At 62.3% G+C, this 109,906-nt stretch carries 122 protein-coding genes, 1 tRNA gene and 1 pseudogene (2 of these 124 only partly in view); 39 read left to right on the forward strand and 85 right to left on the reverse strand.

All coding sequences use genetic code 11. From position 1 onward, the window contains the following. The 5 genes from ACX9OT_RS08300 to ACX9OT_RS08320 all read left to right on the forward strand — a co-directional run. Positions 1-155: the end of a hypothetical protein gene (locus ACX9OT_RS08300; RefSeq protein ID WP_154352855.1), read on the forward strand. Its footprint begins 490 nt before the window's first position; 155 of the gene's 645 nt are visible here — the last part of the coding sequence; its start codon lies beyond the left edge, outside the window; the stop codon is at positions 153-155. 86 nt (positions 156-241) lie between these two features. Continuing rightward, the gene (locus ACX9OT_RS08305) at positions 242-511 is read left to right on the forward strand and encodes a hypothetical protein (protein ID WP_049422469.1); all 270 of its coding nucleotides are present in this window, start codon (positions 242-244) and stop codon (positions 509-511) included. Between the two features lie 125 nt (positions 512-636). After that, positions 637-882, forward strand: coding sequence for a hypothetical protein (locus tag ACX9OT_RS08310; protein WP_071227589.1), 246 nt, complete (start codon positions 637-639; stop codon positions 880-882). A 98-nt stretch (positions 883-980) separates the two neighbouring features. Continuing rightward, positions 981-1,229, forward strand: coding sequence for a hypothetical protein (locus ACX9OT_RS08315; RefSeq protein WP_049422470.1), 249 nt, complete (start codon positions 981-983; stop codon positions 1,227-1,229). A gap of 182 nt (positions 1,230-1,411) precedes the next feature. Next, positions 1,412-3,115 carry a hybrid sensor histidine kinase/response regulator gene (locus ACX9OT_RS08320; protein ID WP_049422471.1) on the forward strand — a complete coding sequence of 568 codons (1,704 nt, stop codon included), beginning with the start codon at positions 1,412-1,414 and terminating at the stop codon, positions 3,113-3,115. 8 nt (positions 3,116-3,123) lie between these two features. Here ACX9OT_RS08320 and ACX9OT_RS08325 read toward each other — a convergent pair whose 3' ends face one another. After that, complete coding sequence (locus tag ACX9OT_RS08325) at positions 3,124-4,647, reverse strand: FAD-dependent monooxygenase (RefSeq protein WP_459001672.1); 1,524 nt, start codon at positions 4,645-4,647, stop codon at positions 3,124-3,126. Between the two features lie 82 nt (positions 4,648-4,729). Between ACX9OT_RS08325 and ACX9OT_RS08330 the strand changes: the two genes are divergently transcribed. Both ACX9OT_RS08330 and ACX9OT_RS08335 read left to right on the forward strand, forming a co-directional pair. Then, a complete protein-coding gene (locus tag ACX9OT_RS08330; RefSeq protein WP_049398239.1) occupies positions 4,730-5,374 on the forward strand; it encodes a TetR/AcrR family transcriptional regulator in 645 nt (214 codons plus the stop codon). Between the two features lie 73 nt (positions 5,375-5,447). Beyond that, positions 5,448-7,589: a TonB-dependent siderophore receptor gene (locus tag ACX9OT_RS08335; protein WP_459001674.1), complete on the forward strand. Its 2,142-nt coding sequence runs from the start codon at positions 5,448-5,450 to the stop codon at positions 7,587-7,589. A gap of 56 nt (positions 7,590-7,645) precedes the next feature. Here ACX9OT_RS08335 and ACX9OT_RS08340 read toward each other — a convergent pair whose 3' ends face one another. Continuing rightward, entirely contained in the window at positions 7,646-7,927 is a 282-nt protein-coding gene (locus ACX9OT_RS08340; RefSeq protein WP_049422474.1) for a hypothetical protein, read from the reverse strand. Between the two features lie 209 nt (positions 7,928-8,136). Here ACX9OT_RS08340 and ACX9OT_RS08345 point away from each other — a divergent pair, with 209 nt between their 5' ends. The 8 genes from ACX9OT_RS08345 (at position 8,137) to ACX9OT_RS08380 (ending at position 15,390) form a co-directional block, all read left to right on the forward strand. After that, positions 8,137-8,811 (forward strand): response regulator transcription factor, encoded by a 675-nt coding sequence (locus ACX9OT_RS08345; protein WP_459001677.1) that lies wholly within the window; start codon positions 8,137-8,139, stop codon positions 8,809-8,811. Next, positions 8,811-10,160 (forward strand): sensor histidine kinase, encoded by a 1,350-nt coding sequence (locus ACX9OT_RS08350; RefSeq protein ID WP_459001679.1) that lies wholly within the window; start codon positions 8,811-8,813, stop codon positions 10,158-10,160. The genes ACX9OT_RS08345 and ACX9OT_RS08350 overlap by 1 nt, the downstream gene beginning before the upstream one ends. Before the next feature lie 323 nt (positions 10,161-10,483). Then, complete coding sequence (locus ACX9OT_RS08355; protein WP_459001681.1) at positions 10,484-10,900, forward strand: hypothetical protein; 417 nt, start codon at positions 10,484-10,486, stop codon at positions 10,898-10,900. Between the two features lie 135 nt (positions 10,901-11,035). Then, complete coding sequence (locus ACX9OT_RS08360; RefSeq protein WP_459001683.1) at positions 11,036-12,226, forward strand: efflux RND transporter periplasmic adaptor subunit; 1,191 nt, start codon at positions 11,036-11,038, stop codon at positions 12,224-12,226. Further along, positions 12,223-14,187, forward strand: a complete 1,965-nt coding sequence (locus ACX9OT_RS08365; RefSeq protein WP_459001685.1) for a MacB family efflux pump subunit — start codon at positions 12,223-12,225, stop codon at positions 14,185-14,187. Before ACX9OT_RS08360 ends, ACX9OT_RS08365 begins: the two co-directional genes overlap by 4 nt. Positions 14,188-14,277: 90 nt before the next feature. Beyond that, on the forward strand, positions 14,278-14,673 hold the full coding sequence (locus ACX9OT_RS08370; RefSeq protein ID WP_049398244.1) for a hypothetical protein: 396 nt from the start codon (positions 14,278-14,280) through the stop codon (positions 14,671-14,673). A gap of 26 nt (positions 14,674-14,699) precedes the next feature. Continuing rightward, on the forward strand, positions 14,700-15,077 hold the full coding sequence (locus ACX9OT_RS08375) for an EF-hand domain-containing protein (RefSeq protein WP_049398245.1): 378 nt from the start codon (positions 14,700-14,702) through the stop codon (positions 15,075-15,077). 115 nt (positions 15,078-15,192) lie between these two features. Next, positions 15,193-15,390 carry a hypothetical protein gene (locus ACX9OT_RS08380; protein WP_032128612.1) on the forward strand — a complete coding sequence of 66 codons (198 nt, stop codon included), beginning with the start codon at positions 15,193-15,195 and terminating at the stop codon, positions 15,388-15,390. A gap of 109 nt (positions 15,391-15,499) precedes the next feature. Here ACX9OT_RS08380 and ACX9OT_RS08385 read toward each other — a convergent pair whose 3' ends face one another. The 3 genes from ACX9OT_RS08385 to ACX9OT_RS08395 all read right to left on the reverse strand — a co-directional run bounded on the left by ACX9OT_RS08385 (position 15,500) and on the right by ACX9OT_RS08395 (position 18,268). Beyond that, positions 15,500-16,822 (reverse strand): Smlt3024 family type IV secretion system effector, encoded by a 1,323-nt coding sequence (locus tag ACX9OT_RS08385; protein ID WP_459001688.1) that lies wholly within the window; start codon positions 16,820-16,822, stop codon positions 15,500-15,502. A 31-nt stretch (positions 16,823-16,853) separates the two neighbouring features. Beyond that, positions 16,854-17,717: a Smlt3025 familytype IV secretion system inhibitor gene (locus ACX9OT_RS08390; RefSeq protein ID WP_071227577.1), complete on the reverse strand. Its 864-nt coding sequence runs from the start codon at positions 17,715-17,717 to the stop codon at positions 16,854-16,856. A gap of 203 nt (positions 17,718-17,920) precedes the next feature. After that, complete coding sequence (locus tag ACX9OT_RS08395; protein WP_107431662.1) at positions 17,921-18,268, reverse strand: winged helix-turn-helix transcriptional regulator; 348 nt, start codon at positions 18,266-18,268, stop codon at positions 17,921-17,923. A 101-nt stretch (positions 18,269-18,369) separates the two neighbouring features. Between ACX9OT_RS08395 and acuI the strand changes: the two genes are divergently transcribed. Further along, positions 18,370-19,359 carry an acrylyl-CoA reductase (NADPH) gene (acuI, locus tag ACX9OT_RS08400; RefSeq protein WP_459001811.1) on the forward strand — a complete coding sequence of 330 codons (990 nt, stop codon included), beginning with the start codon at positions 18,370-18,372 and terminating at the stop codon, positions 19,357-19,359. 128 nt (positions 19,360-19,487) lie between these two features. Next, positions 19,488-19,808 carry a hypothetical protein gene (locus tag ACX9OT_RS08405; RefSeq protein WP_049463018.1) on the forward strand — a complete coding sequence of 107 codons (321 nt, stop codon included), beginning with the start codon at positions 19,488-19,490 and terminating at the stop codon, positions 19,806-19,808. Between the two features lie 69 nt (positions 19,809-19,877). On the opposite strand, the gene ACX9OT_RS08410 is transcribed toward ACX9OT_RS08405, so the two are convergent. Continuing rightward, the gene (locus ACX9OT_RS08410; protein ID WP_180845100.1) at positions 19,878-20,102 is read right to left on the reverse strand and encodes a hypothetical protein; all 225 of its coding nucleotides are present in this window, start codon (positions 20,100-20,102) and stop codon (positions 19,878-19,880) included. A gap of 163 nt (positions 20,103-20,265) precedes the next feature. Here ACX9OT_RS08410 and ACX9OT_RS08415 point away from each other — a divergent pair, with 163 nt between their 5' ends. Next, on the forward strand, positions 20,266-23,019 hold the full coding sequence (locus tag ACX9OT_RS08415) for a UvrD-helicase domain-containing protein (protein WP_459001813.1): 2,754 nt from the start codon (positions 20,266-20,268) through the stop codon (positions 23,017-23,019). Positions 23,020-23,268: 249 nt separating this feature from the next. Here the strand turns inward: ACX9OT_RS08415 and ACX9OT_RS08420 are convergent, their stop codons facing one another. The 3 genes from ACX9OT_RS08420 to ACX9OT_RS08430 all read right to left on the reverse strand — a co-directional run bounded on the left by ACX9OT_RS08420 (position 23,269) and on the right by ACX9OT_RS08430 (position 25,920). Next, positions 23,269-24,522 (reverse strand): chymotrypsin family serine protease, encoded by a 1,254-nt coding sequence (locus tag ACX9OT_RS08420; protein WP_071227572.1) that lies wholly within the window; start codon positions 24,520-24,522, stop codon positions 23,269-23,271. Between the two features lie 214 nt (positions 24,523-24,736). Further along, positions 24,737-25,129: a hypothetical protein gene (locus tag ACX9OT_RS08425; RefSeq protein ID WP_459001691.1), complete on the reverse strand. Its 393-nt coding sequence runs from the start codon at positions 25,127-25,129 to the stop codon at positions 24,737-24,739. Next, positions 25,126-25,920 (reverse strand): M15 family metallopeptidase, encoded by a 795-nt coding sequence (locus ACX9OT_RS08430; RefSeq protein WP_049463014.1) that lies wholly within the window; start codon positions 25,918-25,920, stop codon positions 25,126-25,128. Before ACX9OT_RS08430 ends, ACX9OT_RS08425 begins: the two co-directional genes overlap by 4 nt. A 256-nt stretch (positions 25,921-26,176) precedes the next feature. Between ACX9OT_RS08430 and ACX9OT_RS08435 the strand changes: the two genes are divergently transcribed. Continuing rightward, complete coding sequence (locus tag ACX9OT_RS08435) at positions 26,177-27,955, forward strand: adhesin (protein WP_049463013.1); 1,779 nt, start codon at positions 26,177-26,179, stop codon at positions 27,953-27,955. A 594-nt stretch (positions 27,956-28,549) separates the two neighbouring features. On the opposite strand, the gene ACX9OT_RS08440 is transcribed toward ACX9OT_RS08435, so the two are convergent. Further along, entirely contained in the window at positions 28,550-29,332 is a 783-nt protein-coding gene (locus ACX9OT_RS08440; protein WP_139319695.1) for a hypothetical protein, read from the reverse strand. 139 nt (positions 29,333-29,471) lie between these two features. Here ACX9OT_RS08440 and ACX9OT_RS08445 point away from each other — a divergent pair, with 139 nt between their 5' ends. Continuing rightward, positions 29,472-29,927, forward strand: coding sequence for a GIY-YIG nuclease family protein (locus tag ACX9OT_RS08445; protein ID WP_459001694.1), 456 nt, complete (start codon positions 29,472-29,474; stop codon positions 29,925-29,927). On the opposite strand, the gene mobF is transcribed toward ACX9OT_RS08445, so the two are convergent. The 11 genes from mobF to ACX9OT_RS08500 all read right to left on the reverse strand — a co-directional run bounded on the left by mobF (position 29,917) and on the right by ACX9OT_RS08500 (position 42,354). Beyond that, the gene (gene mobF, locus ACX9OT_RS08450; RefSeq protein ID WP_459001696.1) at positions 29,917-32,751 is read right to left on the reverse strand and encodes a MobF family relaxase; all 2,835 of its coding nucleotides are present in this window, start codon (positions 32,749-32,751) and stop codon (positions 29,917-29,919) included. The genes ACX9OT_RS08445 and mobF overlap by 11 nt on opposite strands. 62 nt (positions 32,752-32,813) lie before the next feature. Further along, positions 32,814-34,700, reverse strand: a complete 1,887-nt coding sequence (locus ACX9OT_RS08455) for a helicase HerA-like domain-containing protein (RefSeq protein ID WP_164124158.1) — start codon at positions 34,698-34,700, stop codon at positions 32,814-32,816. Further along, entirely contained in the window at positions 34,678-35,499 is an 822-nt protein-coding gene (locus ACX9OT_RS08460) for an ankyrin repeat domain-containing protein (protein WP_235646491.1), read from the reverse strand. The genes ACX9OT_RS08455 and ACX9OT_RS08460 overlap by 23 nt, the downstream gene beginning before the upstream one ends. A gap of 50 nt (positions 35,500-35,549) precedes the next feature. Continuing rightward, positions 35,550-35,636, reverse strand: a tRNA-Tyr gene (locus ACX9OT_RS08465). 151 nt (positions 35,637-35,787) lie between these two features. Next, the gene (locus tag ACX9OT_RS08470) at positions 35,788-35,991 is read right to left on the reverse strand and encodes a hypothetical protein (RefSeq protein ID WP_005410159.1); all 204 of its coding nucleotides are present in this window, start codon (positions 35,989-35,991) and stop codon (positions 35,788-35,790) included. 137 nt (positions 35,992-36,128) lie between these two features. After that, entirely contained in the window at positions 36,129-36,653 is a 525-nt protein-coding gene (locus ACX9OT_RS08475; protein ID WP_075677529.1) for a hypothetical protein, read from the reverse strand. An 87-nt stretch (positions 36,654-36,740) separates the two neighbouring features. Continuing rightward, positions 36,741-39,749 (reverse strand): TraM recognition domain-containing protein, encoded by a 3,009-nt coding sequence (locus tag ACX9OT_RS08480; RefSeq protein ID WP_075677527.1) that lies wholly within the window; start codon positions 39,747-39,749, stop codon positions 36,741-36,743. A 23-nt stretch (positions 39,750-39,772) separates the two neighbouring features. Further along, entirely contained in the window at positions 39,773-40,105 is a 333-nt protein-coding gene (locus ACX9OT_RS08485; protein WP_006375352.1) for a hypothetical protein, read from the reverse strand. A 64-nt stretch (positions 40,106-40,169) separates the two neighbouring features. Then, positions 40,170-41,225: a hypothetical protein gene (locus ACX9OT_RS08490; protein WP_223224641.1), complete on the reverse strand. Its 1,056-nt coding sequence runs from the start codon at positions 41,223-41,225 to the stop codon at positions 40,170-40,172. A 63-nt stretch (positions 41,226-41,288) separates the two neighbouring features. Further along, positions 41,289-41,924: a hypothetical protein gene (locus ACX9OT_RS08495; RefSeq protein WP_049463006.1), complete on the reverse strand. Its 636-nt coding sequence runs from the start codon at positions 41,922-41,924 to the stop codon at positions 41,289-41,291. Positions 41,925-41,952: 28 nt separating this feature from the next. Further along, entirely contained in the window at positions 41,953-42,354 is a 402-nt protein-coding gene (locus ACX9OT_RS08500; protein ID WP_049463005.1) for a hypothetical protein, read from the reverse strand. A gap of 765 nt (positions 42,355-43,119) precedes the next feature. Between ACX9OT_RS08500 and ACX9OT_RS08505 the strand changes: the two genes are divergently transcribed. After that, positions 43,120-44,175 (forward strand): hypothetical protein, encoded by a 1,056-nt coding sequence (locus ACX9OT_RS08505; RefSeq protein WP_223224642.1) that lies wholly within the window; start codon positions 43,120-43,122, stop codon positions 44,173-44,175. Between the two features lie 44 nt (positions 44,176-44,219). Then, on the forward strand, positions 44,220-45,101 hold the full coding sequence (locus ACX9OT_RS08510; RefSeq protein ID WP_046272104.1) for an HNH endonuclease: 882 nt from the start codon (positions 44,220-44,222) through the stop codon (positions 45,099-45,101). A 224-nt stretch (positions 45,102-45,325) separates the two neighbouring features. Here the strand turns inward: ACX9OT_RS08510 and ACX9OT_RS08515 are convergent, their stop codons facing one another. The 4 genes from ACX9OT_RS08515 to ACX9OT_RS08530 all read right to left on the reverse strand — a co-directional run bounded on the left by ACX9OT_RS08515 (position 45,326) and on the right by ACX9OT_RS08530 (position 47,285). After that, positions 45,326-45,949 (reverse strand): hypothetical protein, encoded by a 624-nt coding sequence (locus ACX9OT_RS08515; protein ID WP_049463004.1) that lies wholly within the window; start codon positions 45,947-45,949, stop codon positions 45,326-45,328. Then, complete coding sequence (locus ACX9OT_RS08520) at positions 45,946-46,542, reverse strand: ParA family protein (RefSeq protein WP_049463003.1); 597 nt, start codon at positions 46,540-46,542, stop codon at positions 45,946-45,948. The genes ACX9OT_RS08515 and ACX9OT_RS08520 overlap by 4 nt, the downstream gene beginning before the upstream one ends. A gap of 114 nt (positions 46,543-46,656) precedes the next feature. After that, the gene (locus tag ACX9OT_RS08525; protein ID WP_049430686.1) at positions 46,657-47,121 is read right to left on the reverse strand and encodes a hypothetical protein; all 465 of its coding nucleotides are present in this window, start codon (positions 47,119-47,121) and stop codon (positions 46,657-46,659) included. Beyond that, complete coding sequence (locus ACX9OT_RS08530) at positions 47,112-47,285, reverse strand: hypothetical protein (protein ID WP_156476632.1); 174 nt, start codon at positions 47,283-47,285, stop codon at positions 47,112-47,114. The genes ACX9OT_RS08525 and ACX9OT_RS08530 overlap by 10 nt, the downstream gene beginning before the upstream one ends. Before the next feature lie 165 nt (positions 47,286-47,450). Between ACX9OT_RS08530 and ACX9OT_RS08535 the strand changes: the two genes are divergently transcribed. Then, positions 47,451-49,241: a type 4 pilus major pilin gene (locus ACX9OT_RS08535; protein WP_080356575.1), complete on the forward strand. Its 1,791-nt coding sequence runs from the start codon at positions 47,451-47,453 to the stop codon at positions 49,239-49,241. A 162-nt stretch (positions 49,242-49,403) separates the two neighbouring features. On the opposite strand, the gene ACX9OT_RS08540 is transcribed toward ACX9OT_RS08535, so the two are convergent. From ACX9OT_RS08540 to ACX9OT_RS08600, 13 genes are all read right to left on the reverse strand, one after another. After that, a complete protein-coding gene (locus tag ACX9OT_RS08540; protein WP_100437638.1) occupies positions 49,404-50,165 on the reverse strand; it encodes an AbiU2 domain-containing protein in 762 nt (253 codons plus the stop codon). Continuing rightward, the gene (locus tag ACX9OT_RS08545) at positions 50,162-51,079 is read right to left on the reverse strand and encodes a hypothetical protein (protein WP_049463001.1); all 918 of its coding nucleotides are present in this window, start codon (positions 51,077-51,079) and stop codon (positions 50,162-50,164) included. Before ACX9OT_RS08545 ends, ACX9OT_RS08540 begins: the two co-directional genes overlap by 4 nt. A 90-nt stretch (positions 51,080-51,169) precedes the next feature. Further along, positions 51,170-51,610 carry a DUF6573 family protein gene (locus ACX9OT_RS08550; protein WP_044570520.1) on the reverse strand — a complete coding sequence of 147 codons (441 nt, stop codon included), beginning with the start codon at positions 51,608-51,610 and terminating at the stop codon, positions 51,170-51,172. A gap of 263 nt (positions 51,611-51,873) precedes the next feature. Next, the gene (locus ACX9OT_RS08555; RefSeq protein WP_049463000.1) at positions 51,874-52,347 is read right to left on the reverse strand and encodes a hypothetical protein; all 474 of its coding nucleotides are present in this window, start codon (positions 52,345-52,347) and stop codon (positions 51,874-51,876) included. 25 nt (positions 52,348-52,372) lie between these two features. Beyond that, positions 52,373-52,627, reverse strand: a complete 255-nt coding sequence (locus ACX9OT_RS08560; RefSeq protein ID WP_049463712.1) for a hypothetical protein — start codon at positions 52,625-52,627, stop codon at positions 52,373-52,375. Positions 52,628-52,788: 161 nt separating this feature from the next. Further along, positions 52,789-53,115 (reverse strand): hypothetical protein, encoded by a 327-nt coding sequence (locus tag ACX9OT_RS08565; RefSeq protein ID WP_049462999.1) that lies wholly within the window; start codon positions 53,113-53,115, stop codon positions 52,789-52,791. 243 nt (positions 53,116-53,358) lie between these two features. After that, entirely contained in the window at positions 53,359-53,847 is a 489-nt protein-coding gene (locus ACX9OT_RS08570) for an ankyrin repeat domain-containing protein (RefSeq protein WP_139319694.1), read from the reverse strand. Continuing rightward, a complete protein-coding gene (locus ACX9OT_RS08575) occupies positions 53,840-54,199 on the reverse strand; it encodes a hypothetical protein (protein WP_152911158.1) in 360 nt (119 codons plus the stop codon). Before ACX9OT_RS08575 ends, ACX9OT_RS08570 begins: the two co-directional genes overlap by 8 nt. A 21-nt stretch (positions 54,200-54,220) precedes the next feature. After that, on the reverse strand, positions 54,221-55,006 hold the full coding sequence (locus tag ACX9OT_RS08580; RefSeq protein WP_152911157.1) for a hypothetical protein: 786 nt from the start codon (positions 55,004-55,006) through the stop codon (positions 54,221-54,223). 38 nt (positions 55,007-55,044) lie between these two features. Then, entirely contained in the window at positions 55,045-55,443 is a 399-nt protein-coding gene (locus ACX9OT_RS08585) for a hypothetical protein (protein WP_049462995.1), read from the reverse strand. Positions 55,444-55,734: 291 nt separating this feature from the next. Further along, complete coding sequence (locus ACX9OT_RS08590; protein ID WP_099533700.1) at positions 55,735-56,217, reverse strand: ABC transporter permease; 483 nt, start codon at positions 56,215-56,217, stop codon at positions 55,735-55,737. Between the two features lie 59 nt (positions 56,218-56,276). Beyond that, on the reverse strand, positions 56,277-56,639 hold the full coding sequence (locus ACX9OT_RS08595) for a hypothetical protein (protein WP_049462993.1): 363 nt from the start codon (positions 56,637-56,639) through the stop codon (positions 56,277-56,279). Continuing rightward, positions 56,636-57,499, reverse strand: a complete 864-nt coding sequence (locus ACX9OT_RS08600) for a hypothetical protein (RefSeq protein WP_049463041.1) — start codon at positions 57,497-57,499, stop codon at positions 56,636-56,638. The genes ACX9OT_RS08595 and ACX9OT_RS08600 overlap by 4 nt, the downstream gene beginning before the upstream one ends. A gap of 107 nt (positions 57,500-57,606) precedes the next feature. On the opposite strand from ACX9OT_RS08600, the gene ACX9OT_RS08605 reads away from it, so the two are divergent. Next, positions 57,607-57,966 (forward strand): helix-turn-helix domain-containing protein, encoded by a 360-nt coding sequence (locus ACX9OT_RS08605; protein WP_049462992.1) that lies wholly within the window; start codon positions 57,607-57,609, stop codon positions 57,964-57,966. A gap of 46 nt (positions 57,967-58,012) precedes the next feature. Here the strand turns inward: ACX9OT_RS08605 and ACX9OT_RS08610 are convergent, their stop codons facing one another. After that, complete coding sequence (locus tag ACX9OT_RS08610; RefSeq protein ID WP_139319693.1) at positions 58,013-58,522, reverse strand: hypothetical protein; 510 nt, start codon at positions 58,520-58,522, stop codon at positions 58,013-58,015. A 185-nt stretch (positions 58,523-58,707) separates the two neighbouring features. On the opposite strand from ACX9OT_RS08610, the gene ACX9OT_RS08615 reads away from it, so the two are divergent. After that, on the forward strand, positions 58,708-59,052 hold the full coding sequence (locus ACX9OT_RS08615; RefSeq protein WP_049462990.1) for a hypothetical protein: 345 nt from the start codon (positions 58,708-58,710) through the stop codon (positions 59,050-59,052). 194 nt (positions 59,053-59,246) lie between these two features. Here ACX9OT_RS08615 and ACX9OT_RS08620 read toward each other — a convergent pair whose 3' ends face one another. The 4 genes from ACX9OT_RS08620 to ACX9OT_RS08635 all read right to left on the reverse strand — a co-directional run bounded on the left by ACX9OT_RS08620 (position 59,247) and on the right by ACX9OT_RS08635 (position 60,789). Further along, positions 59,247-59,417, reverse strand: coding sequence for a hypothetical protein (locus tag ACX9OT_RS08620; RefSeq protein WP_157805905.1), 171 nt, complete (start codon positions 59,415-59,417; stop codon positions 59,247-59,249). Next, positions 59,414-59,602: a hypothetical protein gene (locus tag ACX9OT_RS08625; protein ID WP_049462989.1), complete on the reverse strand. Its 189-nt coding sequence runs from the start codon at positions 59,600-59,602 to the stop codon at positions 59,414-59,416. Before ACX9OT_RS08625 ends, ACX9OT_RS08620 begins: the two co-directional genes overlap by 4 nt. Further along, complete coding sequence (locus ACX9OT_RS08630) at positions 59,583-59,951, reverse strand: hypothetical protein (protein ID WP_049462988.1); 369 nt, start codon at positions 59,949-59,951, stop codon at positions 59,583-59,585. The genes ACX9OT_RS08625 and ACX9OT_RS08630 overlap by 20 nt, the downstream gene beginning before the upstream one ends. A 223-nt stretch (positions 59,952-60,174) precedes the next feature. Further along, positions 60,175-60,789, reverse strand: a complete 615-nt coding sequence (locus ACX9OT_RS08635) for a hypothetical protein (protein ID WP_049463040.1) — start codon at positions 60,787-60,789, stop codon at positions 60,175-60,177. A 62-nt stretch (positions 60,790-60,851) separates the two neighbouring features. Between ACX9OT_RS08635 and ACX9OT_RS08640 the strand changes: the two genes are divergently transcribed. Continuing rightward, the gene (locus ACX9OT_RS08640; protein WP_049462987.1) at positions 60,852-61,151 is read left to right on the forward strand and encodes a hypothetical protein; all 300 of its coding nucleotides are present in this window, start codon (positions 60,852-60,854) and stop codon (positions 61,149-61,151) included. Positions 61,152-61,239: 88 nt separating this feature from the next. Here the strand turns inward: ACX9OT_RS08640 and ACX9OT_RS08645 are convergent, their stop codons facing one another. The 3 genes from ACX9OT_RS08645 to ACX9OT_RS08655 form a co-directional block, all read right to left on the reverse strand. Beyond that, positions 61,240-61,773, reverse strand: a complete 534-nt coding sequence (locus tag ACX9OT_RS08645) for a hypothetical protein (protein WP_054172073.1) — start codon at positions 61,771-61,773, stop codon at positions 61,240-61,242. Positions 61,774-61,899: 126 nt separating this feature from the next. Next, complete coding sequence (locus tag ACX9OT_RS08650) at positions 61,900-62,094, reverse strand: hypothetical protein (protein WP_075677521.1); 195 nt, start codon at positions 62,092-62,094, stop codon at positions 61,900-61,902. 51 nt (positions 62,095-62,145) lie between these two features. After that, positions 62,146-62,355, reverse strand: coding sequence for a hypothetical protein (locus ACX9OT_RS08655; RefSeq protein ID WP_459001711.1), 210 nt, complete (start codon positions 62,353-62,355; stop codon positions 62,146-62,148). 387 nt (positions 62,356-62,742) lie between these two features. Between ACX9OT_RS08655 and ACX9OT_RS08660 the strand changes: the two genes are divergently transcribed. The 4 genes from ACX9OT_RS08660 (at position 62,743) to ACX9OT_RS08675 (ending at position 67,284) form a co-directional block, all read left to right on the forward strand. Further along, positions 62,743-63,864: a COG3904 family protein gene (locus ACX9OT_RS08660; protein ID WP_139319692.1), complete on the forward strand. Its 1,122-nt coding sequence runs from the start codon at positions 62,743-62,745 to the stop codon at positions 63,862-63,864. A gap of 154 nt (positions 63,865-64,018) precedes the next feature. Then, a complete protein-coding gene (locus ACX9OT_RS08665) occupies positions 64,019-64,384 on the forward strand; it encodes an HNH endonuclease (RefSeq protein WP_075677517.1) in 366 nt (121 codons plus the stop codon). Positions 64,385-64,440: 56 nt separating this feature from the next. Continuing rightward, the gene (locus tag ACX9OT_RS08670) at positions 64,441-65,553 is read left to right on the forward strand and encodes a UvrD-helicase domain-containing protein (protein WP_459001713.1); all 1,113 of its coding nucleotides are present in this window, start codon (positions 64,441-64,443) and stop codon (positions 65,551-65,553) included. Between the two features lie 294 nt (positions 65,554-65,847). Continuing rightward, positions 65,848-67,284, forward strand: a complete 1,437-nt coding sequence (locus tag ACX9OT_RS08675; RefSeq protein WP_459001715.1) for an EAL domain-containing protein — start codon at positions 65,848-65,850, stop codon at positions 67,282-67,284. Positions 67,285-67,762: 478 nt separating this feature from the next. On the opposite strand, the gene ACX9OT_RS08680 is transcribed toward ACX9OT_RS08675, so the two are convergent. Continuing rightward, positions 67,763-67,966, reverse strand: a complete 204-nt coding sequence (locus tag ACX9OT_RS08680; protein WP_139319691.1) for a hypothetical protein — start codon at positions 67,964-67,966, stop codon at positions 67,763-67,765. 273 nt (positions 67,967-68,239) lie between these two features. Here ACX9OT_RS08680 and ACX9OT_RS08685 point away from each other — a divergent pair, with 273 nt between their 5' ends. Further along, on the forward strand, positions 68,240-68,527 hold the full coding sequence (locus ACX9OT_RS08685; protein WP_049462740.1) for a hypothetical protein: 288 nt from the start codon (positions 68,240-68,242) through the stop codon (positions 68,525-68,527). Positions 68,528-68,530: 3 nt separating this feature from the next. On the opposite strand, the gene ACX9OT_RS08690 is transcribed toward ACX9OT_RS08685, so the two are convergent. The 7 genes from ACX9OT_RS08690 to ACX9OT_RS08720 all read right to left on the reverse strand — a co-directional run bounded on the left by ACX9OT_RS08690 (position 68,531) and on the right by ACX9OT_RS08720 (position 73,143). Beyond that, positions 68,531-69,145 carry a hypothetical protein gene (locus tag ACX9OT_RS08690; protein ID WP_049462739.1) on the reverse strand — a complete coding sequence of 205 codons (615 nt, stop codon included), beginning with the start codon at positions 69,143-69,145 and terminating at the stop codon, positions 68,531-68,533. 48 nt (positions 69,146-69,193) lie between these two features. Next, a complete protein-coding gene (locus tag ACX9OT_RS08695) occupies positions 69,194-69,427 on the reverse strand; it encodes a hypothetical protein (protein ID WP_049462738.1) in 234 nt (77 codons plus the stop codon). A gap of 209 nt (positions 69,428-69,636) precedes the next feature. After that, positions 69,637-70,110: a BLUF domain-containing protein gene (locus ACX9OT_RS08700; RefSeq protein ID WP_049462737.1), complete on the reverse strand. Its 474-nt coding sequence runs from the start codon at positions 70,108-70,110 to the stop codon at positions 69,637-69,639. Between the two features lie 61 nt (positions 70,111-70,171). Beyond that, positions 70,172-70,354, reverse strand: coding sequence for a hypothetical protein (locus ACX9OT_RS08705; RefSeq protein WP_197655287.1), 183 nt, complete (start codon positions 70,352-70,354; stop codon positions 70,172-70,174). 187 nt (positions 70,355-70,541) lie between these two features. Continuing rightward, on the reverse strand, positions 70,542-70,976 hold the full coding sequence (locus tag ACX9OT_RS08710; protein ID WP_049462735.1) for a BLUF domain-containing protein: 435 nt from the start codon (positions 70,974-70,976) through the stop codon (positions 70,542-70,544). A gap of 970 nt (positions 70,977-71,946) precedes the next feature. Further along, complete coding sequence (locus tag ACX9OT_RS08715; protein ID WP_258013789.1) at positions 71,947-72,078, reverse strand: hypothetical protein; 132 nt, start codon at positions 72,076-72,078, stop codon at positions 71,947-71,949. A 348-nt stretch (positions 72,079-72,426) separates the two neighbouring features. After that, positions 72,427-73,143, reverse strand: coding sequence for a DUF6988 family protein (locus tag ACX9OT_RS08720; protein WP_049463714.1), 717 nt, complete (start codon positions 73,141-73,143; stop codon positions 72,427-72,429). Between the two features lie 282 nt (positions 73,144-73,425). Here ACX9OT_RS08720 and ACX9OT_RS08725 point away from each other — a divergent pair, with 282 nt between their 5' ends. Beyond that, the gene (locus ACX9OT_RS08725) at positions 73,426-73,800 is read left to right on the forward strand and encodes an HNH endonuclease (RefSeq protein WP_149908581.1); all 375 of its coding nucleotides are present in this window, start codon (positions 73,426-73,428) and stop codon (positions 73,798-73,800) included. 276 nt (positions 73,801-74,076) lie between these two features. Here the strand turns inward: ACX9OT_RS08725 and ACX9OT_RS08730 are convergent, their stop codons facing one another. The 3 genes from ACX9OT_RS08730 to ACX9OT_RS08740 are packed head-to-tail and all read right to left on the reverse strand — an operon-like array spanning position 74,077 to position 75,969. Then, the gene (locus tag ACX9OT_RS08730) at positions 74,077-74,691 is read right to left on the reverse strand and encodes a relaxase domain-containing protein (RefSeq protein WP_080356557.1); all 615 of its coding nucleotides are present in this window, start codon (positions 74,689-74,691) and stop codon (positions 74,077-74,079) included. Between the two features lie 10 nt (positions 74,692-74,701). Continuing rightward, positions 74,702-75,478, reverse strand: coding sequence for an ankyrin repeat domain-containing protein (locus ACX9OT_RS08735; protein WP_157805906.1), 777 nt, complete (start codon positions 75,476-75,478; stop codon positions 74,702-74,704). Further along, positions 75,475-75,969, reverse strand: coding sequence for a hypothetical protein (locus tag ACX9OT_RS08740; RefSeq protein ID WP_459001721.1), 495 nt, complete (start codon positions 75,967-75,969; stop codon positions 75,475-75,477). Before ACX9OT_RS08740 ends, ACX9OT_RS08735 begins: the two co-directional genes overlap by 4 nt. Before the next feature lie 183 nt (positions 75,970-76,152). On the opposite strand from ACX9OT_RS08740, the gene ACX9OT_RS08745 reads away from it, so the two are divergent. Then, complete coding sequence (locus ACX9OT_RS08745; protein ID WP_049460850.1) at positions 76,153-76,596, forward strand: ankyrin repeat domain-containing protein; 444 nt, start codon at positions 76,153-76,155, stop codon at positions 76,594-76,596. Between the two features lie 25 nt (positions 76,597-76,621). Next, entirely contained in the window at positions 76,622-77,194 is a 573-nt protein-coding gene (locus tag ACX9OT_RS08750; protein ID WP_065428843.1) for a hypothetical protein, read from the forward strand. A 6-nt stretch (positions 77,195-77,200) separates the two neighbouring features. Here ACX9OT_RS08750 and ACX9OT_RS08755 read toward each other — a convergent pair whose 3' ends face one another. After that, complete coding sequence (locus ACX9OT_RS08755; protein WP_049460848.1) at positions 77,201-80,137, reverse strand: UvrD-helicase domain-containing protein; 2,937 nt, start codon at positions 80,135-80,137, stop codon at positions 77,201-77,203. A 193-nt stretch (positions 80,138-80,330) separates the two neighbouring features. Between ACX9OT_RS08755 and ACX9OT_RS08760 the strand changes: the two genes are divergently transcribed. The 3 genes from ACX9OT_RS08760 to ACX9OT_RS08770 all read left to right on the forward strand — a co-directional run bounded on the left by ACX9OT_RS08760 (position 80,331) and on the right by ACX9OT_RS08770 (position 82,664). After that, positions 80,331-80,792, forward strand: coding sequence for a LexA family protein (locus ACX9OT_RS08760; protein ID WP_049460845.1), 462 nt, complete (start codon positions 80,331-80,333; stop codon positions 80,790-80,792). 3 nt (positions 80,793-80,795) lie between these two features. Next, a complete protein-coding gene (locus ACX9OT_RS08765) occupies positions 80,796-81,170 on the forward strand; it encodes a hypothetical protein (protein ID WP_049460842.1) in 375 nt (124 codons plus the stop codon). Between the two features lie 255 nt (positions 81,171-81,425). Continuing rightward, positions 81,426-82,664: a Y-family DNA polymerase gene (locus ACX9OT_RS08770; RefSeq protein ID WP_459001815.1), complete on the forward strand. Its 1,239-nt coding sequence runs from the start codon at positions 81,426-81,428 to the stop codon at positions 82,662-82,664. A gap of 47 nt (positions 82,665-82,711) precedes the next feature. Here ACX9OT_RS08770 and ACX9OT_RS08775 read toward each other — a convergent pair whose 3' ends face one another. The 14 genes and pseudogenes from ACX9OT_RS08775 to ACX9OT_RS08840 form a co-directional block, all read right to left on the reverse strand. Further along, a complete protein-coding gene (locus ACX9OT_RS08775) occupies positions 82,712-83,518 on the reverse strand; it encodes a hypothetical protein (protein ID WP_049460840.1) in 807 nt (268 codons plus the stop codon). A gap of 538 nt (positions 83,519-84,056) precedes the next feature. Then, positions 84,057-85,337, reverse strand: a complete 1,281-nt coding sequence (locus tag ACX9OT_RS08780; RefSeq protein WP_318317506.1) for an abortive infection family protein — start codon at positions 85,335-85,337, stop codon at positions 84,057-84,059. Between the two features lie 2 nt (positions 85,338-85,339). Further along, positions 85,340-86,533 (reverse strand): GIY-YIG nuclease family protein, encoded by a 1,194-nt coding sequence (locus ACX9OT_RS08785; RefSeq protein WP_049429062.1) that lies wholly within the window; start codon positions 86,531-86,533, stop codon positions 85,340-85,342. Next, on the reverse strand, positions 86,526-88,631 hold the full coding sequence (locus ACX9OT_RS08790; protein ID WP_188348070.1) for a DEAD/DEAH box helicase: 2,106 nt from the start codon (positions 88,629-88,631) through the stop codon (positions 86,526-86,528). Before ACX9OT_RS08790 ends, ACX9OT_RS08785 begins: the two co-directional genes overlap by 8 nt. Further along, the gene (locus tag ACX9OT_RS08795; protein WP_110712759.1) at positions 88,628-91,387 is read right to left on the reverse strand and encodes a DNA methyltransferase; all 2,760 of its coding nucleotides are present in this window, start codon (positions 91,385-91,387) and stop codon (positions 88,628-88,630) included. The genes ACX9OT_RS08790 and ACX9OT_RS08795 overlap by 4 nt, the downstream gene beginning before the upstream one ends. 198 nt (positions 91,388-91,585) lie before the next feature. Continuing rightward, a complete protein-coding gene (locus ACX9OT_RS08800; protein ID WP_049463717.1) occupies positions 91,586-93,781 on the reverse strand; it encodes a fimbria/pilus outer membrane usher protein in 2,196 nt (731 codons plus the stop codon). A 3-nt stretch (positions 93,782-93,784) separates the two neighbouring features. Continuing rightward, complete coding sequence (locus tag ACX9OT_RS08805; RefSeq protein ID WP_049460832.1) at positions 93,785-94,444, reverse strand: fimbrial biogenesis chaperone; 660 nt, start codon at positions 94,442-94,444, stop codon at positions 93,785-93,787. A gap of 130 nt (positions 94,445-94,574) precedes the next feature. Continuing rightward, complete coding sequence (locus ACX9OT_RS08810; protein WP_049460831.1) at positions 94,575-95,075, reverse strand: Csu type fimbrial protein; 501 nt, start codon at positions 95,073-95,075, stop codon at positions 94,575-94,577. Positions 95,076-95,548: 473 nt separating this feature from the next. Beyond that, on the reverse strand, positions 95,549-96,004 hold the full coding sequence (locus ACX9OT_RS08815) for a hypothetical protein (RefSeq protein ID WP_149908584.1): 456 nt from the start codon (positions 96,002-96,004) through the stop codon (positions 95,549-95,551). Continuing rightward, complete coding sequence (locus tag ACX9OT_RS08820) at positions 95,997-96,293, reverse strand: hypothetical protein (RefSeq protein ID WP_049460827.1); 297 nt, start codon at positions 96,291-96,293, stop codon at positions 95,997-95,999. Before ACX9OT_RS08820 ends, ACX9OT_RS08815 begins: the two co-directional genes overlap by 8 nt. Before the next feature lie 259 nt (positions 96,294-96,552). Beyond that, positions 96,553-97,032: a JAB domain-containing protein gene (locus ACX9OT_RS08825; RefSeq protein WP_006375809.1), complete on the reverse strand. Its 480-nt coding sequence runs from the start codon at positions 97,030-97,032 to the stop codon at positions 96,553-96,555. Between the two features lie 216 nt (positions 97,033-97,248). Next, a complete protein-coding gene (locus ACX9OT_RS08830; RefSeq protein ID WP_459001729.1) occupies positions 97,249-98,451 on the reverse strand; it encodes an ankyrin repeat domain-containing protein in 1,203 nt (400 codons plus the stop codon). Positions 98,452-98,517: 66 nt separating this feature from the next. Further along, positions 98,518-98,949: a hypothetical protein gene (locus ACX9OT_RS08835; RefSeq protein ID WP_459001730.1), complete on the reverse strand. Its 432-nt coding sequence runs from the start codon at positions 98,947-98,949 to the stop codon at positions 98,518-98,520. Between the two features lie 228 nt (positions 98,950-99,177). Continuing rightward, a pseudogene (locus ACX9OT_RS08840) lies at positions 99,178-99,399 on the reverse strand (transposase); the annotation flags it as partial. 84 nt (positions 99,400-99,483) lie between these two features. On the opposite strand from ACX9OT_RS08840, the gene ACX9OT_RS08845 reads away from it, so the two are divergent. Then, the gene (locus ACX9OT_RS08845; RefSeq protein WP_049460824.1) at positions 99,484-100,458 is read left to right on the forward strand and encodes a hypothetical protein; all 975 of its coding nucleotides are present in this window, start codon (positions 99,484-99,486) and stop codon (positions 100,456-100,458) included. Between the two features lie 210 nt (positions 100,459-100,668). Here the strand turns inward: ACX9OT_RS08845 and ACX9OT_RS08850 are convergent, their stop codons facing one another. Beyond that, complete coding sequence (locus tag ACX9OT_RS08850; RefSeq protein WP_006375896.1) at positions 100,669-101,025, reverse strand: hypothetical protein; 357 nt, start codon at positions 101,023-101,025, stop codon at positions 100,669-100,671. Between the two features lie 347 nt (positions 101,026-101,372). Here ACX9OT_RS08850 and ACX9OT_RS08855 point away from each other — a divergent pair, with 347 nt between their 5' ends. Beyond that, positions 101,373-101,654 carry a hypothetical protein gene (locus ACX9OT_RS08855; RefSeq protein ID WP_046431413.1) on the forward strand — a complete coding sequence of 94 codons (282 nt, stop codon included), beginning with the start codon at positions 101,373-101,375 and terminating at the stop codon, positions 101,652-101,654. Here ACX9OT_RS08855 and ACX9OT_RS08860 read toward each other — a convergent pair. From ACX9OT_RS08860 to ACX9OT_RS08915, 12 genes are all read right to left on the reverse strand, one after another. Then, on the reverse strand, positions 101,621-101,959 hold the full coding sequence (locus tag ACX9OT_RS08860; protein ID WP_032971199.1) for a hypothetical protein: 339 nt from the start codon (positions 101,957-101,959) through the stop codon (positions 101,621-101,623). The genes ACX9OT_RS08855 and ACX9OT_RS08860 overlap by 34 nt on opposite strands. Positions 101,960-102,338: 379 nt before the next feature. Further along, positions 102,339-102,911, reverse strand: a complete 573-nt coding sequence (locus ACX9OT_RS08865; RefSeq protein ID WP_049460817.1) for an outer membrane lipoprotein — start codon at positions 102,909-102,911, stop codon at positions 102,339-102,341. 30 nt (positions 102,912-102,941) lie between these two features. Continuing rightward, complete coding sequence (locus ACX9OT_RS08870) at positions 102,942-103,658, reverse strand: hypothetical protein (protein ID WP_459001733.1); 717 nt, start codon at positions 103,656-103,658, stop codon at positions 102,942-102,944. 64 nt (positions 103,659-103,722) lie between these two features. Then, positions 103,723-104,751, reverse strand: a complete 1,029-nt coding sequence (locus ACX9OT_RS08875; protein WP_459001735.1) for an ArdC family protein — start codon at positions 104,749-104,751, stop codon at positions 103,723-103,725. Between the two features lie 68 nt (positions 104,752-104,819). Next, positions 104,820-105,002, reverse strand: a complete 183-nt coding sequence (locus tag ACX9OT_RS08880; protein ID WP_149908589.1) for a hypothetical protein — start codon at positions 105,000-105,002, stop codon at positions 104,820-104,822. Positions 105,003-105,214: 212 nt separating this feature from the next. Further along, on the reverse strand, positions 105,215-106,897 hold the full coding sequence (locus ACX9OT_RS08885) for a DNA primase family protein (RefSeq protein WP_459001737.1): 1,683 nt from the start codon (positions 106,895-106,897) through the stop codon (positions 105,215-105,217). Between the two features lie 52 nt (positions 106,898-106,949). After that, a complete protein-coding gene (locus tag ACX9OT_RS08890) occupies positions 106,950-107,084 on the reverse strand; it encodes a ribbon-helix-helix protein, CopG family (RefSeq protein ID WP_223224649.1) in 135 nt (44 codons plus the stop codon). Further along, positions 107,029-107,289, reverse strand: a complete 261-nt coding sequence (locus ACX9OT_RS08895; RefSeq protein ID WP_149908591.1) for a hypothetical protein — start codon at positions 107,287-107,289, stop codon at positions 107,029-107,031. The genes ACX9OT_RS08890 and ACX9OT_RS08895 overlap by 56 nt, the downstream gene beginning before the upstream one ends. Before the next feature lie 542 nt (positions 107,290-107,831). After that, positions 107,832-108,674, reverse strand: a complete 843-nt coding sequence (locus tag ACX9OT_RS08900; RefSeq protein ID WP_110712761.1) for a hypothetical protein — start codon at positions 108,672-108,674, stop codon at positions 107,832-107,834. Continuing rightward, positions 108,667-109,317: a DNA N-6-adenine-methyltransferase gene (locus ACX9OT_RS08905; RefSeq protein WP_110712762.1), complete on the reverse strand. Its 651-nt coding sequence runs from the start codon at positions 109,315-109,317 to the stop codon at positions 108,667-108,669. The genes ACX9OT_RS08900 and ACX9OT_RS08905 overlap by 8 nt, the downstream gene beginning before the upstream one ends. Before the next feature lie 108 nt (positions 109,318-109,425). Continuing rightward, on the reverse strand, positions 109,426-109,779 hold the full coding sequence (locus ACX9OT_RS08910; protein ID WP_049460805.1) for a hypothetical protein: 354 nt from the start codon (positions 109,777-109,779) through the stop codon (positions 109,426-109,428). A 106-nt stretch (positions 109,780-109,885) separates the two neighbouring features. Then, positions 109,886-109,906, reverse strand: partial view of a hypothetical protein gene (locus tag ACX9OT_RS08915; RefSeq protein ID WP_049460804.1) — the 3' end only. The gene runs 711 nt beyond the window's last position; only the last 21 of its 732 coding nucleotides appear in the window; its start codon lies beyond the right edge, outside the window; its stop codon occupies positions 109,886-109,888.

The following is a 109,906-nucleotide window of genomic DNA, read 5'->3' on the forward strand; positions in this document are numbered from 1 at the left end:
GGCCCGCACGCGCTTGGGGTGCGGTCCTGTTGCTGGCGACGGCGGCACTGGTGATCACGGGCGTACTGCAGGGCTGGCCGTTGTACAAAGCACCGATGCTTGGAATCGTGCCCGTGGTGGGCATTGGGCTATTGCTATCGCGCCGCCGTCACTGATTACGTCGTCGGCGAAGTACACATGGCGTGGATGTGCATTCGGGCACAGTACGCGCGCCGCTCACGCTTGGAACCATCCAGCCACCATGCTTCACGCGCCTGCCCCCGCACATCACGATGCCATTGCCCTGCAGGCGGGAGTGCTCGGCAGCGTGTTGGGCGTGGCTCTGTACAAGGCCATCGCGTTGTCGGCGCTGGCGACCGGATCCTTGATTGTGATCGGGCTGTGGCTGCTGGCCTGTGCGCTGCTGGCTGCCTGGGCACTGGCCGCCTGCCTGGCCTGCCTTGCGCTCAGCCGGCGCGTATTCGTGCTGATGCTGGCGCTGAGCATGATGCTGATGATCTGCGTCGCCTGACAGCAGCAGGCGCCGGACTATCGCGCATCTGTTATAGAATAACAAGTGTGATTGGTCGGATTGTCTGCGCCCGGTGTCACGGATTTGAATTCCATGGCCAGCCCGGCACCACCCGAGACCTCCCCATGATCCTGCAGCCCCTGCTTCGCGCCTCCCTCACCGCCTTTGCCCTGGCCCCGCTCAGCGCCTGTGCCACGTATGACGACAGCAACATGCACCAGGCCTGCCAGGAGTCGCCGCATCTGAAGGACCTGCCGCCCGAAGTGGCTGCCCGCGAGAGCCGCTGCAACAAGAGCATGGAAGTGTGGTCGAGCGAGCGCAAGGGCAGTGACAGGCCGATCGACCTGAGCGGCAAGAAGAAGGATCTCTGAGCCGCCGGGCATCTTGATCGTTCCAATGCATGCGGATGACCAGCCCGTCACGATCGGGGGGGGCAGGATAAGGCCTCCCCATCACGACGACTTTCCCGATGCCGGCCACTGGTCACCCTGTCATCCATGCCTTTGAAGCTGTGTTCGACCTGTCTGGCGGGGTGGAGCGCATTACGGCGCTCACTGTCATCTGCCGGCATTGCTCTGAAACCCGCTCGGCCAACGAAGACAATCTGGTCCAGCTGCCGGGCGGCGCCTTGTTCCGCTGCGACGGATGCGGCAGTCATCAGGCGGTGAGCCATGCGCGGGTTGCCGATTGGCAGGTGAATTCGCTTCTGGGTGTCTGAGGCTGCAATACGACGGTGCCACGACGCAGGCTGTTGGCGCAGGGATGATGGTGCAGTCAGAGGGCGCCCCGTGAGCCATCTCGTCCGCCGCGCAGGGCCGATGACAGCCAGGGCAAAGGAGCTGTGCAGGGCGCAATGACATCACCTCGGCTAAGCTGCGGCACCTTTCTTCGCGCACGGCCATGCATCCCTTCCCCCTTCCTGTCTCGGCACCCGATCAACTCGCCTACCGACTGCTGCAGGACAGCGACTGGGCCCGTTCCACCGACGCGATCAACACGCCTCCCGAACTTCGCGCTCTGCTGGCGATGATCCTGGATTCTCCGGAGCCGCTGTGGATCGCATGGGGCCGCGACAACAAGGCGTTCTTTTTCAACGATGCCTACCTGCCGATGCTGGGCGGCAAGCTGCACGGCGCCATGGGCAGCCGATTGGAAGACGTCTGGGCGGACGTCTGGGCCGACGTCGTCGATGCTGTCAACGACGCCTTCGGCGGCACGAGCCGCAGTTTCAAGAACATGCCGTTGATGATGGACCGTGATGGCACGTTGCGCGAGACATTCTGGACGTTCTCCTACTCGCCGCTGCGTGCCGGTTGCGGAGGCGTGGCCGGCATCATCTGCATGGTCAGCGAGCAGACCGAACGGGTGATCGAACGCGACCGGCACACCCGCCAGGTAGCGGCCATCACCGAGCAGGCACGCGAGGCCCATCTTGAACTGGTACGCGCCCGCGAACAGCTGCGGCAGTCGCAGAAGCTGGAGGCCATCGGCCAGCTGACCGGCGGCGTTGCCCACGACTTCAACAATCTGCTGCAGGTCATCACCGGCTCCGTAGACATGCTGCTGCATACCTGGCCGGCCGAAGATGCGCGCCTGCGCTATGTACAGGCGATCGAAACCGCCGCTGACCGCGCCACTCGCCTGACCGCCCAGCTTCTGGCGTTCTCGCGCAGGCAGAGCCTGTCGCCGCAGGTATTCGACCTCTGCGAGAGCATACGCGCGCTTTCAGACATCATCACCACAGTGCTGGGTGCACGCATCTCCGTGTCGGTGAACCTGCCCGACGCCCCGTTGCCGGTGCTGCTGGACCGGACCCAGCTCGACACCGCACTGATCAACATCGCGGTGAACGCGCGCGACGCCATCGACGGCCACGGCAAGGTGACGATCGATGTGGAACAGCTGACATCGGTGCCTTCCGTGCGGTTCGCGGCGCCGATGAAAGGCAACTTCGCTGCGATCAGCGTCAGCGACACCGGTTCCGGTATCGATCCGTCCGTGGTGGACCGGATCTTCGAGCCATTCTTCACCACCAAGGGAGTGGGCGCGGGCACCGGGCTTGGCCTCAGCCAGGTGTTCGGCTTCGTCAAGCAGTCCGAGGGCGAAGTGGACGTACAGAGCCAGGCCGGTGTCGGTACGCGCTTCACGCTGTATCTGCCGCTGGCGCAGGCAAACGCCTCCATCGAGCTGCCGACCGCGCAACCGGGATTGCTGCATGGTCACGGATTGTGCGTGCTGGTGGTGGAAGACAATGTGGATGTGGCCGAATTTGCAGTCGGTGCGCTGCGCGAGCTTGAGTACAACGTCGTACTCGCGCGCAATGCCGACGAAGCACTGGCGGAGCTCGAGCGCGACGCTGCGCGTTTCCACGTGGTGTTCAGCGACGTGGTCATGCCCGGGACCAATGGGCTGGATCTGGCCCGCACCATCCGCAGCCGCCTGCCCGATCTTCCGATCATCCTCACCAGTGGCTACAGCGAACTGCTGGCCCGCGATCCAGGCCACGGTTTCACGCTGCTGCGCAAGCCCTACTCTCTGAAGCAGCTGGCCTCGGTGATGACCGAGGCCAGCTGTCGCTCGCAGACGATGGTGACTGCGTATTAGCCGGCAGATCACCGGGTCGGACCGGTCCAGGAAGCAAGCGCTGAATCGAGGCCGGACATATCCCCGCGTGTGCCACAGGCCCAGGCAACGATGCCATCCGGGCGCACCAGCAACGCCCCCAGGCCCGACGCCGCATCCCCGGTATCTGCGGCGCAGGCGATGGAAGGTTGCCAGCGTCGGCCATGCTGCGGCGGCGAAGAGGCCGGGTCGAAAACAAGCAGCGCCCCCTGCCCCGCTCTCAGCAGTTCGCCCAGACGGCGGCCATCGACCAACCGGAAGTCCGGCGCGCTCCTGCCGACCAGCGGGTGGTCTCCGTCAAGATCCAGCTGCTGCGAAACACCCCAGATCCGCTCGGCCAGATACGTGGCCCCATCGCGGGTGCCGGCCAGGTCGGCCATGATCGCTGCCAGCGCGCGCGAACCGGGCCCGGGTCGCATCAGCGCAACCTGCGCGCGCGACCAGTCCAGCACCTTGGCACCCACCGGATGGCGTTCCGCGTGATAGCTGTCCAGCAGCGCCTCATCGGCCTTGCCCCGCGCTACGGCGGCCAGCTTCCAACCGAGGTTCATCGCATCGCCGATGCCGAGGTTCAGTCCCTGGCCGCCCAACGGCGAATGCATGTGCGCGGCATCACCTGCCAACAGCACACGTCCGCTGCGATAGGCCGTCGCCTGGCGCGCAGCATCGGTCCATGTCGTGGCCAGGTGCAATGCAGTGATCGTTGCCCCGCGGCCAGACACCCGCCGCAGCAACGCTTGCGCGGTGTGCCGGTCCAGTGGCGTGCGATGGCCGGCGCCACCATCGAAATCGGCCAGCGCCAGCATGCCTGGCGGGTTGAAATTGCACATCCCGTGATCGGTGAACTGTCGGCCTGGTGTGAGTACACACCCATCTGCCAGTTCGACCAGCAGCGTGTAACCGGTGAACTCTGGCCCGGTTCCAGCGAAGAGGAAGCCCGATTGTTTGCGTACCGTGCTGCGGGCCCCATCACAACCGACCAGCCAGCGGCCGTGGACCCTGCCGGAGCCGGTGTGCACGGCAACCTTCGCCTCGTGCGCATCCACCGCCTGTACCGCACGCCCGCGTTCGATGCGCACGCCCAGCGCAGTCGCACGTTCGGCAAACACCGCTTCCAGGGCCTGCAGCTCCACCGCCATCTGGGTGCCCACCGGTGTCGGCAGGCGCCAGCTCCAGCGCGTCTGGTCCACATCGTCCAGTGCAAATGGAATACCCGCGAAGTGCCCACCCAGCGCACGCGGCTGCGCCAGCCAATGGGCGGTGCCGGGCGGCGGCGCGCCCTTGTCGGGCTTGAGCACCTGCGTCGCGGCGACCGCGTCCAACAGGCCGCGCCGATCCAATGCCTCCAGCGTAGGGGCGTTCAAGCCGCGGAGCCCGAATGGCAAGCGCTTCAACGGCGAACCGGCGGACCTGGCCTGTTCCAGCACCAGCACTGAACACCCGGCCAGGGCCAGTTCACAGGACAGGAACAGGCCCACCGGGCCAGCACCGGCAATGACGACGTCGTACAGCATGGGGAATCCTTGTGAGCGCCGGGTCGGCGCTCTGGCGGGTCAAATGTTACACTCGGTGTACGTTTCCACAAGTGAACCGCCCATGACCCCGCCTCCAGGTCGTCGCGAACAACGCAAGGCCGAGACCCGACAAGCGATTTCGGACGTCGCCACCGAGCTGATCATCCGGCGTGGCTTCGAGGCCGTCTCCATGTCCGAAATCGCCGAAGCCGCGGGCGTCTCACGCAAGACGGTCTTCAACTACTTCGCCAGCAAGGAAGACCTGGTGTTCGATCGCGATGAGGAGGCGCGCATGCTGCTGCGCGAGGGCATGATGGCGCGCAGCGGCATGACCCCGCTGGCGGCCTTCCAGTCGCTGGTGCGCGAGTTGCTGGAGGCTGGCCATCCGCTGCTGCGCATCAATGCCGGCGCTGCCGCCTTCTGGGGCACCGTGGCGGAGAGCCCGGTACTGGTCGCGCACGCGCGACGGCTGCAGGCGCAGTTGACTGACGACCTGGCGCGATTGATGGCCGACGCTGCCGGCCGGCCAGAACATGACGCCGAAGCGCGATTGGGCGCGGCCATGCTGCTGGCGTCGATGGTGGCGGCCTATGAGAAGGGATTGGCAAGCCAACTGCAGGGCGAGGACCCGCGTGAGGCCATGCTACAGCTGATCGTGCGCGGCGCCACCGGGGTACTGGTGGCCTTGGCGGGCACCCCGTATACGGACCCCGGCGCGCGTCCATAACGCATTCGGGGGATAGGTCACGAAGTGTTGCAAATGCTAATCTTTCTCATTTGCAGAAACACCCCCTCTCCCGATGCCTTTTCCAATGCCCCTGCAACGCGCCCTGTGCCTGGCACTGACCCTGCCCCTGGCAACCCTTGCCCATGCTGTCGAGCCCTCCACTGCCGCGCCAAAGGACCTGGACAAGGTCGAAGTTCGCGGACGTGCACAGACCCTGTACCGGGTGGACGATGCTGCGGTCGGCACCCGCACGGATACACCGCTGGAGCTGGTCCCACAATCGATCCAGGTCATCCCGCGTGAACTGATCGACGATCAGGCCGCGCGTCAGGTGACCGACCTCTATCGCAGCATCAGCGGCATCAGCTACTTCAGCTATGCCGGGGTGACCCTGCGCGGCTTCCGCCAGGAGAACGTGCTGTATGACGGCCTGCGCGGCGACCCGTATGCAGGCTTCTCGGTCCCGCAGTTGTTCAACATCGAGCGCGTGGAAGTGCTGAAGGGACCGGCAGGTGCGCTGTATGGCGGTGGTGATGCAGGCGGCGTCATCAACTATGTAACCCGCAAACCGAAAGCCAGCGCCGGACGCAACATCGAGATCCAGCTGGGCGACAAGAACTTCCGTGCCGGATCGATCGAGGGTACCGGGCCGTTGAATGCCTCCGGCAGCGTGCGCTATCGCGCCGGGCTGTATGCCGACAGTGAAAAGGGCGTGCGCTGGAACACCGACAGCGAAAGCGTGATCGGCGACGCCTCGCTGGCCTTCGACATCGGCCAGACCGGCGAGCTGGTGCTGCAGTTCACCGACATCACCCAGAACCTCGGCGGCAACCGCCTGCGCGGCGTGCCGGTGAATGATGCGGGCACCTTCCTGACCGGCCGCCGCTGGAACCACAACGAGGCCAGCGACTTCCTCGACATGCGCGCCAAAGTGGCGCTGGCGCAGTACCGCTTCGCACCACGCGACAATCTGGATGTGGACTTCGCCGCTCGCTGGTTCAGCAACAACGAGCACCAGATGTACCACGAGCCGATGGGCCTGATCGATCGTGACCGCGATGGCGTGGCCGAGTGGATGACCCGCCAGCTGCGCAACCAGATCCGCGACAACGAAGCATTCACTGCCAACGGCAATGCCGTCTGGCGGGTGACGACCGGCGCGGTTGAGCACAAGGTGTTGTTCGGTGCCGATGTGTACCAGCTGGATGCGGATTTCACTGCACAGACCGCCAACAGCGCCGACCTTGCCCGTGGTGCGGGGCCGGTGCGCGGCATCGACCTGTTCAATCCCGTGTACGGCGCCAGTACCTGGCACGACTACAACCTGGCGGCCCTGCCCTGGCGCAGCACGTCCACCCGCAGCACGCGCTATGGCGGCTACCTGCAGGACGAACTGGCACTGGGCACACGCTGGCATGTGCTGGCCGGGTTGCGCTGGGATGGCTTCAAGGACGACGACCGCATTGCCGGCAGCAGCGTGGACGGCAACGACCTCAGCTGGCGGCTGGGCAGCACGTTCACCGTGCGCGAGGGCCTGAATGTCTACGCCAACGTGGCCAGCGGCTTCGTACCGCAGAGTGCTGCCAACCAGAACCCCGCCGCTGGCGGGCCGTTCGATGCCGAGCGCAGCAAGCAGTGGGAAGTGGGCATGAAGTCCCTGCTGGCCGACCGTGTGACCTTGAACATGGCCGCCTACCGGATCGACCGCAGCAATATCGTGCAGGCTACCGGCGAAGTGATCGGTGGCGTGAACCAATTGGCCGCGCTGGGCCTGGTACGCAGTACCGGCATGGAGCTGGACCTGCTGGCCGACGTGACCGATCGCTGGGTGCTGAACCTGACCTACGCCTACAACGATGCGCGGGTGAAGGACGCAGGCCCGAACGGCATCACCAACGCTTCCGGCGACCGATTCGCCAATGCGCCGCGCAACAAGCTGGGTCTGTGGACGCGCTACGACCTGCCGTCGATCAATTCGGCCATCGGCTTTGGTGCTGACCATGTGGGTGAGCGCGTCAGTCTGGACGGGCAGACGGTCAAGGCCTACACCGTGTTCGACATGAGCTGGAAGACCACATGGAAGCAGTGGCAGTTCCAGGCCAACGTCAAGAACCTGTTCGACAAGGTGTACGCGGCCAGTGGCTTCATCGAACGCAACGGGCATTTCCCGGGCGAGCCACGGCGGGTGTATATGCAGGCGGCTTACAGCTTCTGACGCAGGGCTGGGGGCGGTGATGATGGGGAGGTGGCAACCCACCTCCCCTGTGGGTGTCAGTGCGAGCAGGCCACCAGCATCGAGCGGGTGGCCAACTGGGTGGAGGTGAAGCCGTTCTTGTTGCCCACCGCGATGGCGTTGCCGTCGTCGCCATCCTTGCTGAAGACTACATAGCCGCCTGGGCACATCTGCCCGGCCTTTTCGTAGCAGCCACTCCAGGAACTGGAGCCGCTGCAGTCGATGGAGACGCCGCGCCGGCCATCAGGGGTAACGGTCATCTTCGCGGTGGTACAGCCACCCAACGCGGCCACGAGCAACAACGGAACGAACAACTTCATGGGTACTCCAAGGATTGGGGGGCAGCGAGTGGGCGCCAAGGCTGGAGTGCCTGGATTGCGCGAACCTTGCGCCGACAGCGTGTTTCCTGCGTCACCACAGCCGTGCGGAAGATCGGGAAGGCACGCCATGTTCACGCAATGTTCCTGTAATACGGTGCCGGCGCGTGCCGGACCGCCCTGCCACGCCCCTTCCTGCCCAAGCCCTGCCGATGCACATCCTGCTGATCGAAGACGAAGCCGAACTGGCCGCCACCCTGAAATCCGCCCTGCAGCGCGAGCGCTACGTGGTGGACCTGGCCAACACGCTGGCACTGGCCCGCGAAGCGGCCCTGTGCGGATCGCACGATATGGTGCTGCTGGACCGCACCCTGCCCGACGGTGACGGGCTGGTATTGATTTCCCTGCTGCGTGAGCGCAACCCCGGGGTGCCGATCATCGTATTGAGCGCGCTGGGGCAGCTGCCGGACCGCATCGCCGGCCTGGATGAGGGCGCGGACGACTATCTGACCAAGCCCTTCGCACTTGAGGAACTGTTCGCCCGCATCCGCGCTGCAGGGCGCCGGCCGAGCGGCATGCAGGTGGAACTGGTCAGCATCGGCCGGTTGGTGTTCGACCCGGCATCGGGTGAAGCCAGTGTGGGTGGGCAACGGCTTGAGCTGCCGCGCCGCGAGATCCGTGTGCTGACCGCGTTGGCCCGGCGGCTGGGGCGCACCGTGCTGCGCGAATCGATTGAGATGGCGGTGTATGGATTCGATGACGGCATCCATTCCAACACGCTCGACTCGCACGTCTCGCGCCTTCGCCGCAAGCTGGCCGACGCCGATGCAGGAGTAGAGATACACGCCATCCGTGGCGTCGGCTATCTGATGCGGGAAGCCAAGTAATGGCGCGTCGTCCCTCGCTGAAGCGCCCGTTGATCGTCAAGACGCTGATCTATCAGCTGCTGGCGTTGCTGGTGGCGTTCTTCGCGCTGCTGATGGTGCTGATACGTGCCGACAGCGGTGGCTACTACACCATCCAGACCTTCGCGCCGGTGGCGGCCGACGCGGTGCACCGCGACCGCAATGGCGACCTCTACGTGCAGAACACGCCGGAACTGGCCGAACTGCTGAAGGTTGTTCCCGGTGCATGGTTCATCGCCGAGGATGAGCACGGCCACCACGTTACGTTCGGGCCTGTGCCGCCGGCCTATGCCTCGCTGGTTGGCGCACTGGATGGCATCCCCTTTGGCGACCTGCGCGGGCGCGACCGCAGCGATGGCCTGGCCGTCGTGGTCCGCCAGCACAGCGGGCCGGCCGGCAAGCTGACCATCATGGCCCACGGCGAAACCGATACGCTGACCTGGCAGATGGCGTTGGCGGCACACATCATCACCCTGCCGATCTTCCTGCTGCTGGGCCTGGCCACCATCGTCCTGACACCGATCATCGTAAGACGAGCTCTGGCCGGGGTGGAGCGCATCGCCCAGGAAGCCCGCAACATCTCCGCCAGTCGCCGCGGTGTCCGCCTGACAGAAACCGCGGTGCCGGTGGAGATCGCTCCGTTGGTGACGGCGGTGAATGAAGCACTGGAGCGGCTGGACGAGGGGCACGAGCGGCAACGCCGCTTCATCGCCGCCGCCGCGCATGAGCTGCGCACCCCCATTGCGATTCTGAGGGTGAAGGTCGATGCGGCCGACGACGCCACCTCGCGCAACCTGGCCGTGGAAGTGGCGCGGTTGGCGACGCTGGCAGAGCAGTTGCTGGATCTGCACCGCATGGACGAAGACGGGCCGAAGGAAACCATCAACCTGGCGCGGGTGGCCAAACGGGTGGCCGCCGATCTGGCGCCGCTGTTGATCCAGTCGGACAAGACCGTAGCCGTGGCGGCGGAATCGCACTTCCCGGTGTTCGGCGAGACCGGCGCAGTGGAGCGGGTAATCTCCAACCTGGTGCTGAATGCTGCCGAACATGGCGGACGCCAGATCATCGTGCGCGTTCAGGGCAGCTGCCTGGAGGTCGAGGACGATGGCCCCGGCATACCGGTCGACCAGCGCGAACGGGTTTTCGAACCCTTCCAGCGGCTGCGGCCGCGGCAGACAGGCGCAGGCCTGGGGTTGAACCTGGTGCGCCAGGTGATCGACCGCCACGGCGGCCACGTCACGATTCTGGATGCGCCTGGCGGTGGTGCATTGATCCGTGTTGAGTTTCCACTGCACCCGGGCGTGACCAGCGCGCCACCGCTGGAGCACTGAACACACCGCATGCACCTGTGTAACTGGCACCTGTCCATGCGAAGCCGGTAGCGAGGACAGGCAAGGTTGCGGCAATGTTCGCTGCACAGCATCGGGGTGTGGCACCTGCCGTGCCACCGCGTTCCGATCTGACAGGAAGCCTGCATGTGACCCAGGGAGCTCCTCCACCGTCCTCTTCCACGCGCACTGTGCCACCGCGGAATTCGCCGGGCCTTACCGCTGCCGCATGGAATCGCCGCCCACGCACTGGCCGCGCACTCGGCCTGGAACATTGGCCGCATTGGCTGCGGGCAGTTCCCGAAACCGAGCGCGCAGGTGTATTGATGCGGTTGTTCGGCGCCTTGTTCCTGCTGCTGCCCGGCATTGCACTGGTGGCTTCAACGTATCGGCACGCGAGCGCAGCGGCGGCCGCTGCCGTGCTCCTGTTCGTTGCCGTGCATGCCGCGCTGCATGGGATGGCGGCATGGCGCGCGGCAACCTCGCGCCCGATGTCACCACTGCTGCGCGCTCTGGATGATCATGCCACTGGGATAATGATTGCCAGCGCGCTGCTGATCGCCATCGGTGCAGGGATGACGAAGCTGCCTGTTCCAGCATTCCTCTGGTTGTTGGCCGGCGCGGTGAGTCAACTCTTCGCTGCGCGATTGTCAGGTCACCGGCTGCGCAATGCACTGCTGGTTCTCGGTAGCGCACTGCAGTTCATCGCCGTAGCATTGCTCGCCCTTCTTGCCGCACGCTGACACAGCGATAGCCCCGCAAGGTTCACGCAACCCAGCGCATCGAGACTCGACGGCCAACCCCGTCTGCCACGCCAGACGTGTGTCTCTTCTGCCACGAGGACCCGCGATGACCTGTCTCTACTGGATGCTGCGACGATGAGCGCCGCACCACGCAAGCGCCGCCGGGCGCTCATGATTGCTGCCGCCCTGCTGTGCAGCGCGCTGATTCTGTTTGCATGGTTGCGGCCCGCACCACCTCCGAACCTGCAGGTTGCGCCGGTCGTTCGCGGCAACATCGAACAGGTGGTGGAAGCCACTGGCACGCTGAAGCCCTCGCGGCTGGTCAGCGTGGGTGCGCAGGTCTCCGGCCGCATCGACACCCTGCATGTGAAACTGGGCGACAAAGTGAAAGCCGGCGATCCCATCGCCGATATCGATTCGCGTACTCAGCGCAATGCATTGCTGAGCGCGCAGGCCGCACAGCGCACCGCGCGCGCCAACCGCGATGCACTGGCCACCGACCTGCGCCAGTTCGAGTTGACACTGCATCGGCAGCAGCAACTGGCTGCCGTGCAACTGGTGGCCCGCGCCGACTTCGATGCAGCCCAGGCCAAGGTCGACGCCACCCGTGAACAGATCGCCGCGTTGGACGGTGAAGTTGCGCGCCGACAGACCGACGTCGATGTCGCGCAGACCAATCTCGAGTACACCCGCATCACCGCCCCCACCGACGGCACCGTACTGGCCGTGGTCGCGCGCCAGGGGCAGACCGTGAATGCGGTGCAGAGCGCACCGACCATCGTGATGCTGGGCAATCAGGACGTGATGACGGTATACGCCGAGATCTCCGAGGCTGACGTCGTACACACCGCTGTTGGGCAGGAGGCGTTCTTCACCATTCTTGGTGATGCCGGTCGCCGCTACAGCAGCAGGCTTCGGGATATAGCGCCAGCACCGGAATCGATCACCAACGAAGACAGTTCCAGCCTCGCCGCACCGGCGGTGTCGGGTGGCAGCCGCACGGCCATGTACTACAACGGCCAGTTCGACGTGGACAACGCCGATGGCCGCCTGCGCAGCTACATGACCGCGCAGGTTCGCATCGTGCTGGGCCGCGCCAACGACGTACTGACCATTCCCTCGGCCGCATTGGGGGCGCGCACCGCCGATGGCAGCTACAGCGTGCAGGTCCGTAGTGCCGACGGCCGCGCCAGCACGCGGCGCATCACCACCGGGCTGGATGACCAGATCCAGGTGGAAGTACGCGACGGGCTGAAGGAAGGCGAACAGGTCGTGCTGGCGCAGGCCAACGTCGAAGCCACCAGCGCACCCGCGCAACCCGAATGAGTACGACCATGACCGAGCCACTGCTGCGCGTTCGCGGCGTACGCCGTGAATTTGCCGCGGGCGAGCAGACACTGGTGGTACTCGACGGCATCGACCTGGATATTCACGCAGGTGAACTGGTGGCCATCGTAGGCCAATCCGGTTCGGGCAAGTCCACGCTGATGAACATCCTGGGTTGCCTGGATCGCCCTTCCGCTGGCGTCTATCAGATCGCCGGGCGCGAGACCGCGCAGATGTCGCCTGATGAACTGGCCGAACTACGCCGCGAGCACTTCGGCTTCATCTTCCAGCGCTACCACCTGCTGACCGATCTGACTGCACTGAGCAATGTGGAGGTGCCTGCGATCTACGCCGGCATGCCTGCCGAAGCACGCCATGCACGGGCAGCCACCCTGCTGTCGCGGCTGGGTCTGGGCGAGCGCATGCAGCATCTCCCTGGCGAGCTCTCGGGCGGCCAGCAGCAACGCGTTTCGATTGCGCGTGCGCTGATGAATGGTGGCGCGGTGATCTTCGCCGACGAACCCACGGGTGCGCTGGATACGCATTCCGGAAAAGAGGTGATGAAGATCCTCGGCGAGCTGCACGCCGAGGGCCATACTGTGGTGCTGGTCACGCATGACATGGCCGTGGCCGAGCATGCGCAGCGCATCATCGAAATCCGCGATGGGCGGATCGTGGATGATCGTGCAACCGGTACAGCTCTGGCAGCGGGCGTGGCGACGCCAGCCGCGCCCCAATCCACGGGTAGCAGCGGCTGGCAGGTCTGGCGGGACCGGTTCGCTGAAGCCTTCCGCATGGCACTGCGCGCGATGAACGCCCACCGCATGCGCACCTTCCTGACCATGCTCGGAATCATCATCGGCATTGCTTCGGTCGTGGCGGTGGTAGCACTGGGCACCGGTGCACGGCAGGCCATCCTGTCCAACATCTCCTCGTTGGGTACCAACACCATCGAGATCTATCCCGGTTCCGGTTTTGGCGACCTGCACTCGGCGCGGGTGGAAACACTCACTCCCGGCGACAGCGTGGCCCTGGCCCGGCAGCCATTCGTGGACAGCGCCACCCCGGGTGTTGCCACCAGCGGCACCGCCCTGCGCGGCAATCGCTCCGCCAGTGTGCAGGTGCAGGGCGTCAGCGAGCAGTACTTCCGCGTGCATGGCCTGAAGCTCGGCGAGGGCGCCTTCTTCGGTCCACCCGGCGTGGTCGGCTACCAGCAGGTGGTGGTGATCGACGCCAGTACCCGCGCACGCTTCTTCGCCGCGACCGACAATCCGATCGGGCAGACCCTGCTGCTGGGCAATGTCCCGGTGCGCGTGGTGGGTGTGGTGAAGAAGGATGCCGGCACCACTGGTGATGCATCGTTGCTGCGGGTATGGCTTCCCTACACCACCGCAATGGCGCGCGTACTGGGGCAGAGCCACGTCTCCAGCATCACCGTGCGCGTCTCGGATGCGATCAGCATGGAAGCGGCTGAGCAGGCCATCGCGCGACTGCTGACTCGCCGCCACGGCAGCACCGATTTCTACATGAGCAACAACGCGCAGATCCGTAGATCCATTGAACAGACCACCGGCATCCTGACCATGATGATCAGCTCCATCGCTGCCATCGCACTGGTGGTGGGCGGAATCGGGGTCATGAACATCATGCTGGTCTCGGTGACCGAGCGAACCCGCGAGATCGGCGTGCGCATGGCGGTGGGCGCGCGACGCAGCGACATCCTGCAGCAGTTCCTGATCGAATCGGTGCTGGTCTGCCTGCTCGGTGGCGTGCTCGGCATCGGCGTGGCGCTGGCGCTGGGCGCGGTGATGGAGCTGGCCGATGCGGGCTTCAGCCTGGTGTTCTCCGTCAATTCGATTCTGGCTGCATTCGTGTGTTCCAGCCTGATCGGCGTTGGTTTCGGCTTCCTGCCGGCACGCCGTGCCGCACAGCTGGATCCTGTGGAGGCGCTGGTTCGATAGCCGCTGCCATTGCTCGCCCTGACGGCAGGTTCGCGCAATGTCTGCAGGGTGTACTACGGCTACCAACGATGTCCGCACAGGAGCTGGACGATGTTTCTGAAGACAGGAAGAACCGCGCTGATTCTGGCGGTCGCTGCGCAGCTGGTGTTGATGCCGTACGCCGGCGACGCCCATGCGCAGCGTGGCGACCGCTACAACCCGCAGTGGAACCAGGACTACCGCGATCGGGAGCGCGATGCATGGGAACGGCGCGAACGTGAGCGGAATCATGAGCGCGAACGCGAGCGCCGGCACGATGCCAAGACCGCCGGTGTCGTGGTGGGCGTGGTAGGTGCAGCGGTGGTGGCCGGCGTGATTGCCGCTGCCGCCAAACGTGAGCGTGAGACCCGCGAGCGCGCCGACTACTGCATGAACCGCTACGGCAACTACGACCGCCGCAACGACACCTATCGCGGCGCCGACGGCTACACCTATCCCTGCCGCTGATCTGCAATTCTCAAGGAGAATCACCCATGACCAGGATCACTCTGTTGATCGCCCTGTGCACTGCCCCGTTGCTGGCCCAGGCCTCACCGACCGACCCGAAGCAGGCCTACATCGACGCCACATTCACCGCCATGGATGCCAACAACGACGGACGCGTTGACAAGGTCGAGTACGCGAAATTTCAGCAGGAACGTTTCAGCAAGCAGGCCGATTCCATCGACGCCGCGTTTTCCGCGATGGACAGGAACAAAGACGGCAGGATCAGCAAGGAGGAAGCCAACGTGGTGCCGGAGATCGCGAAGTACTTCGCGGGCCTGGACACCGATGGTGATGGCTATCTGTCGCTGAAAGAGATGCAACAAGCCATGGTGGCCGCTCAGACTGCAGACGCGCCAACAAAGTAAATCCAGGGCGGGGCGCTGAAGATGGATACCCATCCGGGCGCGGTGCGGGTTGAATACACCCTCTTCCCACGTTAGCCTCCGAGGTGCCCAAGGAGGGCTATCAACGGAGTGAAGCATGAAGATTGGATTCAAGCTGTCTGTTGCTATTGCGGCTGCTGCACTGACCCTGGGAATCGGCAGTGCCTCCGCGCAGTCCCGCTGTACCCCGTGCTACACCGCGTACGAGGCCTGCCTCGCAGCGGGCAATGGCGAGAAGGTGTGCTACCCGGCTTTTGCCCGCTGCCTGCGGAACAGCGGCTGCACCATCCCGTAAGTCACGCACTGCCGTGATGTGTGCCGGCTCCCATTTCGGGGGCTGGCATTGGCTGCCAGGCGCTGCCCCTTGCTACTGAAGAGGTTCCATACGCGTGGGCGGAGTGATTTCATCCCATCCGCATCGCGTTATTTTCGCGCGCCTGCACTTCGATATCCTGCTGGTGTTGCCCGACGGTCTGCTGCCGCTCCAGACTGGCGGCTTCCATCTGCTGCAACGACTGCGCAACCGGCGTATGCACTGCTACATCTGTTGGCATTGAAACACGCATGTGGGCGGGATCGTTCATCTCGCCCTGCACCACGAACACGTTCCGCCCTGCGGGAGCGTCGGCCGTCTGGGCGCTCAGCAGCACGTGATCGGCGCGTTCAAGCTGGTTGCGGCGGGCCAAGGCCATCACGCTCGCCACAAGACGCTCGCTGTTCTCATCGTGGGTGCGCCCGGCGCTGGCATCGATCGCGGCAACGCCTTCGCGCACCTGCTGCATCAGTGCGTACTCCCGATGGCCTGGGCCGATGTCCGCCAGGCGGGTCAGCGCCCGTGAGGGGTCCGGCACGTCGTCCACCGCTGCGGTCAGCGGGCTGCGGGTAATGGTCCGATACGGGTCGTCCGGGTGGAACTGGGTACGTTTTTCCTGGCGTTCCAGACGAACCTCGCGCACGTCGTTGAGTTCAGCGATACGGGCGGGATCGGTGATCTCGCGCAGCGACATGTGACCGCCGCCCGCATTGACGCTTGCCCATTTCCTGTCCGCTTCGAAGTACATCGCGTAATAGCTGTTGCCACCGATGATGTTCGGATCGACCGCCGAGCGCCCTTCCAGGGCCTGGGTGGCTTCCAGCACACTCAACCGGGTCAGGTACTGGCCGCCCTTCGTCCATCCCATCTGGCTGATGGCATCGACGCTGGTGTTGCCTACGCGGGGGCCTCCGGCGTAGTCGTTGTTGAGCATGTTGGTCCAGATCTGTTCCAGCTTCTCGGGGCCGCTCTTCTGCTCCGCCGCCTGCAGCAGCACGCGCGGCGTCCAGCAGTTGGGATCGAGCTCATGCCGTTCAAATGCCCGGTCGTGGGCTAGCATCACATCCTTGCCGGGAAGATTCAGTGCCAGGTCTGGGCGGCGTTCGTTCATCCACTGCCGCCGCAGTTCAAGATCTCTTTCGAGCAGGGTCTGCCCGAAGGACTCCCATTGCCGCTCGGTCAATTGTGCATTCGAGAAACGGGATCCCTCTTCCTGCTGGGTCTTCGCGTAGCTCTGTGCATAGCTGTTCGCTACGCGCCCCGGCAGGCTGTCATTGCGTACAACACCCAGCGCCAGTGTCCCGTACCCATCGGCGCCCGGCAGCTGCGACAGGTAGTTCCAGTAAAGCTCGCGGTTGCCATCTCTGGCATAGCTGCCAAGGATTCTGAGATCGTGTTCGGTCAATCCACTCATGCCTTACCCCTTCTCTTCCCTGAACCACCGATCACTTGGACCGGGTGCGCGCGATGACATCCCTGACGGCCTCTTCCATACGCTTCCAGTCCTTCAGAAACGCTCTCTTGTAGTCCAGGCTGATGGACAGCCTGTTGTCGATGTCCACGAAATAGTGAACGCAGCCCGCTGCCACTTCTCCCGGCTCGCTGATCACCTCGCCCCCCTCCAACCGCACGCCATCGCGTCGGAATTCCTCGCCGTCACATTTGATGAACGAGCTGATCCGGCCATCGCCCTGGCGTGCGATGTACCAGTCTCTCTCATAGGCCGGATTGCGGACAGGCGGCTTCCCGTACCGCGCCTCATGCTTCTTCGCGTACAACACCATCTTCGCTTCATCGATTGCATAGGGCGTCAGACCCAAGGTCTCCGGCTGTGCAACGCGTTGATCGAGACGGTCCCTGGGATCCTCCCTTTCCACAGAGCCCTCCTCCGTGATGGCTTCATTTGACGACAGCCTTGAGAGCAGTGTTTCGACGGGAACCCGATCAACGTAGTTGATCCGAATGGGAATCTCCTTCCGGAAATCATTCGTACGTGGGTTCGCCCGGGCGCCCGGCGGCGTCGGCTTCATGTCCGGCCATTCGATGACCAGGGTCACACCTTCTCCGGGCCACGGTGCGATCTGGCTGTCCAGATAATTGGCCGGAATGCGGAAGGTATTCGGCCCGAGCTTCACGTCCACGGGCGCATCGGTATAGGTGTGGCCGTTGATCGTGCGGCCGGTCTGGGTTGCGCCGGACATGGCGGGATTCCTTTCATTCTCGGTGGACGGCGGCCGTGCACACGCGCTGGCACTCACTGCGATGGCAAGTGCCAGCGGCAGACAACGGCGGGGGGACATCACGTGCATGGGCATTCCATTGCAGGGTTCCAGCGCCACTATAGGGAACCGGGTGTCAACGGAACAGGAACCGCATCGCCGCCCTTCACGAAGCGAGGCAGCGCTCCACATGCGCTGCCTGCAGCAATACCACTACCGCGATTGCTATGGCCTCCGAAACGCTGCGGGGTGCGCGGGCCATGTCGACCACACTCGGCGCTACGCTTCAGACCTCAGCTGTCGCTGTCCGTGCTTCTATGGCCACGATAGGTTTCGCCCCACTCGCGCATGGCCAGCAGCACCGGCACCAGCGTGCGCCCGAATTCGGACAGCTCGTACTCGACCTTCGGTGGCACCTCTGCATAGACATGGCGGATCACCACCCCATCAGCTTCCAGCTCCCGCAGCTGGCTGGTCAGCATGGACTGGGTGGCATTGGGCACCCGCCGCGTCAGCTCCATGAAGCGACGCTTGCCGGTCATCAGGTGAAAGAGGATGACAGGCTTCCACACGCCCCCCATGACCGACAGCGTGACCTCCACGGCGCAACCGCTCTTGCCATCCCAACGCTTGCTACGCATGCATACTCCGGAAAACCATAGTACCTACGGAAAATCATCGTTCTTGTTGCAATAGCAGTGCGAGCCTAGCATGGCCCCATTCCTTGAATGTGAGCCCCTCCATGACGTTCAAAGCACTGCTCGCCCGCAAGACGAACAACCAGGTTTCGACCGATCTGGTCGATTTTGATGAGGCCGATCTGATGGACGGCGACGTCCTGGTGCAGGTCGAGTACTCCACGCTCAACTACAAGGATGCGCTTGCCCTCACCGGCAAGAGCCCGGTCATCCGGACTTTCCCGCTCATTCCCGGCATCGTTCTGGCAGGCGTGGTGCTGGAATCCAGCAGGGCCGACTTCAAGCCAGGCGACCGCGTTGTGCTCAATGGCTGGGGCCTGAGCATGAGTCACCACGGCGGCCTGGCACAGCGCGCCCGCGTGCGCGGCGAATGGCTCAACCGGATTCCCGACAACCTGAGCACCCGCGACGCAATGGCCATCGGCACCGCGGGCTATACCGCCATGCTGTGCGTGCTGGCCCTGGAACATGCCGGCGTGACGCCCGACAAGGGCGATGTGCTGGTGACCGGCGCCAACGGCGGTGTCGGCTCGATTGCGGTGGCGATCCTTTCAAAGCTGGGCTATCGCGTGGTGGCCGCCACCGGGCGCCCGGAGCATGCTGAGTATCTGCACAACCTGGGTGCGAGCGAAATCATCGACCGCGCGCAGCTTTCGGAACCACGCGACCGGCTGGTGAGCGCCGAACGCTGGGCCGGCGTGGTGGATGTGGCCGGCGGCCCTACCCTCGTCAACGCCATCGCCGAGACCAAGTACCGCGGTGCCGTGGCCGCGTGCGGCCTGGCGCAGAGCGACGCGCTGCACGGCTCGGTGCTGCCTTTCATCCTGCGCAACGTGACCCTTGCGGGCGTGGATTCGGTGAACGCGCCGCAGGACGTCCGCCAGCGCGCGTGGGACCGGCTTGCCACCGACCTGGATCCGCAGAAGCTTGAAAGCACGGTGCAGCTGATTGGGCTTGCCGACGTGCTTGAGGTTTACGAGCAGATCATTCCGGGCAAGGTGCGTGGGCGGATAGTGGTGGATGTGAATGCCTGAGGAAGCCTCCCCAGCGGATTCCATCCGGCAACGAATGGTGAACACGCCGTGAAACCATGCGTGCGGCAGTGGCCGTTTGCCACTGCTGCTCGCATACGCTCAGGTTTCCGCCGACTGTGGACACCGCCATGTCAATGACTGCACTCGCACTTGCGACCGCTCTTTCCGGCCTGCCCGACATTGCCTGGGAGCGCGAGCGCGGCGAAGACGCACATCAGCTGATGCTCTGCCAGATCCATCGCGATGAGCTGATGCAGGATGACGCGAAGAGCGATGCCTACCAACGCGCCAAGGCTGTCTGCGATCTCCTGGCGCGTGAGTACAGGAACAAATGGGATTTCGATGCGCAGGAGGCATTGGCGGCATCGGCAGTGGATCTGGATGAGCTGATCCGGCGGGGAGACCTGGTTGAGGTGCCTCCAACAAGGCAGGACCGCGTCTACGAGTGATTCCGTGCCGGCAGGTGCTGGCACCTGGAGCTGCCGCAGGGCAACCAGGTCCAGTGCCGATCGGCGAGGCTAGCGGATGCGACTCCGCGCCAGTGCCAGGCGCCTGATCTCGTCTGGCAGAAACACGACGCCGTCCTCCATTTCGATGCGCATCTGCGAGGCATCACCTTCGTGCCCCTGCATTGCAGCGGCCACCAGAATCTTCAGTGCATCCGTGCGGATATCGTAGCCGCCGACGGTGTGCTTCAAGGTACCCACACTGTTCCAGTCGATTTCCATGATCGGCGTCCACATCCACAGGCTTCATGCTGGCAACGGCCTTCGCCCACGTCAATGAAACCGGTCGCACGGCCGACCATGAAGCGAAAGGCCACGCGCGTGGTCAAGGCCCCTTATCATGGAGGGGTAAGGGCTCTGCAAGCCCAGTTGACGTACGCAAGGCAGTATCTGGATGTCTATGGAATGGCGCCCCTCGGGCTGGGGCCTACGTGTGACCCGCTCGCCGAACTGGTGGCTGCGACTTGACGGCGAACATGTTGAGCTTTTGATTGAAGGTCGCCAGTACCGGCAACACGTGGCTGACGACGAGCGCGTGCAGGTCATCCCTGGACTCTTCTGGGCCAAGGTCGTCCTGCAGACCCAGGGCGACGGCGTCCTGACCGTGGATGGACTGTCCAACAGCCAGGCTTCCCGGCTTGCGGCAGCGCTGCAGCAGCTGCGCTTTACGGGTACCACGCGCGGGCGCAAGGCACTGTTCGACACGATTCTGGAGCAGATCCAGTCGTGGCTGGCCGAAGCAGATGCCCTCATCGACCGGGGCAGCACCGGCCGCCGCTGGATCACGCACGAACAACAGCAGGCACTGCTGGCCGGTCGCCCCGCCCTGCCGCTCCCGCCGCGCGAGCTGGAACAATTGTTCCTGGATGAGGATGTGCACGAGGACCTGCATTCGCCCAGCCACCGTGCAGCACTGGACGCCCTGCACGACTGGCAGCTGGACTGGCCCGCGGCGTGGGCCGACGCCAACGCAACCATGACAGCGCGCGAACGGGTACTGGCCAAGGACTTCCTGGACCGGGTCGAGAGCAAGCCGCTGACCGACGAGCAGGCCCGCGCGGTCATATGCTTCGACAATCGCGTGCAGGTCGTGGCCGCAGCCGGCTCTGGCAAGACCTCCACCATGGTCGCCAAGGCCGCTTATGCCATCGATCGCGGCTTTGTCGAACCCGAACGGATCGTGATGCTCGCCTTCAACAAGGACGCCGCCAGGGAGCTTGAAGAGCGCGCGGAGCGATGCTTCGACCGGCTCGGCATGGGCGACACCGTGGTTGAAGCCCGGACCTTCCACGCCCTCGGCCTGGCCATCGTCGCCAAGGCCACCGGACGCAAGCCCGACATCCCCGAATGGACCACTGACGCCACGCTGGGCTTCAACAAGCTGGCCGAACTGGTGGACGACCTGAAGGACCGCTCGACCCACTTCCGCACCCAGTGGGATATGTTCCGCCTGGTGTTCGGGCGTGACCTGCCGCCATTCGGCGCGGAAATGGAGGCCGACGGCTACGACCGCGATGGCACGCCCTACATCCGTACCCTGCAGGGGGAACGGGTGAAGAGCCTGGAAGAGTGCGTGATCGCCGACTGGCTCTTCTACAACGGCGTGACGTACGACTACGAGCGACGCTACGAATTTGATACCGCGACAGACACCCATCGCCAGTATCGCCCGGACTTCTACTATCCGGACGCCGGGCTGTATCACGAGCACTTTGCGCTGGATGCTGATGGTCAGCCGCCGAAGCACATTGCCAACTACAGCGAACGGATGCACTGGAAGCGCCAGCAGCATGTGGCACGCGGCACGGCCCTTGTCGAGACGACATCCTTTGGCCTGCGCAACGGGCATGCCCTGCGGGATCTCGCAGAGAAGCTTGGCGAGTGTGACATCGAGCTCGACCCGAACCCGGACCGCGAGCTGCCCGATCAGGGCGCCAAACCGATGCCCGATGCGGACCTGATCGGCTTGATGCGCACCTTCATTGCTCACGCCAAGAGCAACTGCCTGACGCTGGACGATATGGCCGCACGCCTGCGGCAGATGCCCGAGGATCAGTTCAAGGAGCGACACCGTCGCTTCCTGGAAATCGCAGGGCCGGTTTTCCAGGCCTGGGACAACGCGCTGGCTGACGAGCGCGGCATCGACTTCGAGGACATGCTCAACATGGCGGCCGGGCTGCTGGAACAGGGCCGCTACGAATCGCCTTACGAGCTGGTGATGGCCGATGAATTCCAGGACGCTTCGCGCGCCCGCGCACGCCTCTGCCGTGCGCTGGTCAGCCAACCGGGTCGCCATCTGTTTGCGGTGGGCGATGACTGGCAATCGATCAACCGCTTCGCCGGGGCCGACGTTTCGGTGATGACCGGATTCCGCGAGTGGATGGACCATGGCCAGGTGCTGAAACTGGAACAGACGTTCCGCTGCCCACAGGCGCTCTGCGATGTGTCCAGCCGCTTCATCAGCCGCAACCCCGCGCAGATCGCCAAAGCAGTTCGCTCAGCTGCAACGGCCATCGGCCCGGTGCTGCAGGCGTTCCAGATGAATCGGCGTGAGGAGGTGCAGGATGGCGTTCGCCAGTACCTCGCCAAGCTGCATCAGCAGTTGTTGTCCGGGGCGGTGCCGCAAGGGCGCAACGGACGCGTGACGGTCTTCATCCTGGGGCGCTACCGCGCCGATCGCAGCGCGATGCCTTCGGATTGGAAGACAGCCTTCGGCAGCACGATGGAGGTCGAATTCCTGACCGCACATCGATCGAAGGGGCGCGAAGCGGACTACGTGATCCTGCCGGGCATGATCAACCGCAGCTTCCCGAGCCTGCGCGCGGATGACCCGGTGCTTTCCCTGGCAATGCCGGATGGGGATACCTACCCACTGAGCGAAGAACGGCGGTTGTTCTATGTCGCGCTGACGCGGGCGCGACGGTCGGTGGCCATGTTCACCCTGCAGGGGAAGCGCTCGCCGTTCCTGGATGAGCTGGTGAAGGACGGGGCAGTGGAAATAACAAGCCTGTCTGGCGCGGCCATCAATGAAGAACGCTGCCCAGTGTGCAAGGTGGGCGTGTTTGTGGACCGCAATGGGCCGCATGGGGCTTTCCGGTCGTGCTCCAGTTACCCGTTGTGCCACAACAAGCCGAAGGGTGGGCGTCGCGGGTAAGCGCGTTCAGCTGAACCCATATGCGCCCGTACCAAGCCGTGCAAGCTGGCCTGATGGTTCGATGGCTGCACAGCAGCTGCGGAGGCAGAAAAAAGGCCCCTGTTCCCAGGGGCCATTTCATGATTCTGGCGGAGAGAACGCTGGCCATGTAGCCGACGTCGCTGATACCAGCAACGTCGCCAGCTGCACATACCGTATGGAACTCAATACACGGCTCAACCACTCAGAGAAGCTTGTTGAGGTCAGTCTCTAGTTGGGCTGGAACCCCCAAGCCCTGACGCGACTGAACGGCATTCCGGTGAGCGACTTGCACTCGCCCGGTAGCGGCGTGTCCGAGCGCGCAGATTTGACAATGCCATAACCGGTGTCCTGGAAGAACATTGCAGCACCGCTGTCGCCACCACCGCACGCGAGCGAGCTTCCCTCTACCTTGAACCAGACCTCATCGCACTGCATAGACTCGGTGGGCCCACAAATGTTTCCAGGACTATGCTTAACCGACGTGACTATTCCACAGCTGTATCCGCTACGCGAACCGCGGAAGCAGATGGTACCGTCTTTCGCTGGCACATTGTAAACGTTCGCAATAAATCGCGTGGACACGGTTGACGACGCGTACGTCTCCAGCAAAGGAATGTGCGGAGATGGAATTCGATGCCACTGCACATCGGTTTGCGCATCGTTCCTTTGATCCTGGAACATCAAGGGGAACGTAACCAAGGTCCCGTTCTGGCTACTCCCATAGTTGCCATAGATGACGTCGTCGGGGCAATGCGCCGCCGTTATGATTCCCTTTAGACCTGTAGCCGTGTGCTTCACCGTAAATCCGGTGGTGCAGTATGAATTGTTTGACTGCAGCACGGCTCCGCCGATTGCATATATTGAATTGCTTTCAGGAACGTCCGATGTCTTGAAACGGAGCTTTACGCGATAGGCACGTTCGAGCTTGGACAGGATTCCCATATATTTCTGGGCGTCCTGTTCATCCCCACGTATTCTGACCTCAGCCTCGTTATCTCCCGCATATCCGGTCAATCCAACGAAACCCGGGATAGCTGACTGTGCTGCCAGCCGAATTTCCTTCAGTTGCTTGGTGAACTCATCCTCCGTGAAGAGGTGCCCAGAGGAGAACTCGACACGCGCTTTACCAGCCGCCGTCGTCCATTGCCGCCCTGCAACAGCACCATCTCCCTTGAGCTTCACTGAAACATGAAAGTCAGGCGACTGCTCAATGCTGATTTCCGTCAAGCGCCCGGCATACTCTCGACGAATGTCCTGGATGCTGGGCGCCACTGCCGCCTCCAGCTGAATCCGTCTGATTGCCTCATCAACCGATAGAGACTTGACTCTGGAAAGGAGGGAGCTGACTGCAACCGCAGTCTCCTCATCCAGCCCCTTCAGTTTCTCACTTTCAGAAACATCCTTCTGAGCAAGTGCAGTGGTGGACACAACACTCCCCAAGAGGAGCCCGAACACACTCACGTAAATAGCGCCTGTTTTCACCTAGCCTCCTCCAATGAATGCGGTAGGAATTCTGCGCAGCCTGCTGCAAACTGAGCATGAGTGTACGACGTGATTACGATTGCTATTGAGTAGAGTGTTCCATTTCCAACCGTCAGCGTGTTGTCAGGGAGCCAGCAGCCCGTGATACGCTCGATGGAACCCACGCGGGATCGTGGCCCTAATCTCACGTTCTGCGCACTTTCTCTGTCGCCTGTCAGCCAGCGCGCTTGGCAGCATGCGTGCTCTGCGCGACTGCCGCCCCTCCCTGGAACCAAGTAGCTGAATTGATGAACTGACGGGCAGCAAGGCGGGAAATACAAAAAAGCCCCTGTTTCCAGGGGCTCTTTGAAACAACTGGCGGAGAGAGTGGGACTTCCTTGAGAAGTGCCCTCACCCCTTGGGCGGCTTGGGTTTCACCAATCTGGGAGGTGCCCTGGAATGTGCCCGCGACGAGCATACCCCTTGCGGTGCAACGGATCCAGCCATTTTTGCCGCCCTTGGAAGCGCCATTCTCGATCCCCTCCAAACCGGCGCGATCAGGGCAGATGACCCGCTCGCCCTCACTCTCCGCCGAAAAGGGAAGCAATCCGGTGGACCGCTTTCTCATGTGCGTCTCAGGGCGATTGGGGTCATGGGACAGGACGCCGCAGCAAACGGTTTTGCCTGGAGCCCTTTCAGCGCCAACCTTGCGCCATAGCTCCATGGCCGGCTCACCGTCGCCCACGACACACTGCAAAGCACGGACTCGCACGTCCAGTCCGGCGCCAGCTCGGAATCGCCGCTCCAGGCCCACCGAGGTGCCTTCGGTGCGTCAGAGACCGACTCCGCCTTGGCAATCACTGTTTGCATTGATCGGCGGGGGGCAGATCCGCCACGAATGGCTGCCAGGCACTCGCTGCGCATCTCGACGTGGGGCATGTCCTTGAAGCTCTTCCAAGCCCCACCCCACCTCAATCCCGCCTGCTGGGCCAGCTCACCGAATCGTTGGTAGCCCTGCCGCACCTGCTCGTCCTTCAGGTCCCAAGAAGGGCGCCCGCGCTTGTAGATGACCATGTCTGCGGCCCAACCGTGGTTGTGGCAACTGCTGCCTGGCCCCACCTGGGTCACGCCCTTTTGGCTGGCGAGCAGCGCGGCCTGGCGCTGTTTAGACCGGTAGCCCTCCATCAGCCGCAGGTCGTAGCCCTCGCCCTTCATCTGCAAGGCGATCCGCTCCAGCGTTGAGCGAAGCTCAGGGTGGACACCGTCCCACTGCGGGGCGTCCTTGTGACGATGGAACAGGCGTTTGAAGAACCCTGGCTTCTTCCCGTGGACCTCAACGGAATCGGTGGCTGGCACGTGAGCGTGGACCAGGATGGGGGCGCTGGCCAATGCGAGCGCTAGCAACAAGCATTGAAACATGAGTAGGCCTCCTTACTCACATGAGCGATGCACCCATGCAAGCGGAGAATCGAAAACGCGCAAGGGGGGCTTGCGGAATCTTTTCCCTGACGTAGAAGAACAGGGGTGGGGAAAAGTCGGCCCCACCGCTTCCCGGCGCAACGGCTCCTCCTACCGTTGTGCCGGGAAGTTTCGTTGGGGGGGCTTGCGCATTCCAGGATCTGATCTATTCGTGAGTGCACACGATCACTCATTTCATATCCCAGGAGGCCATCCCATGAAACGCTCCCTCATCCACTGCGCTTTGCTGGCGGGCCTCTTTGCAGGCACGGCGCAGGCCCAGGTTCAAATGGGCAACGGCGCCGTTGCCAACAAACCCGATACCACCGCAGTGGGCGACCGCGCTCAATCGTTGACCATAGGGGCCACGACCATCGGGGCAGACGCCCTCGCCGATGGCGGGACAATGGTGGATGAAAATGGCGTTCCGGGAGAGTGCGTGGGAGCCACCGCGTTGGGCAATCGCGCCACCGCACGCGGATGCCACACCACCGCTCTGGGTTTCTTGAGCGAAGCGCAGGGCTCAAATGCGCTCGCCATTGGCTCGCGCGCAAAGGCGTTCGCGGTTTACGCCGTCGCTGTCGGCCCCCAAGCGCAAGCCACCGGCGACTTTGCGGTGGCCATCGGCGGGCACAGCCTAGCCAGCGGAATCTCCAGTGTGGCCATCGGCTCTAATGCCCGTTCGCCTGGAGCTAGTGGGACCGCTGTAGGCCCAACCGCAAGAGCCGATGAAAACGGTGGAGCGGCTTTCGGCAGCGGGGCGACTGCGCAAGGCGTTAACAACCTGGCGCTGGGCGCCGCATCCCAGACCGAGGGCGAAGGCGCATCCGCCGTGGGGCCCGGTGCCAACGCCACTGCCGACTTCGCGGGCTCCTACGGTTACGGCGCTGGCGCTGCCGGCGAGGCCGGCACCGCCGTGGGCCCGTGGGCCCAGGCGTTTGCGCCCTACTCTGCTGCCCTCGGCGCGTTGGCCACGGCCAACGCCACGGAAAGCGTGGTATTGGGGCCACGGGCCGTGGCCAACGCAAGGGGATGCGTGGCCGTGGGCGCCAACACTACGTGCGATGAAGAAGAGACCGCAGCGTTCGGCAACCGTCGTTTGACCCAGGTTGCCTTGGGCAGAGCGGACAACGACGCCGTGGCCGTCAGCCAACTGCGCACCGCCGTGGAAACCTTGGGAGCTGGCGCTACCGTAGTGAACGGTGTGATCGTGGCGCCGAACTACCAGCTGAGCAGCGGGAACAACTACACCACCGTGGCCGGCGCTATCTATGATCTCGACGGGCGCGTCCACCAACTGGAGCAGAACCCTGGCGGCGGTGGTGGCGCCACCGGCCCGCAGGGCCCGCAAGGTCCGACCGGTCCGCAAGGTCCCGCAGGCCAGGACGGTAAAGACGGCAAGGATGGCGGAAGCAGCACCGCGGTGGCCGGGGCCAACATTGAAGTCACAGACAACGGGAACGGCACGCAAACCGTTGGACTGAAAGACACCGTTGAGCTGTCCGAGCAGGGCTCGATCCAGGTCGCCAGAACCATCCACAACAGCGACGGCTTCACTGTCCAGGGCGGTCCATCGGTCACCCGATCCGGGATCAACGCCGGCAACCAGCGGGTAACCGGGGTGGCTGCAGGAGCGATCGCTCCCGGGTCTACCGACGCGATCAACGGTGGCCAGCTGTGGGAATACCAACGCCAGCAAGACGACCGCTGGAACCTGACGGACCGCCGTTTCCGCCAGCTCGACAAACGGGTGAGCGGTGTGTGCGCCATGGCCCAAGCAAACGCCCAAATGGCCACATCGACGTCGGCGATCCACGGTGAGAACCGCAACCGCTTGGCCGTAGGTGTCGGTGGCTGCAGCGGTCAAGCCGCCATTTCCATCGGCTACACCCGTGACGTGACCACCCCACGCGGATCCCCATCGGCTTTCTCGATTGGGGTTTCCCGCAGTGGGCAGGACACCGCCGTGGGCGCAGCCTGGGCCATCGGTTGGTAACGAATGTCAGTAGCGAGAAGGAGGTGATCGTATCTCGGCAAGGGCCCCTCGGGCCCTTGTTCGCAGCAAGAGCGAAGTTGTTTAACTATTAAGAGTTATTGCAGTGGAAATCAGGAGAAGACATCACTACAATCCGCTCCCTCATTCGGAGGATGGGCTGCCGAACAGCCCCTTATCTGGGTGGTCGCAACCCTGCTGACAACTGCGACAGTCCTGGCCATAGCTATCGACTGGATTTCAAACACCAAGAGTATTTACGACACCAAATGCAACCACAACACAGAAAAGGAAAAGAACGTGAAGAAAATCTATACAGAGAATCGCAGCACCACTATCAATAGCAATAGCAAAAACAATACCAAGAAAAGCACCTCAAAATGCTTAAAGGTCCTCAGCAGGGTCCTGAAGGCGATGTATGACGCGACCACCGAGATCTGCGCAAGAGCGATCCTCACCTCACACTGAAGTCAACGCGCGGTGAGCCATGCTCCCCGTTGGCCGATATGAAAAGCCCGGGTCGAGCCCGGGCTTTTCTTTGGAGCGCTGCTGCTATCCGCAGCGCCTCTGCTCCGGAAGAGTCGAAATCGCCTGAACCTAGCCCCGTCTTTTCTCCTTCGCCACGAAGGCTCCATCGGAGTGTAAAAGCGCGATAGTGCTTCCCTGGACGTGCTCTGGCCAAACCTGTCCTGGCAGGCCCACGAACTCCAGCGGAAGGCTCGCCTCTTGGTCTGGTTCGAACCCAGCGAACGGATCGAAGCTCCGTGGCTGCCAGTCCTCGAACTGGAACTCCCTGTTCCAGACCATTGCAAAGGCAAGCGGATAGGCCTTCAGGACATACACCGCCGAACTGCCCTTCCCTCCCAATACACAAAGCCCGAAGTCGCGAAGAACCGTTCTCCCGCTGTAGGGATACACCCAGTAGTGAAGCCGAACCTGGCGTAGAAGATCTGACCGGTCATCGAACAGGTGCTGGCTGTGGCGTTCTTCGTAGCGATTCAAGCCCACCGATGACATGTGGCCCAGAACTCCCCTTGCCACAAGCTGCGGCTGGATGCGGATGCTCTGGTAGTAGGTGACCTTGCTTCGATCGCGCAAGATCTCCGTTACCTCCCGGCTCATCGATACAAGCGCCTTGTCGTATCGAGAAAGCACCGAGCCGTTGCAGGTCCTGCAGATGCTCCTAAAGCAAACACCATTGGGCATCTTGTGGGACCGCGGCTTCTTCTCTCCACTGATTGCGTCGGCGACGCTGGACACCCTCAGAGCGATGCCTTGAGCCCACGCCTTGGGCGGCACGTGGTTTTCGGTCAGGTCGGTATCCTGCCCGCATATGTTGCAACGCCCCTTGGAAGGTCCAACCGGGAACTTAAAGGTCACTCGCACGCCCCATGCTCGCCATGAACTGCGAAGAGATTACACGCAAGCGACGTGTGGCCCCTCACGTCCTTCGCAGCGGGCTTGCCAACTTCAAATTCTGATCTATTCGTGAGTGGGTCGTTTTACTCACGGAGAGAGCATGACCCATCGCCACAACCTGGGACGCAGCGAGAAGTATCACGCCCTGCCCCGCACCCTTTACGCCCTGTTGTTCGACGACGGGGGATGCTACGTTGGTCAAAGCTTGAACCCGCAGCAGCGGGAGAAGCAGCACCGCTCCCCCAAAGGCGGCTGGCACCGTCCCTTCCGGTTCCATGCGCTGGAGGTGGTGACAGCCACCCGGGCGGAAACCGAGGCGTATGAGCAGGCGTGGCGGGTGAAGGCCTCCCGGGAGGGATGGCGCATCTACGCCAAGCCACCGGGGATCGTGGTCAACCCGCACCGGCGGGCCACGGCCCACGTGCGCGGGTTGGCCCACCAACGGCGGTGGCAGCTGGGAACACCGGTGAAAGCCCCCCCCGAACGCGTGGGGTGGTGGCCATGGGTAGTGGTGGTGATCAGCGTGTTGGCGCTGGCCCGATGCGTCACCGGGTAAGCCTCATCTCGCGCCGTTCCGCGTTCGAGATTGGCACCTCGGTTTCGGATTTCAACCCGGCCAGCAGCGCTTCCACTTCTTGGACCAGGTTGCGCACCGGGTCCGCCTGCTTGCTGGACAGTCCCACGCTCAGCGCCATTTCCTTGTGCCGTTCGGTTCCCAGCCGTTCGGCCATGCGCTCCATCATCTCGTCGGTCGTATACATGCGGTAGCTGCCCTTGGTGAGGCGGGTGAACGCCACCAAGGCCGACTGCTGGTCGAGCATGCCCATGTTCGTGGCCAAGTGGTAAACCTCGGATTTTCCCTGTCCTTGCGCCTTGTGGACGGTCATGGCATACCGGTGGGCCAAGGCGTTGTGCTCGCTGGTGTTGAGCTTCAGGATGCGCCCGTCCTCTTTCGGGTTCGAAGAGTCGATGCGCACCACCAGGTCGTAGCCACCGGATTTGTCCTTCCGGATGCTCTCCACCGTGCCCTCGGTGCCGTTGATGACGCCCAAATCGTTGTTGGTCGCCGTGAACATCACACGGTCGCGGCGTGAGAGCGTCAGGTCCTCCCATTGCCCTTTCACGATCGATCGGAAGGTGAACTCCTCTTTGTCCAGCACGCCTTGCTCCTGGAGCCCCTTCCGGATGCCCATGGTGAGGGCTTTGACTTCAGAGCGCGTGTGGGCCAAGACCAGCTTCTCGTCCATCGGCGTTTTGTCTTTCAAGTAATCGTCCACCAACGCCTTGATGGCCTGTCTTTCCGTTCCGAAGTCGTCGATGCAGTTGCGTTGCTTGAGGTTCTCCAGAATTTCTGTGCCCATGTCGATGGTGCCTTGGCGGCTGCGGTGCCCGCGGCGCATGTCCTTGACCTTCCCCTGGTGGTCCCGCTCGTAGAAGCTGTTGGCAGTGATCAGGTCACCGGCGTTCTTCTGCCGGCGGATCTCGGTCAGCTTCGTGTCGCCCAGGGCCATCTTCGCCAGCTCAAAGCCGTTGCCCGCGGCGATGGGCTGAAGCTGGTCACTGTCTCCCTGCATGACAAGCTTGGCACCCACCCCCTGGCAGTAGGTCATCAGCTTCAGGGTGTCATCGGTGGCCACCATGCCGGCTTCATCGAGCACCACCACATCTCTCTTCGTCAGCGCCACTTTGCCCTGACGCACCTGGGAAAAGAACTTCGCCACGGACATGCAGGGCATGCCGGACTCTTCTTCAAGCTTCTTGGCGGCCTTGCCACCGACTGCCAGCCCCATCAACCGCTTCCCTTCGGCTTCGAAGCACTGCTTGTAGACCTCAGCCACGGTGGTCTTGCCGGTCCCGGCCAACCCCGACATAACGCCGACACCTGCGGTTCCATGGGTCAAATGACCAATGGCAGCCTTCTGCTCTTCGGTAAGGGTGAACCCCTTTTGCTTCTCATACGCGGCGATCTCCCGGTCTACGGTGGAGCGGAACAGCTTCAGGTCCGTCTCGTTCTCCCGCTCCTTCGAGCGACGGATGATCTCGACTTCCCATTCGACCATCCAGGTGGCGCAGAAGCGATCCTCCCTGTGCTTGCGCGCCAACCGATTGCCCCGATCGTCTTCGTGGAGGTGTTCGGCTTTCACGCGCACCAGGTCGTCCTGCTCGGTGAACTCCTTCACCATTTGAAGGATTTGATTGGCGTCCTTCTGACCAGCGAATTCCATCCCCAGTTCCCGGACCAGGTCATGCTCGCAGAACATCGCCTCGTTCTCGTGCATGCGCTGCAAGACCTCGTCAAAGGTATGCGGGTCCAGGTGCTGACCTTGGGTCTGCTTGAGCGACTGGGTGGTCGGAACCAGATCAGGCCTTTCCTTAGCAATGTTGGCGAAGGTTTGCTGCCAGTCCTTGACCACCTGCTCGAACGGCGGTTCTTCCTTCTTTTTGCGAGTGGCCTTGCAGGCCTCGTCGTGGCTGGCGTCGGGGTGTTCTTTGACGTAGTCCAAGATTTCCTGGCGGCGGGTCTTCGTCTGAAGCACCAGCTCACGGTCGATGCCGGCAATCGTGGTGAGAATCTGGCCCGTCTCGCGCCCCATCACGTCCACCTCGCGCTCCCGCTGAATCCCGTAGCCCAGCGCTTTCATCGCGCTGTAGAGCTCGGCCTTGTAGAGGTGATCGGCCGCATGGCGGTGGCGGTAGATCTCGATGGCATCAAACGTGCCCCAACGGCCGTCCTCCCCCTTCGAAACACCAAACGAAAGATGATGGGTGTGCAGATCGGATTCCACGTTCCGGTTGCTGACGTGGTCGGCGGCTGCCCAAACCAATCCCGCCGTGCCTATAACGTCTACGCCTGCTTCTCCGCGCCGGGTCTCTACCTTGCTCTCGATGTAGCGCATCGCCACGGCGCAGGCCTGGCGGTGCGCTTCCAAGATGGCCAGCTTCTCGCGTTCATCCGCAAGGGCAAACGCCACGCTCACGTCCCCGGGGGCGGAAATGGTCAGATCGAACCCCACCCGGTGGCCGCCCTCCCACTTCTCCATCGGCTTGCCGTCGTCGTCCAACCGCACGTTTCCCCAGCGATCCGTCTTGATGACCAATCGGGCCTCCTTGCCCGCGTTTTTGCACAACGGCCTTCCGGTGGGTGAAAAGCCCTTCCCCAGCTTTTCCATCACCTCGCGGGTAACCGGCTGCCCTTCCAGGCCGAGTTCGGCGGCAAGGCTGCCGCCCCAATTGAGCGTCTGCCGCGGATCAGGACCGCTGCCGGCGTAGTAAGCCACGGCGCTGTCGATGGACAGGCGCTCGGTGGCCAGCATGTAGTCGAACATGTTGCCGTTGCGCTTGTTGTGGCCGCGGGCATCGATGCGGGTGCAATTGATCACGGAGACCTCCTGGAACGTTGATTGATCCAAGGTCCCAGAAAACGGAGAGTTGGCAAGGCCGATCACCGCTTGAAAAGCGCGTCGATTTCCTCGGGTGTCATGGTCAGCACCCGTTGCACCGCATCGATGCCGTCGGCGGTGGTTGGGAAGGCGGACGCGCCAGCGCTTGCAGGGGACGCTGCCGGCAATGGCCCTTCACCCTCGGCCACCGGGCCGGCTGGCTTGGTCGTCCACGCAGCGGCCACCTGCCCATCGCGAACCATTGGATGGTTTTTCCCTGGCCATGTCAGCAACAGCACGTCCCCGCCCATCTGCACGATCGCCTCGATGCCCCACCCCTCGGGACCGTAGCGCTTGCCCATTCGGAAGCCCAGCCGGTCGGTGAGCTCACCGCTAGAAACCAAGGCGCGGCTTTCCTCGTGAACCTGGGCTTTGTCCTCGTGCCCGCGCCACGCGATTTTCCGCTTGCCGAGCTGGCTGGCGAGCTTGTCGCGGGTGGCCCCCATCTGCACTTGGCACACCACGTGGGTGCCCACCAGCGATGAGAAGGCCTGCGCGGTCTTGTCCCCGTAGACCAGTTCAACCTGGGAGTGATCCTGGACCGCCATGATGGCCACCACGCCTTTGCTGCGCCCCAACGCCAGCAAGGGATCGATGTTCAAGCGCCCGGCGCTGGTCAGCTCATCGAACACGAAGTAGAGCCCACGCCCGCCCTCGTTGTCCGGCAAGCCCGGCCCAATGAGATCCGGCACGGCCACGTTGATCATGGCGGCGATGTAGGCCTTCGTCAGGGTCGGATCGGGTCCGGATTGAACGATGACCTGCTTACGCCCGTTGTAGCCGTCCCGTATCCACTCGGTCATCGAGAAACGGCGCTTGCCAACCTTGGGCCATGCGGTGGCCAGGTCGTCGATGAGGCGGGTGAAGCCCCCCAGGGAAGACAGCACGCTGGACGTGGTTTGACTCTCCGGGTCACGCACCAGTGCGGCGCCGCGGGGGTAATGCGGGCGCATGCCTGCGGCCATCTCCGCGGCCGGGCGGCGCACCAAGGCCGCCAGATCGGGCCACCCCCACTGGCCAGGCCGGGTGTTTTGGAGCTCGCGCACGCACCCAATCAACAAGTCCTGGGCGGCCATGCTCCAAAATTTGGCGTTCCCGTCGCCCTCTGGGATGAGAGAGGCGGCGAACGCCGCCGCTTGGGTCGGGGTCCGCACGTCGGCGGCAACGTCCCACACGTAGGACCGCGCATCAAAAGGGGACACGATGATGGGCCTTTTGAGAATCGACGTGAAGTCGCCTTTGATGTCGTAGAGGAATAGCTTTGCGCCCCTCTTTCGCGTCAGTTGTTCCAGGATGTGCTTGAGGATGACGCTCTTGCCCGAACCCACCGAGCCGGTGATCAGGACGTGGCGCGCCCAATGCTTTTTAGACAGCAACAGATCGGGGTGGAGGGACAGGGCGAAGGGATCCGCCTCGGCTTCCTTGGGTGTCATCGAGCGGTGCCGGGCTTCGTCCACGGCCTCTTTTCCTTCCAGCAACCGCGGTCCGGACAGGTGCCAGGTGTTGCTCACCGGCTCGGTCGCCTTGAGGAACACCCGCAGACCGAGGCCCGCCGCCAGCAGAAGCGACACCCCGATCCGGGACCACGTCGCCACTGGGTGGTGGTAGGACACCAGTTCGATGAACTCCCGTGCCGGAGCACGTGCCGAGATGCCAGCGGTCAGGAAGTGAAAAGCGGTCACCAGACCACCTTTCAAAGCATCGGCGAAGCGGATGAGCGAGCCATCGGGATTCGGCAAGAGCCAGGCAACGCCCATGCTCCCCACGTAGGCCAAGCCAAAAACGAATGCACCGGCAAGAACGGCGCGGCGCCAGTATCGGACCGGCTGGGAAGGCGCAACGCTGCCGGGCACGTCACCCAGCGCGTCAAAGGGCTTGGGTTTGCTCATGTCGGTGCATGCGCGTTGGGGTCCGCCCTCGCCACCCTGGCTGCTCAGGATTGGCGCCGTGGGCCATCAAGTGGAGGCAGGCCCGGGCGTGCTTGTGAAGGGCGGCAAGGTGGAGCGGTGCCCACCCGTGGCCGTTGAGGGCCGCCACATCGGCGCCGGCTTGGACCAGCGGGGTGACCAGCAAGGCGCGACCAAACCCGGCCGCATGATGCAGTGGCGTGTTGCCGCTGGCATCGGGCAGCCGGGCGTCCGCGCCCATGCCGATGCAGGCCAGCAGTGCTGCTTCGTGGCCCGCTCGGGACGCCCCCACGAGCCAGGCTTGCCACGGTGCGTTCTCACGCAACCGGTTTGCATCCGACCGCCGAGCCCGCGCCTCCTCCACCGCCATCGCCATGCCTTGGAAGAGCGAGGTGTGCTCAGCCATGGACAACCCACCCACCCTCTCTGCCAAGGTGCTGTAAACCATCGGCTCGTCACGGTCTGCCAAGCGTCTCTCGTAAGCACGGACCAGATCCCGGGTGGAGGCCCGCTTGGGCGCGTCGAACCCCATGCGATGCAAGCCCCAGCGCAGGTCCACTTGCGGTGCCCCATCGTGCTCGCGCTGGCGCACCTGCCAAACCAGATCGCCCAACCGACCCTCAACAGGGGCAACGCTCAGGGCGTGGGCACGCGCCAACACTTGCGAATCGTGAAGGCCTTTGGATGCGCCGGCTTCGCGCGCGAGCGCGCCCGCCAAGGCCTCCGCTCGTTGGAGGCCCAGGGGACGCAAGAGGAGCAACAGGGATTCTTGGGTGTCCATCCCCATGGTTGTAGCGTTGAATCGCTGGCCGTCAAGCCAACACGCAGAAATGGTGGGTCAGGCAGGACTTGAACCTGCAGGGGAGTGAACCAGCAGTTTTACAGACTGCCCCGGCTTCGTTACCGGACTACTGACCCGATCGCTAAACGCTGTCGGGTGGGCCAAAGACGATCCAGCCCAACATGTAGAACATCAGCGCGGGGTAGAACCAGAAATCAAACCCCTCCCAGTCAAACCGGCGCCAACGCTTCCTGCACCTTGCACGCAGCTTGAGCCAGCGCCGGCTGCTCACCGGAAGGAACTCTGGACCACCACCCCGATGGTCACAAAGCCCGCCACCGCCATGGCCACCACTTTGAGCAGAACCGGAACGGCCGGGGGGTAGACGAGAACAGCCGCTGCGAAGGCCGCGGTCAGCAGGAACAAGCTGGTCAGCAGTGGAACCGCGTTTTCGAAAGCGAAGTCTTTGAGGGCATTGAACAACGTGGACATGGTGGCTCTCCTTTTGGCTTTATGAGTAGGTCTACCTACTCTTTACAAAACCAGTAAAGCACCATCAAACTGGACGTCAAGACGCAAAAATGCCCGATTCTGCGCAGAACCGGGCAGATTTGAACATCGATGAAAAATTACTGTCGGAAGACGTTCGGTTGGGCCTGCTTCTGGTGCTTCTCCCAATCGTAATTGGCAGCGTAGTCCTTCATGAAAGCCGCCTCCTTCAACGAACTGCGGGCGTAATCGGCGTATCCCAGGCGCCCAGGTCCGTTCTCCATCCGCTGCTCACGGGTCAACATGGGAGGGGTCTCCTCCCGCTGGGCCCCGCGTTGCTGCCGCCACTGCGCAACGGTCGCATGAACCACCTGTTCGTGCTTGTCGTCCGGCTTTGCATCACGAACGGCTTTGTCGGCCTCCTGGATCTTTGCCTGGAGCGCGGCGATCTGATCGGGCGAGGCCTTCTCTGCCCAATCCAGAACGCGCTGTCGGCGTTGCTCGATGGCGTCTTGGTCTTGGACCACGTTCTGCTCGAAGTCCGCCCGTGCCGCGCTGTCCTTCTGGGGCGGTGGGCGATCGCCCAGAAGCCGCTCGTTGCGCTGCGCCTGGAGTGCTCGCAGCTTGGTCATTTCTTCGATGGGTTGGGAAAGGGTGTCGCTCATGTTTGTTTCCTCCGCTGGGGTGAATGGGTTCACCGTTGATCAATCCGTGGCTTTGGCAAGGGGGGCGAGCCCCCTTGCCTATCCGCATCAATCCGCATCGGGCAGCAGCTCCGCCAAGTCGATTCGCTTGATGCCGGCACGGTTCAGCGCCACGATGGCGTGACCACGGGGCTCAAGAAGGGCGGAGTATTCTTCCTGCAGGAAGAGCGGCTGCACCTCGCGCTTGCCCCCGGTGGGCATGTCAATGTCGCGCGCGATCTCGTCTTGGCCCAGCGTGTCCTCCGATCCAATCCGCCAGCGGCGGCCCGTCACGGCGTCGATGCGCGAGGCCGTCAATCGCCCGGCCCCTTCCATGCGCATCTTGTCGTAGGCGGACGCGTAGGCATGGTCCGGGTCGTTGAGCACTGAGTGGCGCCAATTGTTCATGCCGCCTTGGTAGTCGATGCCCCGGGTGCGCTGCTTGAAGGTGGTCAACGTGGCCTGCCCGAACCGCTTTTCCAGGTATTCGTGGGTGTTGTGCGAGCACTTCAGCGCGATCACCGATTGCATCGTGTTGGCCATCAGCTCCGCCTCGTTGACCGACCCAAAGGCGTTGACCAAGCTCTCAAAGCCTTGCGTTGCAAGCACGGGCATCAACCCCAGCGAGCGCGAAACGGAGAACAGGTTGATGTCATCGGCCGTCAACAGCAGGTGGGCCTCGTCCATCATTAGCATCACCTCGGTCTGGCCGGGCAGTGCTTCACGCCACTTGTCACCGAATGCACCACGCGCTTTGATTCCATTCATGACCCGCTGTTTGAGCAGGCGCATCATCATTTCACCCGCTTCACCGAATTGGGTCGGGGGCAAGAAGAGGCCTACCATGGCTCCATAGAGCGCGTCGGACACGTCCACCTCGCCCGTCTCAATCGAATGCCAAGGCATGTCCGTCTTGCTGTCACGCAGCTTTTCGCCTCGCAAGAGCTTCTCCAGCAGCCCTCTCGAGTTGAGCGTGAACGATTGCCTCTGTTCCGGATGCATCGCGGGAATCTCCTGGAACGCCCATTCCAGCGAGCTCTGCAGCTGAGACATGGGACGGAAGAGGTCTGGATGGATGGTTTCGGGAGCGTTGTCCTGACGAAGGCGGTGCTGCTGCAGGTAGGCCGCATAGGCCAGCCGCCCCTCTTCGTCATGGCTCGTGTCCGCCTCTTCCAGGCCCAAGTATTTCACCACCTCCATCAGCTTTGCATTGGCACGAGGCGCGGGGCTGGCGGGAATCACGCGTTCCACAATGGACAACAACTTGATGTGGTGGAATGGCGTGTAATGCCATTGCCTGTCGTCGCTCACCGGGATTCGATGGATGGCGATCTGCTCGGCGATCCGCTCGAGCAATGCCTCAGTCTCGGCCCCGTCCTCGCCCAGCTTGCGCTGTTTGACCAGCTCAAGCTCCGCGTTCATCTGTGCACGCTCCAACCCTTCCAGCTTGGCCGAGCACCAGGACCTGTAAGCCATCTCGTGATCCACGAGCGCACGAAGGATGATGCCGGTGTGGTAAAGGAATGCATCACCACCATCCGTCCAAAGCTTGGATTTCTCGTCCACGCGCCCACCGGATGCGCCGCGCAATGCCCGCACGATCTGATCCGGCGCCAACCCTTCGTATGGTGCCACCCGCATCCCGGGTTTGACGACGATATCGAACAATCCTTCCAAGTCCGAGATGATCGCCCCGTCTTTGCCGTCAGCGACGAGTGCACCGCCGGCCTTGCCATTCTTGCCCCGCTTACGAGCGATGGCCTCAGCCGTTCGGCGGTAACGACGGGCCACTGGGCGCATGAGGCTGTAAGACTTGCCCGAGCCAATGGCGCCATAGATGATCAACCCTTGGGTCAGGTCTCTCCACGACATCATCATGACCGTGCCCAAGTCGGGTGAGTAGCCATAGCCCTTGTCGGACAGGTGCCCCGTGGCGCGCCCAATGGTGATCAGCGGGGTCTTGTCTCGCAGGGCCGCCTCGGCTTGCTGCTCTCGCGCCTTGACGTGTGAGTTGATCAACGCCCCCTGGGTGGCCAGGTTGTTGTCGTTGTTCTGTAGGTAGAGCCGGGCGGCGTTTTGGACAAAGTTGCCTTCGGCGTATTGCATCGCATACATGCAGGCCAACACGTAAGGTGCCGCCTCGCCCAAGCCAAACGGCAGGACCTTGGCGACAACCAAGGCGGCAAAGATGAGGCCCACCCACTTCATCGCTTGAATGAAGCGCGCGGCCGTCCCGCCAATGACGCCCCGGTGCGGGCGCGAGGCTGCCGCCACAAAGCAAACAACAAACAGGATGCCGACCAAGCCAAAGGCCCACCACAGGTAGGTCTTGGCCATCTGGGCATACACAGCCATGCCGCCGGCTTGCATTGCCACCTCGGTGCCGCCCTTGCTGTCGCCGACCATGAACTGAAGCGCCATCGGAACCCACTGCAACAGCACCAATGCCTTCAGCGCCTCCTTCATGCCCTCGCCTTGCTTGAGGGCAATGAAATAAGGAATGGTCAGCATGAGAGCTATCACGCTTGCCCCACCAATCCGGACGAAGCTTTCCAGCGTCGAGGCGGCCTCTAGCTTGGTCCAACCCATAGATACGATCAGGCTCACCAGGAAGGTTGCCAGAACGCCGATCACGGGGAAGGCGAGATACATCAAGGGAGTGGCCAGGCTGTCGCCGCCCTGCCCCATGTCGTTGCCCTGCAAGAAGCCCTCGGCACGCCGCCCACGCTTCGTCGTGATGATCCGCGATTGGGTGTCGCGCAGATCCTCCGGAACCTTCGGCCACCACTCCTGGAACTCGTCCTCGCTGCGTCCTTCGGGCACTTTGAACACCTGGGCGTTGTCGTCCCAGACTGCGCCGCATTCCTTCGCGAAATCCCGATCAGCCTCCGGCACATCGAGCTCTCGGCTGCGAACGCGATCGGTCACGTCAAAGCGCCCCACGAGGTTTTCATACTCCTCGTTGGACTTGACGATGATTTCTTCCTTCACGCTCGAAGGCTCGCCGCTCTTCCGTCGGAACTTGCGGCCCAAGCCGCTCGTCCAGTCCAGCACGTTGAATAAACTGATTGCTGCCATCTCTGTTTCCCTCCCCTGTCAAATCAACGAAGCCAATGCGCCAAGACGGCAAGCACCAAGCAAAGCGGCGCGCACGCCAGGAAGCCCGCTTTGGCCACCCAGCGCTCTGCGACCTGCTCAACCTTGCTTGCGTAGAGCCGATCCTTGGTCCATGCCTCATACGCGGCGTCGTCTCTGACCGGAGGCCTGCGATCGGCGCGCAAGTAGTAGAAAGTGCGGCGGACGCCTTCGCTCAGGTGGCCCATGCCAAACGATTCAGGGCTGCCGAGGAACAAGCGCCCGTGCAGGTTCAGCCACTTTGAGCCGAAGTGAAGTTTTCCGGGTTCCCGGTATTGCGTGAACAGCCACTTGAACATGTCTCTCCTCTATTCGTGAGTAGGTCACTTCTTTCTAGATCGAATCCGCGGATGCGCAAGGGGATCAGTCGATCCCCGACTTCTTTGCCCAAGCGTCCAGGTCTGCGTTGGCTTTTTGCTGCCAGTCGTTCCGCGGTTCGGCGGCGGGTGCGGGGGCCTTCCTCGGCAACGGGGCAGTCGCACGTTTCGGCGAAGGCATTGGCTGGGGCGCAATTGGCGCTGTCGTCGTTACCGGGGGAGTGGCGACCGGCTCTGGCTTCTCGATCGCAGGCTCTGGCTCGGCCTGCTCTGGAAGCACTGCTGGAGCAGGCACAACCACGGGGGCTTCCACCACCTCGGGCAACCGCTCTGGAACAGCCGGAGTAGCAACCGGTGCCACGGGAGCCGGTGTGCTTGGAGGCACCTGGTTGTTCTTCCCAAGCAAGAAGTAGATCGCGCCCGCGACCAATGCCACCGCCAACACACCGGCCAAGACCCAAGACAAACGAGAGCGGGGGCTGGGTTGGATTGGAGTTACTGGCTGCTCTGGTGACGCGGCCTCCGGGAGCCGGTTGGACCCTTCAGGCACCGCGGAAACGGACAGGACTTCCACTGCGTCCTGCTGAGACAGATTGACCAAGGCTGCCGTATCTTCATTGCTCAACGCCTTGGCGTCCACCGAAGGGCCACCCAATCCATCTGCAACCTGTGCGCCGGGCTCTCCAAATTCATCAACCAGCTCCCAAACGGTGCACATTCCCTTATCACCCGCTCCTACGAGAACCGGTGCAGCTGCATCGGACGTCAGTTGCCTGACCAACATTTCCTGCTCCACGGTGAGCGGAGCGTCTTGAGGCTTCTCTTCGACAACACGATGTTCCTGGGCTTCTCGGGTGCGCTTTGCGTCCAGTTGCGCCTTGGCTTGCTTCGCCTTCTCTGCAGCGGCAACAACGCCCTTCTGGGTCAACTCGGCAGTGCGCTTGCTGATCACCCCGGCCCAGTGACTGGCGGCTTTCAGGTTCTCTTTCATGCCGTCGGAAACCAGCCGCTCTTCTTGCGTGGGCGAAGCGGTTGGGGTTGCGTTGGCACGCTTCAGCAATTCTTCGCGCTTGCGTTGCTGGATTCTTTCTTCTGGGGTCATGTCGGCTCCTGGGAATGGGGGGAAAGGAAGCCCGGGCATCGCAAGACACCCGGGCGATTGGCGTCAGCGGACGTCAGGCACCGGGGTAACGACGATCACGGGCTCACCGCTGCCGCAGCGGTCGTCCACCGTGACCTTGGACAGCGCGCCACGCTTGGCCAGCTCCACGATGGGCACTTGGCAGGCGGCCTTGTCAGCTCCCTGGAACACCACCGTCAAACCGTTGCTGGACTTGTTCAAAAGACCCGCGAACTTGTCGAGGAAGGCACGTGTGTCGCCGTCCAACCGCTTCATGTCGGCGGGGCTGTAGTTCAAGCGCAACGAATCCAGGACGGCTTCCTGCTTGCCCTCCACGGTTTCGGTCTTGGTGACCACTTCGGCCTCCATGCCAGCCGCACGGGCGGCGTCGGCGGCCTGCTCGGCGTGTTCCCGCTGCTGCTTCACGTAGGACGCCGAAGCACCCACGGCAGCACCTGCGGCGCAAGCGCCCAAGGCCTTGTCTTTCTTGCCCGTGAGCAAGGCGATGGCTCCGCCAGCCACGCAACCGATGCCACCGGCTTTGAACAGACGCTTCTTGTCGGCCTTGGGCTTGCCATCGTCCTCCGCGGCATGGACCGCATCAGGGGCAGCCTGGGCGGAAACCTGAAGCGGCATGAACGCCGCCAGGCAGAGAGTGAGAGGAACGGAAAAACGGTTCATGGGATGGATCTCCTGCTGTGGGGGAAAGTTAGGTGCGTGGAGCAGTCATGGGTCCGGTTGCGGGCACCTTGGCCGCACCAGAACCTTTGGGAGAGGGTTGCGAGAGGGCCGCCGTCACGACCTTGCGAAGCGCTTCTTCGTAGCGCTGAATGGCGCTGTCCTGCTCCGCCTTCGTTTCGTCTCGCAACCGCCGCAGGTCCTCTTGGAGCGCACTGCGAAACAGCGCGTTCTCTTCCCGCAGATCGTCGATGAGGCGCTCCAGCTGAGCGCTGGCGTTCTCCAACACGCTCACCACTGACGTGGCGATGTTGTGTCGCTCCAGCGCCTCTCGCATGTAAGCGCTGAACCCACTGCCCGATTCACGAGCAAGCCGCTGAGCAAGTTTTAGTTGCCCGCGGTCAAGGTTTACGTTGTGACGAACGAACGCCATTGGTCGAGTAACTCCATTTCGGGATTACTCCACCGATACCGCGAATCTCGGAGTTGGCAAGGCCCCACCGCAGGAGCCTGAAAAACAAAGGCCAAACGAGCTAACAAGCACCGACACTGTCTCCATTCGCTGGAGACACGGTCAGGCCTTGATTGGATTGGGATTTCGGCAGATGTGACGCCGATTCTTGGGCGAAAAGCGCACTCCCACTTAAGTGCGTCATGTGTATGACGACTCTGGGGAACCGTCCGGGCTCTTGCTTCTCTGCCACTGCTGACATTGCCTCCACCCACGCTGAGCTCTTGCAGTTGCTTTTCGGCGGCCCCTTGCGTGTTGCCCCAGGTGCGCTATTGGTGGTCTACGCCCCTCGCCCCACAGGACCGCCGCCCACGCCATGCCCACGCAACGCTCCCGCTCTTCCACCCCTCACGCCCACCGATGCCCCACCCCGGGAATCCGTGCGGAGTTTCTCAGCCCACTGTTTCGCATTGCCTCGAATCTCCAGGACAGGTTGCCCTCGCCCACCCGCCGCACCACCCCACGACACCCAAGCCACGTTGGTTTTAGTCAAACGTGTGCTGTGCCCTTGGATACACCGACACCGTGTTTTTCGAATCGCAAGTGGGCAGCCAAAGAACCCCTGGAAGGAAAGCGCGGAGCCCTCGCCCCATTTCGTTTTAGTCAAACAAGGGTGCGCGCCATGGCCGTCATTCACCGCCATTGGCCCATCAATGATCCACCTGCTTTCGTTTCAGGAGTGCTCCCATGACCACCGCTGACCTGGACACGTTTGCCCGCCGCGTGCTGGCCTTCCATGCCGCCCGTGGGCCTGCCACCCCACGCTGGGCACTGGACGTGGCCCGCCGTTCCGAAAGCCCTGTGTGCGCTTTCTGCACCGCCCCCCTGGACTTGGACCGTCGCCATTCGTGGGGGCTCTCACCGCTCGTTCCGTTGAGCCTAGCCGGCCCAAGGGACACCGAGAACCTGCGCATGGCTTGCAAGCGCTGCATCACCGAGCGGGGCAGCCGTGACCTGTTGGCCTGGCCCGAGTTGAGCCAACGGTTGCCCCCAGCCATGCTGGATGCCCTGCTGGCCGACCGGCTGCTTGTCCTCCAGCGCTCCGACAACCACCTGGTCGAGGTGGGGCGCTTTGCCAAGCCAGCCACCGTCCATGCCCAGCTCCAAGAGCGCTGGATACACCCCCGGTTCGTCGTTCACGTCGAGCGGCATTCGGACAGCTGGATGCTGGGGTGGCCACTGGCCCAGCGTCCCGATCTCACGCGGAACGACTTGGCCGCGCTCTTGCGCAACGTGCACCGGGGCGAATGGCTGGAACACCCCGAGGTGGTGGCCTTCCTGGTGACGGAAGAAGTTTTTCAATCAGCGGTGTGGCAACTGATTGCCCTCCACGCGTTGGTCATTCCCCTGCCTTTGGGGACTGCTCCCCCTCCCGACCGCACCTTTGAGAACCGGTGGATGGCCCGATATCCAAGCCTGAGCCAGATCCGATGGCGGCGACAGGGCGCGCACGAAACACCCTGGCCCAGCCAGGGCAAAGACCATGTCCCGGCTTACAGCGACAAGCCCAACGCGGTTCGCATGCGAACCCAGCGTCAAGCCACACGTGAGGGGGAAACGAAGGCCCAGTGGTTGGAAGCAAGGCGGCGTTTGGCGAAGCGAGACGCGGGCGTGGCAAGTGGGACGCTGAGGGCATGGTTGCCCGGGGAGCGGGCAGCCATGCAGGCCGATGTGGACGATCTAGCGTCGTCGTGGTTGGAGGCCCGCCAGCGGAAAGTGCAAGGCCGCTCTCAGCGGCCGTGATCCACTACCATTAGCTTCGCACCCAACCTCGAACACCATCCGGCATGGAAAGCGAAAAGGAACGCATCGCCAAGTGGCGGGCGGAGAAACAACGACGACGCCACGAAGAGAAGAGCCAAGCCGCCACGCGGACCTACAGAAGCCTGTTTGCCATCGATGACGATGAGCTGACCGATCCGCCCGAGCTTAAGGAATACTTGGTCCGGCAGAACCTAGCCAAGGGCAACCTCGCCCGCCGGATGAGCAGCGGTGAGGTCCAGTTGGCGCTGAACACCTGGGGCTTGGACGAACTGAACCAGCTTTGGAGCATGCGCCGAGAGAAGCTCACTTACCTCGAAGACGCCGCCCTCCTGTTGGCCCACATCCGACACCGATCCGGCATTGACCCACAGCTGCGCCCGGCGGCAGAGCTGCTTGGATACGATGCCATCCAAGCACTCCTGGGAGTGCTGGAAGAGAGCGGGCGGTTGGCAGTGGAACAGGCACTGCCCCCGGCGGCGGAAGCCGTCGTGGCCGAGGGCAAGCGGGTGGAACAAGTCCTTCGGGTGATCCGAGAGGGCCAAGCCGAGTTTCGTAAACGCCTAGTCGCTCACTACGGAGCCGTGTGCATGGTCACCGGGACCGCCTTGGCAAGCGTCATCGACGCCGCTCACATCGTCCCCTACAACGGGGCAGCCACCAATGCTTTGAGCAATGGCTTACTGCTACGGAAGGACATCCACGCGTTGTTCGATGCAGGCCTGTTAACCATCGGGCCGGACCTGGTCGTTTACGTCAGCGCGGGGGTGGACGATCCGTTCTACCGTTCGCTGGACGGAAAGGAGCTCTCGCTGGACGCTCCGCCCAAGATGTCCAAAGAGGCCCTGCGGCGGCGACTGGCGGGCAATGAATCGTCCGAACTGGAGGTTGCCAGCCTTCCCCAATGAGCCGACCCAAAGCTCCGGCTGATCGGACAAATCGAACCATTGCTCATGATAGAAACGCCCTCCGCGTGGATCCGGAAGTTCAATCAACGGTTCTCCGCGCCGTAGGCGTATGCCTGCTCCCGCCAGGGGACGCTTTTTTAGCTGCTTTTGCTCTGCCCACGGGCTGATCCACAGCTACAAGAAAGCGGCTATGGCCGCTTTCTTCGTTCCCCTGTTTGTGAGGGTCAGTAGATCTTTCCGTTCTTGCTCATCCCCAGATTCCGCACCGCCACCCTGGCGGCCTTGCGGTCCTCCGCGTGTTCGTCCTCGGGCGAGCTCACGATCAACAGCGTCTTATCCTGGATGAGCGACGCCGCGGCGTAGTCGGCCAACGCCACCATGGCGGTCGTCAACGCGACTTCACTGCCGGCGCCTTCCGAATCGTCGAAGCCAAACAGCTTGGCGATGTTCTCGCGGAGTTTTGGCGGGATGGTCACCATGGCCCGGTGGTGGCGCAGCCCGTCCTCCCGACGGCGGTAGTCATGGAGGGTGACCGATCGGGGCATGACCATGTGAACCCGCTTTCCTCCGACGCTGCCCGCCTTCTGGCTGTCGTCGTAGTCAAAGTAGGACTTGCGCTCCGGGTAGTCGCCCGGCCCCAGCAACAAATGCTCCGGGATGTGGGCAACAGGCAGGCTGTCTGCTTTGCTGGCCCGGCGGGGCTTGGCATGGGTCACGTCCTTGACGTCGTCCAACGTGCGCTTGGCCGCCTTCTTCGCCGCGGCCTTCTTGGTGGCAGCCTTCTTGGCAGGAGCTTTGCGAGTGGCCATGAGTGGATCTGGGAGGGAAACCAAGGGAAGCTCCATCATGCCGCAGCCCTCCGGCCTGCACCAGCAGCCAGGATGTCGCGCACCCGGACCGCCAAGGCGTGGATCTCCTCCTGGGCCACCCGGGCCCAGCGGCCGTTGGCGTCGAACACGGTCTTTCCCTCCTCGTAGCAGTCCGCAAACAACGCACGATCCCGCACCAGCATGGCGCCCGACATCTTGGGGTGCTCCAGGCGACGTCGATGGGCTGCCCGCCTCTCGTTGGCCCGGTTGGCGATGGGCAGGTAACGCTTTCCCTTCTTTTCAAGAACATCCACGGTTCGCAGGAAGATGAGGAAGCTGGCCCCGTCGAGCAACGTCGGCACCAGGTAGAGGTCCGCCTCGGGAATCACCTCGTTGTCCGGCAGACGCGGCGGGGTGTCGGTGATCTCCACGTCGAAGCCAGGGGAGCGCGATCGCCCGACACTGAACGGTGTTTCGTCCGACAGTGAGGCAAACGCGCAGGCCCCGCCTTGGGGGTCCCGGTCATTGACCAGCACACGCAGGCTGGGGTCACGGGCATAGCACCCGGCTAGATTCAGGGCCAGCGTCGTGCGGCCGACGCCACCCTTGAGTGAGAAGTTGCACAGTCGCATAGGACATCCTTTCGTGAGTAGATAGGGGTTCCTATCGAATCTACCCCGACGCTGCCATAGCGCAAGTGCATGTTTTTGCAACCCTTTCGGGCCGTTCAGCCCTTGGATTATTTTCTATCCTTCCGACAAGGCGGCTGGACGACGGCAGTCCCACCGCAGCGTGTGGGCGGTGTTTGACGCCGAGCAATGCAGATCGAACGGCTGAGAGGCCATCCATGCTTTGACAGACGGTGGCGCAGCGCCATGCAGTGCTTCGATGATCGTCCAGCGTTGTTTTGCCGGACCGAACTCCGCGAACACGTCCGCTCCGGCTTCAGCCAGCATTCCAGCCATCTTGTCGTAGCACTGTCGCTTGGCCGGGTCATCCTGGTTCACGTGCCACGCCATGCAAGCGACGTGGAAAGCGGTGATTCCGTTGGGCCCCACCGGGTGGTCCAAGGACGGGAAAGCCGTCAGGCCCCTCCACGCCTTCAGACGTGCCTCGCGGATGGCCGCAATGGTTCTCTTCAAAGCCTGTGGGTTGCGGTGCTCGATGGCATCCAGAAGCCGTTGAGCACGCCGGTCTGTGGTCATTTCCATTTCAGCTCCTTGCGCAGCTGGCGCTCGAAGTGGCGTTGCTCGCGCGCCAGGCGGGCTTGCCGGCGAAGCTTGCCTTCGGGCAGGAACGCGGGAACCGTGGGAGGGATGTGCGCGAAAGGAAGGCCAGCAATAAGGCGGGACAAGTTGGCGGGGCTTTCAATCATGGTGGCGGTCTCTTGGGTTGTTTGGAGCTACGTTCGTGAGTAGGTCGCCCCACTCACTTGACCTCATGCAACCAGATCGCCGAGCAATGTCAAGATGAAAAATCGATCTTTTTTTGACTAAAAACAGGGGCTTGCGGAATCCCAGGTGCATCGCATGCTGAGTGCATGACGCACACAACCCGCCCCCGTTGTTCGCCCACCCTCACCCGCCTTTCCAAGGGCGTGCGCAGCGCGCTGGGCTTCACCCTCACCGAGGCCTTGCTTGCGCTCGGGGCCGTGACCGCCGCCACGGGCGCGATGTTCCTGTTCTTTGGCCAGGTCGATGCAAAGGCCAAGGTGGGCAGCGAGACGCGCAACCTGCGCGAGCTGTCCCGTCGTATCGAAAACAGTTTTGGGGTGGTGGGAACGTTCCGCGGGGTGAGCACCACCGCCGTGGTGGTCGATGGCCTGGCCCCCGAATCCCAACTCGGCATCGGGGAAAGCGTCTTGACCAACGCGTGGGGCGGGGCGGTAAACGTCCAGCCCTACACGGTCGATCGCTTCGGTGATTCGTTTTCCGTGAGCTACGCCGGCCTTCCTCGTCAAGCGTGCGTGGACCTAGTCGCGGCCAACGCGGGCGGGGTGTGGGACGCTCAGGTATCGGACGTGTCGGTGATTCGAAACACCGGCGGCCAGCTCGACGTGGGATTGCTGGGCCGCACCTGCGCTGACAAATCGCGCGTGGTCTTCGTCTACCACAGCGGATTGCTGGGGGGCGAATGGACCGGGGCGCCGCTGGTGTTGCCGCCCGCCACGCCCTCGGTCACCCCACCCGTTTCTCCGCCCGTGGGAACCCCGGTGGGGCCTGTGGGACCGGTGCCACCTTCCACGCCGGTGTCGCCCCCAACCGCGCCGCCGCCCAGCGTTCCGCCCACGACGCCCCCACCGGTCACGCCGCCCGCTCCCCCGGTGAGCGTGACGCCTCCGGCTCCGCCCACTTCACCGCCGGTCACGCCGCCACCGCCAACAAGCACGGTGCCGCCGTGCCAGGAGTGGAGCGAGAACCGGCCGATCGCCTGCCCCTCAGGCCAGGTGGGCCAGGTGTTCCAGAACCGCCGTCATCACTGCGGAACCGACCCAAACGTTTACGAAGCGTGGGCGGGATTCACGACGGCCGGCAGTTGGACCACGACCAGCAGCACCTGCGCACCGTGCCCGGCTCCCGAGACGCGCATCGTGGGATGCCCTGCCGGTCAGTTTGGCGCGATCGGCCAGCAGCGGACCTTCGCGTGCACGGGCACCGGTTCGTGGAACGCGTGGACCCAGACCAATACCACCTGCACGGCTTGCCCAACGCCTTTCCCACAAACGGAAACCCAGTGGATCACCACGGCGGCCGCTTGCCCGGCGGGCCAGAGTGGATCGCACACGTGGCAGGCCGAGCAGCGGCGGACGAGGACTGGGACATACAGCTGCCCGGCCACCACGTGGTCGCTGCCCAGCCCGACGTTCACCACTTGGACAAATTGGGCGGCGACTGGGGTTCGTCGCAACGAGGCCAATACATGCACCCCCAACGCACCACCTCCGACGTTTCCTGAATACACCGGGCGATCTTGGCATTCGTGGGGAGACGGAGGGCACTACGGCTGGGCGATCTTCTGCGACGCTCCCCGGACCCTGGCCGAGCTTCAAGCCACCTCGTTGGCCTGCACTTGGCAATACGAAACGAACGACACCCCCACGTTTACGCCAGAGCCACCTGGCGTGACCCGCCCAACACCGGCTTTGGAAGCCTGTGTCTACGCGCTGCGCGCCAACTTAACTCCGATGCCAGGTTACGGCTTCGTCAACCACCCTGGCACCGCGGTTTGGCCTGCGGCTTGCTCGTGCAGCGTCGTGGGTCCAGGCGCGCGATTCTACTGGCAAGACCTGGGAGCGAGCGACTGGGTGGGCTTTGAATTCAAGTGCCCCTGACGGCAAAGAAGGCGGGGGGCATCCCTCACGTTCGAAGTGGCAAAGCTTCGGATTTCCAAAACCGACCGGAGGCAATGCCCTCGCACCGAGCGTGCTTTTCAGAAGGCAGGTGGCTTGACCACCTGCGGCGGCTTCTGGGCTCTTCGCTGTTGTGCCTCGAAGTCAAACCCCAGCCAAGGTTTTCCACATCGCCTTGCCCTGGGCTTCGTGAACCGATGCGTATTGCTGTGGATCCCAGCTGGTCCCGGTCAGCAGCAGTCCCAGCTCTGCCACGGTGGCTTGGCAACGATCGCCAAAAGCCAGGAACTCATTGAAGGTCAACCCAAGCGTGTTGATGTCAAACGCGCCAGGCTCCTCGTCCAGCTTGCGCATTTCCAGGTGGGCGTGGTGCTTGTCCCGGAGGGTCTTGATTTTCGCTGCCACGGGATCAGCCGAAAGTATCACCATTTCATTGGAGACCTTTTCCCAACCGCTATCGAAGCGCGAGTAGTTCTCGTCCCGATCGCTCTGTCTGAACTTCTCCTGGAAAACAGCCGAGCTTTCGGGCGGCAGGTCACTGATCGGTTCGTCGTGGAAGTGATCGAAGATGCGACCGTAGCGCTCCCGGTAGTGCTCCTTGATCGCGGGATCTGCTTGAAGCTTTCGCCAGAGGTTGGTCAGGCTACCGGACCGCGAATCGTTATCCAGAAAAAGCCGTGACTGATCGCGCACCAGGTCTTGTCCAAGAAGCGGCGCCAGGTGGTTCCAAGCATTGGCACCCGGCGTCTTGTCCAGCTTGGCTTTCAGCCCCGCTTGGATCTCGGGGTCTTGAATGAGCGGGGACAAAATGTGCCGGCGCTCGTCGAGGATGTGGCACTCCTGCGTGAGGACCCGAACGAATCCATCGATTTGGCGAATACGTTGCTCCAGTTCCTCAGGCTTCATTCTTGCTCCGCCTCCAGCGGCACTTGCTGGAACCGCACCTGCAGGCGTTTGATGAGTGCTCGAGTTTCCGTGTTCGGAGCGCGCGTGCATACCAGCACCGCCTCCCCGTTGGGCACGTGACGGATCGCCTTCTGCTCGGCCCGGAGAACGGCGCGGTATTTCACCGCTTGATAGACGCCTCGCTGGAGTTCGTCTTCGCTGCACCGGCTGGTCTTCACCTCAACGGCTAGACGGTGCCTGCCGTTGTCGAAGTGGGCATCCAACCGATCGCCGGAGCTCAAGAGCTTCTCGTTCGTGCCCGTGGTGAAGTCGCCGTAATCCATGAACTCTTCGGGATGGCTGGCCACCCACGCCTTCAACGCTTTGTGCTCATCGCTTTCTGGCCTGCCACCCTCCTGGACTTTAGGAAGGGGAAGAGGCGCATCCGCTGCCACCTCTTCAACCGCCCCAGCGGACGGGGTCAGCATGGTGGCTCCCAGAGCGCGGGCGACCTGGTCCCAATTGGGATAGGTGAAAACGTCTTCCATCGCCTCTCGCAAGTGCGCGCGGCGCTCTTCCTCGGTGTCCAACTTCTTGCCCGCGAAGTAGGCCGGCGAAATCGTTATGGCACCCTCGCCAGGGTGTTTCGTGTTCTTGTTGACGACGATTGCATGGAGGGGCGGGATGGGCTCCTTCCACCGCTTGCTGAGCCACTGCAGGGCCTGGGCCACTCCCCCGGCGACGGTGCCGTAGAGGTCTTTGCGGGGTTTGATCTCGTGTCCGAAGGTGTCGTGCAGCTCTTGGGCCAGGTCGCTGTAGGAATGAGCTTCGCCCTCCTGCGCCCACCGGATGAGGATGGGCAGCGCATCCGGGATAACCCGGCTCCGCCAGGGTGTGCGTGCAAACTCCACCTTCGACCAATCGAACTTTTCCATCCCCTACTCCTCCCTTGTCGTCTCGCCATGGTAGCGGCGGGACCAGCACGGGAAAACGATGAGGGCCGGTGTCCCGCCCCTCTCCCTTTCTCAATCCTCGTTGGGCAGCATGATGGTGACCACCGGCTCCAGGGCGTCCCCGGGCCCACACAGTGCTTTCAAGGTGACAAGGCGATGGGTCGACCGCGTCAGGCCAGACCCGGCCTCCGGGTGGGCTTCGTTTGACAACCAGTCGCCGGCATCGGACAGAGCCACGTGGAGCTGGTAGTGGATCTCCGAACCGTTGCCCTGATGCCGCTTGATGGCGACGTGGAGCATGAAAAGCACATCCCAGAGCCGGCCGTCCACCGACTGGCCGCGCACCTCCAGTCCCGCGGGCACTTCCACGTAGCGTGCCCACGCAGCGCGGGTGATGGCCACGGGCAACTTGAAACCGGCTTCTTTGGCCACGTCGGACACGTCCACCAAGACGCCGTCCTCGATCGCCTGGGCGCGGGTGTAGGAATGGATGAGGTCGGAAGGCTCGAACATGTTGTTTCCTCGCTTGGTGAGTAATGGCCCGGTCCAGGGCATCCGGTGCGGATGTCTTGGAATGGGAAACCCACCGCCCCACCGCTCGGCGCGGTCAAGGGAGGAAATGGAAGGGCTGGCGCGGCCCGCAGCGAAGCGAGGACACGGGCCTTGGAATGGCCCTTGACCGGAGAAGCCGGGCGTTGGGGCCGCGCGCAGCGCATGGGGCTTGAATGGCGTGCCGCGAGCGGCACACCGATTCGGCGTTGAACTTGGGAATACCGTCAGGCCTGGGCGCAGACCAGAGGGACCCGGTCCATCCAGGTGCTCTGCCCTGCCGATGCTTGGGCGGTGAGCGGGCCAAGGCCCTGGACAAACGTCAGCCGTGCAAGCTCGACGTCGCTCTGGGGCCAGTAAGGACCATCCGGCGAGAACACGAAGTGGTCCCCTTGAAGGGCCCCACAGGTGGTGCAGTGATGGGCCAGGTAGGTTTGCCCTGACGTCAGGGTGGCGGCGAAGCGAAGCCAGGGCGCGTGGCCCGCCACGAAAGCGGCAGTTTTCTTGTCCAAACGCTCGATGTAGCGCAGCACGCCACCCTCCCCCTGATCCACCAGGCCCTCGTCGTCGTGCTCCTCGAACGAGGGCACCCAGATCGCGGCGGTGGGCGTCGGCGCGTGGCAGAAATGGCACTCGGTGTGACCGAGCAGCAGGCCGTAGGCCGGGGCTTGAAGGGTGGATGGAGCGGCGGCGTGCGTCATGAAACCATTTTGCCCTGCCTGGGTGTCAGCCGGTGAGACGAGCCTGCGTTGAATCATGTGTGTTTCGGAGCGTGCCCCGCTGTGAACCCAGCCACGCCATTTGCTTGTATTCGTCTTTGCTGAGCAACTTGGACACTCCCAGCCAATGCACCAGGTGGTAGTGCGCAATCGTTCGTGGGTAGCGCTGAATCCCCTCGTGCAACAGCTTTGGCAGGTAACACACAGAGCCATCGCGGCGCTCGTATGCGTAATAGCGGTGGCGGGCGGCACGCGTGGTCATGGTGTTTCCCTCAGTGCGCCCAAAGGGCACGATCGACGTAGCGTTCAAGGCGCTGGGCCAACCAGACGCTAAACGGAAGGGCGATGGGGGCAGCGATGGCGAGAAGAGAAAGGGTCATGTCGGCGGTTCCAGTTTAAGTCGGCGGGAAAAGCGTTGTGGCTTTACTCGCTTTCTGCGAGCTCGCAGTATGCGAGCAATTCGAAAACGTAAAACAGGTCGTTTTCTTCGAAGACGGGCTGGACCTCACAGACGTAAGGGCCCGGGCGGTAGTCGGTAGTGATCCAGAACGGAGCCTGCCTGAAGTCCACAAACTCGTTCTTGTAATCGTAGAGATCGGTTCCGTATGAACCGCTGTAGGGGCAGTAATCGTAAGTGTTGGAAAGGATCGATTTCCGGGAACGCAGATAGACGCCTTCCTCCAGCTTGACGACGCCTTCTTTGCGGGCAACCCGGATTGCTTCGGCGTAGGTGTAGGTCTTGGTGCTCATTTACAAACCCCTTTGATTGTTGGTCGGCGCTATTGCCTCCCTATGAATTCAAAGTAGATCACCGTGGAAATTTGTCCACGGCCTTAGTGGACAAAATCTTGACTAAAAGTAAAAACTGCGGAGCTAAGGCCGCAGTTTTTCCTAACATCACTTGTCGCGCCGAAGGCGTCACTTGCTCTTTTCCACCGCTGCTTCTACAGAAACCGGCGCGCAGCGACCGGTGGCGGCGTTGGGGCGTCGGCTCTACAGCCTTGCCCGCTTTGCACTGACGCTTCCCCGGACTGCCCATGCCTGCTCCAGGTGGACCGCGCGTCGTTCGGCTACCACCGTGGCCACCACGTGCGGCATCGCCGCCTTCAGCGATGGCGTGTTCCAGAACGGACTGCCCCGGTGAGGGTTGCCGCCCAGCCGCAACAGCAGCAACGCCGTCTGCTCAAGTCGGCTGCGCTCGTCGGCGTCGTCGCTCAACTGGTAGTCAGCCGCAAGCTTTTCCAGCGGGCGCTCGCACCAGTGGTTCCTCTCTTGAGGGTGCGCACCAGCTTGCAGGAGGGCTTCGACGATGCGGGGCCAGGCAAGTGCGGAATGGAGCGCAGGACCTTCGTTGAGGCGCCACGCGTTGGGGTTGGCGCCCTGCCGCAGGGCCTGTAGAGCGCGGAAAAGACTTCCATCGACGCACGCGTGAATCAGCTCGGCGCTCAGACTTCCAGGCGGTGGTGGGCGGCGGTCAGCCATGGCGGCTGCCCCGAACGTGGTTCCGTAGCAGTTGTCCTTCGACGTAGTCACGGATGATCTGGCGCACCGCCTCCGCGGTGGAAATGCGCGCATTCACCGCGCCCTGCTCCACTGCCTCCAGAACGCTGCGCTGCAGCGGAAGGTAGGCCAGACGCACGTCCCGCTCCCCACCCAGACGACGCTTGCTCAGTGCGTAAGGGTGGGCGGCATAAATGGCGAGCACTTGGCGCACAGCTTCGTTTAGGGTGACCTGCGCGCGTGCCGCGGCCGCCTGCAAGCGCTCCAAATCACGGGAGTAGCCCCGGGAGGACGGAAGGGTAGCCAAGTCTGGGGAAGGAACGGATTTAAGCACTTCTCTTTCCTTGGACGGCGGTCACAGACGCACGCGCTGACGGAGAGGTTCCAGGGCCGCCGGAGCTGGAGCTTGGCTCTGCGCCTCTTGGCGCGGGTTCCACACCTGCCCACCGATGATCATGCCCGGGCCACCTGCAGCAGGAAGGACCTGCGAAAGCCTGGCTTGCTTGGCTGCGGCGTTGAGCGCACGCGCGGTGTCCTCCTGCATGCTTTTGGCTTCGTAGACCACCGGCCCCTTCAAGTGGCCCTGCGCTTCGTCCACAAGGGCGGCAAGAGTTCGACCGAACTTTGACTTTGGCCCTTGGTTGCGAGCATCGACGTCCCAACGCTCGATCACTTCGAACGCCTTCTCGTGACGGTGGCCAAACTTATTGAGCTCGCCAAGCGCCGCTTCAGCGTCTTGCACGTTGAAGCGAATGGCGGAGAGCTTCACCGGGTGCGCGTAACCACCACCACTCGATGCCGATTGCGTGATGGCGACCGCTTGGTTTCCGTCGCTGACGAGGTGATGAATTTTCATGTCGATTTCCTTGGTGGTTTTCGGAAGGCGCGATTGCCCATCCACAAATTCAAGGTAGATCGCACTGGAGTTTTGTCCACGACTGTAGCGGACAAAATCTTGACTAAAAGCAAAAACTGCGACACTGAGGCCGCACTTTTTCCTAACATCACTTCTCGCGCCGAAGGCGTCACCTGCTCCTTTCCCACCCCCGCTTTTACAGAAGCCGGCGCGAAGCGACCGGCAGTAACTCTGGGCTTTTTTCTGCACAAAAAAAGGCCCCCTGGCGGGGGCCTTAAAGGACATTGGTTGTTCTTACGCGAGTAGTCTTTTGTCAGCACGTCTCACTCCGCGCGCTCCACGTCGATCCATTCTTCATCGAACCATTCGTTCAGCGTCGCTAGGTCTTTGACCTTGCAATTGGTGCCGTAATCCGACCCTTCGGTGTCGAACCCCACTTCATAGAGGAGCTCCCCGTCCTCTTGACGCTGCACATTGACAGAGACGGTTTGCTCAGCCAGCAGCTCGTCGTCTTCGCGTCCCAGCTCTGCCCAATTGCGGTTCAGCAGGAAAGCCAGCAATGCGTCTTCAGCGGAAGACTGGAACGCGGGATAGCCCGCCGCGCCGGTCGAATAGGTATACCCAGACAACTGGTCAAACAAAGTGCTGGCAGCGGCATGCGCAGCTTCGTGAGCTTCCTTGACGGTGATGGTGTCGTTTGTGATGAGCATCGTGTGGTTCATGGCGAGATCCTTGTTTGTCGGTTGGCACTATTGCCTTCCCATGTATCCAAGGTAGATCGCCCTGAAAATTTGTCCACGGTTCTGGTGGACAAAATATTGACTAAAATCAAAAACTGCGGAGCTAAGGCCGCAGCTTTTCCTAACATCACTTATCGCGCCGAAGGCGTCATCCGCTCTTTTCCTACCCCCGCTTTTACAGAAGCCGGCGCGAAGCGACCGGTGGCGGCACTGAGCTTTTCTTGGCACAAAAAAAGGCCCCCTCGCGGGGGCCCCAAAGGACATGGATTGATCTTACAGGCTGGTGGAGCGCCAAAGCTTGCCTGCGATGCCACCGACGATGAGGGCCACCGGCATGAGCGCCGTCAGAGCCATCGGGGGCACGGAGGTGAAGAAGTTTCGCTCGCCCTCTTCCAAGCCCGGGTAGAGCAGGCCCACAGCAACGCTGGCCAGCTGCAGGGCAATGACGAAGAGCAAGCCCACCAAGGCTCCCTTTCCAAAGCCACCTTTGCGCGGCGAAACCGGGAGCCCGCTGGCCCTTGCCGCGCGCACACGGGCCGCGCGCCAGTTCAACACGTAGAGCAAGGCCAGCAGGAGCAGCACGGCTGCCCCACCAGCGACTGCCAGGCCGGCCTGCCAGCCGTAGCCCACGTTCTGGCCGATCTCTTGGGCCCCGGCAAGAAACAGCAAGCCCGCTCCCCCAAGGATCACAGTGGCGGGGGCCAACAAGCCCCACTGCATGTGACCGCCGGGGGTGTGGTGAGCGTTGTAAGACATGGGACCTCCTTGAAGTGGTGTTTCCTCAATGCATAGCGCGATTCCGCCCCTTGGCAAGGTCAGCCCTTCTTCTGGGCTCCGGCCGGCACCCAGCCGGTGGGTTGCTTCTCAAAGACGAAGTCGTAGGCCGGCGGCACGGGAACGGGATCGGGTTTCAACTGCTGGCCGCCCTGGAACCCGACCACGTCCAACGTCCCACCGGTCACGCACGTGGCCCGCTGAGGACCACTTGAGGTGCAATCCGCGGTGAGGTCTTTCCACCCCCGGACCTCGATTCGTTGGCCCATTTCTCTGGAGAGGTTGGCATTCGTATGCGCCTCGTAAGCATGGGCAACTTGTTCAACGGTGGGCAAATCCGCCTTGCTGCTGCAAGCAGCCAACCCAGCGGTGATCAGGGCGAGGGAAACGAGGGATGCTTTCATGCAGGAGCTCCTTGCGTATGGGTCAAATCAACGTCGATGGTTTCGTCGCGGTATCCGAGCCGAACCCTCTCTATCGTCACGTCCATTTTTGGCGCCGTGCCCTCCACCCAGACCCGGTTCACGGAGAACACCACCAGATCGTCTCGGTAGCTGCGACCTTGTCGTGCGAGATTGGCGGCCTCTTGGGTGTCCATTCGGACCAGCAGGTGGAAGCGGCCGGCGTTCGGTGGACTGGACACCCCTCCGGCGGTGCGGTGGACCCACGGCACAAAGCCCTTGCCGGTGACGCTTTGCCCGGCCGCGGACACCTGAGGCATGGGGATGAATCCCTCCAGCACCCCACGGTCGGCTCGGTAGGCGACATCGCCCAGGGCTTGAAACGTGGGACGAACGGCAAACCGTCGGATGGCCATGAAGCGCTGCAGGCGCGCGTCGAAAGCCGGGCCATAACGGCGCTCGATGGCAGCCGGATCATCGCCTGAGATGCCGTTGGCGCCCTGGGCCTTCGTGTCCATCAGCCACCATTGCCTCAGGCACCATTGGCGCTTGTCGGCGTCGATGCGATACGACGAATGGGCCATGGCGAGCAGCTGCATGTCGCAGGTGTCCACGCCCCCGCCTCCGACAGCCGTCACCCCGGCCCGCAGGTGTTGAACCCCTTCCAAGCCTTCCTGATCCAGGTCCCAGTAGGTCCCGGGCGGCTCAAGGTAAGGGCTCCGCGACCTCTCGCTGACCACCTTCGGCGTGCCTTGGATGGCTCGGCCGATCTGGCGAAGCAGATCCGAGTCGGCCTGGGCCTGCTCAGCGGTGCACCAAAAAAAGATTGCTACAGCCCCAGCTACGCACAGCACCTTTTTCATGCTTCCCCCCTGTAGGACGTGCATCCATATTTGCCATTTTGGCAAATGCAAGCGATGCTTGGAAGCATCACACTGGCGGGCCGATCCTTGCGTTCAGCTTCCGACCGATGCCAGCCCCGCTTCCTGTGTCCAATACCTACGGCCGCCGCCTCCGTGAGGCTCGCTTGGCCCGAGGGCTGAGCCAGGCAGATCTTGGGGCAGTTTTGGGATTGGAAGACCAGAACTCTGCGGCACCGCGCATTTCTCGCTATGAGAGAGGGGAGCGCATGCCCGACGAAGCAACCATGGAACGCCTGGCCGAAGAACTGGGCCTCCCGGTGGCCTATTTCCACGCCACGTCCGACGTGCTGGCGGAAGTGATCTTGGTGGTGTCCCGGCTCCCACCCGAACGCCAGCGTGAATTGCTGGCGCGGGTGAGAACCTACGCGGAATCTTTAGAGCCCTCGGAACGGACAACCAAGACGTAGTCCCGCTGAAATGATCGGTCGATTAGGACTATTGGACGACTGTTCTCTACTTCTTGCCGTAGATTTCCCAGACTTCCTCGCCCACCTTCAGGGTGCCCTTTGCCCAGCCGGGTAGCAGGTCATCTAGAGCCTCGCGAAGACTGCCCGAGAGCGAATGTGACGCATCTCCAGCCCGACGCGCCTTCCCGAAGACGCGCGTGATCCAACCACCGCGTCTGGGCCGTTCGGTTTCTTGGTCCCGTTGGGAAGAGCTTTCAATGGCTCTCAGCGCATCGCGCTGCAAGACGAGCACTGCGTCCTGTTCGGCAATTAGCGCCGCATGGAGATTGCGTTCGTCGCGAAGAGTGTTCAACGCACTTATCAAGGCGCCAATCATGCGCTCATCTACTAGCGCGACTTCGGTGGTTGAAAGCCATACCGCTCCGTAGTCCTTCACCTCAGCAGGCAAGCTGTCTAAATTGAATCGTGCCAACCTCAGTCCATTAGAGAACAGCTCTCTGAGCTTCTCCTCCTGATCCATTGTTTCCAAGCTGCGGACATCCGTTCCCACACTCATTGCGGCCCCTCGTTTCGACTGGAAGCCACTTATATCAGGATTTACTCATGAGGTGAGAGCGCATGTTTCCCTCGGCTCTTCAGCAAAGGAGACCCGGTCCGCCTCCAGGTTGACCCTTGCTCTTTCCAAAACTCGCCCCAACTGCTTTTCAGGGCAGGGGCGTCCTGTCTAACAGGGGAAACCAAATGTTGAAGTTCTACACCCAAGATCCAGCAGGCCTTCTCCAGAAGTTCAAGGCGAAGCTCAAGGCCAAACAAGGCCAGGACAGCATTCAGACGTGGGAGCAGGTGGGGGAGAACTTTGGGCACACTTCCGAGCGCTGGAAAGGCAAGCTGGCGTTCAAGGCCAACATCAACGCTGACGCCACGCAACCGAACCTCTCCTTTACAGTGGGCCCTATGGCGAAAGGCACCCAAGAAGAACGGCAGATCATCTACGCCTATTACCACGGCCACCTGCTTCAAACGTTCGTGGACCACCTGAGCGGATACTTCACTGCTGCTCAATATGCCGACACGCGCGGCAAGTAGTCCACACAGAGGCCCCTCTTACAGGGGCCTCTTTATTGCTTTTCATTCGGGTGCTTCTCGCCTTTTCAGGCCATCGTTCAAGAGCAACCTCACCAACTCACTGGCATGCAGCCCCTCTCGGGCTGCCGCCTGCTCCAGCCGATCTTTCAGCTGCCGTGGCACGCGAACGGCCATCTGCACGTAAGGTGGGCGGCTCACGTGGACAGCCTCGCCATCGTGAGCACCCACGCCAGCGCCAAACCGGCCAGGATTTGGGCCCGCAAGCGGTAACGCTCACGACGCACCCCGCTGGCATGCCGCCCGTTGACCCATAGGATGCCAGCCAGGCCCAGCACGGTGGCCAGCACCGCGCCGACGGTGGTCATGCCAGCGCCCCTGCCATGGTGGCCAGGACGAACCACTGTCCAGCGATGAGGACGTAGCCGATGAGCAATCCCTCCAAGCCCGCCCAGCGCTGGCCGGGGGTGCACAGCAGCGCCGCGCTGTCGTTGAGCAAGGACCACCCGGAGAGGATGGACAGCCATTCAAAATCATTGGTCGTAGCGGTCATAGATCGATCCCTCCCCTCCGGCGGAATTGATGGTAGAGGGCAACATCACCTCCTCGTTTTTCACGCGCCCGAACACGCTGGCAAACACGTCCATGAACGAGGTGCTTTGGGCCGCGTCCAGTTCGCCTTGGCGCGCATACTCGTCCAGCCCAGACGGGAACACCTGGCGTGCGCCGTTGACGGCGCCGCGCAATCCGCTGGCGTTGGGCATGTTCGCCCCAAAGTTGCGGTTCCACGTGTCGGAAAACCGGTCCAAGCCGTCCATGCCCATGAAAAGCAATCGCGCCAGCACCAGGGCAACCACGGCATTGACGACAAGCCGCTTCGTCAGTCTGAATCCAATGAACATCTCTCCTCCTTTGCATTTCGTTGGTCGGTGTCAGACGCACGCATCGCGAACGTCATACGCTTGGGATACACCGACACGCGAAACCCACAAGAGGGTTATTTTGACTAAAGCTAAAATTTGGGAGAAAAGCCCGATCACGCTGCAGGCGCGGCTGCACCTGCCCGTCAGCCGACGCTCGACTGGGGCAATGCTTTGAACGGTCCGAGTGACCAAATTGGCAGGGCTAAATCGGGCCCAAGTCTTTGACCATCGCCTGGCCAGGCTTCAAAAAGCCCAATAGCAACCGCCCGCCGGCGACGGTCCGCCCCATGCTGGCGTTGAGGTATCGAGCCTGGAGCTGCGCTGCCACCAGCAGGTCCTGGGTGGCCATGCTGGGCGGCCACTCCCTGAGCGGATCGCCGGGCGACGCCAGCTGTCCTCCTATGGGCTGGACAACCGCTGGAACGGTCAAGTCGTGTTTGGCATAGGCCGTGGCCATCATCCGGCCGTTCTTGGGCGACCAACCACCCAAGACCAACTCCGTGGCGCAGTGTTCCGCCGGCAACCCAGCCTCGGCAACGGCCTTCATGTAGTTGGGCCAAAGCTGATCGATCACAAGCCCGAGCTCAGCACTCAGTTGCTCCATCGTGAAATCGGCCCGAAAACTTGCCTCCAGGCACAGTTGGTAGATGCGAAGGAAGAACTGGGCTGACCCTCGGGTCGCCAGCAACAGTTGGTGCTGGGGAATGAGGAGCAGTTTGGCTCCCGCCGAAGCTTGTCCGCTGTGCGCGTCTTCGGCCCATGTGTCCACGGTCACAACCAGCTGGTTGGCACTCAGCAGAACGTTGAGGATGCTCATCGCAAAAGTCTGGCGGCTTTCTGCCACTATCGGGCCTCATCTCCCCCCTGTCGAGCCCGATCATGGCCCAAACCCTAGAAGAGCTGGCAGCGCGATTGGATGCCTGCGAAGTCGATCTGGAAGCCCATCGCGGATACCTCAAGGCGTTGGAGTATGGGCTGCGAACGATCATTGCCAGCCACCCGAGCCCCCAACTACTGCCCGTCGCTTGGAACATGGCTCTTGCGGGAGTGGCCGACGCCCATGCCGGCCACCAGACGCTCACCTACAACACGGCCTTGCAGCAGGGGCTGCAGGCGTTGACTCAACAATTCAATGCCCTTGGGCAAGGGCGCGACCAAGCATCCAACTTTCTTGGCTGACTGACTTGGGGGGCACGCAATGCCCCCCAACTCAGTCCGCTTCACTCACTCGCCGGCTGAAGGCGTGGTGTTTTTGGGGCGGCCAACCTCAACGGGTCATGATGACTCGCGTGGATTCCCCATCCGAGAGCTTGACGCTTTGCATCAGAAGTCCACCCTGCGGAGGCATGAACTCTTGACCGGGAACGGACCACATGATGCCGGTGGTCAGGAAATATTCTCCTGCAGGCAGCCCAGTAAAACTGAAGTTGCCTTGGGCGTCGCAAACCGATGTCTTGCGCGCCTGCTTGTAATCGGCGCTGTCAGGGATGAACTGCACGTTGGCCGAACCCACGGTGGTATACCCGCTCTCGGCACTGCCGTAAAGCGCGATCAGGCGCTCGCGACCATAGCCGGACTTGGGCTGCAAGGAGACTTCCAACCCCGCGCAGGTTCTGGGCTGACCACCCCGGGTTTGGAAGAAGGCTTGGCCGTTGATGGCGCCAGTGCCTTTCTCAGAGAACCAAGCAACTTCGCTGGGATCGAAAGTGGTGGTCAAAGCCACCTGCCGCGGCGGCGCTGGCGCAAACGTGGCGCAGCCTGACAGCAGCAAGAAGCCGAGAGGAAGAACGAACTTTTTCATGGTGCCCCTGATAGCGCCTACCTTGGCGCGGGCACAGTTTACCGATTGCGTGACACACCTCACAGTCTGCCCGAGCCAAGTTGGTCCCAGTGGCGTCCGTCGGGCATGGCATGGCAGCCAAAGCGGCTAGCCAAACCACCCGCGATCCACGCGCTCCAGATCGTGGTCTTCGCCAAAGGTGAGGGCAGCCTCTTTGGGCTGCAGGTCGCTGTAGCGGGACAACTCGGTGTCGGTGAGCCCGGCGTCCTGTATGGTGAGGGCGAAGTGCGCTTGCAGAGCGGCGTTGAAGGCGGTGCACCACTGGGCGTTGATGGTCGTCACGGGCGTTCTCCCTTAGGAACACGAAAGGGACCCCGAAGGGCGCCATGGGGTTCAGGCGTCTTTGGGCTCCGGGAGGCGGAGCACGACCACCCCGTTGACTGGCAGGGCGTTGAGAACGAGGCGGTAACCTTTGCCATCCTGGTGCGGCCAGGCCGCGCCGATCTTCGACCAGTTGCTGCGCTTCTCGCCCTGGACTTCGTATTCCTCTACCAGAAAGGCGTCGAGGCGGTCGGTGGCGGGCTGGGGATTCTTCTTGACCATGGTGTTGCTCCGTTGGGTTCGAGCGGATTGCTCGCGAACCGATCCGGGGAGACGAAAGGCCGTGCAGCACCTCGGCAGCGACGAAGCGGCAGCGCAGGAGGCCAGAGAGGCCGAAACACCGTGTAGGAGTGCAACGCACTTGCGCTCAGACGCGTGGACCCAAGGTTTCGCACCCGGCAACCGCGCCCAATGGAGCAGTGGCCCACGCCCCTCCCGCCATCGCCTCGCTCTGGTCGGGCATGGTCCGGGGTGCTCGGCGGTCGAAATAGGCATGGCCGCACCGGGAAGGGAATCCGCGGCCTTAGCTGCTGGTGCGCGGGTCATCGCCCCAAGATGCGATCCCTCGGGGCCTCGGGTATTCTTTGCCAATCAGGGGAAGAACACTTTATGAGCCAACGGATCATTGGCCTGGCCCTCGTAGCCATGCTCGTGGGATGCAACGCGCCCACACCACCCTCGCCGCCCGTGGTGGCACCGACTCCCGCTCCGGCTTTACCCGAGCCAACTCCCGAAGCGGAAACGAAGCCGGCGCAGGTGGAAGAGCCTGCTCCCGCCGCCGATGAACCGAGGGGGCACGTCGATGATCCGGCGGTGGTGGCGCGGCTGAGAAAGCTGATTAAAGAAAGGGACGCATTGGGCACCAAGGTGTTCCAGGCTGGCGTGTCCATCGATGGGGCAAGTTCGGCCGGCACGGCGTTCAACGAAATCCACATCCCTGAGCACACGTGCTTTGTGCTCGGCCAGCTGCTGGACAAGGCGGACTTGGTAACCCCGCTGGCTATCGCATACGAGCCGGACTACGAGACTCAAACCACCGAGAATGCTTCAGACCTCCGAATCATGGGCAATTCCCTAGGCAACTTCGCCAGCGTTGCTCAGCGCATGCTGGACATGCCGCACGACGAACGTGTGATCACTTGGAACCTGGACTGTGCCGGCCAGCTTGGCCTGCCCAAGGCCTACATCAAGCAGGAGGGACAATCCTCGTTCTATGTGGTGACGAACGAGGGCCATGCCCTGAAGGTGTTGGGTGATATTGAGGCCGGGTTTGCACAGAAGATCGAAGACGCCATCGAGGCCAACCCCACGGTAGAAGTAGTGATGCTGGGAAGCGGCGGGGGCTACGTCGATGAAGCTATGAAGGCCGGTGCTTACATTCGACGCAAGCGGCTGGACACCACCCTCTACAACAACTGCTACTCCGCCTGCCCTCTGGTCTTCATGGCTGGGGTTGAACGGCAGAACTGGTCGCCCTATCCCAAGCTCGGATTCCATCAGATCTACACACCCAATGGTCATGCCATCCCCTTTGACAGCCAGCCCTACCGGCAAATAGCTGGCTACCTGACCAGCATGGGCGTTGAGCCTCGTTACGTGCTGCAGAAGATGTGGTCCGCGCCGCCATCGGGCATGACCAACGTGGACGGACAGGACGAGGATCTCTGCCGGGCCAACATCACCACCTGGATTCAGCGGGGTTGTTCTAACCGAGACTACGGCCACTTGTGAGTGGCGCCCTCTTGCTCAGGCCCGTGGCACGGCGTATAAAACCCCTGCCGGTCGCTAAAGCGTCGGTGTTGTGCCCGCATAGCCAATAGGCTCCGGGTGCCCGAGGTCCACCCAATGGGGGCGCGGGAATCCTTTTCGATTCCGGAGCCCACCGTTGAGCACGAAGACCCTCAAAATCCTGCGCACCCGTTCTTTCCACGCCCAGCAAGGCCGCTGCTACTACTGCAGCGGTCCGATGTGGCTGTGCTCGCCCGACGAGTTGGGGCTGCGCCCCCGTTCGGCAGGACCCTTCCAATGCACGGCAGAACACCTGCTTGCCCGTCAGGACGGCGGGAAGGACGTGGCGGACAACGTCGTGGCCGCGTGCCACCTTTGCAACCTGCGCCGCCACAAACGCCCCACCCCGGCCCCCTCACCCGATGCATATCGCGCCCGCGTCCAGCAGCGCATGGCCAAGGGGACTTGGCACCCGGGGTTGGCCAAGGTGGCCGCCCACACAGGCATTCACGCTTTATCATGACGTGATCGGCTTCTCACTTTAGCGTTGGATGATCGCGGGGCATGGACAGCAAAAGGATGGCGAAGGAATGGACCCCGTCGTGGGTGGGCCAGCGCCTCACGGGATCATCGGAGTGGCGCTTGCGCTTGGACGGCCTGGAGCTCGCCTTGGCGCTGGACGGGCGCACCCACCGGGTCAACGTCGAAGACGAGGCGGCTTACCGCGTCAACGCCGGCACCTTCTGGACCGACATCACGCTCCACCCGGGCCAGCATCGGGAAGTGAAGGCCGATGGGTTGCCCAATGCCCAGGGCGCCGCCTTGGTTCAAGCGCTGAACGTGGCGCTGACGGAGAAGCGCCTGCGCGAGGAGGTGGCATTCCTCAAGGACCAGCAGGGCACGATCGACTCATGGCTGGACCACAAGGCAGAACAAGAGCGGACCTGCTTCGCACAGCGCCGCTGGTTCACCCACGAGCAGCAGGAAGATGTCCTGGCGGCCCGCCCCACGGTTGACCCGGCCGTCCTCCGATCTCGCCTGAAGAAGCCCGGCGTGGCGATCCGGCTGGGACCGGCTGCCCAGGCGATCGAGCGCTCGCTGGCCGCGTGGGAAGCCGACCACCGCCCTGCTTGGGCCGCGCTCAACGCGGCCCACGTGGAACGCGAGCTGGTGGCCAGCAAAGACTTGCTGGACCGGGTGGAGAGCAAGCCGCTCACCCCGGAACAAGCCAGGGCCGTGGTGTGCTTCGACAACCGCGTGCAGGTGGTGGCCTCCGCTGGCTCGGGCAAGACTTCCACGATGGTGGCCAAGGCGGCCTACGCCATCCAACGCGGGTTCGTGGATCCCAAACGGATCGTCCTGCTGGCGTTCAACAAGCAGGCCGCCGAAGAGCTCAAGGAGCGCGCGACCTTGGCATTTGAGCGCTTGGGCCTAGCGGAGTTGACCGTGGAGGCGTCCACCTTCCACGCGCTGGACCTGCGCCTCATCGGCAAGGCCACCGGAGAAAAGCCCGACATTCCCGATTGGGCCACCGACGGTCGCCCGCGTTCCGCCGCCAGTGGGACCTGTTCCGCTTCGTCTTTGGCAAAGACCTCCCGGCCTTTGGTGAGCGGGAGCCAGCGGAGGTGTGGGACGCCCAGGGCAAGGCAAGCGTCCGCACCAGATGGGGCATGTGACAGTGATCATCTGTGATTAAAAGCGACGCAAATGTCACCGCTGACGGACCCTTGGCTCGCGTCCGTCAGCTGTACAGCTCAGGCGCGGGTGTATGGTTGTTCGATCAGGGCTTGCATGCCGGTGGGGTTAGGGCTGAAGCTCATGGGCAGCTTGCCGATATGCCTCTTACTAGGTAAATGAGGCGCAAAGCCCAGCGCAGCGATGGAGCGTGTCAGATCGGGGGTTGCTTTGAGAGTTCGAAAAAATCGGCTTCGCTACGTCCTGACCATCGTAGGAGCCACGGCGGTGTGCCTTCTGGCGATGCTCGCCGTGGCCCAAGCCATCCTCTACGTGCGTGACAAGGCAGGGGCGGAGGCCGTGGCGGAAGCCGCGGTGGCGCGCTCGGAGGCTATATCCCTTGCAAGGCGCGTCGCGGCCGAACAAGCCTCTCGCATTGGACAGCCGCCTTGCTCGGCTACCGACATTGACTCACTGAAAGAGATCGCGTTCCGCTCCAGCTACATGAGCGACATCGGTCGCATCCGAGACGGACGCCTTGTCTGCAGCGCTCTCTGGGGGCGCTCGCGCCCCTACACCCTCCCCGCCCCACGCTTCTCCAGCGGCGCTGTCCGGCTTTGGCACGCATCGGATCTCGTTGGCTCCCCCTACACCGGGTCCAATCTGATCGCCCAAGGCGACACATTCACCGTGTCCTCCCCGTCTGCCTTCGAGAGCTTGGACCCTGCGCGCAGCAGCTCCATCAGCATCGAAACGAAGGACCGATCGTTTACATTCCGCACCTTGTCCCCGACCAGCCGCGTCGGCACCCCGTCTCTCGTCCAAGCTCAACATTGCAGCCGGGTGGCCGACGTTTGCGCGTTCGTTACCAGCCCTAGGCACGTGGTGTCCGAACTGCCCTCGGCGTTGCTCACCACCATCCTGGCAGCGGGTGCCTCGGTAGGGCTGTTGCTCGCGTTCTTGCTGATCAAACACCAAATCACGGCTCGGCAAACCATCCAGCAACGGTTGGTGCTTGCACTGAAGCGCAGCGAGATCGAACTGGCCTACCAGCCACTGCGTCGAATTGGCACGCGGGAGCTCGTGGGATTTGAAGCGCTCAGCCGCTGGCGCCCGCCGGGAGACGATGAAATCCCGCCGGCCGTCTTCGTGCCCATCGCCCACCGCCTCGGCCTGAGTCCTGATCTTTTTCGATACGTGCTGGCCCGTGCCATGACTGACCTCGCCCCCGCTCTGCGGGAGCACAGAAACCTCTACGTGAGCATCAATGCCGAGCCCGTGGACATGGCCCAAGAGTGCATCGTTCGCTACATCAGCAGCGTTTCCACCGATTCTGGCGTGTCCCCCGAACAGATTCGCATCGAGATCACCGAGCGGGAAGAACTCGTGTCTGCCGCCGCCAAGAGCAACATGCAGGCCCTCTCGGTTCTGGGATACCGGTTCTTGATCGACGACTTCGGGACGGGCAGCGCGAACTTCTCTCACCTCGCCCAGTCACCGTTTCGAGGAATCAAGATCGATCGCATGTTCGTGGCCGCTATCAACGAGGACTCACCCTTGCGGCCCGTGTTGCCAGGGATGTATCGCATCGCGCGTGAGCTTGGGCTGGATGTCATCGCAGAAGGCGTCGAAACAGAAGAGCAAGAGCTACTTCTCTACCGGATCGCGCCAGAGGCCATCGGCCAGGGATGGCATTACGGCCGCCCTCTCTCAACCAAAGACGCTCTGGCCGCCATCCAGGTTGGGTAGGCCTCTAGCGCGGTTTAACCCAAGCGCGTTCACTGGCGCTTGACCTCCGTCCTAGCAAGATCTCCGTGCGTCCGATGGGCGCGACAATCGTGAAACTCTCCGCCATGGCGCTGACCCCAGTTGGCGCCGCCGAACCAACGGGGTGACTCCCCTCGCCCCAGGTGACGCCCCGGCAGTTCAGGGCATCGTCGTGATCGGCACCCCTAGCAAGTGGCCTCTTTAGGGCAACGTGCGACACACACCCTCGGCAGTGGTCGCAACCGACTGGCCGCCGGTCTGGCCTTTTGCTGGTGAACGCACTGGCTCAGCGCTTTCCAACAGCGCCGCTCGGTCACTTCCCTGTGCCTAGGCTGTCACCGTGCAGCGCGCCTCTTGATCATGCTCCTGCTACGGCAATAGAGGGATCGGGCAGCGGCATCTGGCGTGCGGACTGCGCGGACGACCCCGTAGATGAATTCTTCAGAATTCAATTTTCTCATCAGGTTCCGGTGGGGTTGTCACGGTGCATCATATGCATTCCGCTCTGTTCAGCTTTTTGTTCATCTTCATGCCCAACATTGGACGTTCCTTCATCGATCAGGTTGAGGGTGTGCGGCGGGCCGACGGCTCGCTCTTGCAGGTCACGCGGATCAGTTGCGCTTGTCTGGAATGCGGCCGCCAACTGCGATTGGTTCCAGGGCATGGCCTGCTGGACTTGGACGGCGCCGCCGTGCTCACTTGCCCGCTCTGCGACAACCGCCAGGCAGTGGCACGAGCAAGGCTGGAAGAGCTCTGCCCCCCGACTTCACCACCCGCGCCAGGCGAGCCCTGATCCAATAGCGGACGTCTATGCGCTGGCCTGAAGGGACCAATTGACGGTGCAGCCAAGCTGAACGCTCACCGGTTTCCTACGCTTGAGCTTGGGGCCACACTGCTGCCAGGCCGAGACTCGGTGGCCAGCCAACGGAGGAGGGGTATGCACGAGGCTGAGACGGAGGCGTTGGTCAAGTTGGAGCTCCGCCTGTGCGAGTGCGAGAGGCGCCTGTCCAACGCTGAGGGCAAAACCAATGCCCTGGAGTACGCGGTCAGGGCGTTGGTCGCCAGTTCTGCAAATCCCACCGCGGTGCGCGTGGCGTGGGCCCACCTGATGCCCATGATCGTCGACAACCATGTGCCTCCGCAGCCAGGCTCCAATGCAGACTTTCTGCTTGGTTTGCGTCATGGCCTGAGGTTTGTGGCCGAGCAAATCGACGCTTTGCCCTGATCCCTAGAGACTTCCCAGGTCCAGAACGGTTGCTTGGCCCTTTGAGAGAATTGCCGCCAGCAGACGGCCGCCCGCCAATGGCCGCTCACTGTCGCCGTTGAGGTAAGCGGCTTGCAAACGTCCTGCTGCCATCAACTCCGCCCGTCCCATGCCCGCCGGCTGATTCCGCAAGGGCTCGCCGGGCGACGCCAAGCCTCCGACGAGCGGTTGCACCACGGCGGGGTGGCCGTCTTCGGACTTGGCATAAGCGGTGGCGACCATGCGCTGGGCGTGCGCCGACCAGCCACCCAAAACCAACTCGGTGTGCATAGCGCTGACGGGTATGCCAGCGGCTGCAGCCGCCCTCACGTAGTTTGGCCAGAGGCGATCAATCACGCCGCCGAGCTCGCCGGACAGCCGCTCTATCGTGAAGTCCGCTCGAAAACTGGCTTGGAGACAGAGCTCGTAGATTCTTAGGAAGAACTGGGCCGACCCACGCGTGGCCAAGACGGCGTTGTGCTGAGGGATCAGGAGCAACTTGGCGCCCTCTGAGTGCGCCCCGGTTTGAGCGTCTTGCGCCAGGGTATCGACGGTCACAGCCAAGTGATCGGCACTCAGCAACACGTTCAAAATGCTCATCTGCCGTCCTTGGGATCCATACAGCCCATTGAACCTTCCAGCACCAAGTCAGCCACAGGGATTGGTGAGGATTTCAGAGGCGATCTGCTCCCCCGCCTCCAACACTTTGAGGCACGACGGCGCTTTGATGCCCAAATCCGAGCGCTCACCCACGCCGTGCACCTCGACACCGAGGAGGACCCAGCGGCTTTCGCTGAGCCGCCAGATCTCGCAGGTGTAAACGTGCTCTCCCACTGACAAGGTGACCCGTTTCAAATCGTTATCTGGCTTGGAAGTCCCCATGATCCTCGAACCCTGACTGCTCCAGAAGCAGTTTGAACGCGAACGCCGCTGGCCTCAACCAATCCCGTATGTTCCACGCTTGCCCTTCCTGCGACGCGGAAAGTCAGGCTCAGACGACTGCAACCTAGCAATTCATCCCTCACTGGCGGCCGGCAATGTGACTCCGAGCGTCGCTTCGTTCCTGTGTAGCAGACCGCTTGCCTAAATGCTCAGTTCGCCCCTCCTTTGCTAAGTGGCCTAGACAGGGGCCCAACGTAGACCGAGGCAGCCGGCCCACCTGTGAATCGCACAAGGAGATCCATCGCCGTAGCATTCATTGCTTCCGCATCGCCCCGCTGCGCGAAGCCGGCCCAGCCCGCCATCGCGATGCTCTGCAGCTGGCCCTCATTGGCCTCAAACAATCGCATTGGCCACCGCGGCAGCCGGCGTTGCGATACACGTCCGCGTGCCAACTCAATCAAGTTCAGATGGCTGCGCGCTTCGGATGCCCTGGCGTATGCAACGCGAAGGCCGTCCGGTGCGCCTTCCATGTAGGACAAGAAGCGGGCCCCGTCGTAGAGAGTCACACCAGTCACCCCGGCTTGCCTGTTGAACCGCTCAGCATCGCCCATCAACTTAACCAGTCGGCCAGCGGAGAGGTAGGGGCTGGCCTCGCTCACAAAAACCACCGCACGATTTGGCATGACATGCTCCAATGACTGCTTCAGACCAAAAAAACTGCCGGGTCGTGGAGAGCAACACGCGCTACTCGGCACCCTTTGATTTTGCCTTCCAAGCGCCGGTTTCCACGTCCTTCCGCAGCATCCAATCCTTAGCGGGAATCTTTGCACCACGGGCGGTCAGGTAGCTCGGCATGGAAAGAATGATCTCACCGTCTTGAACCAGACAATTGGTCGAAAGGACCACGCCATCGCTGAGCTCGACCAAGCACGTGGTTCCCTCGCCCGATTCGGCCTGCTCTCCTTTCAGGGTCGCTGCGGCCCCAGGGTAGATGTGGCTGTGAGTGAATTCCAACCGCATGGCAGGCCCCTATCGACTGTGCCAAATTGCCAACGCCCGTGCTTCCACTGTGCAACGTGAATCGGGCGGCCTACAGAGGAAATCCGTCACTCCATCACTGCGGAACGTCATCGAGACGATTGCCGACCAATGCGGCAAGCCGCTCCATCCCCGTTTCTGGGATGAATTTCCCTCCGAAGCGTTGGGAGAAATTCACCCAGTTCGACCTCATCAGTGCTTTGAGCTCGGCTTCTGAAATCCGCAGGAAGAGCAATGCATGCGCAGGGAACCGCAACTGCTGGATGGATCCCCGCGCCAGCTCAACGATTTCGGTATGCAGGGTGACGGACTCGGTGTAAACGGAGCTCGCAGCCACCGCACTCGCTGTGCCTTCCATATACGTTAAAAACCTGCTGCCGTCGAAGCATACAACTGCACGCGAGCCGCACTTGGCATTGAACTCTCGGCCTGCACGCATGACTTCGGGCAAGCGCTCATCAGCGATGCCATCCACCGCCGCGCTCACGAACACCACCGCACACTTGGGCATTGAGGGCCACCTCCAACTCCGCACCAGTGAGTCTAAACAGGCCAAGAGTAGATCAGCTGTGTAAAAAACGCAGTCGGGCTCGGACCGAAGGTGCGGCCCTTCTGAACCGTTAAGGATGCGCCATGGTTGGGACCATTCTAAATCAAGCTGACTGCAAGAGAGTTGACCTAGTTGGCAGCGTCGCCCCGAGGTGCGCGAGGGCTGCGGCCTCAACGACCGAAGTGCTGCAGAGAAAAAAGATTCCATCTCGCGGTCCAGCCGACGTCAAAGACCGATGGAGGGTGATCACCGACGCTGATTCATCGCCCACGGACACCTCGTGGAACTTCGACCCGAAAAGCGAACCTGGAGGGCTCTCCGACTTGCTTTCGTGTCCTGCCGTAGCTCCACACCGTACTGCCCAAGCGTCCCGATGCCACTGGCAGTGAAGACGTATTTCTATCTAAACGAGGTCAGCCAGACCAGAACGAGTCGACCCTCGGCAAGAACGCGTTTGTGAGCAAGCTTGCTACGTATCATCGGGCTGCTCGCTGTTGACCGGGTTGATCGATTCGTTCCGCTGGTCGCCCGTGGACGACCGCCTTGGGAGCCCCCAACGGTGGACAGGGTCAGTATCAGACAGCGGCAGCGGTGAGAGCAACGCCTACGCGCAATCGGCCATTCCGGCCATTTCGGCCGGGCGGGTAGATGGTCTCACCGCACCACGAACGGACGCTCTCCGAGCAAATCAAGCCAACCGAACCGAGTGGGGCTTGATCCTTTGGCGACCCGCCAGGCTCAGCTGAGCACCCAGGCACTCATTGCTCCGCCGATTCAGATCCTCGGTGCACGCGAGACAGACGCCATCCGCCGTGCGACTTGAAGTAGCCGGTGTCCCCCGTCAACGAATAGCGGAATCCGGCCCAAATCGATGTGGGCACGGAACTGTGCCACGTGCGAGCCTTCTGATAGGCGTAGCGAAACGAACGCATCATTTCGCTCCTCCGCGACGCCACCATTGCCGACCGGACGGCGCTTTGAAAAGCGCGATTGCAAGTTGCAGCAACCCCAGCGCAGCAGCAGCGGCGAGGATCACTAGGGCAAGAGACAAAAGAAGGTCCATGGCGGGGGTCCTGCGGGCCCGTGAGGTGGCAGCACGTCTGAGCACCCGGGCCATTGGCGCTCAGCAGTCCCCTGTCCGCTGGAGGTGAAGATCGCTACAAGCGCGTGATATCGGCGTGAAAGGCCCTGCCTAACCGGTTGCCTCTGAAACCAACTAAAGCTGACCACTCATAAGCGCTCATACGCCAAACAAGTTGATTTAATTGAACACTTCAGGCTTTCTCCCCGTTTTGACCGGCAAGGCTGTTTATCTTTGTTCAGAAACATCTGACACTGTTCGTTCCATTGGCTGCTGCAAGAGCGGCGGCTCTCGCAGCAAGGATGCTCTTGGATTAAGAAAAGGATCCGACTAATTTTGCGCGCTGAAACACCCTACCCTACGCCTTCCCCCGTCAAAGGTCGGTGGGGCAGGCGCCGCGTCACCCAACACCTGAACCAGGCCCATGTCGCGCAGCATGGTGACGATCTCAAGTTGCTTCTCCGCAACCCACTGCGGCCGGGTAGCCACTTCTTCCTCTGGCACCCGCTTTCCGGCGAGTTCCACGGTTTCGAGAGAAGCATGGAGCGCCATGGACGCACTGAATCCCAGCAGGTCCACCACCTCGTCAGGGGACGTGTCGATGACGCCGGAACGACGGATCAGGGACTGGTAGCCATGGTGGACGTAGCCGTGCATCGTCTTTTGAGACTGCTCCCAGGTATCCAACAAATCCGCGTAACGCTTTTCACCGGAACGCTGAACCACCCTGCGGATCATCTTCTCTGGGGCTGCAGTGTCATGGCCCTTCTGGAACCGCGCCAGCTCTTGGTCATCGGCCCATTGCAGCCACAGCCCGCGCACGAACGCCTCAAAGGCAGGCCGCATCAATGCTGTCGCAGAGCCCAACAACCCATGTTTGACCAGGAGCATGGCTGACGATTGGTGCTCGTGCACCACCGCGAAAGCGACGACCGCCATGTGGTCTGGCTCCGGCCCATGCAGGACCAATCCATAGAGTTGCTCCTCGTTCCAACGCCGCACGTGGTCGGCCCACTCCAGTGCCCGCTGCACGCGCAGCTCTTTCAACCAAACGGGCCATGCGTCCGGTGCTGCTCCGCCCTCAGGCATCGGTCTCCTCTCCGCTGGCCGGAACCGGACACAACGCTACCGGGGCGTCGAGCAGATCATTGGTTTGGTCAAAGGTTGTCATGGCCCATCTTGACACCCACCGCCCCTGGGCGCGATAACTCCCTTGCCGCGAGGGGAAATGCCCCCGGCGTATTGCCTGCTTAGCTCAAGGCAACAGGTTCCCGATTCGATCGCACAAGCGACGACGGGATGGTTTTTCCTGTTTTTTGAGATCTAAGCATGCCCAAACTCCAACGGTTGAGAACCGAGGCTTTCCTCGCCCAGAAGGGCCGGTGCTGCTATTGCAGCCTGCCGATGTGGAATGCCTCACCCGACGAACTAAAGCCGTTCGGCCTGCGCGCCAAAACGGCCGCGCCGCTCCGTTGCACCGCCGAGCACCTGGTCGCCCAACAAGAAGGCGGCAAGGACGTGGTAGGCAACATCGCTGCCGCCTGCTGGCTCTGCAACACACGCCGGCACAAACGCAAATCGCCGCCCTCCCCCGAGGCTTACCGCGCGTTCGTGCAGAAACGCTTGGCGAAGGGCAAGTGGCACCCGCCGAGCGTGGCCAAGTTGCGCCTCAGAACGCGTGGAACGCAACCACCCGACGGATGAGTTCCGCCACGCTCACGTGCTGCCGCTGCGCCTCACGGCGGACGCGGTCGGCCAGGTCTCGGGAAGCCCGGATAGGCGGCAGGCGGTCGTCCCTGGGGCCGGCAACGGGAGAGCGCAGCAGCTGGGGGCGCGCCAGGTAGGCGGTGAGCCATTGGCGCACGGCTTCGCTCTCGCTCACCCCGGCTGCTCTAGCGCGTGCGGCCAATGCCTGGCGCAAGGTTGAAGAAAGGGACACTTTCGGCAGCACGGCCGTCAAGGGAGGCTTGGACGTCAGCGTCACAGCCTCTGCCTCGGTCGGCCCACGGGGGCTGGGCGGAAGAAGCGCTCCAATCGTTTGGTCTCCAGCAACGCTTCCATGAAGGCACCCATGGCGTGGGTGTAAGCGTCCTCGCTGGCCGCCAACCGCAAGCTCAGCGCAAGCCGTTCCCACTTTCCGTTCGGTGCGCATGCGATGGCGAACAACCAGTGGTGCGTCCAGTCATCCTCCAACCGATCGGATGCAACGAAGAGCACCCGGTGATCACGCTGGAACGGCAGGGACGACAGCGCCTGGTCAACCGCATGGCGGTGGGCAGCCTGTAATCGTGCCCTCTCCTCGCCGTCGGTATCCAGCAGCGCGGCGAACCCTTTTGGCAGGCGCAACGAAACGCGGTAGCCCGCCGCACAGGTGTGGTGGTCTTCGCCTTCCCACAACCGCTGTTGCCCATCGAGCTCCTGGCCCATAGCAAAGCGCCGCATGGCGCCCTCGGTCACCGGCCCACCGGGCTTCAACTGGGTCAACCACGCACCACCCCAGCGCAACGCGGCCAAGGGCGCGTCCAGCAGTTCTGCGAAGGAAAACCCATCGGCGAACACGTCCTCCCGGCAGATGCATGTGAGTTGCAGGTTCATGGGATCACCCTCATAGCCGTGCCCTACTATTCGGAACGGCTTTCGTTGCGCCAGGGAGAGTCGCATCCAAACGCAGGGCCTCTTGTTCCGTTTCCCATCTGCATAGGCGCTCGCGTATTTCCGGACGTTGCTGTTCAAGCCACGCATCAGGGTGCGTCTTCTCCTCTGGAGCAAGCTTTCGCACCCATGCTTCAACATGGGGGTCCGCCCCCGCCTCCAGCAACACCTCGAGCAACTCAACATTGCTCTCAAGGTAAGCCGAAAAGATGGGCACCCAGATACCCTCCTCCTCGGAGAAATCTTGCGCGGAACGCTCGGCATTCGGATCTGCCCCAGCCGCCAACAGCACGCGACAGACGGCCACCCGCCCACATCTTGCAGCCAGGTGAAGCGCGGTCTCTCCGCCTTCCTTCTCCCGAGCATTCACATCGGCGCCTTCAGCAATCAGTTGCTGAAGTTCATTCAGATAGAATCGTTCCCGTTCCTTGTGGCGAAACCGCAACAACCGAAAGATAGGCGGCTCCTTCCATAACCGCTGCCACCGCTTAGTCCTGACACCCACGCGAATTCCGAGGCGCTCCAATACCCTTAGGTAGGGGATCAAGAGGGGGGAAAACGTCGTAAAGAGGAAGAAGTCCACTCGCGCCTTACAGGGGTCGTCATCCAAGCCCTTTCTGGGATCACGAAACGCTTCGATCCACCAATTCACTTGCCCCCAGGGATTGAGATCACGAAGCTCGTCAATCCACCATTTCACCCGTTTCCTGATTCCATTGATTGGTTTCACAATGGCCTCCTTGGGACCCCGGCTCGCCGCTTGTCCGTGACAAGGGTCGGCTTTTCGGGGAGCAGCATGCCGTTGAAGTCGAGGGGAACCCCGGTGGGGTTTGCCCCACCAATTGGGAATCCCAGCTCCCGCGTCATGGCGATAGCGCGCTCGATGGCTTGCACATAGGCCCGCCTCCGCCGCCGGCTATCGATTCCCATTTCTGCCTGGATGGCCACGAGCATCGGCAACGGAAAGCGATGCTCAAAGGCGATCTGCCCGTTGCTGGTGTCGGGAAGCCCCGATTGGGTTTCGATCACCCGCAAGGCGTGGCAACCCAGGTTAAGGCTTCTCGCATGCCCCGTGGGGGTGCGCCAAGTCACGGCGATCGCGGCGTTCTTTCGCTCGGGGTAGACGGTCACGGTGTAGAGCTCGGCGTTTCGGGTGGGTGGACGTTTCGACCGCTTCAGCGTTTTTCCTCCCGCCCCATCAATGGTTTTCGCGATCCCCATCCCCGTCTCCCCCATGGAATACATTTGTATCCCTTCAACCCCATGCAAGCAGATAAGATCCATCTGTCCAGTGGGCATTCCCGACTAAAGCGAAAAACTGCTGGGGTTGCCCCACAGTTTTTCAAACGCCTGCCCCCTTGCGCGTTTCCGCTGCCGCGGTAAACCAGTGGGAAAGGAGGACGCATGGCCAACACCGAGTTGCTCGCTGCAATCCAACAGCGCAACCCCGCTCAGGTGGCTGCGGCGATCGGGCGCGGGGCCCAACCCAACGCGCACGACGCCCGTGGCTACTCGCCGTTCCACGTCGCCCTGCTCACCGCTGACGCTCCGACCGTTCGCGCCTTACTGGACAACGGGGTTGATCCGTTGGAGAGCACGAACCTGGCCCAAAGCCGGAACATGGGCGCCAAGACCCTGGTCGCATATCGCCATGGCCGGGCGCATGCGCACCCACCGGGCAGCCGGGAGCGGGATGCCGAGTTCGCCGCGTGCGAGGCATTGGACCGCCTGCTGGATGAGCGCGGTGCCCCGGCCACTCTGGACGATACCCATTGGTGGATGAAGGGGGTCGAGGACGCGGCGGACATTGCTGCCCGACAGGGGCGTCCGTGGAAGGCTGCGGGGTAGCAGTAGGCTGGGCTACGATGTGGCCATGCCCGTATCACCCGACAATGCCTATCGGCTGTTGAAAGCTTTCGGAATGCTTGAGTTCCAGCTCAAGCAGACCGGTGAATTCTTTCAGACCAAGACCCCCAAGCCTCCCATCTGGAAGTCGTTCAAGATCGGCTCACTCGAGATCGATGTGCGCCGCAGCGCCTTACCACCACCTGCTCCCGTCCACATGGTAGACGTGGACTGGAACAAGGTGGATCGAGCGGTGGCGCGGATGGGGCAAGCATTCGTCGCCCTCGTTCCCGTTCCCGCGCAGAGAATGCTGCTTGCACCACCACGTAATCGGCCGAAAAGGGAGCGCATTGAGTTTGACCTGACGGGCCGACCACGAGCGGCCTACCAGCCCGTCAACCTACCCCACAACGACGCCGAAGCCTTGGTCGTTGCCATGCGCCGTGTGCGCAACAACCTCTTCCACGGGGGCAAGGAAGACCCGCTGGAGGAAACGTATTTCGGAGAAGACAACGATTGGGCCGTGGCCGCCGCAGATGTCGCGGATGCTCTGTTGGATCTTCTCGACCGCCAGCTGCTCCGCCCCGTTCAGGCCCCCTGACCAGCTTCAATCTTCCTTGTTCGGTGGGCAACGCGGAAACCGACTGCAGGAGTGGAACACCTCCTTGGTTGCACGATTGACGCGCTCCACCAGCACGCCCTGACCACACACCGGGCAGGGCTCCGCAGGCTCCCCTTCCGTCCTTACGATTTCCACGCCGTGATCTGCCTGGAGCTCCACCAGGAACTGGGAAGGTTGGTGCTGGGTGGTGTAGACCACCACCGAACGCTTCGCACGGGTGAGGGCCACGTAGAACAGGCGGCGCTCTTCGCCGAACTCGAAGGTCTCCGGCTCGGGCATGGCCAGTTGAAGAATGGGATCGTCCTGGACCTGGCTGGGAAATCCCAGGGTGTCCTGAACCACATTGAGCAGTGCCACGAAGTCGGCTTCCAGCCCTTTGGCCCGATGAACAGTCAGGAATTTGAGGTCGATCTTGTCGCCGAACCGCTGCCGCCAGGCCTCCAGCCCCCTGGGCCGGTCGTTGCGGTAGCGGCCCAGGATGAGCATGGACCGCAATGGTTTGCCGTTGGTGCTCTCGGGCAATTTCTCGTAGAGCGACTGAATGTTGGCCTTCAACCGTCCGGGGATGTCCTCAATGGTAGGCAGCGCGACCACGCTCACCCGGGGACCTTTCAATGGGTTGCTGGTGAAGACCTTCTTGACCAACTGCATCGGATTCTTTGACACGAACTCCGACGTGAGATCGCACAACGACTGAGGGCACCGGAACGTCTGGGAGAGGTGCCGAACGGCCGCATGTGGATGGGCCTGCTGAAATCCCGACATGATCGCCAGGTCGGCGCCGGCAAACCGATAGATGCTCTGCCAGTCATCGCCCACCGCCGTGAACTGCGCACCGCTGGCGTCAACGATTGCCTGGAGCAGATGCATCCGCGCGCGGGAGGTGTCCTGGAACTCGTCCGCCAACACCATTTTGACGCTGCAGGGGAAGCGGCCAGCGATGATGTGGTCGGCGGACTGGTTGAGCATGTCGTCGAAGTCCACCAGACCCTCTGCGGCCAATCGGTCTCCCCAGCGCTGGGCGACGGCCTCGTAGAGGTCGAGGAACAACTCCATGCGCGGCACGAAAGCACCTGGCAAGGTGTCGATGCGCTCACGGGCCTGCTCGACCGATTGCCGCGAGCCCTTCATGTGCTGCTGGAACACGCGTATGACTTTCGCGATGGCCTGCGGAGACACCGGGTCCGTGTCCGGAGGGACGCGGTCTGGGTCGAACACCAGGTCGATGCCCTTGGACTGGAACAAGTCCTGGAGCGCGGTCAGGGCGGCACCGGTGCGTAGACCATGCGCGGTTGTTTCGAACAATCGCGTTCCCTGGTCGCGGTGGAGTTGCCGCTTCCAATGCACGCCCTCCAGGTAATCCTTGAAGGCTGGGGGCGCTTCGCCCTTGGCATTGAGCGCGAAGTGCTCGTGGAAGACGTCGATGTCGGGGTAGTAGAAGTCGGGGCGGTATTGCCGCTTGGTAGCGGTGCGGGTGTCGTGGGGATACGGCTCCTCGTAACGGTAGTTCACACCGTGGAGGAACAGCCAATCCGCGATGAGGCGCTCGGACTTGCTCTTGACTATCTCCCCGCGCAGCGTGCGAAAGCCCCGCTTTCGCTGGCTCTCCGGGTCGTAGTCCTCCGGTTCCTCGCGCGCGTCCCACCGCCCCACGTCCTTGAAATAGAGCAATCGGAAGAGATCCCACTGCGCCACAAACGTCGGATTCTCAGCGCAGAGCTCATCGACCAGGTGGCCGATGAAGGCCTCGTCCTTGCCATTGCTCAGCCATGGCGCCGGGGTGGGCATTTTCCCCGTCACCGCGCCGATGACTTCCAGGCCGAACGCATGGAACGTCTTGGCGGTGATGCGATTGGCCCCGTCGAGTTGGCCCAACCGCTTGGCAATCCGTTGGCGCAGCTCTTCGGCCACGTCGGCGTTGAAAGCCAACAGAAGAATATCCTCCGGTGCGCAGAGCCCCTCCTCCAGCGCGTAGCCGGCCTTGGCCACGATGGTGGAGGACTTGCCCGAGCCGGCGGCGGCCACGACCAGCAGCTCGTCGTCCATGCAGACCACTGCCTTGGCCTGCTCCTCGGTCAGGGGGTTGGACTCCACCCGCTCGAAGAACGAGCGCTTGGCCTCCATCTGGTGTGCCTCAAAAGCGGCGTTGTGCGCGTCCACCAACCGGACCAGCCAGGCCTCTGCCGTAGGGTGGTAGGACGGTGGCGTGGCATCGATCCACTGCACGCCTTGGAGCACCGGAGGAGCATCGTCGGCCAGGCGCGCTCGCCGGCGGCGACGGCCAATCCAGCCCTGCTCGCCTACCCACGCGGTCTGCCGCTGCGCCCAAGCTGCCAAGGCCTTGGTGAACACGGCACGGCGGCGGCGCTCGTCCACGCCCTCTAAGTAAGCCTCGGGGGTTTGGTCGAGCGTCGGGTAGAAGCTGTTTTTCTTCTTGCGCTCCTTAGCCAACGCCGGGTGATCGAGCAGCGCTCCCCAAGTGGGCAAGCCAATCGCCGCTGGCGAAGGGATGGTCGCCTTAAGTTGCTCCAGCAAGGCCGGATCCACCTCATTCACCGCTTCCAACCGCTGATCCACCTGCCGCTGCCAAGGGTCCAGGATCTTGATGGCGCGGGATCCGTAGTGAGCCAGGCTGCCGGTCACTTCCTCCCGCACGAACTGCTGGAGCTCCTCGGCCTTGTCCTCCCCCAGGCCTTCCCCGACCACCCAACCGGTTCCGATGATGTGGAAGTGGCACTCGAGCGTCGTGGAGAAGTTGTGCCGCGGCTTGCACTCCAGCGAGTGTATGAGGATCAAGGGGCCTTTCACGACGCGCCGGCCACGATCGAGGGACAGCTCGAACGCATCCCCGTCTGAGTTGAAGATCCAGCCGCTCCCGCTGAACAACCAGCTCCGCAGCCGCGATGGCTTCCAAGTTGGCATTCCCTCTCCCTTTCCCGCGCGTGGAACCGGCCCCGCGCACTGCCCCATCGGTTTCACGGCCCAGCCCACCCTCGCAGTGACAAGGGGTTGGGCCCGTTCAGCGAAATACTAAATGACGAGGGTCTGGAGGCGGAGCTAGCCTGTCTCCCCGGTGCGTCTCACCGGGTGATTCTGACTTGTAGAGACTACCGCCATGCTCGACACCACGCTTCCGCCCGGTTACCTGGGCGCCGCCAACCTCCGCGCTCTGCCCTTGCACCTGCCGTTGCTGCCGGTGCGGGCCACGTGTGGCTTCCCCTCGCCTGCAGAAGATTTCTACGGCTCTCAGGACATCCTGGACATCAACCAACGGGTGGTCCGAAATCCGGTGGCTACGTTCTACGTCGAGGCAGACACGGGCACGTCGATGGTGGAGTTCGGCATCTTCCCGGGCGACACCCTGGTGGTTGATCGCTCCCTCACCGCCCGACATGGAGACATCGTCATGGTGTGTTGGGAGGGCGGCTTCACGGTCAAGCAATTGCGGCTGCGCGCGGGCCGCTACGAGCTCCATTCCGGCAATCCTGCGAATGCCCCCATCGTCGTGCCGGAGGACGTGGAGCTGGACGTGTGGGGCGTGGTGACCTGGTCCTTCCGCAAACAGTTGAGGCGCTGACACATGGACGATGCAAGCCGCTGGAGCAAGCTCAAACCGATGGAGGGCCCGCGCTGGCCGATCCGGTGTGGCCATGTCTTCACCGCCGAGGATCTGCTGCGCCTGCGCGAGGGCCTCTGGCCGCGCCACATGGACGACCGATGGGCGGTGTGGCTGGACGGGGAAACGCTGCGCTGCTGGCGCTCGTGGACCGGCACGTGCATCTACGAAAGCCAAGTGACCCTGGCCGAGGACGGCACCGGCGTGGCCGTGGTGGTGGACGTGCTCGACGACGGGGACACCTACCGGCGGGCCGCCACCGACGAAGGCGAATTAGAGCGGTTTGAGGGCGTGCTCTCCCAGGTGCGCCGGCAGCTCGGGGACGATCTGGTCACATGATTCTTCCGGACCCCTCATCCTCGTCATCGTCGCGGACTCCACGAGCAGCAGCGGCAACTACATTGAGCCGTTCACGCTGCGCGCCTGCTTCTGCGACCCGTTGTTCGTGCTCCCGGCGCTTACGCTCCGCCTCGTCGCGTTCCTTCTTGCGCTTCTCGTCAGCCGCTTCCCGCGCACGTGCAGCCGTCCATGCTGGACTACCAATTTCAAGCTGCGCAGACCCCTTCTCCGTTTCTTTTGTCACCGCATCTCTCCATGTTCGGCCTCGTTGACGGAAACAATTTCTACGCCAGTTGCGAGCGGGTTTTCAATCCCTCACTGCGCGGACAGCCAGTGTGTATCTTGTCTAACAACGATGGATGCGCGATCGCCCGCAGTCAGGAGTGCAAGGACCTGGGCGTGAAGATGGGGCAGCCCATCCACGAGGTGCCGCCCCGCATCCGCCGCCAACTGCGAATCTTCTCGGCGAGATTCGGCCTCTACGGGGACCTGTCAGGCCGGGTGGTGTCGGTGCTGCGGGAGTGGTTCCCGCGCGCGGAGGTCTACTCCATTGACGAATCGTTCGTGACGTTCGACGGTGTGCCGGCGGAGCAACGCGAGGCGATGGCCCGCCAGGCCCGTGCCCAAATCCTCCAGTGGGTGGGCATCCCGTGTTGCGTGGGTATCGGCCCCACAAAGACCTTGGCCAAGCTTGCAAACAAGCTGGCCAAGAAGACCCCGCACGGGGTGGTCACCGCCCTGCCCGGTTCCCCCGAGCTGGAAAGCTATCCGGTGGAAGACGTGTGGGGCGTGGGGCGCAAGCTCGCGGCCAAGCTGGGCGCCGAAGGCATCCTCACCGCGGCCGACCTGGCCAGAGCCGATTCCGACACCCTGCGCGCCCGCTACGGGGTCACGCTGGCACGCACCCAACGGGAGCTCCAGGGGGTGGTGTGCAGCGCCTTGGAGGAAGTGGAACCGGAGCGGCAGCAGATCGTGGTGTCGCGGTCTTTCGGCCAAGAGGTCACTTCACTGGAAGACCTTCAACAAGCGGTCTCCACGTTCGCCCAGAGGGCGTGCGAAAAGTTGCGGTCACGCTCGCTGCAGGCCAGCGGAGTGTGGGTGTGGCTCAACACCAACCCCTTCAAGCCGGGTGCCGCTCAATATCACCCCAGCAAGGCATTCAACTTCATCGCGCCCACGAGTGACACGCGCGAAGTGCTGCTGGTGGCCCAAGGGTTGGCCAAGGCCATGTGGAAGAACGGCTACCGCTACAAGAAAGCCGGCGTGGGGTTGCTCGACCTCACGCACGGCGACGTCCATCAGGGCGACCTGTTCGCCGGCATCGACCCCCGCTCGCAAGCCCTCATGAAGGTCATGGATCAGGCCAACGCGAAGTTCGGCCGGGGCACGATGGGCATGGCGTCCTCGGCCTGGCGATCCAAGGGGCCGGCGCTGGCCAAGCCGGTGTGGGCCATGAACCAGAAAAACTTGTCGCCAGCTTACACGACCCGGTGAGATCAGTTGGTGCGGGTCAGATGACCTGTCGGCGCGCGGACTCGGAGCTAATCCGCCACTGCGGGGAAGCGCTCCGCGTGGTCGGGATACAGGTCTACCATGAAGAACTCTCGGCGAAATCTTTCAAAGATTCCCGGGTCGCGGATCATGGCCTCAATCTGAGCTTGTGACCAAACCGCGCCATGCGCGGCAGCGCGGGCTCGCAGACGTTCCGCCTGCTGCTGAACAGCCTCTTGCGTGAGGTGGCATTCCGCGTAGCCTTCGACAATCAAGCGGTAGATGGTCTGCGCGCTCAACTGCCAGAACTCGTCGCCAGCTTGCGTTGCCCGAAGGGCACTCATGGCCCGCTCCGAGGACCGGGTCATCAGCAGGGCTTGATAGAACGAAGACAGCGCTGTTTCCAGATCTCCTGCCGATATCTGCCGTTTGGGAGCCAGGAATGCCCAGAAAGGCGCCCGATGCTCAGCACGAACAAAACTGGCGATGGCGCCCCCATGGCATGCGGCCACCACCGTGATGAGGTTCAAGCGCGTGGCCACGTTGAGGTTTACGAACGCCGGCTTCATGTCGTTCCACGTCAACCAAGACCCGTCAGCGAACTCCAGCCCACCCTCTCCACCGTGGCACTCGATGTGAAGCAACGGCACGTAGGGCTCCCTGGATGCTTGCTGAGCAAGCTGGGCCAGCAGATCGAGAAAAGCCCCGCTGGAAGGAACACGAACGCTGGCGATGTGAGGAACGCCGCCGATCACCTGCGCCCAGTCTTGGGCATCCGCGAACAGGCGGGCTGCGGTGTTGAGTTGGCCTTCCGGGAGGGAATCCACGATGAGAATTTGGTTGAAAGTAGCGTTCATCGGCGCCTCCCCAGCCCCGGACTGCCGCCTTGCACCACCGGGCTGCCACCTCGCCGCCGCCTCCCATCGTCGGGACCCAGCGCACGCTCTAGACGTTGCAGCGCTGTCTTGGGCGCTGGCCTGGTATCAACGGACGGCAGCTTGGCTATCTCAGCCTTACTCATTTTGGTCGAGGGCTTGAACCGATTCTTGGGAAGCTTTGTCTTCCCCGGCACTTTCTTCTCAAGCGGCTTCGGTTTCGGTGCAGGCGGCGCTTCGTCGAGCATGCCAAGCTTGGCAGCCACCATGCGCAGTTTCGACGGTGAATTGGCCTTGCGGAGAAAAATGCGCGCACGGCGCTCCGCGTAGGCCCGGGACCATCGCATGCGTGTCATTCCCTCGACGATGATCGTTTCCAGGAACCTCTCTTGGGCTGAGGTCAGAACAATCGGTCCGTTGGGCTGCCCCTTCTTTGACACCCGCTTCTTGGGAGAACGCCCAACAGGACCCTTCTTGCCCGAAGGCTGCGCCGACTTCGGCTTCCTTGCCGATCGAGGTGTCACCCATCCACCTCCGATTTGGCCGGCCGTGCTTGCGTGCGGTCCCGGTAGGTCTCCGTGACGAAATCCACAAACGCCACGGCAGACGCCACCGCCAAGCGCGCATGCCGGGGCTGCAGCCCACGGTGCTTACCGTCCTTGCCATGGCCGGTGCCGTAGAGGCGGCGAAGGTTGGCCAGGTTACCGGCGATTTGGTTCAGGTTGCTCAGGATGCGCTTGATGCACTCGGCCCCCTTGGCTTGGTCATCGATCCCTTCGGGCACCAGGTCCAAGCTCTTGGCCAGCTTCTTGGCCAAGTCGTTCATGTCGTCGCTCTTGCCTATCTCCACCCCCATCTTGCCCAGGATGGTCTTGCAGCACGATTCCACCAGCTCCTTGGCGCTGCCGATGGCCAGCTCGGGATCTTTCTCAACCGCGTATTCCATGCGCTGTATCTGCTTGGCGATGGCGCCCGCGTCCAAGGAATCGGCGGCAGACCTTCCCCTCTCAAAGGATCGGTGACCGTTGGAGGTCAACGGGCGGGGTTCATACCGGGCCCTTCCTGCGATCCGCTCGACTTCGACCAAGTGCCAACCCGCTTGCCGCAGTTGGTCGTTGAGGTGCTCAACGATGGTGGCGGCCTCCTCCCGGTCAGGCCTCACCACCGGGTGGACCATCTCCGCCAAGAACCGCAGGAAGGTATCGGCCGGACCATCGAGCAACGGGAAACGGTCGTCGTCGAAGATCCAGTAATCGTCCCAGTCAAAATTGTTGACCCGGTGCTGGTAGATGTCCCCGGCCGCATCCTTGTAGCGCGGATCGGTGGATGGCAACCGCCGAAGCTCGTAGATGCGGCTCAGGAACTCCGTGTCGTCCAACGCGCCGAACACATTCACCTGCTCCAGCCGAAGCCCATCGAAGATGTTCCGGCGGACGTTTCGGGGAATGGCAACCGGAGAGGCGGAGCGCCAGTCTTCGTTTTGGCCCACGATGGGAATCAACCGGGCGGCGAAGAAGTCGCGGCCATTCGGGGGGATGGCTTCCGACAATGCCTCGGTGATCTGTTCGCATACGTCCTTGAGCTTGGGCCGCAAGCGCGCGAACTCCGGCGCCGGCACCTCCAGCAACACGTTCCAGTAGTTCGTGCCCCCATTCCAGGTATCAGACGTGTCGTGCTGGATAGATGCGGTGGAGGTGCGAAGAAGATCAGCCGCGTCGGTGTGCCCACTCTCTTGGAGCAGCACGTAAGCGGCGCCCAAGCACCGCTCCAACACGTGGTCATCGAGAGGGTTCGTCAGCACGATCAGCTCCGGCGAACCAGCATCGCTTGGGCGGGGTCGTAGACGTAATCGGTGATGCTCCCGTCTTGGATGCGCTTGACCGCCTCGTCAATCACCGGAAGCGGGACCAAGAACCACTCCCGCGGCTTCACAGGAACTCCCATCCGATCTCGGAGGGTTAGCTCAAGACGCGCAGGCTGGAAGATGCGATGAAAGATGTTCTCAAGGCGAATGGGATTAACGTTGGCGAGCTTGTAAGTCGCGATGACCTCCACCTTTGCCAACATGTAGGTCGACTCCCTCTCCGCGTTAGCAATCCTGGTCTCAACCTTACCCCCGGTAACGCCGATCTTGTGGATCAGCTGCTGATTCTCCTGGACGTATGAATTGCGGGAAAGGCTCCGCAGCACATAGATGGTGCCGTTCACCACGTCGTCCGTTTCCAAAGCATCCCCAAACAGGGGACCGTAATCGTCGTCGGTGATGCGTCGGCCGGTGTCGTCCTTGTAGAGCGCCCGCTGCAAGGAGCGCTCGAGCAAATCGCTCTCGGTGCCGTTGGAGTAGATCACGCGCAGCCTGGCGTTGGATTCCCCATTGGGCGTGCGCACCGGCTCGCCTACCTCGGCGACGTAAGCCATCTGCCCGCCGAGAATGAAGAAGTTGCCCTTCTCCACGCTGGCGTCGCGGCCAAACCGCAGGGTTTTCCGGAGCCCCGACTTGAGATCCCCCTCCACGCGCTCAAAGAGCGGTGCAAAGCGCTCAAAGTCTGCGCAAGGCGTGCGGCTGGCGATGTCTTCCAAGGCCTTGCGCTCTTCATAGGACCGAACGTGACGCAGCTGGGTGATGTCGTCCTCTGCTCCTCCTTCGCTCACACCCAAGTCGGCCAGCAGGGCGTCATCGTCCACCGATTCATCTTGCCCGGTGGCAGCAAGGGTTGGGGCTTCTCGGAGCAATCCGTGCGTATCCAAGGGCATGAGCAATGGATGTGCATCGGCAAGCAACCGCAGGCGGTCCAGGCGCACGGCGAACAGGCGTTCAAAGATGTCGCGCTCCTCTCCATGCTGAGGAGCACGCCCATGCTCATCCACGAACCGGAGGATTTCCTCGAAACCGGCGATCAGCCGTTCTTCCTGGGGCGTTCGGGCAGCGGCCTTGATCGGGGCCAGATCTTGCCCCAGTTCGGCCAATAAGGCCTCGTCTTCGTCCCAATCAGCCATGATCGCTGCCTCGAGCCTCTGCCGCCTTGCGTTGCTGGACGTGCTTGGCCAAGGCCACCACGCCTTCAGCCATCTTGCGCTCCCAAGGGTCTGGCGAGTTGATGTCGGGGGCTCGCTGCTTTTCTGCCTTGAACGCGCGGGCACGCAGGGCCAACGCCTTGGCTTCGTCGTAAGGAATGGCCACGCGCTTGGCTGAAATGCTGGCCTGGACCTGACGGAGAATCTTCTCATCCATGGCCTTGGCTAACACCGCGTAGGCTGCATCGAACGGGTTGATCCGGTCGATGAGGTCAATGTTCAAATCCCGCACATTGACGAACTTCCGCACCCCGTCGATGAGCGAGGTGTTGCCCTGCTCCCCCTGGGCATCGTCTTCCGCCAGACGCTGCTTGGCCTGTTGGGTCACGTTGAGCGCGGCGATGGCGTGCTGACGGATGGCCTCCTGGTCTTCCGCGGTCAGGTCCGGGTATCGGTCACGCACGATCTTGCCGAGCTGAACCTGGGTCAGGTCTTCGGGCAGGGTGTTTTCCTTGTCGAACAGCCCACGTTCCACCGCCGTCTTGTCTTGAATGAAGGTGGTGATCACCTCGTTCAGATCCTCACGGCAGATGCGCGCCGCTTCGGGCGAGGTCGGCATGGCCAGCCCCCCAATCTCCACGTGAACTTGGCCCGTGGTCGGATTGACGCCCACGTTGTGACCGCCCTCTTGGTAGCCGTCGTCGCCGTAGTCAAAGCCGTCCATCTTGCCGGCGTTCTTAGGCGTGAACTCGAACCGCGGGGCCAGGACCTGCTCCATGAGCAAGCTGGCCGCGATGGCTTTCAGGGTGTCGTTGACGGCGTCCACGACCGCGGCCTCGTCGGCAGCGGGTTCGGCGATGAGGTTGGTGAAGCGGGATCGCTCCTTGCCGGGCGCATCGCGGGTCGCGCGGCCGATGATCTGAACGATTTCGGTCAAACTGCTGCGGTAGCCGATGGTCAGCGCGTGTTCGCACCAAATCCAGTCGAACCCTTCCTTGGCCATCCCTAAGGCAATGATGATGTCGACGTGGTCTCGGTCGTCCTTGTGCGCAGGATCCTTCAGCGCCGACAGAACCTTGGTGCGCTGTGCAGCGTCGGTGTCGTCCACCAGGTCGGCAACCTTGAGCACGCGTCCGTCGGCCAGCTCGACCTGATGGAACCCCGTGGCCGGGTCCAATCCCTTCCAGGTGCCCAAGCGGGACATGATTTCCTCGACCTCACGGTGCTTGTCCTTGAGGCTCTCCCGGGCATTGACGTTGGGGATGTGGACGATGGTTTTCAGGCCAGGATCCAGCACCTTCATGATCGCGTCCAGGTAGCGGCCGGTGTAGAAGAAATAGCCGATGTCTAGGGACTTGAGGTAGGTGTAGCCGTTGAGCTGCTCGTAGTAGGTGTAGGTCACCGTTTCAAAGCGTGCCTCGTCCGAGGGCGAGAGCACCGCCACGGTGTCTCCACGGAAGTAGGAACCGGTCATCGCCACCACGTGGACCTGTCCATGCGCGATGAGCTGACCCAGCTGACTGCCCAGCTTGTTGTCCGGGTTGCTGCTGACGTGATGGAACTCGTCGATGGCGATCAAACGGTTGTCGAAGGCCTCGATACCGAACTCGTCCACGGCGAAGCGGAAGGTCGCATGGGTGCAGACCAGCACCCGGTCATCGCTGGACAGAAACTCGCCAACGGCTTTGATTTTGGACTTGGCGACCTTCCCGTTGTCTTCGCCCGGTGCGTTGCACAAGTTCCACTGTGGCCGAACCACCCAATCGCTCCAGAACCCATGCTTGCTCAGCTCTTCGTCGGCAAAGCTGCCCCCGATCGAGCGTTCGGGCACCACGATGAAGGCCTGCTTTAGCCCTTGGTTCTCCAGCTTGTCCAACGCAATGAACATCAGGGCTCGCGACTTTCCCGAGGCCGGAGGCGACTTGATGAGCAGAAACTGCTCGCCCCGCTTGCCGTAGGCTCGCTCCTGCATGGGCCGCATGCCAAGCGCGTTGACCTTGTTCGACTCCCCGGTGCGAGCGGCCGTGATGGAGACGGACGGCACGGTGTGCCGATTGGTCGGATTGGTTTCCATGGTCATTTCGCCCTTCCCCCCTTCTTGGGCTTGGCCGGCGCGGCCGTCATCTTGGTGTAGAGATCGAACAACTTTTCCAGCCGCTCAGTGTCGTTTCGGAATCTGCGACCGATGTAGATTCGATCGATCACATCATCGTTCCGTTCATGAGCTTGGCGCAGATCCTCCGGCATTTGATCAGCGACATACAAATCCGCGATGGTGGATGGATAGTGCGCCTCTCTCGCCAGCAAAATCTCCTGGGCACAGGTCATTAGATCTATTCGATTCTGATCCGTTAACAGCGGAACAGGAAAGCTGTTGTAGCAGACGCCCGATGAGTAGCGAAGATCTGATTTCATTCGCCCCGCAGTCAACGACACCCAGGCAAGATGCATTCGAGAACAAATCAGCGACAACACATACAGCGGCGCATCATAGATAGCCTGGGCAGCGTCCGATATCACAACATCACTACCCACCAGGCCAACCGGAATGTGCGGCCGCTTTTCCGATGAAACACGCGGAACAATTATCGAAGTGGCCTTAGCCGTGATCGTGCGCTCAAAGCGATGTGGCGTATCAACCCCTAATTTGCCCCGCTCGCTACCACCCTCTCTATAGGCGACAATCGCGTCCAACCGCTTCTTGATGAATGGGATCGAGTTCGCCAAAGCCGCCTTATCGTCATCGATCCAAAGGCAATAACGCTCAATTCCATTGATGAACTCCATGGAGCCAAGAATTTTCCTTACGAGAACCGCAGCCTCCGGATGACCTTGGAGTAACTCGTCCTTTTCATTAGAGGTGAGCATGAAGTTACCCAGATCCCGAGGAATATTTCCCGCAACCATCTCAGGCAGACCTGAAATAGACTGCGAGTGCTTTTCCACGATGACATTTGGACCGTTCACCAAATAAGCGTTGATATTCCCAACGACCTGCCGCTGAGAATCCCTGTAAATACATTTGTCACCGACCCGCCGACTCGAAACCCCAACGACCACACAAATTACGTTCGCGTTGTTGCTTGCATTATTGGACCAATAAAAGTCCTTATGGGCGAAAAATATTTCCTGACCCCTAGCAAAAATTTGAGGCCAAATAATGGGAACCTGAACCCCCTGACAAATTGAATTTGTTGATACGAACGCAAATGCCCCGCCCCTTTCGATATATTGAGATGCCTTCCAGAACCATCCGGCAATGTAGTCCATTGCTTTGTGCTTGCTCCTAGGCCCTAGCACAGATTTCAAATCAGCCTTTTGAGAGTCTGTCTGGAACTTATCTCCCACATACGGTGGATTTCCGCAAATGTAGGTTTCTCCACCCTCGTTTTCAAAGTCGATTTCGGACTGATCGGCGGGAGCAGTGAACAAGTCGTCGCCCTGGAGGTTGACCTCGGTTCCTGTCGGCGGGCAAACGGAGAGCCAATCGATGCGCAAGGCGTTGCCGCAGGTGATCCAGTTCTTGCTGTCGAGCGGAAGGACGGTAGCCAACGCCTGCTGCTGCCCGCGGTAAAGCACGTCGCACTGAAACTCGGCAATGATGAGCGCCAGCCGGGCAATCTCGGCGGGGAAGTCGTTGAGTTCAATGCCACGGAAATTGTTGATCGGGATCTCGGATTTCCGGTCCTCCTCGCCGCGCCGCCGGTTGATCTCCGCCTCAATCTTGCGCATTTCCTTGTAGGCGATAACCAGGAAATTGCCGGACCCGCACGCCGGATCGAACACACGGATGTGCGCCATCCGCTTGCGCAGGTTGAGCAGCTTGGCCTTGTTGTCCTCCGCGGATTCCAGATGTGATCTCAGGTCATCCAAGAAGAGCGGGTTCAGCACCTTCAGAATGTTCGGCACGCTGGTGTAGTGCATGCCCAACGATCCGCGCTCCTCCTTGTCGGCCACCGCCTGAATCATCGACCCAAAGATGTCTGGGTTGATCTGGCGCCAGTTCAGTTCACCGATCCGGAGCAGATACGAGCGTGCAGCCCGGGTGAACCGCGGAACTTCTGTGCTGCCTGAGAACAACCCGCCATTGACATAGGGAAATGCCAGCGCCCAACCATGAAGGCCCGCGCTGGGACGATCATCGGATTTCAAGTTCATCGCCGTGAACAGCGTTCCGAGCACGGCGTCTGTGTTCGATCCGTCAGGAGCCGACATCCGGTCCACGGTGCGCGTGAACAAGCTATCGCCGTGGAAAATGTCCGTGTCCTCGGCGAAGAAGCAGAAGATCAGTCGGGCCATGAAGTGATTCATGTCCGATCGCCGCTCGTCGGTGTCCCAGTCCGGGTTGTGGGTCAGCAGCTCCACGTAAAGCTTGTTCAGACGGCCCGTCGCCCGGACATCGATCGGGTTTTCCTTGATCTCCTGAACGGTGGTGATGCCAGCGAAGGGCAGGAAATAGCCAAAGTGCTCGGCCAGCTCGGCATAGGGGCATGCCAAAGGCTCCCCTGTGGCCAGATACTCCGCCTCAAGGGATTCACCGTCGGTGGCAAGGACGAGCTTGATCCGATACGTCGAGTTCTTGGCGCTGGCCTTCAACGCTTCGAACGTCTCACGCACCTTTCCTCGTTCGCACACTGCCAAGTGGATGTGGTTGCGTTGAAGAATGGCCCCTGGAACGTCGGAAAGATTCGTCCCGCCGGACCCGACTTTTCTCAGGCGCTTGAGGGTGACCTCGTTGTTGCCAAACGCCGCCAAGAACTGGAAGGGGAACTCTGCAGAATCAAAGGGAGCCTGGGCCAGCTCATAGATGGCCTCTTCGATTTCCACCGCGTTCATAAGGCCAAGATCCACGACGAAGCCCCGCCGTGACAGGCGCGGCGGAAGGGAGGATGGGAGCAGTCCACGTGGCGTTGAAGCAATGACATCCGGCAACTCTCAAAAGACAGGTCCCAAGTATCGTTCAGCCCCATGGTAGAGGGCCACTTTCGCAGCACCTGCGACGTAGCAAGCCTTTGTTTCCAAAGGCTCTCCCCATCAGCGGCAAGCCACCTCGGCCACCGTTTGCGCAGCCCGAAGGTCCGCAGGCAGCTGGGCCTTGCAGACCCCTTCCACGTCCACCGTCTGGCCGGGGCGCGGCTGCTCCAGGTAGAGCACCCCGTCATAGCCCACCTGGGTGGTCTCGGTCGCCGTCTTGGCCACCATGCCCGCTTCGATGGCCGAGCCAGTGAGGCGGAAGGTTCGTGCGGTCTCGGTCAGGACCGGGAAGGTAAGGTGCATGCCGGCTTGGCGGCCAGCGGTGGCGGTTTGCTCGATCTCGGCCAATTGGGTGCCCAGTGGCAGCGCCCGATCGTCTACGCGAACCTCCGTGGGCACCATCGGGGTCACCTCGCCCACCACCAAGCGGCCCTGGGCGTTGGTCTTCCCCACCAAGCGGCCACCCACCCTCACCGGCACCCCGGCTTGGCCGGGCACGTCCACCACGGCGAAGGATTCGGCCGGACCCAGGAACGTCACGCCCTGGCGTTCCAGGTGGACGGCACCGGTCATCGAACCGGAAGTCCAGGTGCCGTTGGGCCCTTGCTCGGCGTTGATCTGGGCCCACCCTGCCCGGGTGGTCCAGTTGGCGTTGGCCCGGGCGGTCTGGCCAGCCGCTCCCTCGTCCACCGAGGCAGACAAGCCGACCGGGGTTCCCAACACCGTGGGACGGGCGCGTCCTTGGACGGCCCAGGCGGTGGCATCGGGGGCTTGCCGGGCCCTAACGCTCACGCCCTTGCCCCGGCCGAAATCGTAGCTATAGCCCACCTCCACCCGGGTTTCCTTGCGCTCCAGATCCCGCAAGGCGGAGACGGCCACGGTGTGCCCGTTGCCACGCCAGGTCAGTCCGGCGTCGGCGTAAGCGGTGCGAAAGCGCGGCGTGCGCACGTCCGAATAGCTGGCCCGAAGGGACCACTGGGGCGTGGGCCGCCAGAAGACCGAGCCTCGGGTGCGCTGCTCCACCTCCACCGCATTGGAGGCGCGCAGGCGCCAGTAGTCCTGTTGGCGCTCGTGCTCCAGGCGCACGCCAAACCCCGGGCCGCGGTAGTCGTAAGCCATGGCCTGCCGTTGGCCGCCTTGGGTTGACGTGCCCACTTCCAGATCCAGCGTGCCGTAGGTGCCAAGCACCGTGGTGGCCCCCAACGCCACGTTGGCCTTACCGTTCGATGAGGTTTGGGCGGTGCCGCGCAGGCTCCACCGGTCATTGAGGCCCCAAGCCACCGACCCGGTCGCGCCCAATGCCTCGTAATTGCTCTCCCCTTGCCGCACCCGGCCGGCGGCGACTTCCCAGGTGGTGAGCCCTTTGCGCAGCAACGTGGGGGCAACGTAGAAACGCTGATCGCTCACCACCGTTTCGCGGCCGTAGGGGTCTCGCACCACCACTTGGGCTTGCTGCGCACCGGCGCCCAAGGCGCTGCCATCGGCCGTGAACGGCCCCTTCCCCACCTGGCCCTGCAGCACACGGGCGCGGTTGGCCAGGACTTCGACCGTGGCCGGATCGAGCGCCACGCCACCGAGCATCGGGACGGGATAGGTGGGCGTCAACGGGTCCAACGCCCGCGGGTCCTTGGCCACGCGCACCCCGCCCAGGTTGACCGGAGAGGACGACGGACCAGCGAACACATCGCCGGCCTGGTAAGTCACCAAGCGGTTGGGATCGTCTTTCTGCCAGCGCGTCACGCCGCGAACGTAGCCGGTGCCCGACGCGTCGGTGTTGACCTGCCCGCTGGTGCTGACAACGCCCCAACGGCCCGCCTTGCGGACTTCGTGCCCCAAGGAGAGCGCCTGCTGTTGCTCGGACACCATGCCCGCCACGCTGTAGTTCACCAGCACCCCGGGAGCGGGCGGCGCGATGGGGCCGCGCTCGGCGCGGACACGGGCCACGCGCTGGGCTTTGAGCCGGTCTGCCGGCAAGTCCAGAGCGACCGTGGCGCTGGCCTCGTCCACGGCAAAGCCCACGCCCAGCGCCTGGGCGCTCATCGGATCCGTTTGACCCGGTGGAAGCTGGAGTCCGACCTCGCGCCACGTGGCCGGCTCGGCGAACCACTGACCGCCTTGCTGCCAGAACGTGAGCGGATCCGCCTTGGCCTTGCCGCCGATCACCGGCACCAGGAACGCGGGTGCCACGCCTTCGGGCACCGCTGCGCTGGCCGACGATGCAGCCAGCAACAACAACGCCAAGGCGTGGCCACGCATGGATCACCGCCCCACAGGGACGGTGACGGGCTGGCCGTTGACGGTGATTGAAAGGTTTTCAGCGCGCTGCCCGGGCTGGGCCTCGTAGGTCATTGAGGCCCCCGGCAGGGTCCAACCCAACGCACCCTCGCGCCACGGCTTGCCACCAGCCGGGCCGATGGACGACACGCGGGCGGCGGTCTGGCCGTGGTTGGTCAGCCGGTAGCCCTTGGGCACCGCCTGGACGGTCACCTGGGGGATGGGTGCATTGGTTGCTTCAAAGGCCACGGGCAAGTCCTGGTTGACCAGCAACTGGACGCCTTGGACGTTGGGAGCCCTGAGCTGCATTAGCAGGACGCGGTAGTAGCGCCGCTCGCCCAGCGCGCCCACCCTCATCAACCGGGCGGTGCGCTTGGATTGGGGCGGGACGTCCACGAAGGTCGGCGCCCCCACGATCTCCGTGGTGGGTGAAAACACGTTCTGCCCCGTGGCCTGATCCCACCCCATCGCTTTCACCTGGTAACGCACCGAGGCGTCGCCGCTGTTGTGCAGCGTCACGGCGACGTGCTTGGCCGATGTATCGCCCATCAGGATGGTGGGGCCAACGGAGATGGAACCGGCGGACGCCGAAAAGGACAGCAAGGACGCGGCGGCCACGGCCAAAAAACGTTGGGAATGGGTCATGGGGTCTCCTTTGGGGGTGTCTCCATTCAAGCTAGATCGGAATACCATTCCGTCAACCCATACCTACTCATCGTTTCGGAAACAAAAAGCCCCCGGGGCAAGCCGGGGGCGTCGGGACAACCGATGGGGATCAGTTGTAAGCGGCGGTGACGGTGACCGTGTCGGTGTAGTTGCCGCCCACGGCCTGCTTGAGGGCCAGGAAGCGCACCGCGTAGTTGTAGCTCTGGACGGTGCCGTCGCCAACGCCGGTGAACGCGTCGGTGTCATCCCCCCAGACTTGGCTTCCCTGCGGGTCCTTGAAGAAGCCGTAGGGGATGTAAGCCCCGGCGCCGTTGGTCACAGCCCGGTAGGTCTCATACCCGGACAGCAGGCCGAAGTTCTGCCCTTGGCCCGGCGAAATGGAGTAAGTCGTGCCCGCGTTGCACACGATGCTCAGCCCGGAGGTGCGGGCGGCAGCTTCAGAGATTCCCGACCAGTCCATGCCTTCGATGGAGGTCACGGACAGCTGGCAGGTGTTGGTCAAGGTGCCCTGAATCGTCAGGTCCGCGGTGGTGTCGGCGGCGAACGCGGGCACTGCCAGCGAAGCCAGGGCGATGGGCAGAAGGGCGCGAAGGAAGGTCTTGCGTGTCATGGGTATCGTCTCCTTGAGAGGGATTGAGTGGGGATGAGTAGCCCCAGAAAGGGCCATCCCCTTACCGATACCTCGAATCTGAAAACGCGCAAGGGGGCCCATTGCTACCTAGCCGCCTTTGCCTCGTTAGTCTTCGGTGATAGAAGGACTTTTATCTGACGCGCCTCGCTCATCTAGGAATGCCCTCCACTCGTCGGTCTTGACGACTTTCGCTACCGCCTCTTTAGTAGCGGCTTCCCAGTCGACTCCAGACCCAATACGAAAGGGCCTCATAAAGGAGCGTATCCAAGAATGACCGGCTGAAAACTCCCCAGCCTTTTGTTGAACGTTGTGACAATTTTTCATGGCTTGTCGCCCCTTGATTAACCAGCGGACCGCGCCGGATACGGGTTCGGGTGGACTGCCCCCGAACTGGGCTGGGTAGATCTGGATGCGCACTAAAGTGGGCCAGGCGGGGCCCATTGAGCCAGCGGTCAGAGCCTGGCTCGTTTGCCACCGGCGGCTGACTGTTGCCATACCCGATCCAGCTCACGAGCCCGGTGCTGAGCCATTGCCTCCTGAATCATGCGCTGAAGGACGAACGCAAAAGCGTCGGTCACAAAAACGCCCACGCCGATCCCGCAATCATCCGGCAAGCTGGAAATCTGTTTTATCGATGGCTGGTGAATGACCTCGTCGAGCTCAGGGGGCAACGGGTCCACGAACGTGTCAATGAACGCCCTCACCTCGGTTTCGGCTGCTTTGCAAAGGTCGGCGTCAGTGAGCAGCGCCCGCAAGTCGGCAAGCGTGGGAAGCCACACCGTATTGAAGAGCGGGCCACCCACCGAGGGACTGACGAAATGGATGCCGTGAAGCACGGATGCCCTCTCACTCTTTCCGAGCTCTCCGTCTCCCCAATAACCGTTCATCGGAGGAGTCACGTCACCCATCATTAGCCAGTTCTGCGCGCCGCCCCTGCTCTTCTCGCCAGCACTTGAGCAGGTGTTTGTAACCGGGCTTGGCTTGGGGGACGTGGAAGGATCGTCCGTAAGTGTTGGCCTTCCCGCCGTTGTGGAGCTCGACGGCATGAACCGCGGTCCAAGTGGTCGCCCAGCCCAGGCTGTCGTCCTCTTCAAAGCTGACGGGCTCCAAGGAGACCGCTGCATAATTTTCAATCAAGCCGGGATTCAATCCCAACGCGATCATCTTGGTTTCGTTGGTTGTGACGGTTGCGCTCATGTGACACCTCTTGGCTTGGTCGGCGGCATTGCCTACCCCTTAATTCAAGGTAGATCGCCCTGGAAATTTGTCCACGGCCTTAGTGGACAAAATCTTGACTAAAAGCAAAAAATGCGGCGCTAAGGCCGCAGTTTTTCCTAACATCACTTATCGCGCCGAAGGCGTTGGTGCTTTCCATCCATGCGGATGCTTTTTCAGATGCCGGCGCGCAGCGGCCGCCGGCGGCTTCCGCCGCAGGTCTTTGCTTTAAAGGGGGTGGTCACACCCACCCTCGTGAAGCCATCGACACGTGCGAGGTGCCCGCGATCACAAGGTGATCCAGCACTCGAATGTCGAAAAGGGCAAGGGCCTGCTTGAGGCGGTCGGTGATGGCGCGGTCGGCAACGCTGGGCTCGGGGTTTCCGCTGGGGTGGTTGTGAAAGAAGATGACCGCGGCGGCGTTGTGGTCCAACGCCTTCTTGGCGACGATGCGTGGATGGACTTCGCACCCATCGATGGTGCCTTGAAAGAGGTGCTCGGTGGCAAGGATGCGGTGGCGGGCGTCCAGGAACACCGTGCCAAACACTTCGTGATCCAGGTGCGCGCAGCGGGCAGTGAGGTAGTTGCTGGCACTGGAGGGGTCGGTGATGGCCTCGTGGCGCTGCAGGCGACGCTCCAAGATGTGCGAGGCGGCCAAGAGGATGCCCTCATCGTCCATGGCCAGCTGGTATTGGGCCCGAATGTCGTTGGCTCGCTTCACTTGCTTTCTCCACCGGCGCGGGATTAGCGACGGGCGGGCGTGGTGTCTGCGGCGGAGGCGGTCAGTGGGAGCAGGCCGACAAGGGCCAGAGAAAGAACCAAGACGCGCATGAGGCCTCCTTTCATGAATGGGTTGCACTACCCATAACAAAAGGTTTGGTTTGCGCAACGGGATCTAGAAAAGAAAAAGGCGGCTTTCGCCGCCTTTCCCTTGGGCTTAGAAGCGCGCTCGCAAGCGAGGGGCTTCCTGGGTTTGGCTGTCCTGCCCGTGGGCCTTCATGGCCGCACCAACCTGGCGTTTGGCATCGGCCCCAAACCCGCCTTCCGGTGGCTTCCAAGCGTTGGCGGGCGGGAGCAGGCTGACCAGGAGCTTGGCCCTCTCTTGAGCCCGCAAGTCGTTGAAAAATGGCTTGCCGCTGTTGATCGGCGCTTCGCCCTTTTGGTTTTGGATGTGGGGATCTGCGCCCGCCTCAATCAGCGCACTCCAGACAGTGGCATCGCGGCGCGCATGAAGAGAGGTATTCCCGTTGTTGTCTTGGGCGTTCATATCCGCCCCTGCCTTGGCGAGCGCTTCAATCGTCTCTGGAAAAATCGCACGGTGGATCGGCGCCTGGCCGTCCATTCGCCGTGCAATGACGTCTGCGCCTGCACGGGTGAGCAAGGCCACCGCCTCGGGGTCCCTGGCTATATGCAGCGGTTGATTCCCCTGGTCATCGCTCGCCGCGGGATCAAGGCCTGCTTTCAGAAGTTCCTTAAGCGCGCCCGTGTTCGCCTCGAAGAGAGGGGTTCGCCCTCGGTTATCCCGGGCTAGGATGTCTGCCCCGGCCGCAATCAAGGCGCGGGCCTCCGTCTGCCCGGTTGCTCGGAAGAGAGGGGTTTGCCCTTCATTATTCCTCGCGCTGACATCCGCTCCCGCCTTCAGCAACGCTTTGAGACTGTCGTTGTGTGCGCCAAACAACGGGGTGTTCCCTTGGGTGTCGCGAGCGTTGATGTCAGCGCCAGCCTTCACGAGCTCCCTTAAAGCCCCTTCGCTCGCTCCGAAAAGGGGCGTTTTCCCTCGGTTATCGCGCGCATGAATGTCTGCCCCGGCCGCAATCAACGCCCTGGCATCCCCTTGCCCTCTCGCGTTAAAAAGCGGTGTTTCCCCTTGGTTATTCTGCGCATTGATGTCTGCCCCGGCCTTGATCAGTTCAATCACGGCTCCCTCGCTTGTCACAGAATGAAGCGGCGTATTTCCAAGGCCATCCCTCGCTTCGATGTCAGCCCCAGCATCCAACAGCCTCCGAACTTCGCGCGGGTGATGCGCATCATGAAGTGGCGTTTGATCCAGCCAATCTTCATCCCTTGCGTTCACATCAGCGGGGATTTTGGTAAGCCCGATTTGCTTCAGAAGAACGTCTTTGAGATTCGAAATGTTCAACCCACACCTCCACAATAGTATTTTGACCTCCCACCATTAGCAGAAAATCAGAACCTCGCAAGGGAATTAAATAGAAGAAGACGGCTCTTGCCGCCTTTCTTTTTCCATGTCAAAACCGTTGTCGGATTCGAGGCTTCTGGCTTCCCTTTCCTCACCCTGGGCTTTCATGGCCGCACCGACTTGACGTTTGGCGTCGGCCCCAAATCCGCCTTCCGGTGGCTTCCAAGCATTGGCAGCGGGAAGGAGCTCGTCAAAAAGCTTGGATCGGTTGTGGGCACGAATGACCTGATCGGATTGATCATTACCTGGCCGCCCCAGAAGATCCGTGGGCGTTGTTCCTTCTAAATCGGGATCCTGAGGCGTGCGTCCAGCCTTGAGCAGGTCACCGGCCCATTCTGCATCGCCGCATGCAACAACGAAGTGGAGCGGATACTCGGTCGCGGCCGTCAGGAAGGCCTCGTAGTCTTGCCGCTGTCGATGCGGGCGTCCTCCTTCCACTCATCTTAATTTGTCTCGTCGTCCCAATGCTCGTCAAAAGCGGCCTGGCGGAGCTCGTCGGGTAATCCCCCCATTTTTAGCAGCGGCCAAAAGTAGAAATAGGGATGGTCTGATCAATTCACACTGAGTCGTGGGTTTTCAGCGCCGGAGTCATCCTGGGCCTTCAGACGCGGCGGACTGCCATGTTTTCCGCTCTCGAAGTGCCCTTGCGGGCACCTCAAGACGGAGTTACCCCTGTGCCGCCAACAGCTTCCGGCGCACCATCCACAGGTTGGACAGCGCGAACAGGGTGAGCACCTGTGCCGTGTTCTTGATCAAGCCGAGATAGCGCACCTTGGTGTAGCCGAACTGCCGCTTGATCACCCGGAACGGATGCTCGACCTTCGCGCGCAGACTAGCCTTGCAGCGCTCCCAGCGCTCAACCTGTTCGAGCTCACGCGCGTTGCCAATGGGGAATTCAACCGGAGGATTGAAGAACGGGCTTGAAGGCTTGAGGATGAGCTACCTGGACCCGCAAACCGTCACGAGACCCCGATGGACTACCCTGACCTTGCCCCCCTGGAGGAAATCTCCGGTCCGTTCGCCGTTCTTTCGAAGGGCCCAAAATTCATCGCCGCCTGGCTTGCCAAGCGCACTGAGGAGCGCTACCGGGAGTTCACCCGTGCCGCGCTTGAGGGTCAGGTGTTCCCCGAGAACGCGGAGGCCATGACCTCGGAAGATTTTCTGGCCATGCTGCGGGCATTGGAGATGGACATCGAGGCCGAGAAGGCCACCGTCTATGGCCGCCTTGCCTGTTCAATCGCTACCGGCAGAACCGCAGGCCATCTCAAGCGCCACTTCATTAAGGCGCTGAGCGACCTGTCGTTTGGCCAGGTCGATCTTCTGCGACGCGCTTTAATCACCGAGCGTCACCACGTGTTTCCTGGCACCGGCGGGGGTAACCTGGACCCAAAAGAATTCCTTGGACTGCAGTCGAAAAGCAGCATCAATCGCCAGACCTTTGAACGCTGGGGCCTGATCGAAGAGAAAGGACTGAGCCTCGCAGGCCGACGGTTCGTGGAGGCTTGTTTTACCAGCGATGAGTTGGCGCCCTCCTCAGTGGGCTTTCAGGAATGGGCCAAGGGTCGCATCCACATCGTTTGCAACGAGATGGGCGCGCCGAGCTGCCACAGCGTCCTGGTCCAACTGACCGAAGATGGGCACCGCCGGGCCATCCATGTCCACAACAGCGCAGCACTTCGGGGACGCTCCAACCGCCTGCTGACACCCGGCCCCGTCATGGTGGTCCTTCTCACCGATAAACCCCAGCGTCTCGCCGACGAATGGACCACGGTGGAAGACACCATCCGAGGAAGAGTCCTGGCCGTGGTGGCCACGACCGATCCGAATGCGCCGTTGCCCGTCGCCATGACGGGCTTGGAACGCATAGATGCGTCACCGGACCGTGCCGCAGAAGCCGTGACGGCGATACTGGAGCGCTTTGAAGCAAAAGGGTTACGGGGCACCTGAGACCGCGATGTTAAACCCGATTCGACCGGTCATTGGAAGTGGCCGCCAACTTTATGGCGGCCAACGAGCACTACTTACAGACCAAACGAGGCTTCACGGACAGCGACTTGCATGCCGGACAGAAGAGCCCCAAGTTGATCTTCCGCTGAAAGTGATGACTGCACTTCTCGCAAACAAAAAGGTAAGGCGCCCCTGGAACGAAGCCGGGCATCACTTTCCTTCCTTGCGCTTGAAAATGACCTTTCCGCCAGCCTCGTATTCCACATCGTAGCCTTTGTAGATTGCGAGGATCAAAGAGAGACCAAGGCTTGCGGCGGTGATGATGCCGATGATCTCGACTCCAGTGACTGTCGCGACCGCCCCCAGGCTGAGCGTGCTGAGCCCAGCCGTTACTGGAGCGAGCCCAACTGCAGCAACGATTGCTGCAACACCGACGGCACCAAGCTTGGCGAACTTGCGCGTCTTCTTCAGGTCGTCTGCCAACTTGCCCACAACCACAATCTGCTGCGCCTTTGCATTCTTGGCCGCTTCCAGCTCATCCCGCGTCCTTACTGTCACGCTTGCCATAACGCCCCCTGTTGTTAGCAATACCAGTGATGGATACCCTGGGCAGGATAGCCGAAGGGAACACCGTGTTCCTAGCAGCAATGATGGTGCCCAACTGTCTCTCCAGCTGAGACACGAACTCAACGCATCCGCTGCCACGGGTCGTCCTTGGGAGCCTCCACCGTAACCTCGGCAACGTCGTCTTCAGCGCGCCATGCCTTCCCTTCGAGCACCATGGTGGGACCCCTGGAACGTGCGATGGCGGCCTCTTTGGCGGTCGGCGGGTTCCATGACCGATGCTCCTCTAGGTAGCGCTCCGTGGACGGCCTCAACGGCAGGCCACCGCTCGGCAATGGCAACGTCCGATCATGGCGTTCGTCTTGCTGACGGGCATAGGCGACTTGCTCGGGCTCCCCAAGCGCCTCTCGGTGGGCATCCAGCAAGCGATCGACAGCGTCCACGTCCCCGCGGGCATGGAGCGATTCGGTGTAAAGCGCTTGAAGCAACGGGTCACGCTCTTCGTGAATCTCTTCGCCTGTGTCTTCGCCTTGGAACAGCCCATCGTGGCGTGGGCGGGCGTCGACGGGGTCTGGGCGCAACCGACCGTGACTCGTTCTCATGCCCGCCTCCGCGCCAGCCCGCTGCCGTGAAGCAGCCCGCATGCGATCGAATAAACGACAAGAGCCAGCGTGGATGACAGGTATAGGTTGGAAGGATCCAACCAGACTTGGCTCACCACGTGCTGTAGCTGGTAAGCCAGCAGTGCCAAGCACGCGTAGAACACGGCCAAATGCCACATCAACGCAACCACGGATGGGGCGTCCTCTTGGCCGGCTTGGAACGCCTCCCAGCCCCTGCGTGCGCTGCGGGCTTTGGACGCGCACAGCCACGCGATTCCGAAGGTGATCGCAAACATGGCGAGCTCAAACAGCACGACCACCAGAATAACGGTCATGGGATCCTCTTCTGGGTTGGGAGCAGGCCATGGGCCTGCAGGTAAGCGTGGACTGCCTGTCGGGTCACGCCCAGGCGCTTGGCAATTGCAGGGCCGTTGTTCCCCTGCTCCAGGAGGCGCACCACCAGAGCGTGTTGGTCAGCCAGTGGGCGCCGGGGCTTTTGACGCAACCCCAGGTGGGCCAGATCGGCGCTCACCACGGGCGATGGAACGCCCAGGGCTTGGGCGATGGCGGCGCGGCCGTGTCCCTCTCGGACCATCCGGGCGACTTCGGAGCGGCGGTGGGCAACGGATGGCCGCTTCATGAGCTCAACCAGAAGCCCGCAAGCCGTGCCTTCGCAATACACGCCTCCACCAACGTGTTCGCTTTTGTGCATCCTTACGGCCCCACGCGCACGCGAGCGCTGTTATTGTCCGACCGGGCATTGATGCCAATGGCACAAGGGCTTCCGCACGAATAATCGCCAATGCGCACCGGCGAAGCATCAAGCGGCACCACCCGGGTCTTCTTACCCTTCCCCACCAAGAAGACCCGATCACCTTCGCGCACATCCACATCGGCGTCTTGGACCACCGCGAGGACGCGCTGGCGGCGATCGGACAGATCGCGCACGTAGATCTCCACTGCGGTGCGGCCGCTGAGGCCCTTTTGAACCGCGGTTCCGGCAACCGCACCGATGACGCCACCGGCCACCCGGGCTGCATTGCGGTAGTCCCGGCTCTTGACCTGGTTCGCAGCCCCATAACCAACGGCCGCCCCGATGGCAGAACCAGCGTTGAGCCGCTGGTCGGACTTCAGTTGGACCGTGCGGACCATCAGGACTTCGCCCAAACGGGCGTCTTGGACGGACAGGGCTTCGGACGAACCGTAACGGCGAGCGGAGGTGGAATCGGCAGCAAAGGCGGCCGGAGCAGACAACGCCAGCGCAAGGGCCAGAACAATGGTTTTCAAGGCGCACCTCCATTTCATGAGTAGGTTCCCCTATTCATAGATCGATTCTGGAAATGCGCAAGGGGTCGCTCTTGTTCGTGAGCGTCGCCCATTGAAAACTGGCTTGATCTTCAACTCTTTTCGCCGGCAGTAGTCGCAGAGCCCTTGCCTGCTCACCCCAAGGTGCCTTGCAATCTTGCCAAGTGAATGCCCTTCATCGATCAAGCCTTGCAAGCGCTCCGGGCCGCAGATGCTGGGCAAGAGCCCACGCAGGTTCTCTGGGATGGGACGAGAAGGCCCCGGACGCACCCAGCCCAACTTCTTTGCCGCATAAATCAGCCGTCCCGACGTCACTCCAAGAATGCATGCCATTTCCTTCATGCTTTTTCCCTGCGCAATCCATACCTCGAATTCCGCCAAACTGATTTCGACCGCCCCCCTGAAGTTTTTCTTTAACGATCCGGCCGCTTTTTTGTCGGACTCGATCGAGTCACGACTGACATCAAACGTTTCTGCTATCGCACGCGCACTGAGCCCTTGAGCCACCAAGGATGGAACGATCGCCCTTCTGTGGGCCAACTCATCCGCCGATGAGCGATAACGGACTTTCAGCCCGACCGCTCTGCGCCCCTTTCTCGGAAATCCCGTTGCCCGAAGGTCAACGTGAATGGTCATCACCGACCTATTAAAGAACGTCGCTATTTCCCGAGCTGATCTGCCTTCTTCGGCCATCCGAACGACTTCGTTTCTCCTCTGCTGGATGTTCATTCAACCTCCTTTCGTATGCGATACCACCCACTGATAAAGGAGAATCGCAATCGCGCAAGGGGCATCAGGACACCATCACGTGATTCCGTCGCCTGGTCTTCTCACGTGCTTTCGTGCGGGCCTTTGTGCCGTTAGGTTTTTCAAGCTCCTGCTGGTTGGCCGCCACCGGCTGCCGCTGCTGCTCAACCTTCTGGAGCGGCTCGCGAACCAACTCGGGCACCTTCAGGAATTCCACCACCCGCTCGGCCGCCGCCGCGGCTCGGAAGAGCTCTCGGGGATCGTCCCGGAGGATTTGGATCCACGACTTCACGTAAGCCGCGTGTTGGGTGGGATCGTGGCCAATGCCTAGGCGTTCGCCCATCAGCATGCTGGAGATCTCGGCGACAAGTTCTTCCTTGGCGTAGTCGATGCTCCCAAAAGCCCCCTTCTGATCGCGGTTGAGGCGGGTGGGAAAGCCGGTCCAGTGGCCCAGTTCGTGCAACGCGGTGGCGTAGTAGCCGCTGGCCGAGTGGAAGGTGTTGCGCTGGGGCAAGTGGATGCTGTCGGTCATCGGACGGTAGAACGCTTGGCTGCCCCCGTCGTGGTGGATCTCGGCTCCGCTGTCCTTGAGCACCGCTTCGCAGGCCTGGTGGATGTCGGGCTCTGGGCGCAGGGGTGGCAGGACCAGTGCCGGCAACCCATCGATCTGCATCGCGTTGAACACCCGGGGGAAGAAGACCTTGGAGCGGGCCTTGGCGATGAGCTCGGGGTCCCCGCTCTTCTTGGCCTCTTCGACCGGCGACCAGTCCCAATACTCGATCACGCTGGCTTTCTCGCCTTTGCGAACCTGCGCGCCCACGGCCGCGGCTTGCTTGTAAGTCATCCACCGGTTGTCCTGGGTGTCCCAGGCGCTCTGTAGGGCCCACAGGTGGAGCAGGTTTCCGCCCCGGTAGCTCTTGCCCGTCGTGGGGTTCATGGGCAACCCGAGGTCCACGCGGGCGTCCCAGGGCTTGAGGAAGGGGCCGGTGCCCTCCTCCATCTGGCGGATCAAGCGCTCGACGACGTCGCGGGAGTGGCGCTGAAGGAAGCTTTCGTTAGGGGTAGCATCGGACACGGACAGGCTCTCCTGGAAGGCAAGGAAAGGCGCCTGTCGGCAACGCCAAGTGGGTTAGGCTGGAAACTTCAATCCTGAATGGTGACGGCGCGCCCCTGCTCCAGCAGGCTCTCCAGCAACGCCAAGACCCGGTCGATGGTCAAACCGGTGCCGGGGTCCCCGTCGCCCTCCTGGAGCTGCACGCGGAGGCCCTCGGGGATTCGGTGCACGGTGAAACGGGGGGAGGCCGCCAAGGCGTCTTGGCGGTCCATGCTGTCGTCTACGAAGGCATCTGAAGGAGTCATGGTTTCAGCATGCGACAGGATGGGGATTTGGCAAGCCCCCGCCCCGGCTGCACCTGCTAACAGGGGGCATCTAGGTCTGGATGAGAGATAGGGCCAACGCTTCCTCCCGCCGTTGACGGCATTCAGTCCCCGCCTCTCTGCAAGCCAGTGAGCCGCAAAACGATTGCTGTGGAACTGGCTCACACAGGCGTTTCCAAATCTGCCATGTCCCGCAGCGGCTTGATGCCAGCAATCCGAATCTCGGCCACACGTGGCTTCTTGCCCCCATGGGAGATTTGGTAGATACCGGCCTCGGGGAACTTCTCGCGAACGCGCTTCCAGAAGTCCTCCGCGTTGACCGGCTTCTTGCCCAGTTCTTCCAACACGTATTGGCGGTAGTCGGCGTAAATGGCCGTCTTGTCGGTGCAAACACCGCTGTCGTAGGAAGCGTCTCGGTCGGCCATGTAGGCCATGGTCGTGTCCGATTCCATTCGGTTCTGCTCGGCCAGCGCCAGCACGGCGTCGGGCAGCTTTTCGGAAAACCCGCCACGCTCCATGAGGCGCAGCGCTCCTTCCAGCACCCAGTCCAGCACCTGGGCCATTTCCTCCTCGCTTTCGGTGATCTGAAGGTAGAAGTCAGGCTCACGCTTCTTTCCATTTCCACCGTTCGCTCCCTCATGGGTCTTCTCACCCATCCGAACATTGAAGGGGATGGCCAGGACCTTTCGCCAGAACCCGTGCTCATGCCCGGAAACCGTGAACCAGGAGTTGACGCTGGCGAACAGGGTGCCGATTGGGAGCGTGGTGTATGCGTCCTTACGCTTGGCCTCGACTTGGATCGGGTCACGGGAAATGAGCGCTTTCAGGACTTCCTGGATGGATGCGGCAAGAACCTTTGGCGTCTCCGTGACAATGTAGGCGCTCTTGCCCACCAGTGGGGCCATGGCGAAGGTTCCGTCCAGCTTCTCCAGACGCAGCGACACGTTGCGGGGGTGAAGGGCGCGCAGGATGTGGAGGAACGTGGATTTGCCATTGCTACCCGACCCGACCAGGAAGAAGGCCTTCTCAAAGCAGATCGACATCAACGAGCTGGCCACCGCCTCCTGAAGGAGTGCACGCACCTCCAGGTCGGGCTGAAAGAGATCCAGGTATTGACCGAACTTCGAGTTGGGATCCAGCGGCTTGGGAGTGTAGTAGCCATCGCCATCAACCTGATCCATCCGCAGCGTGGCAGGGACCTGGTAAGTGATTCCATGCTCCTTGGTGGCCGCGAGGACCCGAATGCTCGTCCTAGACGGCGTCTCGTCGTTTTGAAACAGGAGTGCTTGGCGCGGGCCCAAACTCTGTCCATAGGTCGCAGAGAAAACGTCCTGATCAACGACCTGCTCTCCAACCACCGCTGCGCGAGCACAACGCGGTTCGTCAGGCTTGACGATCTCCAGGTAGCCGCCCTTGAGGGGAACGATGGCCCTGCGATCAGACTTTTTGGGCAACCAGCATTTCCGATCCCCCATCAACTCAAGCACCGCCGTGTTCATGCAACTGGTTGCATGACCTGCGTTCGCCTTGTCCTTGCGCTCCAATCGCAGCCAGGAAAGCGCCTTGGCCGCCATATCCTTCTCCGAGCAACGGTCCCAGTAGCCTTGCTCTGGAAGCCAACGGAAGAAGCTGCAGTCGTCGTCGCCATCCGGCAACTTGCCTCCGATCGCATACTCCTTCGTCGCTTTCAAGTAGTCGGCAAAGTCGGCCTCGAATGCTTGATCGCTCAAGGTTGCCTTGGGCGCTGGTGCTCCAAAAGCTGCCTTGGGGGCTGCATTCCCGCGGAAGGAAAGGACGTTGCTGGGGCGCCCGTTGACACCCGAGGGTGGTGTTGTATCGTTCATGTGTGTGTTGTCCATTTTCGAACCCCGGTTGGCGCCGGGGTTTTTTTGTTGATTACGCGGCCTGCTGGACGCGACTCATCCATTCCACCAGCGCTTGACGCATGGCTTCCGATGAAGTCTTGCCCTGGGCATCAGCCGCCGCTTGAAGCCGCCGCTTGAACGCTCGACTCACCCGCGCCTTCAGCATTTCGTCTCGCGGTTGCGTCGCCTTCTTCGATGTGGGGGAGTTCGTCATTTTTCGTTTCCTGGGTGATGTGGTCCCGTTGTGGCCACAACCCCATCCAAACAGAGCTCACGAACTTGTCCAGATCGACTTCTTGACTAAAACCAATATCTGTCGCCTCAACAGCATTTTTTGCATAAACGAGACGCAATTCACGCTTTTCAGCCAAGGTGTAACAGGTGCTTGTTACACCCCTTGTTACGGCTGAAACCCTGACCAGACAAGGGTTGTCACGGGTGTAACAGGTGTAACAAGTAGATCCATTGATTTTAAAAAAGTGATTGGCCTTGACGCCTAAATCTCTGATGCAGCTGCAAGTAATACCTACCCACCCGTTACAGCCGTTACACGCGCCTTCGCCTCTGCAAAGCCATTGAATCCATTGGACAAACTGCCGTAACAAGCACTTGTGACGGGTGTAACGGGTGCTTGTTACGTCTCCGAGAAGATCACTCTTCGCCATCGGCGTCACTCGCGGATGACAAAGAAATTGCCGCACACCCGCACGCAGCTGCCGGTCGCTTCGCGCCGGCTTCTAAAATCTAAAAGCCCGTTTGGAAGTGAATAACTCCGCCTTCGGCGCGATAGCGACAGGCCCGGGTGGGCACCACCGGCGTTAACCGTCACTGGCACCCGGCAAGGGTTGAGCCCTGGGCGAACCGCACGGCAGCTTTGACTGGGACACTGCCCCTATCCGCAACCATTTGCTTGCTACAAATCGTCCCGCACGAGTTCGAACGGGCAATCCTCGCGACACTCCGACGCAAACACCGGCACCAACAGGTGACGCTGAGCGATGATGTCTTTGCATTCCACGTGAACGGCTCCGATGGGGCGCTCCCAGACCAACTGATTGATCAACAGCTGGAGAGCGGTCATTGCAGCGCAGAGCGGATCCCTGTCGTTGGCCGACACCATCAGGTCAATCAACGCGTCCGGATCGTTGGATTGGCTCCAAAGAAGGGCGTGGACACGGGCCAGAAGCAGCGTTCCAGCACCGCAGGTGAAATCGTTGATCAGCGGTTCCTGACACGCATCGCTCAAACCCCTGGGAAGAAACCTCATCGCGCCCTGAGCAAGGGCCCACGGGGTGAAATCCTGGCAATCCCTTTTCTTCTGACCCGATCCCGCCAGCTCGTTGAACACCCACCCCAGGATGCACTCAAACGGCTCAGCGCTTTCGATGGCGGCGATGTAGGCGTCGGCCACCTCTGCCCCCCAATCCCCGTCTTCAAGATCCACGTCGCTGAGCAGGCCCACGTCCAACCAAGGCAACACCGATACCCCCACCCCGTTTTTGCGCTTTTCCAGCTGCTTGTGAACGGCCGCCCTAAGACCGTATGCCACGAATTTGGACATGCGTTCGCGAGGCGAGAGGGCAGGAATGCAGTTGACGGCCTTCACCAGCCGTTTGTAAGCCTGCGCCTTCTTTTGAAGTTCCCGTTCCTCCCATGCCTTCGCAACATTGATTGCGCCATCGCACCCCTCAACCCTGCCTTCCATATCGCTCATCCACTGAAGGATATGGAGGGCTGCTTTGGTCTGGTTACTCATCGTTCGCACTCCCCAGGTTCGCAGTGACCACCTGCGCCACCCGCTGGAGGGCAAAGAACTTCCCGCGCAGCACACCGCTTGCCTGCGCTTGCTGAAGGTGACCGGCTGCGCGCTTGCCGTAACCCACCACCAACGATCCCGACGGCGCTGCCGTGCCGATGGTTCCGTCGGGACGCACAAACTTCAGCCGCCCGCGGGTAAACAGGATCGCCGTCACGTTGGGGTGGGAAAGCACGCAGTTGTGCATCCACCCCGTTTCCATGCTGACCGGCACCAGGGCGATACCGCCGCCGGGGTGGTTGGCCAGCTTGCTCAGCCACTTCTCCATCCCCTTGCCGTAGGGCGGGTTCATCCACACGAACGCTTGCGGGGGCCACGGCGTGAGCAGGCCGTCCTGGCTCGGCGGGATCATTCGGCGGGCCGTGGGTGCCGGCAGCCGCGAAGGGTCTTCGGGCGTGCAAGGATCGAGGTCAAAGCCGCGCCTTCCTCCCAGCGCCTTGACGATGGCAGGCGGGGTATACCAATCCACGCTCGTGTGGGCCTTGTCGCTTGCTTTGTAGCAAACGGAGCTGAGCCGGGTGGGTTTAGCCGCTGCGAGGCGGTTGGCAGTCTTGAACGGCACAACATTGGTTTTGGGTTGCATGAGAGATCTCCAGGCAAAGCTCCGCCAACACGGCTGCGTTGCCGCGTTGAAGGAATGGGTTTTGGGAGTTGGGCTTGAACCAGCCCGAGAGGCGCTGCTGGCGGCGGGTTACCACCAAGAGTTGTAGAACACGTCCCAACCGTCGTTGATCAATGCGCGGGCCTGCGCAATGAAGTCCAGATCTTCTTCAGCTTGATCGGGATCCAATTCACCGAAGAAAAAGCCCACCGTGTGGGGCAGCCGCTCATCGAGGACAGCCTGCTCCAATGCGTCGAGGTCTGCCGCTCCGAGAAACACGCGAACCATGTTGAACTCAAACGGGTCAGAGCACCCCGTCCGTGCACTGTGCAGCCCGAACATCCAGCCGTGGAGGTTGGGATGGCATCGCCACTGAAAGAACACCTGTCCCTCGCACGACGTCTCCTCCTTGCGGATCTTCCCCCCATACATATCAAGGCCCATCTTTTTGCTCCATCGCTCCGACCACCGGGACGTTGGAGTAATCATCCAAATTCAGCGCCACCCAAAATACGGACATTGGAGGCTTCCAATCCGATTCAGGCACTGCTTAGACGCGCTTTCTCTTGAG

It is taken from the genome of Stenotrophomonas genospecies 3 (genome assembly GCF_054473855.1).

Bases quoted from the DNA above. Each gene is read 5' to 3' on its own strand.
- ACX9OT_RS08305 (WP_049422469.1), top strand. From the start codon at position 242: ATGCTTCACGCGCCTGCCCCCGCACATCACGATGCCATTGCCCTGCAG.
- ACX9OT_RS08310 (WP_071227589.1), top strand. From the start codon at position 637: ATGATCCTGCAGCCCCTGCTTCGCGCCTCCCTCACCGCCTTTGCCCTG.
- ACX9OT_RS08315 (WP_049422470.1), top strand. From the start codon at position 981: ATGCCGGCCACTGGTCACCCTGTCATCCATGCCTTTGAAGCTGTGTTC.
- ACX9OT_RS08320 (WP_049422471.1), top strand. From the start codon at position 1,412: ATGCATCCCTTCCCCCTTCCTGTCTCGGCACCCGATCAACTCGCCTAC.
- ACX9OT_RS08325 (WP_459001672.1), bottom strand. From the start codon at position 4,647: ATGCTGTACGACGTCGTCATTGCCGGTGCTGGCCCGGTGGGCCTGTTC.
- ACX9OT_RS08330 (WP_049398239.1), top strand. From the start codon at position 4,730: ATGACCCCGCCTCCAGGTCGTCGCGAACAACGCAAGGCCGAGACCCGA.
- ACX9OT_RS08335 (WP_459001674.1), top strand. From the start codon at position 5,448: ATGCCTTTTCCAATGCCCCTGCAACGCGCCCTGTGCCTGGCACTGACC.
- ACX9OT_RS08340 (WP_049422474.1), bottom strand. From the start codon at position 7,927: ATGAAGTTGTTCGTTCCGTTGTTGCTCGTGGCCGCGTTGGGTGGCTGT.
- ACX9OT_RS08345 (WP_459001677.1), top strand. From the start codon at position 8,137: ATGCACATCCTGCTGATCGAAGACGAAGCCGAACTGGCCGCCACCCTG.
- ACX9OT_RS08350 (WP_459001679.1), top strand. From the start codon at position 8,811: ATGGCGCGTCGTCCCTCGCTGAAGCGCCCGTTGATCGTCAAGACGCTG.
- ACX9OT_RS08355 (WP_459001681.1), top strand. From the start codon at position 10,484: ATGCGGTTGTTCGGCGCCTTGTTCCTGCTGCTGCCCGGCATTGCACTG.
- ACX9OT_RS08360 (WP_459001683.1), top strand. From the start codon at position 11,036: ATGAGCGCCGCACCACGCAAGCGCCGCCGGGCGCTCATGATTGCTGCC.
- ACX9OT_RS08365 (WP_459001685.1), top strand. From the start codon at position 12,223: ATGAGTACGACCATGACCGAGCCACTGCTGCGCGTTCGCGGCGTACGC.
- ACX9OT_RS08370 (WP_049398244.1), top strand. From the start codon at position 14,278: ATGTTTCTGAAGACAGGAAGAACCGCGCTGATTCTGGCGGTCGCTGCG.
- ACX9OT_RS08375 (WP_049398245.1), top strand. From the start codon at position 14,700: ATGACCAGGATCACTCTGTTGATCGCCCTGTGCACTGCCCCGTTGCTG.
- ACX9OT_RS08380 (WP_032128612.1), top strand. From the start codon at position 15,193: ATGAAGATTGGATTCAAGCTGTCTGTTGCTATTGCGGCTGCTGCACTG.
- ACX9OT_RS08385 (WP_459001688.1), bottom strand. From the start codon at position 16,822: ATGAGTGGATTGACCGAACACGATCTCAGAATCCTTGGCAGCTATGCC.
- ACX9OT_RS08390 (WP_071227577.1), bottom strand. From the start codon at position 17,717: ATGCACGTGATGTCCCCCCGCCGTTGTCTGCCGCTGGCACTTGCCATC.
- ACX9OT_RS08395 (WP_107431662.1), bottom strand. From the start codon at position 18,268: ATGCGTAGCAAGCGTTGGGATGGCAAGAGCGGTTGCGCCGTGGAGGTC.
- acuI (WP_459001811.1), top strand. From the start codon at position 18,370: ATGACGTTCAAAGCACTGCTCGCCCGCAAGACGAACAACCAGGTTTCG.
- ACX9OT_RS08405 (WP_049463018.1), top strand. From the start codon at position 19,488: ATGTCAATGACTGCACTCGCACTTGCGACCGCTCTTTCCGGCCTGCCC.
- ACX9OT_RS08410 (WP_180845100.1), bottom strand. From the start codon at position 20,102: ATGTGGACGCCGATCATGGAAATCGACTGGAACAGTGTGGGTACCTTG.
- ACX9OT_RS08415 (WP_459001813.1), top strand. From the start codon at position 20,266: ATGGAATGGCGCCCCTCGGGCTGGGGCCTACGTGTGACCCGCTCGCCG.
- ACX9OT_RS08425 (WP_459001691.1), bottom strand. From the start codon at position 25,129: ATGAGAAAGCGGTCCACCGGATTGCTTCCCTTTTCGGCGGAGAGTGAG.
- ACX9OT_RS08430 (WP_049463014.1), bottom strand. From the start codon at position 25,920: ATGTTTCAATGCTTGTTGCTAGCGCTCGCATTGGCCAGCGCCCCCATC.
- ACX9OT_RS08435 (WP_049463013.1), top strand. From the start codon at position 26,177: ATGAAACGCTCCCTCATCCACTGCGCTTTGCTGGCGGGCCTCTTTGCA.
- ACX9OT_RS08445 (WP_459001694.1), top strand. From the start codon at position 29,472: ATGACCCATCGCCACAACCTGGGACGCAGCGAGAAGTATCACGCCCTG.
- ACX9OT_RS08455 (WP_164124158.1), bottom strand. From the start codon at position 34,700: ATGAGCAAACCCAAGCCCTTTGACGCGCTGGGTGACGTGCCCGGCAGC.
- ACX9OT_RS08460 (WP_235646491.1), bottom strand. From the start codon at position 35,499: ATGGACACCCAAGAATCCCTGTTGCTCCTCTTGCGTCCCCTGGGCCTC.
- ACX9OT_RS08470 (WP_005410159.1), bottom strand. From the start codon at position 35,991: ATGTCCACGTTGTTCAATGCCCTCAAAGACTTCGCTTTCGAAAACGCG.
- ACX9OT_RS08475 (WP_075677529.1), bottom strand. From the start codon at position 36,653: ATGAGCGACACCCTTTCCCAACCCATCGAAGAAATGACCAAGCTGCGA.
- ACX9OT_RS08480 (WP_075677527.1), bottom strand. From the start codon at position 39,749: ATGGCAGCAATCAGTTTATTCAACGTGCTGGACTGGACGAGCGGCTTG.
- ACX9OT_RS08485 (WP_006375352.1), bottom strand. From the start codon at position 40,105: ATGTTCAAGTGGCTGTTCACGCAATACCGGGAACCCGGAAAACTTCAC.
- ACX9OT_RS08490 (WP_223224641.1), bottom strand. From the start codon at position 41,225: ATGACCCCAGAAGAAAGAATCCAGCAACGCAAGCGCGAAGAATTGCTG.
- ACX9OT_RS08495 (WP_049463006.1), bottom strand. From the start codon at position 41,924: ATGAACCGTTTTTCCGTTCCTCTCACTCTCTGCCTGGCGGCGTTCATG.
- ACX9OT_RS08500 (WP_049463005.1), bottom strand. From the start codon at position 42,354: ATGGCGTTCGTTCGTCACAACGTAAACCTTGACCGCGGGCAACTAAAA.
- ACX9OT_RS08505 (WP_223224642.1), top strand. From the start codon at position 43,120: ATGACCACCGCTGACCTGGACACGTTTGCCCGCCGCGTGCTGGCCTTC.
- ACX9OT_RS08510 (WP_046272104.1), top strand. From the start codon at position 44,220: ATGGAAAGCGAAAAGGAACGCATCGCCAAGTGGCGGGCGGAGAAACAA.
- ACX9OT_RS08515 (WP_049463004.1), bottom strand. From the start codon at position 45,949: ATGATGGAGCTTCCCTTGGTTTCCCTCCCAGATCCACTCATGGCCACT.
- ACX9OT_RS08520 (WP_049463003.1), bottom strand. From the start codon at position 46,542: ATGCGACTGTGCAACTTCTCACTCAAGGGTGGCGTCGGCCGCACGACG.
- ACX9OT_RS08525 (WP_049430686.1), bottom strand. From the start codon at position 47,121: ATGGAAATGACCACAGACCGGCGTGCTCAACGGCTTCTGGATGCCATC.
- ACX9OT_RS08530 (WP_156476632.1), bottom strand. From the start codon at position 47,285: ATGATTGAAAGCCCCGCCAACTTGTCCCGCCTTATTGCTGGCCTTCCT.
- ACX9OT_RS08535 (WP_080356575.1), top strand. From the start codon at position 47,451: ATGACGCACACAACCCGCCCCCGTTGTTCGCCCACCCTCACCCGCCTT.
- ACX9OT_RS08540 (WP_100437638.1), bottom strand. From the start codon at position 50,165: ATGAAGCCTGAGGAACTGGAGCAACGTATTCGCCAAATCGATGGATTC.
- ACX9OT_RS08545 (WP_049463001.1), bottom strand. From the start codon at position 51,079: ATGGAAAAGTTCGATTGGTCGAAGGTGGAGTTTGCACGCACACCCTGG.
- ACX9OT_RS08550 (WP_044570520.1), bottom strand. From the start codon at position 51,610: ATGTTCGAGCCTTCCGACCTCATCCATTCCTACACCCGCGCCCAGGCG.
- ACX9OT_RS08555 (WP_049463000.1), bottom strand. From the start codon at position 52,347: ATGACGCACGCCGCCGCTCCATCCACCCTTCAAGCCCCGGCCTACGGC.
- ACX9OT_RS08560 (WP_049463712.1), bottom strand. From the start codon at position 52,627: ATGACCACGCGTGCCGCCCGCCACCGCTATTACGCATACGAGCGCCGC.
- ACX9OT_RS08565 (WP_049462999.1), bottom strand. From the start codon at position 53,115: ATGAGCACCAAGACCTACACCTACGCCGAAGCAATCCGGGTTGCCCGC.
- ACX9OT_RS08570 (WP_139319694.1), bottom strand. From the start codon at position 53,847: ATGGCTGACCGCCGCCCACCACCGCCTGGAAGTCTGAGCGCCGAGCTG.
- ACX9OT_RS08580 (WP_152911157.1), bottom strand. From the start codon at position 55,006: ATGTCCTTTAAGGCCCCCGCCAGGGGGCCTTTTTTTGTGCAGAAAAAA.
- ACX9OT_RS08585 (WP_049462995.1), bottom strand. From the start codon at position 55,443: ATGAACCACACGATGCTCATCACAAACGACACCATCACCGTCAAGGAA.
- ACX9OT_RS08590 (WP_099533700.1), bottom strand. From the start codon at position 56,217: ATGTCTTACAACGCTCACCACACCCCCGGCGGTCACATGCAGTGGGGC.
- ACX9OT_RS08595 (WP_049462993.1), bottom strand. From the start codon at position 56,639: ATGAAAGCATCCCTCGTTTCCCTCGCCCTGATCACCGCTGGGTTGGCT.
- ACX9OT_RS08600 (WP_049463041.1), bottom strand. From the start codon at position 57,499: ATGAAAAAGGTGCTGTGCGTAGCTGGGGCTGTAGCAATCTTTTTTTGG.
- ACX9OT_RS08605 (WP_049462992.1), top strand. From the start codon at position 57,607: ATGCCAGCCCCGCTTCCTGTGTCCAATACCTACGGCCGCCGCCTCCGT.
- ACX9OT_RS08610 (WP_139319693.1), bottom strand. From the start codon at position 58,522: ATGAGTGTGGGAACGGATGTCCGCAGCTTGGAAACAATGGATCAGGAG.
- ACX9OT_RS08615 (WP_049462990.1), top strand. From the start codon at position 58,708: ATGTTGAAGTTCTACACCCAAGATCCAGCAGGCCTTCTCCAGAAGTTC.
- ACX9OT_RS08620 (WP_157805905.1), bottom strand. From the start codon at position 59,417: ATGACCACCGTCGGCGCGGTGCTGGCCACCGTGCTGGGCCTGGCTGGC.
- ACX9OT_RS08625 (WP_049462989.1), bottom strand. From the start codon at position 59,602: ATGACCGCTACGACCAATGATTTTGAATGGCTGTCCATCCTCTCCGGG.
- ACX9OT_RS08630 (WP_049462988.1), bottom strand. From the start codon at position 59,951: ATGTTCATTGGATTCAGACTGACGAAGCGGCTTGTCGTCAATGCCGTG.
- ACX9OT_RS08635 (WP_049463040.1), bottom strand. From the start codon at position 60,789: ATGAGCATCCTCAACGTTCTGCTGAGTGCCAACCAGCTGGTTGTGACC.
- ACX9OT_RS08640 (WP_049462987.1), top strand. From the start codon at position 60,852: ATGGCCCAAACCCTAGAAGAGCTGGCAGCGCGATTGGATGCCTGCGAA.
- ACX9OT_RS08645 (WP_054172073.1), bottom strand. From the start codon at position 61,773: ATGAAAAAGTTCGTTCTTCCTCTCGGCTTCTTGCTGCTGTCAGGCTGC.
- ACX9OT_RS08655 (WP_459001711.1), bottom strand. From the start codon at position 62,355: ATGGTCAAGAAGAATCCCCAGCCCGCCACCGACCGCCTCGACGCCTTT.
- ACX9OT_RS08660 (WP_139319692.1), top strand. From the start codon at position 62,743: ATGAGCCAACGGATCATTGGCCTGGCCCTCGTAGCCATGCTCGTGGGA.
- ACX9OT_RS08670 (WP_459001713.1), top strand. From the start codon at position 64,441: ATGGCGAAGGAATGGACCCCGTCGTGGGTGGGCCAGCGCCTCACGGGA.
- ACX9OT_RS08680 (WP_139319691.1), bottom strand. From the start codon at position 67,966: ATGCCCTGGAACCAATCGCAGTTGGCGGCCGCATTCCAGACAAGCGCA.
- ACX9OT_RS08685 (WP_049462740.1), top strand. From the start codon at position 68,240: ATGCACGAGGCTGAGACGGAGGCGTTGGTCAAGTTGGAGCTCCGCCTG.
- ACX9OT_RS08690 (WP_049462739.1), bottom strand. From the start codon at position 69,145: ATGAGCATTTTGAACGTGTTGCTGAGTGCCGATCACTTGGCTGTGACC.
- ACX9OT_RS08695 (WP_049462738.1), bottom strand. From the start codon at position 69,427: ATGGGGACTTCCAAGCCAGATAACGATTTGAAACGGGTCACCTTGTCA.
- ACX9OT_RS08700 (WP_049462737.1), bottom strand. From the start codon at position 70,110: ATGCCAAATCGTGCGGTGGTTTTTGTGAGCGAGGCCAGCCCCTACCTC.
- ACX9OT_RS08710 (WP_049462735.1), bottom strand. From the start codon at position 70,976: ATGCCCAAGTGTGCGGTGGTGTTCGTGAGCGCGGCGGTGGATGGCATC.
- ACX9OT_RS08715 (WP_258013789.1), bottom strand. From the start codon at position 72,078: ATGGACCTTCTTTTGTCTCTTGCCCTAGTGATCCTCGCCGCTGCTGCT.
- ACX9OT_RS08725 (WP_149908581.1), top strand. From the start codon at position 73,426: ATGCCCAAACTCCAACGGTTGAGAACCGAGGCTTTCCTCGCCCAGAAG.
- ACX9OT_RS08730 (WP_080356557.1), bottom strand. From the start codon at position 74,691: ATGAACCTGCAACTCACATGCATCTGCCGGGAGGACGTGTTCGCCGAT.
- ACX9OT_RS08740 (WP_459001721.1), bottom strand. From the start codon at position 75,969: ATGGGGATCGCGAAAACCATTGATGGGGCGGGAGGAAAAACGCTGAAG.
- ACX9OT_RS08745 (WP_049460850.1), top strand. From the start codon at position 76,153: ATGGCCAACACCGAGTTGCTCGCTGCAATCCAACAGCGCAACCCCGCT.
- ACX9OT_RS08750 (WP_065428843.1), top strand. From the start codon at position 76,622: ATGCCCGTATCACCCGACAATGCCTATCGGCTGTTGAAAGCTTTCGGA.
- ACX9OT_RS08755 (WP_049460848.1), bottom strand. From the start codon at position 80,137: ATGCCAACTTGGAAGCCATCGCGGCTGCGGAGCTGGTTGTTCAGCGGG.
- ACX9OT_RS08760 (WP_049460845.1), top strand. From the start codon at position 80,331: ATGCTCGACACCACGCTTCCGCCCGGTTACCTGGGCGCCGCCAACCTC.
- ACX9OT_RS08765 (WP_049460842.1), top strand. From the start codon at position 80,796: ATGGACGATGCAAGCCGCTGGAGCAAGCTCAAACCGATGGAGGGCCCG.
- ACX9OT_RS08770 (WP_459001815.1), top strand. From the start codon at position 81,426: ATGTTCGGCCTCGTTGACGGAAACAATTTCTACGCCAGTTGCGAGCGG.
- ACX9OT_RS08775 (WP_049460840.1), bottom strand. From the start codon at position 83,518: ATGAACGCTACTTTCAACCAAATTCTCATCGTGGATTCCCTCCCGGAA.
- ACX9OT_RS08785 (WP_049429062.1), bottom strand. From the start codon at position 86,533: ATGGCTGATTGGGACGAAGACGAGGCCTTATTGGCCGAACTGGGGCAA.
- ACX9OT_RS08790 (WP_188348070.1), bottom strand. From the start codon at position 88,631: ATGACCATGGAAACCAATCCGACCAATCGGCACACCGTGCCGTCCGTC.
- ACX9OT_RS08795 (WP_110712759.1), bottom strand. From the start codon at position 91,387: ATGAACGCGGTGGAAATCGAAGAGGCCATCTATGAGCTGGCCCAGGCT.
- ACX9OT_RS08800 (WP_049463717.1), bottom strand. From the start codon at position 93,781: ATGCGTGGCCACGCCTTGGCGTTGTTGTTGCTGGCTGCATCGTCGGCC.
- ACX9OT_RS08805 (WP_049460832.1), bottom strand. From the start codon at position 94,444: ATGACCCATTCCCAACGTTTTTTGGCCGTGGCCGCCGCGTCCTTGCTG.
- ACX9OT_RS08810 (WP_049460831.1), bottom strand. From the start codon at position 95,075: ATGACACGCAAGACCTTCCTTCGCGCCCTTCTGCCCATCGCCCTGGCT.
- ACX9OT_RS08815 (WP_149908584.1), bottom strand. From the start codon at position 96,004: ATGGGTGACGTGACTCCTCCGATGAACGGTTATTGGGGAGACGGAGAG.
- ACX9OT_RS08820 (WP_049460827.1), bottom strand. From the start codon at position 96,293: ATGAGCGCAACCGTCACAACCAACGAAACCAAGATGATCGCGTTGGGA.
- ACX9OT_RS08845 (WP_049460824.1), top strand. From the start codon at position 99,484: ATGGACTACCCTGACCTTGCCCCCCTGGAGGAAATCTCCGGTCCGTTC.
- ACX9OT_RS08850 (WP_006375896.1), bottom strand. From the start codon at position 101,025: ATGGCAAGCGTGACAGTAAGGACGCGGGATGAGCTGGAAGCGGCCAAG.
- ACX9OT_RS08855 (WP_046431413.1), top strand. From the start codon at position 101,373: ATGGCGTTCGTCTTGCTGACGGGCATAGGCGACTTGCTCGGGCTCCCC.
- ACX9OT_RS08860 (WP_032971199.1), bottom strand. From the start codon at position 101,959: ATGACCGTTATTCTGGTGGTCGTGCTGTTTGAGCTCGCCATGTTTGCG.
- ACX9OT_RS08870 (WP_459001733.1), bottom strand. From the start codon at position 103,658: ATGAACATCCAGCAGAGGAGAAACGAAGTCGTTCGGATGGCCGAAGAA.
- ACX9OT_RS08880 (WP_149908589.1), bottom strand. From the start codon at position 105,002: ATGGACCGCCAAGACGCCTTGGCGGCCTCCCCCCGTTTCACCGTGCAC.
- ACX9OT_RS08885 (WP_459001737.1), bottom strand. From the start codon at position 106,897: ATGAACGATACAACACCACCCTCGGGTGTCAACGGGCGCCCCAGCAAC.
- ACX9OT_RS08890 (WP_223224649.1), bottom strand. From the start codon at position 107,084: ATGCTGAAGGCGCGGGTGAGTCGAGCGTTCAAGCGGCGGCTTCAAGCG.
- ACX9OT_RS08900 (WP_110712761.1), bottom strand. From the start codon at position 108,674: ATGAGTAACCAGACCAAAGCAGCCCTCCATATCCTTCAGTGGATGAGC.
- ACX9OT_RS08905 (WP_110712762.1), bottom strand. From the start codon at position 109,317: ATGCAACCCAAAACCAATGTTGTGCCGTTCAAGACTGCCAACCGCCTC.
- ACX9OT_RS08910 (WP_049460805.1), bottom strand. From the start codon at position 109,779: ATGGGCCTTGATATGTATGGGGGGAAGATCCGCAAGGAGGAGACGTCG.